104 protein-coding genes, 5 tRNA genes and 1 other RNA gene (2 of these 110 running past the window's edge) are annotated in these 112,587 nt (G+C 61.1%); 61 read left to right on the top strand and 49 right to left on the bottom strand.

The window, feature by feature from the left end:
* Nucleotides 1-671: the beginning of a Tad domain-containing protein gene (locus tag K3759_RS11010; RefSeq protein WP_259981793.1), read on the bottom strand. The gene continues 766 nt to the left of window position 1, outside the view; the window shows 671 of its 1,437 coding nt (coding positions 1-671); it begins with the start codon at nt 669-671; its stop codon lies beyond the left edge, outside the window.
* Nucleotides 672-1,023: 352 nt separating this feature from the next.
* On the opposite strand from K3759_RS11010, the gene K3759_RS11005 reads away from it, so the two are divergent.
* From K3759_RS11005 to K3759_RS10950, 12 genes are all read left to right on the top strand, one after another.
* Nucleotides 1,024-2,454: a Glu/Leu/Phe/Val dehydrogenase gene (locus K3759_RS11005; RefSeq protein WP_259981792.1), complete on the top strand. Its 1,431-nt coding sequence runs from the start codon at nt 1,024-1,026 to the stop codon at nt 2,452-2,454.
* Between the two features lie 57 nt (nt 2,455-2,511).
* On the top strand, nt 2,512-3,273 hold the full coding sequence (locus tag K3759_RS11000; RefSeq protein ID WP_259981789.1) for an isocitrate lyase/phosphoenolpyruvate mutase family protein: 762 nt from the start codon (nt 2,512-2,514) through the stop codon (nt 3,271-3,273).
* A 67-nt stretch (nt 3,274-3,340) separates the two neighbouring features.
* Nucleotides 3,341-4,594 (top strand): sarcosine oxidase subunit beta family protein, encoded by a 1,254-nt coding sequence (locus tag K3759_RS10995; RefSeq protein ID WP_259981787.1) that lies wholly within the window; start codon nt 3,341-3,343, stop codon nt 4,592-4,594.
* A gap of 12 nt (nt 4,595-4,606) precedes the next feature.
* The gene (locus K3759_RS10990) at nt 4,607-4,879 is read left to right on the top strand and encodes a sarcosine oxidase subunit delta (RefSeq protein WP_243260985.1); all 273 of its coding nucleotides are present in this window, start codon (nt 4,607-4,609) and stop codon (nt 4,877-4,879) included.
* A complete protein-coding gene (locus K3759_RS10985; protein ID WP_259981785.1) occupies nt 4,876-7,812 on the top strand; it encodes a sarcosine oxidase subunit alpha family protein in 2,937 nt (978 codons plus the stop codon). The genes K3759_RS10990 and K3759_RS10985 overlap by 4 nt, the downstream gene beginning before the upstream one ends.
* Entirely contained in the window at nt 7,805-8,341 is a 537-nt protein-coding gene (locus tag K3759_RS10980; RefSeq protein WP_259981783.1) for a sarcosine oxidase subunit gamma, read from the top strand. The genes K3759_RS10985 and K3759_RS10980 overlap by 8 nt, the downstream gene beginning before the upstream one ends.
* Before the next feature lie 51 nt (nt 8,342-8,392).
* Nucleotides 8,393-8,701: a hypothetical protein gene (locus tag K3759_RS10975; protein WP_259981781.1), complete on the top strand. Its 309-nt coding sequence runs from the start codon at nt 8,393-8,395 to the stop codon at nt 8,699-8,701.
* Nucleotides 8,702-8,815: 114 nt separating this feature from the next.
* Nucleotides 8,816-10,816 (top strand): DNA primase, encoded by a 2,001-nt coding sequence (gene dnaG, locus K3759_RS10970; RefSeq protein ID WP_259981778.1) that lies wholly within the window; start codon nt 8,816-8,818, stop codon nt 10,814-10,816.
* A gap of 136 nt (nt 10,817-10,952) precedes the next feature.
* Complete coding sequence (gene rpoD, locus K3759_RS10965; RefSeq protein WP_259981776.1) at nt 10,953-12,935, top strand: RNA polymerase sigma factor RpoD; 1,983 nt, start codon at nt 10,953-10,955, stop codon at nt 12,933-12,935.
* Between the two features lie 104 nt (nt 12,936-13,039).
* Entirely contained in the window at nt 13,040-13,450 is a 411-nt protein-coding gene (locus K3759_RS10960; protein WP_259981774.1) for a hypothetical protein, read from the top strand.
* Nucleotides 13,451-13,531: 81 nt separating this feature from the next.
* Complete coding sequence (locus tag K3759_RS10955) at nt 13,532-14,011, top strand: hypothetical protein (protein WP_259981773.1); 480 nt, start codon at nt 13,532-13,534, stop codon at nt 14,009-14,011.
* A gap of 4 nt (nt 14,012-14,015) precedes the next feature.
* Nucleotides 14,016-14,432 carry a secondary thiamine-phosphate synthase enzyme YjbQ gene (locus tag K3759_RS10950; RefSeq protein ID WP_259981772.1) on the top strand — a complete coding sequence of 139 codons (417 nt, stop codon included), beginning with the start codon at nt 14,016-14,018 and terminating at the stop codon, nt 14,430-14,432.
* An 18-nt stretch (nt 14,433-14,450) separates the two neighbouring features.
* Here the strand turns inward: K3759_RS10950 and K3759_RS10945 are convergent, their stop codons facing one another.
* On the bottom strand, nt 14,451-15,122 hold the full coding sequence (locus tag K3759_RS10945) for an SDR family oxidoreductase (RefSeq protein WP_259981770.1): 672 nt from the start codon (nt 15,120-15,122) through the stop codon (nt 14,451-14,453).
* A gap of 186 nt (nt 15,123-15,308) precedes the next feature.
* On the opposite strand from K3759_RS10945, the gene nrdR reads away from it, so the two are divergent.
* On the top strand, nt 15,309-15,776 hold the full coding sequence (nrdR, locus tag K3759_RS10940; protein ID WP_067264800.1) for a transcriptional regulator NrdR: 468 nt from the start codon (nt 15,309-15,311) through the stop codon (nt 15,774-15,776).
* A 29-nt stretch (nt 15,777-15,805) separates the two neighbouring features.
* Nucleotides 15,806-16,885 (top strand): bifunctional diaminohydroxyphosphoribosylaminopyrimidine deaminase/5-amino-6-(5-phosphoribosylamino)uracil reductase RibD, encoded by a 1,080-nt coding sequence (gene ribD / locus K3759_RS10935; protein WP_259985622.1) that lies wholly within the window; start codon nt 15,806-15,808, stop codon nt 16,883-16,885.
* A 3-nt stretch (nt 16,886-16,888) separates the two neighbouring features.
* Here ribD and K3759_RS10930 read toward each other — a convergent pair whose 3' ends face one another.
* From K3759_RS10930 to K3759_RS10920, 3 genes are all read right to left on the bottom strand, one after another.
* On the bottom strand, nt 16,889-18,796 hold the full coding sequence (locus K3759_RS10930) for a capsular polysaccharide biosynthesis protein (protein WP_259981768.1): 1,908 nt from the start codon (nt 18,794-18,796) through the stop codon (nt 16,889-16,891).
* 126 nt (nt 18,797-18,922) lie between these two features.
* Nucleotides 18,923-20,056, bottom strand: a complete 1,134-nt coding sequence (locus K3759_RS10925) for a polysaccharide biosynthesis/export family protein (protein WP_259981766.1) — start codon at nt 20,054-20,056, stop codon at nt 18,923-18,925.
* A 114-nt stretch (nt 20,057-20,170) separates the two neighbouring features.
* Nucleotides 20,171-21,463: a capsule biosynthesis protein gene (locus tag K3759_RS10920; RefSeq protein WP_259981764.1), complete on the bottom strand. Its 1,293-nt coding sequence runs from the start codon at nt 21,461-21,463 to the stop codon at nt 20,171-20,173.
* A 129-nt stretch (nt 21,464-21,592) separates the two neighbouring features.
* Between K3759_RS10920 and K3759_RS10915 the strand changes: the two genes are divergently transcribed.
* The 4 genes from K3759_RS10915 (at nt 21,593) to nusB (ending at nt 24,416) form a co-directional block, all read left to right on the top strand.
* Nucleotides 21,593-22,180 (top strand): riboflavin synthase, encoded by a 588-nt coding sequence (locus K3759_RS10915; RefSeq protein ID WP_259981763.1) that lies wholly within the window; start codon nt 21,593-21,595, stop codon nt 22,178-22,180.
* 82 nt (nt 22,181-22,262) lie between these two features.
* Nucleotides 22,263-23,387 (top strand): 3,4-dihydroxy-2-butanone-4-phosphate synthase, encoded by a 1,125-nt coding sequence (gene ribB, locus K3759_RS10910; RefSeq protein ID WP_259981761.1) that lies wholly within the window; start codon nt 22,263-22,265, stop codon nt 23,385-23,387.
* Between the two features lie 4 nt (nt 23,388-23,391).
* Nucleotides 23,392-23,943, top strand: a complete 552-nt coding sequence (locus K3759_RS10905; protein WP_259981760.1) for a 6,7-dimethyl-8-ribityllumazine synthase — start codon at nt 23,392-23,394, stop codon at nt 23,941-23,943.
* Nucleotides 23,940-24,416, top strand: a complete 477-nt coding sequence (nusB, locus tag K3759_RS10900; protein WP_259981758.1) for a transcription antitermination factor NusB — start codon at nt 23,940-23,942, stop codon at nt 24,414-24,416. Before K3759_RS10905 ends, nusB begins: the two co-directional genes overlap by 4 nt.
* A gap of 56 nt (nt 24,417-24,472) precedes the next feature.
* On the opposite strand, the gene ssrS is transcribed toward nusB, so the two are convergent.
* The 3 genes from ssrS to K3759_RS10885 all read right to left on the bottom strand — a co-directional run bounded on the left by ssrS (nt 24,473) and on the right by K3759_RS10885 (nt 26,804).
* A non-coding RNA gene (gene ssrS / locus K3759_RS10895) (6S RNA) lies at nt 24,473-24,627 on the bottom strand.
* Nucleotides 24,628-24,702: 75 nt separating this feature from the next.
* Nucleotides 24,703-25,479: a hypothetical protein gene (locus K3759_RS10890; RefSeq protein WP_259981756.1), complete on the bottom strand. Its 777-nt coding sequence runs from the start codon at nt 25,477-25,479 to the stop codon at nt 24,703-24,705.
* Nucleotides 25,476-26,804: a hypothetical protein gene (locus tag K3759_RS10885; RefSeq protein WP_259981754.1), complete on the bottom strand. Its 1,329-nt coding sequence runs from the start codon at nt 26,802-26,804 to the stop codon at nt 25,476-25,478. Before K3759_RS10885 ends, K3759_RS10890 begins: the two co-directional genes overlap by 4 nt.
* A gap of 89 nt (nt 26,805-26,893) precedes the next feature.
* On the opposite strand from K3759_RS10885, the gene K3759_RS10880 reads away from it, so the two are divergent.
* The gene (locus K3759_RS10880) at nt 26,894-27,370 is read left to right on the top strand and encodes an MmcB family DNA repair protein (protein ID WP_259981753.1); all 477 of its coding nucleotides are present in this window, start codon (nt 26,894-26,896) and stop codon (nt 27,368-27,370) included.
* A gap of 11 nt (nt 27,371-27,381) precedes the next feature.
* Here the strand turns inward: K3759_RS10880 and K3759_RS10875 are convergent, their stop codons facing one another.
* Nucleotides 27,382-27,570, bottom strand: coding sequence for a DUF6324 family protein (locus K3759_RS10875; protein ID WP_259981751.1), 189 nt, complete (start codon nt 27,568-27,570; stop codon nt 27,382-27,384).
* 79 nt (nt 27,571-27,649) lie between these two features.
* Here K3759_RS10875 and K3759_RS10870 point away from each other — a divergent pair, with 79 nt between their 5' ends.
* Both K3759_RS10870 and K3759_RS10865 read left to right on the top strand, forming a co-directional pair.
* Nucleotides 27,650-28,132 (top strand): GNAT family N-acetyltransferase, encoded by a 483-nt coding sequence (locus K3759_RS10870; protein ID WP_259981750.1) that lies wholly within the window; start codon nt 27,650-27,652, stop codon nt 28,130-28,132.
* Nucleotides 28,133-28,197: 65 nt separating this feature from the next.
* A tRNA-His gene (locus tag K3759_RS10865) sits at nt 28,198-28,274 on the top strand.
* Nucleotides 28,275-28,374: 100 nt separating this feature from the next.
* Here the strand turns inward: K3759_RS10865 and K3759_RS10860 are convergent.
* The gene (locus tag K3759_RS10860) at nt 28,375-28,857 is read right to left on the bottom strand and encodes a PaaI family thioesterase (protein ID WP_259981749.1); all 483 of its coding nucleotides are present in this window, start codon (nt 28,855-28,857) and stop codon (nt 28,375-28,377) included.
* A gap of 81 nt (nt 28,858-28,938) precedes the next feature.
* Nucleotides 28,939-29,805, bottom strand: a complete 867-nt coding sequence (locus tag K3759_RS10855; RefSeq protein ID WP_259981747.1) for a methylenetetrahydrofolate reductase — start codon at nt 29,803-29,805, stop codon at nt 28,939-28,941.
* A 94-nt stretch (nt 29,806-29,899) separates the two neighbouring features.
* Between K3759_RS10855 and K3759_RS10850 the strand changes: the two genes are divergently transcribed.
* A complete protein-coding gene (locus K3759_RS10850; RefSeq protein WP_259981745.1) occupies nt 29,900-30,805 on the top strand; it encodes a LysR family transcriptional regulator in 906 nt (301 codons plus the stop codon).
* A gap of 102 nt (nt 30,806-30,907) precedes the next feature.
* On the opposite strand, the gene K3759_RS10845 is transcribed toward K3759_RS10850, so the two are convergent.
* Nucleotides 30,908-31,954, bottom strand: a complete 1,047-nt coding sequence (locus K3759_RS10845) for an NADP-dependent oxidoreductase (protein WP_259981744.1) — start codon at nt 31,952-31,954, stop codon at nt 30,908-30,910.
* A 166-nt stretch (nt 31,955-32,120) separates the two neighbouring features.
* Between K3759_RS10845 and K3759_RS10840 the strand changes: the two genes are divergently transcribed.
* Nucleotides 32,121-32,906, top strand: coding sequence for an inositol monophosphatase family protein (locus K3759_RS10840; RefSeq protein ID WP_259981742.1), 786 nt, complete (start codon nt 32,121-32,123; stop codon nt 32,904-32,906).
* On the opposite strand, the gene K3759_RS10835 is transcribed toward K3759_RS10840, so the two are convergent.
* Nucleotides 32,907-33,197, bottom strand: a complete 291-nt coding sequence (locus tag K3759_RS10835) for a DUF6476 family protein (RefSeq protein ID WP_259981740.1) — start codon at nt 33,195-33,197, stop codon at nt 32,907-32,909. It lies immediately after the preceding gene.
* On the opposite strand from K3759_RS10835, the gene K3759_RS10830 reads away from it, so the two are divergent.
* Together K3759_RS10830 and rpoH are read left to right on the top strand one after the other, a co-directional pair.
* The gene (locus tag K3759_RS10830) at nt 33,196-34,242 is read left to right on the top strand and encodes an RluA family pseudouridine synthase (RefSeq protein ID WP_259981739.1); all 1,047 of its coding nucleotides are present in this window, start codon (nt 33,196-33,198) and stop codon (nt 34,240-34,242) included. The two genes, K3759_RS10835 and K3759_RS10830, sit on opposite strands and share 2 nt — an antisense overlap.
* Nucleotides 34,243-34,415: 173 nt before the next feature.
* Entirely contained in the window at nt 34,416-35,312 is an 897-nt protein-coding gene (gene rpoH, locus K3759_RS10825) for an RNA polymerase sigma factor RpoH (RefSeq protein WP_259981738.1), read from the top strand.
* Between the two features lie 59 nt (nt 35,313-35,371).
* Here rpoH and K3759_RS10820 read toward each other — a convergent pair whose 3' ends face one another.
* Nucleotides 35,372-36,004, bottom strand: a complete 633-nt coding sequence (locus tag K3759_RS10820; protein WP_259981736.1) for a GntR family transcriptional regulator — start codon at nt 36,002-36,004, stop codon at nt 35,372-35,374.
* 34 nt (nt 36,005-36,038) lie between these two features.
* On the opposite strand from K3759_RS10820, the gene K3759_RS10815 reads away from it, so the two are divergent.
* Both K3759_RS10815 and K3759_RS10810 read left to right on the top strand, forming a co-directional pair.
* Nucleotides 36,039-36,656 carry a hypothetical protein gene (locus tag K3759_RS10815; RefSeq protein ID WP_259981735.1) on the top strand — a complete coding sequence of 206 codons (618 nt, stop codon included), beginning with the start codon at nt 36,039-36,041 and terminating at the stop codon, nt 36,654-36,656.
* Nucleotides 36,657-36,859: 203 nt separating this feature from the next.
* A complete protein-coding gene (locus K3759_RS10810; RefSeq protein WP_259981734.1) occupies nt 36,860-37,240 on the top strand; it encodes a hypothetical protein in 381 nt (126 codons plus the stop codon).
* A gap of 57 nt (nt 37,241-37,297) precedes the next feature.
* Here K3759_RS10810 and K3759_RS10805 read toward each other — a convergent pair whose 3' ends face one another.
* Nucleotides 37,298-38,473 (bottom strand): dipeptidase, encoded by a 1,176-nt coding sequence (locus K3759_RS10805; RefSeq protein WP_259981733.1) that lies wholly within the window; start codon nt 38,471-38,473, stop codon nt 37,298-37,300.
* A gap of 127 nt (nt 38,474-38,600) precedes the next feature.
* Between K3759_RS10805 and K3759_RS10800 the strand changes: the two genes are divergently transcribed.
* Nucleotides 38,601-38,870: a DksA/TraR family C4-type zinc finger protein gene (locus K3759_RS10800; protein WP_259981732.1), complete on the top strand. Its 270-nt coding sequence runs from the start codon at nt 38,601-38,603 to the stop codon at nt 38,868-38,870.
* A 69-nt stretch (nt 38,871-38,939) separates the two neighbouring features.
* Here the strand turns inward: K3759_RS10800 and K3759_RS10795 are convergent, their stop codons facing one another.
* Genes K3759_RS10795 through K3759_RS10775 form a run of 5 tightly spaced genes read right to left on the bottom strand, consistent with a single transcriptional unit; the run spans nt 38,940 to nt 44,708 of the window.
* A complete protein-coding gene (locus tag K3759_RS10795) occupies nt 38,940-40,757 on the bottom strand; it encodes a M3 family oligoendopeptidase (RefSeq protein ID WP_259981731.1) in 1,818 nt (605 codons plus the stop codon).
* Nucleotides 40,758-40,813: 56 nt separating this feature from the next.
* Entirely contained in the window at nt 40,814-42,412 is a 1,599-nt protein-coding gene (locus K3759_RS10790) for an ATP-dependent DNA ligase (protein WP_259981730.1), read from the bottom strand.
* Nucleotides 42,409-43,413 (bottom strand): ligase-associated DNA damage response exonuclease, encoded by a 1,005-nt coding sequence (locus K3759_RS10785; RefSeq protein WP_259981729.1) that lies wholly within the window; start codon nt 43,411-43,413, stop codon nt 42,409-42,411. Before K3759_RS10785 ends, K3759_RS10790 begins: the two co-directional genes overlap by 4 nt.
* A gap of 57 nt (nt 43,414-43,470) precedes the next feature.
* Complete coding sequence (locus K3759_RS10780; RefSeq protein ID WP_259981728.1) at nt 43,471-44,418, bottom strand: alpha/beta fold hydrolase; 948 nt, start codon at nt 44,416-44,418, stop codon at nt 43,471-43,473.
* Entirely contained in the window at nt 44,418-44,708 is a 291-nt protein-coding gene (locus K3759_RS10775) for an SCP2 sterol-binding domain-containing protein (protein WP_259981726.1), read from the bottom strand. The genes K3759_RS10780 and K3759_RS10775 overlap by 1 nt, the downstream gene beginning before the upstream one ends.
* 74 nt (nt 44,709-44,782) lie before the next feature.
* Between K3759_RS10775 and K3759_RS10770 the strand changes: the two genes are divergently transcribed.
* The 5 genes from K3759_RS10770 to K3759_RS10750 all read left to right on the top strand — a co-directional run bounded on the left by K3759_RS10770 (nt 44,783) and on the right by K3759_RS10750 (nt 49,939).
* Nucleotides 44,783-45,340 carry a tetratricopeptide repeat protein gene (locus K3759_RS10770; protein ID WP_259981725.1) on the top strand — a complete coding sequence of 186 codons (558 nt, stop codon included), beginning with the start codon at nt 44,783-44,785 and terminating at the stop codon, nt 45,338-45,340.
* Nucleotides 45,341-45,355: 15 nt separating this feature from the next.
* The gene (locus K3759_RS10765; RefSeq protein ID WP_259981724.1) at nt 45,356-48,340 is read left to right on the top strand and encodes a helicase-related protein; all 2,985 of its coding nucleotides are present in this window, start codon (nt 45,356-45,358) and stop codon (nt 48,338-48,340) included.
* Nucleotides 48,341-48,724: an RNA-binding S4 domain-containing protein gene (locus K3759_RS10760; RefSeq protein ID WP_259981723.1), complete on the top strand. Its 384-nt coding sequence runs from the start codon at nt 48,341-48,343 to the stop codon at nt 48,722-48,724.
* Between the two features lie 52 nt (nt 48,725-48,776).
* The gene (gene fdxA, locus K3759_RS10755; RefSeq protein ID WP_067262482.1) at nt 48,777-49,112 is read left to right on the top strand and encodes a ferredoxin FdxA; all 336 of its coding nucleotides are present in this window, start codon (nt 48,777-48,779) and stop codon (nt 49,110-49,112) included.
* A 314-nt stretch (nt 49,113-49,426) separates the two neighbouring features.
* Nucleotides 49,427-49,939 (top strand): CarD family transcriptional regulator, encoded by a 513-nt coding sequence (locus K3759_RS10750; protein WP_007120274.1) that lies wholly within the window; start codon nt 49,427-49,429, stop codon nt 49,937-49,939.
* A gap of 52 nt (nt 49,940-49,991) precedes the next feature.
* Here the strand turns inward: K3759_RS10750 and cobS are convergent, their stop codons facing one another.
* Nucleotides 49,992-50,798 (bottom strand): adenosylcobinamide-GDP ribazoletransferase, encoded by an 807-nt coding sequence (gene cobS, locus K3759_RS10745; RefSeq protein ID WP_259981721.1) that lies wholly within the window; start codon nt 50,796-50,798, stop codon nt 49,992-49,994.
* Between the two features lie 79 nt (nt 50,799-50,877).
* Between cobS and cobT the strand changes: the two genes are divergently transcribed.
* On the top strand, nt 50,878-51,891 hold the full coding sequence (gene cobT / locus K3759_RS10740) for a nicotinate-nucleotide--dimethylbenzimidazole phosphoribosyltransferase (RefSeq protein WP_259981719.1): 1,014 nt from the start codon (nt 50,878-50,880) through the stop codon (nt 51,889-51,891).
* 34 nt (nt 51,892-51,925) lie between these two features.
* Here the strand turns inward: cobT and K3759_RS10735 are convergent, their stop codons facing one another.
* Nucleotides 51,926-53,839: a monovalent cation:proton antiporter-2 (CPA2) family protein gene (locus K3759_RS10735; protein ID WP_259981717.1), complete on the bottom strand. Its 1,914-nt coding sequence runs from the start codon at nt 53,837-53,839 to the stop codon at nt 51,926-51,928.
* Between the two features lie 18 nt (nt 53,840-53,857).
* Nucleotides 53,858-54,313 (bottom strand): Lrp/AsnC family transcriptional regulator, encoded by a 456-nt coding sequence (locus K3759_RS10730; protein WP_173487698.1) that lies wholly within the window; start codon nt 54,311-54,313, stop codon nt 53,858-53,860.
* Nucleotides 54,314-54,451: 138 nt separating this feature from the next.
* Between K3759_RS10730 and hppD the strand changes: the two genes are divergently transcribed.
* Nucleotides 54,452-55,546: a 4-hydroxyphenylpyruvate dioxygenase gene (hppD, locus tag K3759_RS10725; protein WP_259981715.1), complete on the top strand. Its 1,095-nt coding sequence runs from the start codon at nt 54,452-54,454 to the stop codon at nt 55,544-55,546.
* A gap of 81 nt (nt 55,547-55,627) precedes the next feature.
* Here hppD and K3759_RS10720 read toward each other — a convergent pair whose 3' ends face one another.
* On the bottom strand, nt 55,628-58,447 hold the full coding sequence (locus K3759_RS10720; RefSeq protein ID WP_259981714.1) for a hypothetical protein: 2,820 nt from the start codon (nt 58,445-58,447) through the stop codon (nt 55,628-55,630).
* 151 nt (nt 58,448-58,598) lie between these two features.
* On the opposite strand from K3759_RS10720, the gene K3759_RS10715 reads away from it, so the two are divergent.
* Entirely contained in the window at nt 58,599-59,300 is a 702-nt protein-coding gene (locus K3759_RS10715) for an SIMPL domain-containing protein (protein ID WP_259981712.1), read from the top strand.
* Nucleotides 59,301-59,348: 48 nt separating this feature from the next.
* On the opposite strand, the gene K3759_RS10710 is transcribed toward K3759_RS10715, so the two are convergent.
* Together K3759_RS10710 and K3759_RS10705 are read right to left on the bottom strand one after the other, a co-directional pair.
* On the bottom strand, nt 59,349-60,641 hold the full coding sequence (locus tag K3759_RS10710) for an O-acetylhomoserine aminocarboxypropyltransferase/cysteine synthase family protein (protein ID WP_259981710.1): 1,293 nt from the start codon (nt 60,639-60,641) through the stop codon (nt 59,349-59,351).
* Between the two features lie 77 nt (nt 60,642-60,718).
* Nucleotides 60,719-61,723: a hypothetical protein gene (locus tag K3759_RS10705; protein WP_259981708.1), complete on the bottom strand. Its 1,005-nt coding sequence runs from the start codon at nt 61,721-61,723 to the stop codon at nt 60,719-60,721.
* 91 nt (nt 61,724-61,814) lie between these two features.
* On the opposite strand from K3759_RS10705, the gene K3759_RS10700 reads away from it, so the two are divergent.
* Nucleotides 61,815-62,390 carry a hypothetical protein gene (locus tag K3759_RS10700; RefSeq protein ID WP_259981706.1) on the top strand — a complete coding sequence of 192 codons (576 nt, stop codon included), beginning with the start codon at nt 61,815-61,817 and terminating at the stop codon, nt 62,388-62,390.
* Between the two features lie 137 nt (nt 62,391-62,527).
* On the opposite strand, the gene K3759_RS10695 is transcribed toward K3759_RS10700, so the two are convergent.
* Nucleotides 62,528-62,611 (bottom strand) — tRNA-Tyr (locus K3759_RS10695).
* Between the two features lie 113 nt (nt 62,612-62,724).
* On the opposite strand from K3759_RS10695, the gene rlmB reads away from it, so the two are divergent.
* A complete protein-coding gene (rlmB, locus tag K3759_RS10690; RefSeq protein WP_259981704.1) occupies nt 62,725-63,501 on the top strand; it encodes a 23S rRNA (guanosine(2251)-2'-O)-methyltransferase RlmB in 777 nt (258 codons plus the stop codon).
* Between the two features lie 257 nt (nt 63,502-63,758).
* Here the strand turns inward: rlmB and K3759_RS10685 are convergent.
* The 6 genes from K3759_RS10685 to K3759_RS10660 all read right to left on the bottom strand — a co-directional run bounded on the left by K3759_RS10685 (nt 63,759) and on the right by K3759_RS10660 (nt 67,958).
* A tRNA-Gly gene (locus K3759_RS10685) sits at nt 63,759-63,833 on the bottom strand.
* A gap of 156 nt (nt 63,834-63,989) precedes the next feature.
* Nucleotides 63,990-64,064: transfer RNA gene (locus K3759_RS10680), tRNA-Gly, on the bottom strand.
* Between the two features lie 133 nt (nt 64,065-64,197).
* Nucleotides 64,198-64,587, bottom strand: coding sequence for an MAPEG family protein (locus tag K3759_RS10675; RefSeq protein ID WP_259981703.1), 390 nt, complete (start codon nt 64,585-64,587; stop codon nt 64,198-64,200).
* 101 nt (nt 64,588-64,688) lie between these two features.
* On the bottom strand, nt 64,689-66,362 hold the full coding sequence (ctaD, locus tag K3759_RS10670) for a cytochrome c oxidase subunit I (protein WP_259981702.1): 1,674 nt from the start codon (nt 66,360-66,362) through the stop codon (nt 64,689-64,691).
* A 185-nt stretch (nt 66,363-66,547) separates the two neighbouring features.
* Nucleotides 66,548-67,228 carry a lipoyl(octanoyl) transferase LipB gene (gene lipB, locus K3759_RS10665; protein ID WP_259981700.1) on the bottom strand — a complete coding sequence of 227 codons (681 nt, stop codon included), beginning with the start codon at nt 67,226-67,228 and terminating at the stop codon, nt 66,548-66,550.
* 46 nt (nt 67,229-67,274) lie between these two features.
* Nucleotides 67,275-67,958 (bottom strand): DsbA family oxidoreductase, encoded by a 684-nt coding sequence (locus K3759_RS10660; RefSeq protein WP_259981698.1) that lies wholly within the window; start codon nt 67,956-67,958, stop codon nt 67,275-67,277.
* A gap of 218 nt (nt 67,959-68,176) precedes the next feature.
* On the opposite strand from K3759_RS10660, the gene K3759_RS10655 reads away from it, so the two are divergent.
* The 3 genes from K3759_RS10655 to K3759_RS10645 all read left to right on the top strand — a co-directional run bounded on the left by K3759_RS10655 (nt 68,177) and on the right by K3759_RS10645 (nt 74,716).
* A tRNA-Leu gene (locus K3759_RS10655) sits at nt 68,177-68,262 on the top strand.
* Between the two features lie 296 nt (nt 68,263-68,558).
* A complete protein-coding gene (locus K3759_RS10650) occupies nt 68,559-70,373 on the top strand; it encodes an autotransporter assembly complex protein TamA (protein WP_409202484.1) in 1,815 nt (604 codons plus the stop codon).
* A complete protein-coding gene (locus tag K3759_RS10645; RefSeq protein ID WP_259981695.1) occupies nt 70,373-74,716 on the top strand; it encodes a translocation/assembly module TamB domain-containing protein in 4,344 nt (1,447 codons plus the stop codon). The genes K3759_RS10650 and K3759_RS10645 overlap by 1 nt, the downstream gene beginning before the upstream one ends.
* A 36-nt stretch (nt 74,717-74,752) precedes the next feature.
* On the opposite strand, the gene K3759_RS10640 is transcribed toward K3759_RS10645, so the two are convergent.
* A complete protein-coding gene (locus tag K3759_RS10640) occupies nt 74,753-75,289 on the bottom strand; it encodes a flavin reductase family protein (protein WP_409202483.1) in 537 nt (178 codons plus the stop codon).
* Nucleotides 75,290-75,549: 260 nt separating this feature from the next.
* Between K3759_RS10640 and K3759_RS10635 the strand changes: the two genes are divergently transcribed.
* Nucleotides 75,550-76,056 (top strand): DUF992 domain-containing protein, encoded by a 507-nt coding sequence (locus K3759_RS10635; RefSeq protein WP_259981694.1) that lies wholly within the window; start codon nt 75,550-75,552, stop codon nt 76,054-76,056.
* A 66-nt stretch (nt 76,057-76,122) separates the two neighbouring features.
* On the opposite strand, the gene K3759_RS10630 is transcribed toward K3759_RS10635, so the two are convergent.
* Both K3759_RS10630 and acs read right to left on the bottom strand, forming a co-directional pair.
* A complete protein-coding gene (locus K3759_RS10630) occupies nt 76,123-76,695 on the bottom strand; it encodes an MOSC domain-containing protein (protein ID WP_259981693.1) in 573 nt (190 codons plus the stop codon).
* A 60-nt stretch (nt 76,696-76,755) separates the two neighbouring features.
* Nucleotides 76,756-78,711 (bottom strand): acetate--CoA ligase, encoded by a 1,956-nt coding sequence (gene acs, locus K3759_RS10625; RefSeq protein ID WP_259981692.1) that lies wholly within the window; start codon nt 78,709-78,711, stop codon nt 76,756-76,758.
* 349 nt (nt 78,712-79,060) lie between these two features.
* Between acs and K3759_RS10620 the strand changes: the two genes are divergently transcribed.
* From K3759_RS10620 to K3759_RS10610, 3 genes are all read left to right on the top strand, one after another.
* A complete protein-coding gene (locus K3759_RS10620; protein ID WP_259981691.1) occupies nt 79,061-80,077 on the top strand; it encodes a C4-dicarboxylate TRAP transporter substrate-binding protein in 1,017 nt (338 codons plus the stop codon).
* Between the two features lie 95 nt (nt 80,078-80,172).
* The gene (locus tag K3759_RS10615) at nt 80,173-80,802 is read left to right on the top strand and encodes a TRAP transporter small permease subunit (protein WP_259981690.1); all 630 of its coding nucleotides are present in this window, start codon (nt 80,173-80,175) and stop codon (nt 80,800-80,802) included.
* On the top strand, nt 80,802-82,202 hold the full coding sequence (locus tag K3759_RS10610; RefSeq protein WP_259981689.1) for a TRAP transporter large permease: 1,401 nt from the start codon (nt 80,802-80,804) through the stop codon (nt 82,200-82,202). The genes K3759_RS10615 and K3759_RS10610 overlap by 1 nt, the downstream gene beginning before the upstream one ends.
* Nucleotides 82,203-82,207: 5 nt before the next feature.
* Here the strand turns inward: K3759_RS10610 and K3759_RS10605 are convergent, their stop codons facing one another.
* The 3 genes from K3759_RS10605 to K3759_RS10595 all read right to left on the bottom strand — a co-directional run bounded on the left by K3759_RS10605 (nt 82,208) and on the right by K3759_RS10595 (nt 87,158).
* The gene (locus K3759_RS10605) at nt 82,208-83,314 is read right to left on the bottom strand and encodes an AI-2E family transporter (protein ID WP_259981688.1); all 1,107 of its coding nucleotides are present in this window, start codon (nt 83,312-83,314) and stop codon (nt 82,208-82,210) included.
* Between the two features lie 116 nt (nt 83,315-83,430).
* On the bottom strand, nt 83,431-86,031 hold the full coding sequence (locus tag K3759_RS10600) for an AAA family ATPase (RefSeq protein WP_259981687.1): 2,601 nt from the start codon (nt 86,029-86,031) through the stop codon (nt 83,431-83,433).
* Entirely contained in the window at nt 86,028-87,158 is a 1,131-nt protein-coding gene (locus K3759_RS10595; protein ID WP_259981686.1) for a DNA repair exonuclease, read from the bottom strand. The genes K3759_RS10600 and K3759_RS10595 overlap by 4 nt, the downstream gene beginning before the upstream one ends.
* A gap of 426 nt (nt 87,159-87,584) precedes the next feature.
* Here K3759_RS10595 and K3759_RS10590 point away from each other — a divergent pair, with 426 nt between their 5' ends.
* Nucleotides 87,585-90,455, top strand: a complete 2,871-nt coding sequence (locus K3759_RS10590) for a response regulator (RefSeq protein WP_259981685.1) — start codon at nt 87,585-87,587, stop codon at nt 90,453-90,455.
* A gap of 195 nt (nt 90,456-90,650) precedes the next feature.
* Here the strand turns inward: K3759_RS10590 and K3759_RS10585 are convergent, their stop codons facing one another.
* Together K3759_RS10585 and K3759_RS10580 are read right to left on the bottom strand one after the other, a co-directional pair.
* A complete protein-coding gene (locus tag K3759_RS10585) occupies nt 90,651-91,076 on the bottom strand; it encodes a c-type cytochrome (RefSeq protein ID WP_259981684.1) in 426 nt (141 codons plus the stop codon).
* The gene (locus K3759_RS10580; RefSeq protein WP_259981683.1) at nt 91,073-92,371 is read right to left on the bottom strand and encodes a multicopper oxidase family protein; all 1,299 of its coding nucleotides are present in this window, start codon (nt 92,369-92,371) and stop codon (nt 91,073-91,075) included. The genes K3759_RS10585 and K3759_RS10580 overlap by 4 nt, the downstream gene beginning before the upstream one ends.
* Before the next feature lie 414 nt (nt 92,372-92,785).
* Between K3759_RS10580 and K3759_RS20290 the strand changes: the two genes are divergently transcribed.
* The 3 genes from K3759_RS20290 (at nt 92,786) to K3759_RS10565 (ending at nt 95,039) form a co-directional block, all read left to right on the top strand.
* Nucleotides 92,786-93,097 carry a hypothetical protein gene (locus K3759_RS20290; protein WP_409202482.1) on the top strand — a complete coding sequence of 104 codons (312 nt, stop codon included), beginning with the start codon at nt 92,786-92,788 and terminating at the stop codon, nt 93,095-93,097.
* Nucleotides 93,098-93,131: 34 nt separating this feature from the next.
* Nucleotides 93,132-93,920, top strand: coding sequence for an alpha/beta fold hydrolase (locus K3759_RS10570; protein WP_259981680.1), 789 nt, complete (start codon nt 93,132-93,134; stop codon nt 93,918-93,920).
* A 156-nt stretch (nt 93,921-94,076) separates the two neighbouring features.
* Nucleotides 94,077-95,039 carry a HAMP domain-containing sensor histidine kinase gene (locus K3759_RS10565; protein ID WP_259981678.1) on the top strand — a complete coding sequence of 321 codons (963 nt, stop codon included), beginning with the start codon at nt 94,077-94,079 and terminating at the stop codon, nt 95,037-95,039.
* A gap of 192 nt (nt 95,040-95,231) precedes the next feature.
* Here the strand turns inward: K3759_RS10565 and K3759_RS10560 are convergent, their stop codons facing one another.
* Together K3759_RS10560 and K3759_RS10555 are read right to left on the bottom strand one after the other, a co-directional pair.
* The gene (locus K3759_RS10560) at nt 95,232-96,086 is read right to left on the bottom strand and encodes a YdiY family protein (protein WP_259981677.1); all 855 of its coding nucleotides are present in this window, start codon (nt 96,084-96,086) and stop codon (nt 95,232-95,234) included.
* Nucleotides 96,087-96,212: 126 nt separating this feature from the next.
* A complete protein-coding gene (locus tag K3759_RS10555) occupies nt 96,213-97,142 on the bottom strand; it encodes a LysR family transcriptional regulator (protein ID WP_259981676.1) in 930 nt (309 codons plus the stop codon).
* Nucleotides 97,143-97,262: 120 nt separating this feature from the next.
* On the opposite strand from K3759_RS10555, the gene K3759_RS10550 reads away from it, so the two are divergent.
* Nucleotides 97,263-97,457 carry a hypothetical protein gene (locus K3759_RS10550; protein WP_259981675.1) on the top strand — a complete coding sequence of 65 codons (195 nt, stop codon included), beginning with the start codon at nt 97,263-97,265 and terminating at the stop codon, nt 97,455-97,457.
* Nucleotides 97,458-97,933: 476 nt separating this feature from the next.
* Here K3759_RS10550 and K3759_RS10545 read toward each other — a convergent pair whose 3' ends face one another.
* Nucleotides 97,934-98,119, bottom strand: coding sequence for a hypothetical protein (locus K3759_RS10545; RefSeq protein WP_259981674.1), 186 nt, complete (start codon nt 98,117-98,119; stop codon nt 97,934-97,936).
* A 247-nt stretch (nt 98,120-98,366) separates the two neighbouring features.
* On the opposite strand from K3759_RS10545, the gene K3759_RS10540 reads away from it, so the two are divergent.
* Nucleotides 98,367-98,630, top strand: coding sequence for a DUF3253 domain-containing protein (locus tag K3759_RS10540; protein ID WP_259981673.1), 264 nt, complete (start codon nt 98,367-98,369; stop codon nt 98,628-98,630).
* On the opposite strand, the gene K3759_RS10535 is transcribed toward K3759_RS10540, so the two are convergent.
* Nucleotides 98,627-98,947, bottom strand: coding sequence for a hypothetical protein (locus tag K3759_RS10535; RefSeq protein ID WP_259981672.1), 321 nt, complete (start codon nt 98,945-98,947; stop codon nt 98,627-98,629). The two genes, K3759_RS10540 and K3759_RS10535, sit on opposite strands and share 4 nt — an antisense overlap.
* Nucleotides 98,948-99,291: 344 nt before the next feature.
* On the opposite strand from K3759_RS10535, the gene K3759_RS10530 reads away from it, so the two are divergent.
* The 4 genes from K3759_RS10530 to dusA all read left to right on the top strand — a co-directional run bounded on the left by K3759_RS10530 (nt 99,292) and on the right by dusA (nt 103,288).
* The gene (locus K3759_RS10530; protein ID WP_259981671.1) at nt 99,292-99,708 is read left to right on the top strand and encodes a CopG family transcriptional regulator; all 417 of its coding nucleotides are present in this window, start codon (nt 99,292-99,294) and stop codon (nt 99,706-99,708) included.
* Between the two features lie 30 nt (nt 99,709-99,738).
* Complete coding sequence (locus tag K3759_RS10525) at nt 99,739-100,806, top strand: PHB depolymerase family esterase (RefSeq protein ID WP_259981670.1); 1,068 nt, start codon at nt 99,739-99,741, stop codon at nt 100,804-100,806.
* A 1-nt stretch (nt 100,807) separates the two neighbouring features.
* Nucleotides 100,808-101,929 carry a C45 family autoproteolytic acyltransferase/hydolase gene (locus tag K3759_RS10520; RefSeq protein WP_259981669.1) on the top strand — a complete coding sequence of 374 codons (1,122 nt, stop codon included), beginning with the start codon at nt 100,808-100,810 and terminating at the stop codon, nt 101,927-101,929.
* A gap of 396 nt (nt 101,930-102,325) precedes the next feature.
* A complete protein-coding gene (dusA, locus tag K3759_RS10515; protein ID WP_259985620.1) occupies nt 102,326-103,288 on the top strand; it encodes a tRNA dihydrouridine(20/20a) synthase DusA in 963 nt (320 codons plus the stop codon).
* Between the two features lie 2 nt (nt 103,289-103,290).
* Here the strand turns inward: dusA and K3759_RS10510 are convergent, their stop codons facing one another.
* A complete protein-coding gene (locus K3759_RS10510; protein WP_259981668.1) occupies nt 103,291-104,478 on the bottom strand; it encodes a multidrug effflux MFS transporter in 1,188 nt (395 codons plus the stop codon).
* A 185-nt stretch (nt 104,479-104,663) separates the two neighbouring features.
* On the opposite strand from K3759_RS10510, the gene K3759_RS10505 reads away from it, so the two are divergent.
* The gene (locus K3759_RS10505) at nt 104,664-105,485 is read left to right on the top strand and encodes a sulfite exporter TauE/SafE family protein (protein WP_259981667.1); all 822 of its coding nucleotides are present in this window, start codon (nt 104,664-104,666) and stop codon (nt 105,483-105,485) included.
* Nucleotides 105,486-105,636: 151 nt separating this feature from the next.
* Nucleotides 105,637-105,891, top strand: a complete 255-nt coding sequence (locus tag K3759_RS10500; protein ID WP_259981666.1) for a hypothetical protein — start codon at nt 105,637-105,639, stop codon at nt 105,889-105,891.
* A gap of 7 nt (nt 105,892-105,898) precedes the next feature.
* Here K3759_RS10500 and K3759_RS10495 read toward each other — a convergent pair whose 3' ends face one another.
* From K3759_RS10495 to ccmI, 3 genes are read right to left on the bottom strand one after another with little or no spacing between them, the layout of a single operon-like run.
* Nucleotides 105,899-106,138 carry a DUF1289 domain-containing protein gene (locus K3759_RS10495; RefSeq protein WP_259981665.1) on the bottom strand — a complete coding sequence of 80 codons (240 nt, stop codon included), beginning with the start codon at nt 106,136-106,138 and terminating at the stop codon, nt 105,899-105,901.
* On the bottom strand, nt 106,131-106,604 hold the full coding sequence (gene ruvX, locus K3759_RS10490; protein ID WP_093925814.1) for a Holliday junction resolvase RuvX: 474 nt from the start codon (nt 106,602-106,604) through the stop codon (nt 106,131-106,133). The genes K3759_RS10495 and ruvX overlap by 8 nt, the downstream gene beginning before the upstream one ends.
* On the bottom strand, nt 106,601-107,830 hold the full coding sequence (gene ccmI, locus K3759_RS10485) for a c-type cytochrome biogenesis protein CcmI (protein ID WP_259981664.1): 1,230 nt from the start codon (nt 107,828-107,830) through the stop codon (nt 106,601-106,603). Before ccmI ends, ruvX begins: the two co-directional genes overlap by 4 nt.
* 196 nt (nt 107,831-108,026) lie before the next feature.
* Between ccmI and K3759_RS10480 the strand changes: the two genes are divergently transcribed.
* The 4 genes from K3759_RS10480 to K3759_RS10465 form a co-directional block, all read left to right on the top strand.
* The gene (locus K3759_RS10480) at nt 108,027-109,271 is read left to right on the top strand and encodes a sarcosine oxidase subunit beta family protein (protein ID WP_259981663.1); all 1,245 of its coding nucleotides are present in this window, start codon (nt 108,027-108,029) and stop codon (nt 109,269-109,271) included.
* 103 nt (nt 109,272-109,374) lie between these two features.
* The gene (locus tag K3759_RS10475; protein WP_259981661.1) at nt 109,375-109,665 is read left to right on the top strand and encodes a hypothetical protein; all 291 of its coding nucleotides are present in this window, start codon (nt 109,375-109,377) and stop codon (nt 109,663-109,665) included.
* A 111-nt stretch (nt 109,666-109,776) separates the two neighbouring features.
* The gene (locus tag K3759_RS10470; protein WP_259981659.1) at nt 109,777-110,106 is read left to right on the top strand and encodes a sarcosine oxidase subunit delta; all 330 of its coding nucleotides are present in this window, start codon (nt 109,777-109,779) and stop codon (nt 110,104-110,106) included.
* Between the two features lie 65 nt (nt 110,107-110,171).
* Nucleotides 110,172-112,587, top strand: partial view of a sarcosine oxidase subunit alpha family protein gene (locus tag K3759_RS10465; RefSeq protein ID WP_259981656.1) — the 5' portion only. Its footprint extends 602 nt past the window's final position; only the first 2,416 of its 3,018 coding nucleotides appear in the window; it begins with the start codon at nt 110,172-110,174; the stop codon falls past the right edge of the window.

The following is a 112,587-nucleotide window of genomic DNA, read 5'->3' as shown; positions in this document are numbered from 1 at the left end:
ACGCAGTGGGAGAAGGAATGCAACTGAGTGATGTTCAACTGATCCATGATGTCCTGCCCGATGTTCACCTGCGCGGTATAGGGCACCACCGAGATTGAGATCAGATCGGCATTCTCGGGCTTGAGCACGGTATCAATAAACACATCACTGGCATCATGGAGGTTGGCCATTTTGCCGTTTTCACGCATGGAGCCGGAGATATCGAGCACCATGGAAATCTCAACTTTGGCTACTTTTTCTTCCGCCGTTGCTTTGGCGGGGACATGCAGCTTGTCTTGGCCGAACTTGCTCATGAACATGGTGTTCAGATCGCGCGAGGCATCGACCGTGACACGGCGGTAGTTCAACCCCTCTTCAACCTTCACGCTTGAGATGTAGTCGGCCAGCCCTGACTTGTCGAAATAGTCGCGGGCGACAGCTTCGGGGCTGAGTGTCTGATCGAGGTCGGCCGCCGCCAGCACCGCACGGTCGGCTACGGCCTGCACCCTTGAGCGTTCCCGCTCGTGGCGCATCAGGTCAACGCCGACACCGCCCATAAGGATCATCAACAGGATCATCAGAATGGCAAACAGTGTGACCAGCCCGTCTTCTTCGCGTGCGAAACGCTGAAGCATCGCGGGCAAGCGCCGCCGGGGAAACCCTGAACTCCGAGGTGGTGTGGTCATCGTCATCAACCTTTCTTCCTTTGGCACGCAGCATGCGCCAAAGGGAATGGACGGCATTTGCCTTGTCATTCTTTTGCTGGGGGAAAGTGTCCAGAGTTTGGCGCATCTGGGGCATTAGGCGGCGAACGGGGGAGGTTTCGCGGGAAAAAGCCCCTGCAAAGTCGCGGGTATTCCCTTGTTCGGGGAGGGGGGCTGACCCTTGCCTACCCACGGTTGATAAAGTTTTGCAAATAGCGATTAAATAGGTCGCACCTTGCAAAGAGGCATCCTAGGGTGCCGCGGCATGCCCCAAGGGCAGCCAGATGAGTCGCGCCCCAGAACCAGAGGTAACGCGGCCAGATAAGAAGAGGAGAGACCGATGAATCCAGCCAATGAGCCGAGTTTCCGCGACAGTGTGGACCTGATGTTCAACCGCGCGGTCGCGCTGATGGATTTGCCACCCGGTCTTGAAGAGAAAATCCGCGTTTGCAATGCCACCTATACCGTGCGCTTTGGCGTGCGCCTGCGCGGCCGTATCCATACTTTCACCGGCTACCGCTCGGTCCATTCCGAGCATATGGAGCCCGTAAAGGGCGGCATCCGCTATTCCATGGCGGTGAACCAGAACGAGGTCGAGGCGCTGGCGGCGTTGATGACTTATAAATGCGCTTTGGTCGAAGCGCCCTTTGGCGGCTCTAAGGGCGGGCTGTGCATCGACCCGCGCGATTATGACGAGCACGAGCTTGAGTTGATCACCCGGCGGTTTGCCTATGAGCTGATCAAGCGCGACATGATCAACCCCGCCCAAAACGTGCCCGCGCCCGACATGGGCACGGGCGAACGTGAGATGGCGTGGATCGCGGACCAGTACAAACGCATGAACACCACCGACATCAACGGTGTCGCCTGTGTGACCGGCAAGCCGATCAACGCGGGCGGCATCCAAGGCCGGACCGAGGCCACGGGCCGGGGCGTGCAATATGCGCTTCAGGCGTTCTTCCGCGATCCCGAAGGGCTGAAAAAGGCCGGTCTAAGCGGTAAGCTTGAGGGTAAGCGCGTCATCATTCAGGGTCTCGGCAATGTGGGCTATCACGCCGCCAAGTTCCTGAGCGAGGAAGACGGTTGCAAGATCACCGCAATCATCGAACGCGACGGCGCGTTGCATGACGAAGACGGGCTGAACGTAGAGGCGGTTCACCAGTGGATCACCAAACACGGAACCATCACCGGCTATCCCGACACCCATTGCGAAGCCGATGGTGCCAAGCTGCTTGAAGCGAAATGCGACATCCTGATCCCGGCAGCACTTGAAGGGGTGATTAACCTCGGCAACGCCAAGCGCATCAAGGCTCCGCTGATTATCGAGGCCGCGAACGGCCCGGTGACCGCCGGGGCCGACGAAGTGCTGCGCAAGAAGGGCACCGTGATTGTGCCGGACATGTATGCCAACGCCGGCGGTGTGACGGTGTCCTATTTCGAATGGGTCAAGAACCTGAGCCACATCCGTTTTGGCCGCATGCAGCGCCGCGCCGAGGAATCGCGCCACCAACTGGTGGTCGACGAGTTGGAGCGGCTTTCGGCTGACAAGGAACTGGGCTGGACCCTGAGCCCGAACTTCAAAGAGAAGTATCTGCGCGGGGCGGGCGAGTTGGAACTGGTCCGGTCGGGTCTCGATGACACGATGCGCACAGCCTATGAGGCCATGGCAAATGTCTGGCACAGCCGCGATGACGTAGACGACCTGCGCACGGCGGCCTATCTGGTCTCAATCGAAAAGGTGGCGGCAAGCTACCGCGCCAAGGGACTGTAAAAGATCATACCGGGGGGGCATGCGCCCCCCCGAGTTGCATTTAGGGAGGTCTCGGCGGTGGATCAGCAGGGTTTTGCACGGGAGTTTGCCTTTCTGCACAGCAAGGGCAACCCGCTGGTGCTGTATAATATCTGGGACGCAGGATCGGCCCGGACTGTGGCAGATGCCGGGGCCAAGGCGATCGCGACAGGGTCTTGGTCGGTTGCCGCAGCGCAGGGGTTTGCGGATGGGCAGGCCTTGCCGCTGGACAGATTGTTGCGCGTTGCGAGCGAGATTGTGCAGGCGGTCGATCTTCCGGTCAGCATCGACTTCGAGGGCGGCTACGCCATTTCGCCAGAGGATTTGGGCGACAACATCCGCGCTTTGATCGGCACGGGTGCGGTGGGCCTGAACTTTGAAGATCAGGTGGTGGGCGGCGACGGTCTGCATGACATCGACCTGCAAAGACGGCGCATCGAGGCAATTCGCGGGGCGGCGGAAGCAGAAGGAGTGCCGTTGTTCATCAACGCGCGCTGCGATCTGTTCTTGCAATCCGCGGTCAAAGATCACGCCGCGCAGATCGACGCGGCCATCCGCCGGGGGCGGGCCTATGGGGAGGCTGGCGCAAGCGGCTACTTCGTGCCCGGTCTTATCGACCCTGCGCTGATCGCGCAGGTCTGCGCCGCAGTCGATCTGCCAGTGAACGTGCTGAAATCACCAACCGCCCCGGATAACGCAGCACTTTCGGCCTGTGGCGTGGCTCGGATCAGCCACGGGCCATTCCCCTATCGCGAAATGGCGGCGCGGCTTGGCGATGCGGCGGGCGCAGCCCTTCGGTAGAGCTTTTCGGTGATTGATACTTTCGCGCAGACTTGGTTCAGTGGCCCGGTCTGGGGGAGGGATCGGAATGCGCTTTTCAGGATTGCGGGTGTTGCGCGAAGGGTTGACCGGCAATCGCGGCTGGACGCCCCATTGGCGCGATCCCGCGCCGAAGCCTGAGTATGACGCGGTGATCATCGGCGGCGGCGGGCATGGGTTGAGCACGGCCTACTATCTCGCCAAGCATCACGGCATGACCAATATCGCGGTGCTGGAGAAGGGGTACCTCGGCGGCGGCAATGTCGGGCGCAACACCACCGTGGTGCGGGGCAATTACATCCTGCCGGGCAACTCCGAGTTCTACAGCCATTCGCTGAAGCTCTGGGAGGGGCTGTCGCAGGAGTTGAACTATAATGTGATGTTCAGCCAGCGCGGGGTGATTACCCTTTTTCATTCCGACGCGCAGCGCGATGCCTCGGCCCGGCGCGGCAATGCGATGATCAACCAAGGCGATGACGCGGAATTGCTCGACCGCAACGCCTTGCGCCGTCTGCTGCCCTATCTAGATTACGACAACGGGCGTTTCCCCGTCTATGGTGGGTTGCTGCACCGGCGCGGCGGCACGGCGCGGCATGATGCAGTGGCTTGGGGCTATGCCCGCGGCGCGGACCAGCGCGGGGTCGATCTGATCCAGCAATGCGAGGTCACCGGGATCGACGTTGAAAACGGCGCGGTGCGCGGGGTGCAAACCACGCGCGGCGCGATCCGGGCCAAGAAGGTGGCGATTGTCACGGCGGGGCGCTCGGGGCAGGTGGCGGCCATGGCTGGGATGCGCCTGCCGATCGAGAGCCATGTCTTGCAAGCCTTCGTCACCGAGGGGCTCAAGCCGGTGATCGACCATGTGGTCAGTTTCGGCATGGGGCATTTTTATATCAGCCAGTCCGACAAGGGCGGCTTGGTCTTTGGCGGCGATCTGGATTTCTACGCCTCTTATGCGCAGCGCGGCAATCTGCCGATGATGGAACATGTGATGGAGGCGGGGATGACCCTGATGCCGATGCTGGGCAAGGCCCGCGTGCTGCGCTCTTGGGGCGGGATCATGGACATGACGCCCGACGGCAGCCCGATCATCGACAAGACGGATACCGAGGGTTTGTTCATCGATTGCGGCTGGTGCTACGGCGGCTTCAAGGCGGTGCCGGCATCGGGCTATGCGCTGGCGCATCTGATGGCCACCGGGCAGCCGCATGAGACAGCGGCGGGCTTCCGGCTCGACCGGTTCCGCTCGGGCGAAGGTCTGATGGATGAAGAGGCCACCGGGTCTCAGCACAACTTGCATTAAGGGAGGGCGACCATGCGGATTGAATGCCCCATTTGCGGCAGCCGGGACCGGCGGGAGTTTTATTATCGCGGCGATGCCATCGCCTTAGCGCGGCCCGCGCCCGACGCCTCGGAAGAGGATTGGGATGCTTACCTTCACCTGCGCGACAACCCGGCGGGAGAGACCCGCGACCTGTGGCAGCATGAGGGCGGTTGCGGCGCGTGGCTGGTCGTCACCCGCGATACGGTGACCCATGCGGTTCACGCCGTCGAACTGGCGTCTGATGTGAAAAGGGCCATGGCATGAGGATCGCAGGGCGCGGATTGATCGACCGGGAGACGCCGGTCAGCTTTACTTTCGACGGGCGGCGCTATGACGGCTTTGCGGGCGACACGGTCGCCTCGGCCATGCTGGCGAACGGTCAGCGATTGATTGGGCGGTCGTTCAAATATCACCGCCCGCGCGGGGTGCTCAGCGCGGGCAGCGAAGAGCCGAACGCGCTGGTGACCACCGGGGTTGGCCCCGCATCGGAGCCCAACGTTCGCGCTACGATGCAAGAGATTTACGAAGGCTTGCAGGTGCGCAGCCAGAACGCTTGGCCGAGCCTTGATTTTGATCTCATGGCGGTAAACGACCCTGGCGCCCCCTTTCTGGGGGCGGGGTTCTATTACAAGACCTTCATGTGGCCGCGTCGGTTCTGGCGACATGTCTACGAGCCAGTGATCCGCCGCGCGGCAGGGCTTGGTCGGCTGAGCGGCCAGCCCAATGCCGACGCCTATGAGAAAGCCTATGCCTTTTGCGATCTCTTGGTGATCGGCGCAGGCCCGGCGGGTCTGATGGCGGCGCTGGTGGCGGCGCGGGCGGGGGCGGATGTGATCCTCGCCGACGAAGATGCGCTGATGGGCGGGCGGCTGAATGCCGAGAACGAACGTGTCGACGGTGAGCCGGGCCATGCGTGGGCCGCGGGCGTGGTGGCGGAACTGGCGGCGACGGACAACGTGCGCCTTATGCCGCACACGACGGTCACCGGGGCCTATGACGGCGGCATGTTCGGTGCGTTGGAGCGGGTCAATCAACACCGTGCGCGGCGGGGCGAGGGCGCGCCGCTGGAGTGTTTCTGGCGCATCGCGGCCAAGCAATCGCTCCTCGCGGCGGGGGCCTTGGAGCGCCCGGTCGCATTCGCCAACAACGACTGCCCGGGCATCATGACTGCCGGTGCGGTCCGGGCCTATCTGAACCGCTGGGGCGTGGCACCGGGCAAACAGATGGCGGTCTTTGGGAACAACGACGACGCGCATCGCACCGCTCGCGATCTGTCGGCGGCGGGGGTGCATGTGGCCGCGCTGATCGACAGCCGTGAAGGGGTCAGCGTTGTTGGCGCGGATTACCCGGTGCTGAACGGTGCCGTTGTCTGCAAAGCATCGGGGCGCAAAGAATTGGAGTCGGTCACCATTCGCACAGCGAGCGGAGAGCATAAGATACAGGTGGATTGCTTGGCCATGTCGGGCGGCTGGAACCCTTCGGTGCATCTGACCTGCCATCTGGGTGGGCGACCCATTTGGGATCCAGCGATCCACGCCTTCGTACCGAGCCCCGGCGCGGTGCCGGGGATGCATGTGGCGGGGGCCTGCAACGGAACTTTCTCAACCCATGGCTGTCTTGCGGCGGGTGTGGCAGCGGCAGGGGATGCGCTGGAGGCTTTGGGCCGCAAGGCAGAGGCCGTGGACCTGCCGCAGGCCGATGACGCGCCCTATAGCCTCAAGCCCCTCTGGGCGGTGCCGGGCAAAGGGCGGGCGTGGCTCGACTTTCAGAACGATGTCTGCGTGAAAGACGTGCAGCAAGCAGCGGCGGAGAGCTTCCGCTCTGTCGAGCATATGAAGCGCTACACGACGCAGGGTATGGCACCGGATCAGGGTAAGAATTCCAACGTAGCGGCGCTGGCGGTGCTGGCCGATGCCACGGGGCGTGGGATTGCTGAGACGGGCACGACCACCTTCCGCCCGCCCTATACCTCGGTTGCGATTGCAGCGATGGGAGCGGGCGGGCAGGGCAAGGGCTTTGCGCCCGAACGGCTGACCACCAGCCATGCGGCCAGCCTTGCCATGAACGCCCCGATGGTGGAGGCGGGACTGTGGTATCGCCCCAGCTATTTCCCACGCGGGCAGGAACGCAACTGGCGTCAGTCCTGTGATCGCGAGGTCGGGTTTGTCCGCAAGACGGTGGGTATCTGCGATGTCTCGACCTTAGGCAAAATCGACATTCAGGGGCCGGATGCGGCCAAGCTTCTCGATCTGATTTATACGAACAAATTCAGCACTTTGAAGGTCGGCAAGGTGCGTTATGGGCTGATGCTGCGCGAGGATGGTTTCGTCATGGACGATGGCACCTGCGCGCGGTTGGGGGAGGCGCATTACCTGATGACCACCACCACCGGCGCTGCCGGTGATGTGATGCGCCATCTGGAATTCGTGACGCAATGTCTGCATCCCAAATGGCAAGTGCATCTGACCCCGGTCACCGAACACTGGGCGCAGTTTGCCGTGGCAGGGCCGAAGTCGCGCGATTTGCTGAATGGGTTGTTGGAGCAGCCGGTCGAAAATGACAGCTTTCCTTTCATGGCCTGTAGCGACGTGCGGCTCGGCGGGGTGGATGGGCGGCTGTTCCGCATCTCCTTTTCCGGCGAACATGCTTATGAGATCGCGGTGCCAGCGCGCTTTGGCGCGGCGCTGTTCAATCTGCTGGTCGCGCGGGCCGAGGCGATGGAGGGCGGCGCTTACGGAATGGAGGCGCTGAACGTGCTGCGGTTGGAAAAGGGCCATATCACCCATGCAGAGATTGATGGGCGCGCCACGGCGGGCGACATCGGCATGGAGCGCATGGTGTCGGACGGCAAGGACTGTATCGGCAAGACCATGTCGGAACGCCCCGGCCTGCGCGATCCAAGCCGCGCGCAACTGGTGGGGCTGCGGCCTGTGGGCGCGGTGAAGCAGTTGACCGCAGGGGCGTTTCTGTTCGAGGCCGGGGCCGTGGCCATGCGCGAGAATGTGCAGGGGCATACGACTTCGGTCGGTTTTGCGCCGGATGTCGGTACCTTTGTCGGGCTGGGCTTTGTTACCCGGGGCCGCGCACGGTATGGGGAGGTGATGCGCATGGTCGACCATCTGCGCGAAATCGAGGCCGAGGTGGAGATCTGCGCCCCGGTCTTTGTGGACCCGGAAGGAGGGCGCGCCCGTGGTTGAATTGAAAGCGCAAACGCCGTTCGGCGAGCTGCTCCCGCTGCACATCGGTGACATGACGGTGGCGGCCCGTGATCTGGGCCAGTTGACCGTACTGGGCGTGTTTGATCGGGCGGGCCTCTCCAAAGCGCTTGAGGCGGCCCATGGGGTTGCACTGCCAGAGCCACTTCAGAGCACCGCTGAGGGCGATGCCCAATGCCTGTGGTTTGGCCGGGAAGAGGCGCTGCTTGTCGGGCCTACGCCTGATGAGGCGCTTGCGAAACATGCAGCCCTTGTAGAGGTCTCGGACGGATGGGCGGTGGCGGAATTGCAGGGGGCGGGGGCCGAGGATGTGCTGGCGCGATTGGCACCGGTGGATCTGCGCGATGCGGCGTTCAAATCCGGCCAGACCCTGCGCAGCCAATTGCGCGACATGCCCGCTTCGATCACCCGCACCGAGACCGGGTTTCTGCTGATGGTCTATCGGTCGATGGCCGCCACATTGGTGCAGGAATTGCGCCGCGCTATGGAAGCGGTGGCATCGCGGCGCTAGGTTATCCGGCGGGGGCCCGAATCCCCGTTTGGCAAACGATGGAGCATAGACATGAACAGAACGATTTTGGCCGCATTGGCCGCAATGAGCATGGCGGTCTCGGGCCCGGCGCTGGCAGCCTCGAAAAAAGAAGACAGCTGTATGCATCAGGCCGCCGTGGTCGCCGCCGTGCAGCAGGCACGGCTGGACCGGGTGAAAGAACGCGAAGTCCCCGCCGCCGTGAAGGCTAAGGCAACATGGCCCGAGAGCTTTAACACCGCGATCCCGCTGGTGACCCCTTGGGTCTATGAAATGAAAATGCGCGATGTGAAAAAGAACGATCTTTCCGCTGCATGGAAAGAAATGTGCCTCGCGCAGTAAGCTGACAAGCATCATACTGGGCAGGGGCGCTGCCCAGTATGGAAGGGCGCTTTGCCGCCCGTGGCTGACCTGCCTCCTCTGGACTCTGATCCGCCCCGCCCGGTATATGAAGTCATGAGCCTGCCCCCTGGATTTTTGGAAGAACTGCGTGACCGCGCCAGCCTGTCTCAGGTGGTGGGGCGCAAGGTCATATGGGACAATCGAAAGTCCAATCAGGGCAAGGGCGACATGTGGGCGCCGTGCCCCTTCCATCAGGAGAAATCGGCCAGCTTCCACGTCGATGACCGCAAGGGGTTCTACTATTGCTTTGGCTGTCACGCGAAGGGCGATGCGATCTCTTTCGTGCGCGAGACCGAGAATGTAAGCTTCATGGAGGCGGTGGAGATCATCGCCCGCGAAGTCGGCATGCCGGTTCCTAAGCAAGACCCGCGCGCGCAGGCCAAGGCCGACAAACGCACGCAACTGGCCGAGGTGATGGAACAGGCAGTGCAATGGTTCCGTCTGCAGCTGCGCACTGGGGCTGCAGGGGCGGCGCGTGACTATCTGGCCAAGCGCGGGTTGTCGGAACAGGCGCAGGCGCATTGGGAAATTGGCTTTGCCCCAGATAATTGGCAGGGGCTGTGGGACGCGCTGAAGGCGAAAAGGGTCGCGGATGACCTGATCTTTGGCGCGGGGCTAGCAAAACCTTCGACGAAGGGCGGACGGCCTTACGACACTTTCCGCGGCCGCATCATGTTCCCGATCCGGGATGCCCGGGGCCGGGCGATTGCCTTTGGTGGCCGCGCGATGGACCCGGAAGATAAGGCTAAATACCTCAACTCTCCTGAGACCGAACTTTTTGACAAGGGCCGAAGCCTCTACAACGTGAAAGACGCCCGCGCCGCTGCAGGCCGGGGTCAGCCACTGATCGTGGCCGAAGGCTATATGGATGTGATTGCCCTGCATGGCGCGGGCTTTGAGGGAGCCGTGGCACCGCTCGGCACCGCGATCACCGAAAACCAATTGCAGATGCTTTGGCGTATCGCGCCCGAGCCGATCATCACGCTGGATGGCGATGCGGCGGGTCAACGCGCGGCATTGCGTCTGATTGATCTGGCCCTGCCGCTGTTGGAGGCCGGGCAAAGCCTGCGCTTTGCCATGATGCCCGAGGGGCAAGACCCCGATGATTTGCTGCGCGCACAAGGGGCGGGCGCCTTGCAAAAACTGCTGGACGGCGCCCTGCCTATGGTTCGCCTGCTCTGGCAGCGCGAGACTGAAGGCAAGGTTTTCGACAGCCCCGAACGCAAGGCTGCGCTGGATAAAAGTTTACGCGAAAAGATTAAACTTATCCGCGATCCGTCGATCCGCAGCCACTACGGGCAAGAGATCAAAGACCTACGGTGGGATCTCTTCCGCCCGCAAAAACAGCGCGCTGATTTCCGCCCTCAAGGGGGCAGGGGGCCGGGCAAGGGCGGCGGTAAGGGCGGCAAAGGGGGCAACTGGGGCGCTCCACTGGCACCCTTGGCTAGCACCAAAGCCTCAGCCCTTGTGGCGATGAGCGATGATCAGGTGGGCATGCATCTGCGCGAGGCCGTGATCCTAGTCGCTTTGGCAGGCTGCCCCCAATTGATCGAAACCTTTGAGACCGGGCTGGAAGGGATGGGCTGCGCGGACCCCGACCACGCGCGGTTGCGCGACCTTCTGCTGCGCTTTGGCCATGCCGGTGAAGAGGTGCTGCGCGAAGAGATTTCCTATTCTCTGGGCTGGGAAACCCTTGAAAACATCAAGGCGCAACGCCACGTTGCGATCACGCCCTGCATCCGTAAACCCGGCAATGTGGAAATGACCCGGATGACCGTGGCCGAGGAACTGGCCAAATTGGACGCCGCCCGCGGGCTGAACGAGGAAATTGCCGAAGCCGTAGAAGACTTAAGCGGCCCGGCAGACGAGGGGGTCACCTGGCGTCTGAGCGAAGCGGCCCGCGCCGCCGACATTGCCCGCCGCAGTGCACAGGAAGACAACAACGGTGAATTTGACGTTGGCGACAACGGCATGACCATGAGCCGCGATGAACGCAGCGCCCTCGACGCGCTGCTAGGAACGATTAAATATGACAAGTCGAAGGGCCGCGGATGAGGCATCAACGTGACCCTTTTGAAGGACTTTTTGAAAATGCCGGGTAACGGGTTTAAGAATCACCAAGAACCCCGCATGATTCGGAAAACCGAATCATCTGCGGATGATTCGCGCTGACGCGCTGGAGGAGCATGAGATGGCTGCCAAAGATACGAACGACGACGCAAAGACCGACGATTCCGAAGCAGGCCACTCGCTCGATATGAGCCAGGCCGCCGTGAAGAAGATGATCGGTGAGGCGCGCGAAAAGGGCTATATCACCTACGATCAGTTGAACACCGTGCTGCCACCTGATCAGGTAAGCTCGGAACAGATCGAAGACGTGATGTCGATGCTCTCGGAAATGGGCATCAACATCATTGAGGATGAGGAAGCCGAAGAGGAAGAGGCCAAGGGCTCGACCGAAATCGCGACGACTGAATCCAACCGCGATGTGGCGCTGTCTTCGGGCACCTCGGAGAAACTTGACCGTACCGACGACCCGGTGCGCATGTACCTGCGCGAGATGGGCAGTGTTGAGCTGCTCAGCCGCGAGGGCGAGATCGCCATCGCCAAGCGCATCGAGGCTGGCCGCAACACGATGATTGCCGGGCTTTGCGAAAGCCCGCTGACTTTCCAAGCGATCACAATCTGGCGCGACGAACTTCTTTCCGAAGACATTCTGTTGCGCGATGTGATCGATCTTGAGGCGACCTTCGGCACGCAGATGGGCGACGAGGAAGAGACCTCTCCCGTGGTCGCCCCCACCGCCGGGAGCGAGACCAAGAGCGAAGACTCGAAGCCCGAGTACGACGCTGACGGCAATCCGATCTCGACGGACGATGATGACGATGAGGACGAACAGGCCAACATGAGCCTTGCGGCCATGGAAGCTGCGCTGAAGCCTCAAGTGCTCGAAGCGCTCGACATCATCGCAGATGATTACGAAAAGCTTAGCGCGATGCAGGACAGCCGCATCTCGGCCACGCTGAACGAAGACGGGTCCTTCTCAAAGGACCAAGAAGCGATGTACCAAAAGCTGCGCTCCGAGATCGTGCTTTTGGTGAATGAGCTTCACCTGCACAACAACCGCATCGAAGCCCTGATCGATCAGCTTTACGGCATCAACCGCCGCATCATGCAGATCGACAGCGCCATGGTGAAGCTGGCCGACCAAGCACGGATCAACCGCAAGGAATTCGTCGACAACTATCGTGGCTACGAGCTTGATCCCAACTGGATGGAGCGCATGGCCGAGAAGTCCGGTCGCGGTTGGCAGATGTTCATCGAACGCTCCAGCGACAAGGTTGAAGAACTGCGCGCCGACATGGCGCAGGTTGGTCAGTACGTTGGTCTGGATATCTCAGAATTCCGCCGCATCGTGCAGCAGGTTCAGAAGGGCGAAAAAGAAGCCCGTCAGGCCAAGAAGGAAATGGTCGAGGCGAACCTGCGTCTCGTGATCTCCATCGCCAAAAAGTACACGAACCGTGGCCTGCAATTCCTTGACCTCATTCAGGAAGGCAACATCGGCTTGATGAAGGCCGTGGACAAGTTCGAGTACCGTCGCGGCTATAAATTCTCGACCTACGCGACATGGTGGATCCGTCAGGCAATCACCCGTTCGATTGCTGACCAAGCACGCACCATCCGTATTCCGGTGCATATGATCGAAACGATCAACAAGCTGGTTCGTACCGGTCGCCAGATGCTGCACGAGATTGGCCGCGAGCCAACGCCAGAGGAACTGGCCGAAAAGCTGCAAATGCCGCTTGAGAAGGTCCGCAAGGTGATGAAGATCGCCAAGGAGCCGATCTCCCTCGAGACGCCGATTGGTGATGAGGAAGACAGCCAGCTGGGCGATTTCATCGAGGACAAGAACGCGGTTCTGCCGCTGGATTCCGCCATTCAGGAAAACCTGAAGGAAACCACCACCCGCGTGCTGTCATCGCTCACCCCGCGTGAGGAACGTGTCCTTCGGATGCGTTTCGGGATCGGCATGAATACCGACCACACGCTTGAAGAGGTTGGCCAACAGTTCTCAGTCACCCGCGAACGTATTCGCCAGATCGAAGCCAAGGCCCTGCGCAAGCTCAAACACCCGAGCCGCTCGCGCAAGCTGCGCAGCTTCCTCGATCAATAAAATATCGCGCGGCCCCGGTGGCCGCGCCTTCTTTTGCGGGGTGGACCTTTGACCCGCCCCGCACAAAGCTTACATCAGAGGGATGCCGCCAAAAGGATCCTCCGATGCGCAAATCTATCCTTATGCTTCTTTGCCTGTTGATGCCGCTTCACGCTGCCGCGCAGGCTTACCGGGCCGAGAACTGGCTCATCGTTGTGCCGCTCACCGCGCGCGACTTTGAGGTGATTGAGGATCATGGCGCGGGTGCGCGCCATATCTGGTGCGCCGCTGCGGATTTCGCTCAGAACGTATTGGGCCTGCCGAGAGGTGAGCGGCTCTTCGTCAAGACGCCACGCGGCCCATCGGTCAGCGGCGTGGGCCGAACTGGCGTGGTTTTCACCACTGATCCGGAACGCGTGAGCGGGGATACGGGGCAGTCCTACTCTGTCACCGTGCGCCGCGCCGGAGAGAACCTGCCCAGCCATCACGCGCGACAGTTCTGTCTGGACCGTCAGATCGAGCTAGAGGATTTCTAGGGCGGCAGTTCAGGGCCGACACCGTTGTTTCCGCCGCCCCTCGGGCCTATTCTGAGCGGAACCCAGCTACGGATCGACCTTATGCGTCTCTTGTTTGCCAGTCTGTTTCTGACCTTTGGCGTCGGCCAAGCCACTGCGTTCTGCGCCTCTGACAGCACCACGGTACTAGGCTGCACGATCGGCAATGGGGCAAAGCAGCTCGACGTCTGTATCACCGGGTATGCCGTGACTTACCGCTTTGGCCCGAAAGACCCGCCGGACCTTACCCTGACCGCGCCGATCCATGAGGTCCCGCACCAACCGTGGCCGGGCATTGGCCGCGCCATCTGGGAAATCACGACCTTTCGCAATGGCGCATACAGTTATGAGGTCTACAGTTCCTACGACAAATTCGATCAGTCCAGCCATGGTGGGGTCACGGTTGGCGAAGGTGACCGTGAGATTGCCGCGCTCACCTGTGACCGTGGATCGGCAGAGCTGGGCCTCCTTGCGTTGAGCGATGCCAAACAGGCAGCTGGACAATGCTGGGACTTCGAAGCGCAGACTTGGGAGCCGTGCTAAACCGATGCAGACCGTCTTTACCCTTCAAACGCAAGGGCAAGCGCTTTACGAGTTTACTGATGACGTGGCCCGTTGGCTTGCGGGCCAGAGCGATGGGCTGTTGACTCTATTGTTGCGCCACACCTCCGCCTCCCTATTGATACAGGAAAATGCAGACCCAGACGTGCAGCGCGATCTGCTCGCCTATTTCACGCGGCTGGTGCCGCCCGCTGACGCGCCGCAGATGGGGTATCTCACCCATGTGGCGGAAGGTCCGGACGATATGCCTGCGCATATCAAAGCCTCGGTTCTGCCGGTGAGCCTCAGCATCCCCGTGGCGCGGGGGCGTATGATGCTGGGCACATGGCAGGGCATTTACTTGTTTGAGCATCGTGACGCGCCTCATCAACGCCAAATCGCTGCGCATTTCCGGCCCGACTGACGCCGGACCGGGAAGGGCTTATCCCGTTGGCATCAGGTGGATCTCACGGATAGCTGCACGAGCCGGGGCCTCAAGGGCATGCATGACGGCATTTGCCACGTCCTCGGGCTGCAGCTTGTCGGGCTTGGCCTCATCAAAAAACGCGGTGTCGACCATTCCGGGGGACACAACCATGCAGCGCCCGCCCCATTCGGCCATCTCATCGGCCAGATTGCCCGCTAAGCCGTGGATGAACCACTTCGTCGCGCTGTAGATTGAGCCTTGGATATGGCGGCGCCCTGCGGCGGAGCCGGTGACGACATATTGCCCGGTGGTTTTGCGCAGATGCGGCATGGCGGCATGAGCGGTATAGAGCGCGCCCATGATATTGAGGTCGACCATCGCCTTCCAATCCTGCGGATCGCCGTTCTCTGTGCCCGCAGGGCTGGTGCCGCGCCCGGCATTGGCAAAGGCGGCATCTACCCCGCCAAAGTGATTGGCCAGCTTGTCGAGCGCCTGTTTCTGCGCATCGTAGTCCGTGGCATCGCCCACAAGCACCAGCGCCTGATCGCCAATCTCGGCGGCGAGGTCGTTCAACTTGTCTTCGCTGCGGGCAAAAAGGCCGATGTTCCAACCTGCTTTGGCGGCGGCACGGGCAGTGGCAGCGCCGATCCCGCTGGAGGCGCCGGTGAGGAAAAGTGTCTTGGTCATGGAGTGCTCCGTTTATAATCTTCACAGATCAACGCGGGGGCAGAGCGTTGGGTCCATGACACATATTTGAACGCAACATCTAGCTGTGAAAATCTTCTCTACCCAAAACCTCGCGGCTCCCCTATAAGTTTTGACAAGAGGGCCGCGGGCCCCACAAGTGAGGCAGGATGAAGAGGGGGACGGCCCATGCGCTGCCCGTTTTGCGGAAATATCGACACCCAAGTGAAAGACAGCCGCCCGGCCGAGGATCACGTCTCGATCCGGCGCAGACGGTTCTGCCCGGCTTGCGGGGGCCGCTTTACCACTTACGAACGGGTGCAACTGCGCGATCTTGTGGTGATCAAAACCTCCGGTAAGCGCGAGGATTTCGACCGCGACAAGCTGGAACGCTCGATCCGCATCTCCATGCAAAAACGCCCCATTGATCCCGAACGTATCGATCAGATGATCTCGGGCATCGTCCGCCGATTGGAAAGCATGGGCGAGACCGATATCAGTTCCAAACATATCGGTGAGATCGTGATGGAGGCGCTGGCCCGGATCGACACTGTGGCCTACGTGCGCTTTGCCTCTGTGTACAAGAATTTCCAAGCAGCGGATGATTTCGACAAATTCGTTCAAGAACTGCGCCCCGACGCCCTTCCGGAAGAGTGACCGGCGATAGAGTGAGCGACGCGCGCTTCATGGCGTTGGCGCTGTCCTTGGGGCGGCGCGGGCAGGGCAATGTTTGGCCTAACCCGGCGGTCGGCTGTGTGATTACCCAAGGGGACCGTATCGTTGGGCGCGGTTGGACTCAGCCCGGCGGGCGGCCCCACGCAGAGCCACAGGCGCTAGCGCAGGCCGGTGAGGCCGCGCGGGGGGCGGCGGTTTACGTCACGCTTGAGCCTTGCTCTCACCACGGTAAAACGCCTCCCTGTGCACAGGCATTGATTGATGCGGGTGTCGCGCGGGTGGTGATCGCCACACAGGACGATGATGCGCGGGTCAATGGGCGCGGCATTGCGATGCTCCGCGCGGCGGGGATTGAGGTTAAGGTCGGGGTGCGCGAGTCTGAGGCCCGCGCCGATCATGCCGGGTTCTTCTGCCGTACTGATCTGGGCCGCCCGATGCTGACGCTGAAGCTCGCCAATTCTTTTGACGGGCGCATTGCCACCGGCACTGGGGAAAGCCAGTGGATCACCGACGCTCCGGCGCGGCGGCTGACCCATGCCATGCGTAGCCGTCACGACGCGGTGATGGTTGGCGCGGGCACGGCGCGTAAGGATGACCCAAGCCTTACGGTACGGGGCTTGGGCGTGGCACATCAACCCGCTCGCGTTGTGGTTTCACGCAGGCTCGATTTACCGCTGATGGGGCAGTTGGCGCGGACGGCTTCGGATATTCCTTTGATCCTCTGCCACGGCAGCGACGCTGATCCGGCGCTTGTGCGCACTTGGTCCGATCTCGGCGCGACTTTGCTGCCCTGCGCGGCACGGGGCGCGCAGTTGGACCCTGCGGATGTAGTGCGCCAGTTGGCCACACATGGGCTGACGCGGATTTTCTGCGAGGGCGGCAGCGCCTTGGCGGCGTCTTTGATCGAGGCCGATCTGGTGGACCGCTTGGTAGGCTTTACCGCCGGGCTGGTGATCGGGGCCGAGGGTCTGCCCGGCATCGGCGCGCTTGGCCTGTCGCGCTTGGCCGAAGCACCGCGTTTCGCGCTGCAATCGAGCCAACGCATTGGACCGGACCTGCTTCATGTCTGGCGGCGCAACGCTCCGGCCTAATCGCTACCGCCGCCAAAGATGGTTCTGGCTGGCAAAGACCCCTTGGAGTTTCGACAGCAGCCGATTGTCCAGCCCGGCGCGGGGCATATGCCCGGTGGCGAGCCGTTCGACCACGACTTCGACCGGACAGGACAAGCCGCTGACGGGATCGCGGTAGCGCGGGTAGTCGATGAGCGCGGCATGTACCAACCCCTCCAGCGTAACCCGCGCGCGGCGGCGGGGCGGAACGTCGCCGTGGTCTTCGGTCAGGCCCCAACCTGCGTAGAAGGGCGCGCCCAAGGTCACGACCGGCACGCGGCGCAGCAGAGCCTCAAACCCCAGAAGCGAGGTCATGGTCCAGACCGCATCGACTTGGCCCAGCAGCGCCATGGGATCGGCATTGTGCAGGACCAGATCGGCATGTCCTGCGTCGGTCGCGCCTTTGCGCAGCCCGGCTTCGACATCCGGGTGAGGTTTATAGAGGATCACCGCATCGGGGTTGGCGGCGCGGGCGGCGGCGAGCAAAGCCGCGTTGGTGCGCACCCCGCTTGTGCCCGTAAGGATCGAGGCGTCATCCTCCACCTGACCCGGCACCAAAATGCGGCGGCCTGGCGGCAGCTCGGGCGCGGCCCCGCCGAGGTTGTATTTGCTCAGGCCCGCCCCGGTGAGCGTTTCAATCAGCGCGCGGGCGCGGACATGTTGATCAGAGCGAAGGACAGCGCGTTTTTCGATCCATTTTTCCAAGCGGCTTGGCCCTTCGGGATCGTAGTAGATTCCCAGATTATCGCAGACCAACGACAAAGGCGGCACCAGTTCGGCGCCGAGGCCGCGTGAGCGCAGAAACCCATCCTCCACCTGGAAGGCATCCCTTGGCGCGGTGTCAGCCTTGCTGGCCCAGACCATGGCGCGGCGGGGGGGCGCAGGCGCCTCCGGCGGGCCTTTGCGAAAGCGGATTGGGGTCGGCTGGCCGAAGAACTGCTGCAACGGGCGGCGCTTCCACAGGCGCATGCCCCAAGCGTCCCAGCCGGCATGATCCTCGCGCCATGCGCGGGCCTGCGCGGCGAGGGACGTAACAGCGGTCTCAAAGCTGCCCAGCCGGTCGCGATAGGGATCGTACCATGTGGGGTAAAGGATCATCGCCGCTGCAAAAAGCTGCGCGCGGGTGAGGCGGCGCTGGCGGCGTTGGACGGGGATTTCATCCTCCGTCAGACCCCATCCGGCGTAGAAAGGCTGGCCAAAAACGCGCGGCTTGTGGCCTGCGAAAATCGCCTCGAACCCCATTTGCGAGGAAACGGTATAGACGCCAACCGCCCCTTCGAACAGCGTCCAAGGGCTGACAGGATCGGTCAGCAGGGTGATGCGGTCGTTGGTATCCTCGGGGCCGTAATGCCCGGCGCGGTAGCCCTGTGCCGTTTCGGGATGGCTCTTTATGATGACCCGCGCGCCGGGGTGTTCTTCCTGCGCGAAAACGAGCATCTCCAGAAACCGCCCCCGATCCGCCCCTGAGGCGGTCACGGAGGCATCGCCGCGTGTCTGGTCGATCACAAGCACATAGCCGGGATCGGGCGCGGGCGTGTCCGCGTCAAAACCTGCGTATTTGGTTAGATGCGCTTCGGCCAACTGCGCCATGCCGCCCCGCGCACGGTTCAAGAGCGCGGTGTCGTCGAGCGGGTGATGGGCAAGAAGCTCTTCAAGGTCCGAGGGCTGGGCAGGGTCGAAATGCGCGCCCCGACTGTCGATCAGCAGGCCCAAGGGCGGCTCGCCCGCGCGCCCCGGATGGAGCGAGCGCAGCCACGCGTCCTCGACCCGGATCACCGGCACGTCGCGCTTTGCCGCCACGGCCAGCCCGCGATGCGCGGTGGGGGAGTTGCCCCACACTGCCACGGCATCGCCGGGGCCGGGCAGGCCAAGCCGTAGGGAATGGCCGGACATTTGCAAAATGCGCCGCACCCGGCGCTGCGTCAGAAACCCACCGTTATATACGAAAAGCCGCCGGCCCCTTTCGGGACCGGCGGCGGGGTATTGGTATGGGTCAGGTTCAAAGGCCACCGGCGTGGATCAGCCGCTGGTAAGCGATGAGATGCTGTCTGCCGACCCTGCGGTGCCGGTGATGGCCGAGATTACCTTGCTCCACTGGGTAAAGGGCGCTTCGGTCACATAGATTGTGTCACCGTCGCGGATTACAAAGTCACGGGCCATGAACATGCCGTTGGGTTTGGTCAGATCGGTCACATAGACCATACGCTGCGCGCCTGTCAGGTCGCTGCGGCCCAGCACCTGCTCGGCGACCTCTTCGGGCTCGTTGCGGAAGACGAAGACACCTGTGGGATCAGCAGAGATCGGGCTGAGCCCGCCAACCTGTGCGATGCCTTCTAGCAGCGATAGGTTTTGCGACTCAAAGGGCACGCGCGCCTGACCGCCGGTGGCACCGAGGGCGGTGAAAGAGCGGGTGTCTTCCTCAACCAAGATACGGTCGCCGGGGCGCAGTGCGATGTCGAGTTCGGGGTGGTCGTAGAGGTCTTGGAACCAGATTTTGCCGCGCTGCCCGCCACGGATCACGGTCACCTGTGCAATTTCGGGAATGATGGTCACACCACCTGCGCGCGCCAGCATGGCGGCCAGAGTGCGGGTGGGGCGCTCAATCGGATAAACGCCCTGCGCGCCGATGGAGCCGATCAGTGATACGGTCGAGCCATCGCCTGCGGCGCGGCGCACTTCGACCTGCGGATCGGGGGTCTGCTCGCCCAACTTCTGGGTGATGATGCGTCGGATGGCCTCGGGCGTATTGCCCGCAGCGCGGATCCGGCCGGCGTAGGGGATAAAGATAAAGCCCGCGCCATCGACCTGCACTTCTTCAAGCAGGGTGGCAGGGGCGCCTTCGACACCCAGTAGCGGGTCGTCAACGTTTTCGTAGACGGTAATGCCAAGAATATCACCCGGCTGAATCGTGTCAGAACCGACCCGGCCCGCGTTTTTGAAGCTTTCCGAAAAGCCGAGTGCGGGGGCCACGGCGATGGCGCGGGTCACGCGGTCGTTCACGGCCACGACAAAGGCGTCGCCCTCGCGCTGTACGGATCCTGCGTAAATCTGCCGTTTGTTCGGCCCGACCTGTGGCAAGCCACAAGATGAGATGACGGCCAATGCCGCCAATGCTGCGACGGGACGCGCCCACCGGAATGTTACGGATTTCACTGCCCGGTCTCCTCGACCTGAAATATCTGCCTCGAAATCGCCAATTGTTTTGACGTATTACTTTGCAACTTAGCGGAGCCCTGAGAAAAAATCTACAGGGCGGAATGGGTTAAGTCAGGTGACGACCCGCAACTGTTGCCGAGGGGCCGCGGTGCCCTGTTCCAGCGCATCATATGGATCGTCGGGCGCGAGCATCATATCGACCACTTGGCGCAGCAACTGACGCCGCCCCCGCGCAGCATAGAAGCCGCCCGGAACCTGAGAGGTTTCAAGCAGATAGCGGCGGTAATCCTTATAGGCGCGGTTGTCGGGGCGGGTGGCCGTGGCAAAGAATTCCGGCAAGGGCTGCTCCGATACGAACTCAGGCTGAGAATAGACCGCCCGACCAAAGACTTTGAGCGGGATGCCGCGCCAGAGCACCTGTTGCCCGGCGGTGGAATTTACTGTGACCGCGCTGCGCGTGTCGTTGAGCAGCTGCGCCAGCTTGCCGCCGCGTACGAAGTGCACACGGTCAGAAACCCCATACGTGCGGGCCAACCGTTTGACATCGCGCCGCACCGGCACGCGACCATCCTCCAATGGATGCGCCTTGATGACGAGGTGGTGATGCTGCGGCGCGCCCTTGGCGAAACCTTCGATCACCAGTTCAAGGAAATCTGCCATTGTGTTGAAGGGTGAGTGTTTCTGGAAAGAGGAGTCATGCTCCAGTTGCAGCAGCGCCAGATGATAGGGGAAGCCGCCCAGCCGGATTTTCAGCGTGGCCAGTAGACGGTCGGCGGCAAGTACCGGCATCAGCAATAAACGCTTGAGGTAGAGGCGGAATTCCTTGGTCACCGGCAGGCTGCGATGTGGTTTGAAATTGCGGTAATCGCCGTTTCGGAACATCACGAACCAGTGGTAAAGTGCGCCGTAGAAGATGTGATGGCGCATGTCGCCCCAATGGCCCGGGGGCAGGGGGGCTTCCATGTCCGAGCGCGCCAGCGCTGCCTGCATCTGTGGGATGGTCATCTCCATCAGGCGCGAGTTGCCGTTCGACCCGCCGCGCTCATAGGTGACCCAATAGGGCCGCATGTAGCCTTCCTCAAAGACATGCACGGTGATGCCCCGGCGCTTGGCCTCGGCCACTGCTTCGGCGTGGATGGGCCGCGTGTCGCCGTAGAGCACGATATCGGTGACCTGCTTTTCGCCCAGCAGGGTCGCAAAAGTCTGGGGCCAGTCCTCGACCGTGCCGCGATAGGGGATGTAGGTCGAAGGATGAAACCAAAAGGCCCGGTCGCCCGCGTTGAACCCTACGCGCCAGACCTCAGCGCCGGCCCGGCGCAGCATCTTGCCCAGACTGTTGAAGAAAGGGCCGTGCGGGCCTTGCAGGAACAGGAAGGTTCTGGTCGGGGCGGCGGTCACGGTCATTCTGGTCCTTCGGTGGGTCATTGCCCTCTTAACCACCATATAATAGGGGCGACAATGTGGCGTCACCCGCTCTTGCCTGTGGCGGTGCGCGGGTTTACCACTGCGCCAAACTGCAAAGGAGCCCACCCCATGTTCACCGGCATTATCACCGACGTTGGCACCGTGACCAAGCTGGAGCAGGAAGGCGATCTGCGCGCGCGTATCCAGACGCGTTATGACACTTCTGGTATCGACATGGGGGCGTCGATCGCCAGCGATGGGGTCTGCCTGACGGTCGTGGGACTGGGCGATGATTGGTACGAGGTGCAGATCAGCGCCGAGACTGTATCCAAGACCAACCTCGGCAAGCATTGGGCCGAAGGGCGGCGCGTGAACCTTGAGCGGGCGTTGAAGGTGGGCGACGAGCTGGGCGGGCATATCGTCTCGGGCCATGTTGATGGCGTGGCCGAGATTATTGAGATGAAAGATGAGGGCGACAGCACCCGCGTTACGCTTCGCGCGCCAAAGGAACTGGCGCGGTTCATCGCGCAAAAGGGCTCGGTCGCGCTGAATGGCACCTCGCTGACGGTGAATGACGTCGATGGCTGCAATTTTGGCATCAACTTCATTCCGCATACCAAAGAGGTGACCACTTGGGGTGACGCACGCGTGGGTGATCTGGTGAACCTCGAAATCGACACGCTGGCCCGTTACGTGGCACGCCTGAACGAGATGTGACGCCGCGCCCTGCGTAGCCCACTCTGGCCAAGCGGCGCGGGTCAGGCTAAGAGCCGGGCAACAGATAGATGGAAAGCAGCCGATGCAATTTGACAAACCCGGACCGGTCGAGACAGGGCTGAGCGACGCGATTTCTTCGATCGAAGAGATCATCGAAGACGCACGCCAAGGCCGTATGTTCATTCTGGTGGACCACGAGGACCGCGAGAACGAAGGCGATCTGGTGATCCCGGCGCAGTTTGCCGATGCCGCGGCGATCAACTTCATGGCGACCCACGGGCGCGGGCTGATCTGTCTGCCGATGACCTCGGCGCGGGTTGATCACCTCGGCCTGCCGATGATGGCGGTGAACAACTCCTCGCGGCATGAAACGGCATTCACCGTTAGTATTGAAGCGCGTGAAGGCGTGAGCACGGGTATCTCCGCCGCCGACCGCGCGCTGACCGTGGCGGTGGCGATCTCTGAGCAAGCGGGCTCGGCGGATATCGCCACCCCCGGCCATGTCTTCCCCCTGCGCGCCCGTGATGGTGGCGTGCTGGTGCGGGCAGGGCATACCGAAGCGGCAGTCGATATTTCGCGACTTGCGGGGCTGCACCCTTCGGGCGTGATCTGCGAGATCATGAAAGACGATGGCGAAATGGCCCGTCTGCCCGATCTGGTGGAATTCGCCGCCGAACACGGGCTCAAGATCGGCACGATCAGCGATCTCATCACCTACCGCCACAAGCATGACAACCTGCTGGTTGAGCGGGACAGCCGCACCGTGACCTCGGCCTATGGCGGCGACTGGCAGATGCGGGTGTTCTCCGATCAGATCACCGGCACCGACCATGTGGTGCTGACCAAGGGCGATATCTCAACCCCCCAGCCGGTGCTGATCCGGACCCATGCGATCAATGCGCTGGAGGATATCCTCGGCCTCGGCCCCAGCCCGGCGGATGAATTGCCCCGCGCAATGCAGATCATCGCTGATGAGGGCCGCGGCGCTGTTGTGCTGTTCCGCGATCCTTATCCGCGCCTCAAGCTGGACCCAGAGGATGACGACCGCCCGCGCACGATCAAACGCACCGGGCTGGGCGCGCAGATCCTGTCGTCGATGGGACTGCATGAACTGGTCCTGCTGACCGACAATCCCGACACGCGCTATCTGGGCCTCGACGCCTATGCGCTGGAAATCGTGGGCACCCGGCCCATCACCACGGAGTAAACCCATGGCTGCTGCCGAAGAACACACCATCCTGCCGCGCCCCAGCTTCGACGAACCGGTGAAGCTGCTGATCGTCGTCTCGCCCTATTACTCGGACATCGCGAACGGTCTGTTGACCGGCGCCAAGGCCGAGCTTGAGGCCGCGGGCGCGACCTATGAGGTCATTGAGATGCCCGGCGCGTTGGAGATTCCCACCGCCATCGGCATTTCCGACCGGGGCAGCAATTTCGACGGCTATGTCGCGCTTGGTTGTGTGATCCGTGGCGAGACGACGCATTACGAAACCGTCTGCAACGACAGCAGCCGCGCCTTGCAACTGCTTGGTCTGCAAGGGCTTTGCATCGGCAACGGCATTCTGACGGTCGAGAACAAAAAACAGGCCGAGGTCCGCGCCGACCCTGCGGGGCAAAACAAAGGCGGTGGCGCGGCGGCTGCGGCCTTGCATCTTATCGAGCTCGCTCGTAAATGGGGCCGCCAGAGCAAGGGCATCGGGTTCAAGCCATTCGGGCAGGACACTTTGATGGCCGGCGACACGGACGGATCAAACATCGCATGACCAGCAACGCGCTTTCGGGCAATCAGAAACGTAAGATGAAGTCGGCTTCGCGGCTCTATGCCGTGCAGGCGTTGTTCCAGATGGAGCATTCCGCGCAGACCGTCGATGTCGTGCGTCACGAGTTCATCGACCACCGTTTTGGTGCCGTCTATGAGGGCGACGAGATGCAGGAGGGGGACGTCGATCACTTCTCTCGCGTGCTCGAAGATGCGGTAAACTATCAAGCGCCGATCGACCAGATGGCCAACCGGGCTATTGTGGCGAAATGGGCCATTGCTCGCATCGACCCGACGCTGCGCGCGCTGTTCCGCGCCGCCGGGGCCGAGTTCCGCCATGATGACACGCCGCCGCGCGTGGTAATCAAAGAATACGTCGACGTGGCCCATGCGTTCTTCCCCAATGGGCGCGAGCCGAGCTTTGTCAACGCCGTGCTTGACCATATGGCACGCGAAGCGCGTCCCGAGGCCTTTTAAGCACGGGAAAGTGGCCCCGAGGGGCCATTCACCACATTATAATCTTGGGAAAAGTGACGGGAACCGCACCTGCCGCTGCTGTTTTATATTCCCGAGGACCTGTATGTACAGGTGGGCGCCAGGTAACCGAACCAGGGCTCGGACAGAGCCAGCTCCCTCGGATTTGCTTAAGGCCACTGGAATGTAACGTTCACGAACAGGGCAGAACCCGTCCACCCCGATGTAGGCGGCGCAGGGGGCTGCGGCAAGGGGGCGAAGGTGGATTTCGCAAACTTCTCTTGGCCACTCAGTCTTCGGACGGAATAAAGCCGTAGCGACGCAACTCGTCGGGCAGCAGCACATAAATCTCATCGGGCGGAGTCACCAGCGCATGCTGCATGACCAGCGGATCGATCCCCATCTCATCAAGATAGCGCATTACTTCGCCTTGGCCGCGCTGGATATCCTCCACGGCTACAAAGGCGGGCAGGATCGTGCTTTCGCCAAAGTAATGCTGATGCACCCCGACCGAGGCGCTGTCGGGCACCGCGCGCGCCTCGCCGGCGGCCAGCAGATAGGGGCAGGCGGAATAACAGATGTCACCGTCCCGCAACGCGGTGTTGAACCCTTCGCGGCGCAGGTAGCGGCCCAGTTCCAGCGCGTCTTGCACTGATCCACCGGGAGAGTTGAGATAGACTTCTTCGGGGGCGGGGGTGAGGTCGGCCAATTGCTTGGTGATCCGCTCTGCATCCCCCGCTTCAATCGCCCCCTCCAGCAAAGCCGCACGCCCGCCAGAAACAGGCGTGAGGATCAGCCGGTCGGGCAGGGCCGTATCGGGCATCGGCTGGCCGGGGTTGGGCGCGCGTTCGGGGCGGAAGCGCCGGGTCTGGTCACCGGGGCGAATGGGTTCGGTCAGTTCCGGCGCGCGTGGGCCAAAGCCCGGCAGACGCAGCCCTTCGCCTAAGTCGCCCCAGAACAGCAGCACAGCAAGGCCCAACTGAAAGATCAAAACGCCAATCAGCACCCGCCCCACGATGGGCGGGCGGGTTGTGGCTTTGCTCTCTTCCGATGTGCTCTCGCTCATGTGCTTTTGATCGGCGTGACTTGGGCAGGGGTTTCTTCGCGGTGGGGTGCCTCAGGCGGAGGGGGGGCTTCCGCAACGGGCCGTTTATGGGCAGGGCTTTCCTGCATCGCTGCATCGACGTCACGGACTGCGGCCAGCGCGGCGCGAAGCTCGGCAAGGGTCAGCGTGTCTTCGACAGCAGCCCCTTCGCGGCCCGAGCGGATCGCCCCTTGGGTAATGGCGAGGATCAACACCAACACGGCAGGCAACAGGTCAATCGCAATCGCTCCGGCCCAAGACGGGACGAAGTTGCGCGCGTAGAGGATCACCGCATCGGCGCTGGAGATCGGTGTGTAGGTCGTGTCATCGGCGGGCGGCATGGCCTGCACATCCTGTGCCGCGCGCTCCAAAGTCGCCGCACGCTGGGCCAAAACTTCGAGAACTGAGGTGATCGTCGCTCCTTGGGCGCCGCGCTGTTCTTCGTTGCTGCCATCCAGCTCGGGCAGCACGACGGAAGCTGCAAGATCCTGCGCTGCGCGTTCTACCAAAGGTGCCACCGAAAGTTGCCGAAGCTGCGTGATCAGACCAGCCAACCGCACCGCCTGTTCCGAAAACTCGACTGAGCGGGCCTCGACCGGGCCGGGCTCTACCGTAAGTGCCCGCATCCGGCTGAGGATTTGGTTGCCTTCGGCGAAGGCGTCATTCACCAAAGGGGTCTGGGTAGCGATTTGGGCCTCTAGACCCGCCAGTTCCGCCGATTTCTGCCGCAGTACCCGGAACACCGCACCGCGTCCGGCGAGGCCTGAAAGACTGCCTGCGGCTTCCTGTTCGCTGAGGTCTTCGAAACTTTGACGTACACGGGCAACATCGCGTTCAAGCCCTTGAGCGGAAAGGGCGATTTCATGGGTGCGCTCCAGAGCGCCTTGGTAGTCTTGCACGGTTTCGGCGAGGTGCTGTTCCACCGCTGCCGACCCGGCCAGTGCAGCGGCGTTGAGCCAGCTCGACATCGCAATGATCGCGACGGAGCCGAGGCCCATGGCCCCCAAAAGCCCCATCCGAGCCCGCGCGCTGCGCACAGCGGGGAAGAGGCGCAAAAGGTATGACCAAAAGACGAAGATACCCACCGAAACCGCCACGGAATAGGCAATCGCGGCAAAGGCGGACATTGCACCATTGTCGTCCAGCAGCGTTGAGACGCCAAGGTAAGTGTAGATCCCGGAGGCCACGGCCAGAACGCCAAGCGCTGTGCCCGAGAAGGTATCGAGCCATGTCAGATGGCCCTCCAACTCACGGGCGTAACGCACACCGCGCGCCTGCGTCTCACTCATCGGTTCGCGATCTGCCATGGAATCCCCTCGCTTTGCTTGTTCCAAGATAGGGGGCGGTAGAGAAATTACCAAACTTTCCGGTACTGCCTCTTGCGAGTGTTCACTAAATGTTCATATTTGTCCCTATGATGGAGAGAGACATACAAAGGTTTCAGCCCGGTCAGCTTTTGGCGCGGGGGGTGATGCGACATTTGGCCGATCTCGGTTTCGCCTGCGTCGAGGAATTGGTTCCGGCACGGGGCTTGCGCGTCGATGTGATGGCGCTTGGCCCTAAGGGAGAGATTTGGATCGTCGAATGTAAATCCTGCCGCGCCGATTTCACGGGCGACGCAAAATGGGAGGGCTATTTAGAATGGGCTGACCGGTTTTTTTGGGCCGTCGACAGCGATTTCCCTGTCGATCTGCTGCCAGAGGAAAGCGGCCTCATCATCGGTGACGCCTATGGGGCCGAGATTGTGCGAATGAGCGATGAGACCAAGCTTGCGCCCGCCCGGCGCAAGGTGATGGTGCAAAAGTTCGCGACCCATGCCGCCCGGCGACTGCACAGGCTGCGCGATCCCGACATGGCGCCGAACTGGTCTTGAAAGACAAGGGCCTATCGGCCCTTTTTGCCTGCGCGGCTTGCAGCGGCCATGATCTCTTCCGCGATCTCGCGGGCTTCATCCGGGGTGAAATCCATCGGGATTTCCACACCGCCACCTTCAACAAAGAGACGGACCATCCCTTTGTCGGTCGGGCCAATTTGCAGGTTTGCTTCGATGTCGCGTTCGGTGTCGATGCCCATAGGAGCCTCCGGTTTGGTGGGGCTTATCGCTAGCGCGGTGCGGGTTGAAAGGCAAGCAATCTTGCAGCCATGCTGGCCTATGGAAAACATTGAGATTCGCAGCTTTGACCAAGGGGACCGTGACTGGCTTATCGCCCAGCATCAGAAGCATTATGCCCGCGAGGAAGGGTTCGATGACAGCTTTGGTGTTCTGGTCACAGAGATCATTGATAATTTTCTCAACATTCACGACCCCATCTGCGAGAGGGGCTGGATCGCCCAACGTGGGGATCAGCGCTTAGGGTCGATCTTTTGTGTGAAGCTCGACGACCAGCGGGCAAAGCTGCGGCTGTTCTTGCTGGTGCCCGAGGTACGGGGGCTTGGGCTGGGCCACCGGATGCTGAAATATTGCATGGGGTTCGCCCGCGCGCAGGGTTATGCGGCGATGCAACTATGGACACACGAATCCCACCGCGCAGCAGGCGCGCTTTACCGGCGGAGCGGCTGGCGACTGACCGACAGCCGCCCGGTTATTTCCTTTGGCAAAGCCAACGTCGAACAGACATGGGAGATTCTGCTCTAAAGCGGCAATTCTTCTGCGCCTGAGGTCTTGCATTCCTCGGCCACGGGCGCTAAATCCGCCCCAGTGCCGCCTTAGCTCAGTTGGTTAGAGCGCTTGATTGTGGATCAAGAGGTCCCTGGTTCGAGACCAGGAGGTGGTACCATCCCCCCTCATGCTAGGTTTCGGTTAGGTCGATCCGCATCATTCGGTGTGTTTTCGGATTTTATGCGGGCAGCGTACTCACCCCGCCACAGCATCAGAATCTAACCCAACTTCATGACGATGCACGTGGTCGAACCTGTGGCGTAGAGTTTGCCATCTTCAACCCCGCGAATTTCCCCATGCGCCACACCGGTAGAACGGCCGACATGGTCGGTTACCCCGATGCAATCGATTTCCATCCCCACGGGCAAGCCGCGCAGTATGTTAATTTTGTATTCCAGAGTGGTGTAGACCGACCCGCGGGGAACTTTTGTCATGACGGCGCAGGCCATTGCTGAGTCGAGCAGCGTCCCGTACCAGCCTCCATGCACCGTGCCCATTGGGTTGGTCATGGCGAAACTGGGCGCCCCGCGAAAGACAATACGGCCGTCTTTGACAGAGTGCAGCGCGTAGCCCATGGTCTGACCGATGGGCGGGCCGGGGTTGGTGCCGTCGAGGATCGCCTGCATGAACTCCAACCCCGAAAGTTTCAGGGCCTCGGATTGAGACAGAAGGTCAGCAGGGCTTTGGGCGATGCGGGGCATGGTCTTCTCCGGCGAATGAATTCCGCCGGAGGATACGCCCGAAGGGGGCAGGGACAAGCCCCTGCGCGCCCGTGATTTAGTTTACGCGACGTCCGAAAGGTCGACCTGCGGGGTCACGCCAATGGCACGGCAGACATCGCGGGTAAGCTCGGCACGGTTGAGCGTGTAGAAGTGCAGGGCGTCGACGCCTTCGTCGATCAGATCGCTGCACAACTCGGTGCAGAGGGCTTGGGCCAGCAGGTCGTGGCGATCATCTCGGATGGCCGCGTCATAGGCTTGATCGACCCATTCGGGCACTGGCGTGCCGCATTTCACCGCAAATTTGCGCGCCGAGGTCCAGTTGACCACCGGCAGGATGCCCGGCGTGATCGGCTTGTCGATACCCGCTTTGACGCAAGCATCGCGGAAACGCAGGAAGGTTTCGGCTTCAAAGAAGAACTGCGTCAGTGCTTCATCGGCACCGGCGTCGAACTTGCGTTTCAGCCAGTCGATATTGGCCTGCTGGTCCGCCGCTTCGGGGTGCGGATCAGGGTAGGCGCCGACCCGAATGGTGAATTTGCCGGTTTTAGCCAGCGCTTCGATCAACTCACAACTGTCGGCAAAGCCTTCGGGATGCGGCTGGAACTTATCGGTGCCCGCCTGCGGATCGCCGCGCAGGGCGACGATGTCTTTGATGCCCGCTTCGGCAAATTTCTCGGCGACGTCCATCGTCTCTGCGCGACTTGCGCCGACGCAGGTTAGGTGGCCGGCTACCGGCAAGCCAGATGTGCGGTGCAATACATGGGCCGAATCATGGGTCAGATCGCGGGTGGTGCCGCCTGCGCCATAGGTGACCGAGAAGAAGCGCGGCGCAAGTGGGGCCAGCGCCTGAGCTGCATCCCACAGTTTGAACGCCGCGCCGACTGTGCGGGGCGGGAAGACTTCGAAGGAAACAGCAGGCGTGGTCATCGAGAGATCCTTTTGACGGTTTCACGTCTTGTCTCACATTCATCGCTGTGAGACAAACTCATAACATTCATCTTGAACATGAGTAATGCCTCACATGCACATTGAGTTCCGACATCTGCGCACAATCAAGGCCATTCACGAGGCGGGCGGGCTGGCCCGCGCGGCGGAACAGATGAATATCACGCAATCAGCCTTAAGCCACCAAGTGAAGGGGCTGGAGGATCAGGCTGGGGTCGAGCTTTTTGTGCGGCGCTCGAAACCGCTGAAACTCTCGCCTGCCGGGCAGCGCTTGCTCAAACTGGCACAGCAAGTTTTGCCGCAGGTCGAGGCCCTGCAGGATGAATTCTCGGGCCTGCGGGCAGGCAGCACCGGGCGGATGCATATCGCCATTGAGTGTCATGCCTGTTTTGAATGGCTTTTCCCGGTGCTGGAGCAGTTCCGGCGGCATTGGTCGGATGTGGATGTCGATATCCGCCCCGGTCTGGCTTTTGACGCTTTACCCGCGCTGCTGCGCGAGGAAGTGGATTTGGTGGTATCGTCGGATCCCGAAGAATTGCCGGGCGTCGAGTTTGTCGAACTTTTTGATTACAATCCGGTTTTTGTGGCGTCCCAGAGCCACCCATTGGCCGAGAAACCTTTTGTCGAGGCAGCGGATTTTCGCGGTGAGACGCTGATTACCTATCCGGTAGAGCGCTCGCGGTTGGATGTGTTCAGCCAGTTATTGATCCCGGCTAAGGTCGAGCCTGCTGCGATCCGGCAGGTGGAACTGACGGCGGTAATCTTGCTCTTGGTAGCGTCGAATAGGGGGGTGTCTGTCTTGCCCGATTGGGTGGTGCGTGAGGTGAAATATTCCTCCGACTACGTAACGCGGCCCCTGACAGCGCAGGGCATTACGCGCAGGCTTTACGCGGCGGTGCGCAAGGATGATTTGGGTAAGCCGTTTATGACTGAGTTGCTAAAACTGGCCGGGCAGGAGGCGCGGAAGTTGCAGCAGGCCTAAAGGGAGCCCTGAGGGCCATCGCATGCCCGGCGCCTGCGGCTTGACTCCGGGCCGAGTGAATGAACGCGCCGTCCCATATAGCGGAACGACGCATTCCGAAGCTTACTTCACCTTTACGATTGCCTTCCCAGTGTTCCCCCCGGTCAGCATCTCGATAAAGGCCTGCGGAGCATTCTCCAGCCCTTCGGTGATGTCTTCCTTCACCTTCACCCGGCCGTCCGCCACCATTGGGGCCACTTCGCCCAGGAACTGCGGCAGCTTGTTCCAGTGGTTCGAAATGATAAAGCCCCGCACCGTGAGGAAGTTCACCAAAATGGTCCGCCACAGACGCGGCGCGGTCAGGCCGGCACCCTCGGCCTCGGCCTCGGCGCCCAGACCGCCAGCATTATACCAAGCAATCATGCCGCAAAGTGGAATGCGCCCATGCGGGTTCATCAGCGGCAGCACGGCATCCAGAACCTTGCCGCCGACGTTTTCGTAATAGATGTCGATCCCATCGGGTGCGGCCTCTTTCAACGCGGCGCGCAGCGATTTGGCGTCGTCATAAGCATGGTGGTCAAGGCAGACGTCAAAGCCGAAGTCGCGTGTGGCGATCTCGCATTTTTCCGCACCGCCCGCGATGCCGACAGTGCGCAGCCCTTTGGCCTTGGCCAATTGCCCGACAATAGAGCCGACCGGCCCGGTCGCCGCGGCGACGACCAGCGTCTCACTCTCTTTCGGCTGGCCGATCTCATTTAAGCCGTACCACCCCGTCAGCCCGGGCATGCCCAATACACCAAGCGAGGCGGTGATCGGAACACCCTCGGCATCCACTTTCTGACACTGTTTGGCTGGGGCAACGCCATGGGTCGCCCAGCCAAAGGCACCGAAGGCAAAGTCGCCTACCGCAAAGCTGGGGTCTTTCGAGGCAATCACCTTGCCCACGCTGCCGCCCTCCATCAACCCACCGATGGGCACCGGCTGCGCATAGGATTTCGCGTCATCCATTCGGCCCCGCATGTAGGGGTCGAGCGACATGTAATGCACTTCGACCAAGATTTCTCCGTCGCCCGGCTGGGGCATATCCGTGCTCTCAAGGCGGAAGTTCTCCGGCGTCGGCGCGCCGTCGGGACGGCTGGCGAGGACGATTTTTTGCATCTGGTCGGACATGGGGTTTCCTTCGTGCTGATTGCTACGGGCCCAAGGTGTCACCTTGTGGTTCGAAAACAACCCGCACGCTGCGTAAGAATGCCCCGGCGGCTTGGGTTTCTGCCCCCTTGGCAATTGCGCGCTTGCGCCCTATACGTCCCGCCTTATCCATCAAAGGGCGCGAATAATGATCGGCAGTGCGAATCTCAACATCATGATCAAAGCGGCACGCAAAGCGGGACGTGCATTGGTCAAGGATTTCCGCGAGGTCGAGAACCTTCAGGTCTCGGTCAAAGGCGCGGGCGATTTCGTGAGCAAGGCCGACATTGGTGCTGAAAAGATCATCAAAGACGACCTGATGGGCGCGCGCCCCACCTACGGCTGGCTGGCCGAAGAGGGTGGCGAGGATGAGGGCCAAGACCCCACACGCCGCTGGATCGTTGACCCGCTGGATGGCACCACGAATTTCTTGCACGGTTTGCCGCATTGGGCCGTCTCCATCGCGTTGGAGCATAAGGGTGAGATCGTCGCCGGTGTGGTCTTTGACCCCGCCAAGGATGAGATGTTCTTTGCCGAGAAAGGCACCGGCGCTTGGATGAACGAAAGCCGGCTGCGCGTGTCGGGTCGTCACCGCATGATCGAATCGATCTTTGCCACGGGCTTGCCTTTCGGTGGCCGTGCCGATCTGCCTGAAACACTGAAGGATCTGGGCCGTCTCTTGCCCGTCTGCGCCGGTGTGCGCCGCTGGGGGGCTGCATCGCTCGATCTCGCTTACGTCGCCTCAGGCCGTTACGACGGTTTCTGGGAGCGCCGTTTGAAGCCATGGGACGTGGCCGCAGGCATGTTGATCGTCAAAGAGGCCGGCGGCCTTGTTGAGGCGATCCGTCCTGAGCGCAACATCCTGCAACATGGTGAGATTGTCTGCTCGAACGAACCGGTCTTCTCGACCTTCGCCAAAACGATCCGCGGCTGATTATTCGATCGGGATCGTCTGGCGCAATTCGCCGGTGAGCTGGTCAAAAATCAGGATTTCGTCTGCATCCGTCACGACTGCATACCAGCCGCGCCCTTGCGTAAATGCTTGGGCGCTGCTGCCATCTGGAAGGGTGATCGCGCGCGGCAGTGTCGGGCCTTGATCGCTCAGGCGGGTGACAAGCACGAAGATCAGCACTAGAACCCCGCCAATCATCACGACGGTCAAGACCGTCACCATCCGCCGCAGAAACCGCAGGTTCGCCGGTTCATCAAGGTTGTCCGTGTCCATGTCTCACCGCCGCATTGATTTCATTCTGGGCGAAAGCCCGCCCGCCCGTCTTGATAAGGCGCTGGCCCGCGATGTGCCAGAGGCCGCGAACCTGTCGCGCACCCGGTTGGGCCGTTTGATCGAAGAGGGTGCTGTGACGCTGGACGGTGTGGTGGTGCGAGACCCCCGCGCTAAGGTGGCAGAGGGGCAGGTGGTGCAGATAACCGTGGAGGAGGCCGCTGAGAGCCATATCTTACCCGAGGATATTCCCCTGTCGGTGGTGTTTGAGGATACTGACCTCATAGTGATCGACAAACCTGCGGGCATGGTGGTGCATCCTGCGCCGGGCTCGCCATCGGGCACTTTGGTAAATGCATTGCTCGCACATTGCGGCGACGATCTCTCGGGTGTGGGCGGCATGAAGCGGCCCGGTATTGTGCACCGCATTGATAAGGATACCACCGGGCTGCTCGTTGTCGCAAAATCCGACGCAGCGCATCATGGGCTGGCGGGGCAGTTCGAGAAACATACCGTTGAGCGGTACTACCAAACGCTTGTCTACGGTGTGCCGGATGCCAATGACCCGCGCCTGCGCGGTGTCAAAGGCGCATCCTTTGAGGCGGGAAACATCCTGCGCATGACCACACAACTGGCGCGGCACAAAACCGACCGGCAGCGGCAGGCGGTTCTGTTCCAAGGCGGTCGCCACGCCGTGACCCGTGCCCGCACGATTGAGCGTTTCGGCACGCCCGCCGTTCTGGCGCTGCTGGAATGCTGGCTTGAGACAGGCCGTACCCATCAGATTCGCGTGCACATGTCCCACGCAGGCCACGGGCTGGTGGGAGATGCAACCTATGGCGGGCGGCGCAAGCTGGCCAAAGCGGCCTTGCCCGAGGCCACCGCCGACGCCATCCGCGCCTTCCCCCGTCAAGCGCTGCACGCCGCTGTTTTGGGGTTTGAGCACCCAGTGACCGGCGAAAACCTGCGTTTTGAAGCCCCCCTCCCGCCGGATATGGCAGCGCTGCTCCAACTGCTGCGTGAGGGGCCTGTCGACCCTTCGGCGTGACCCCGCCGCCCCAAGGAACCACCCCGGCGCGGGTTACGTTTTGTTCACAGAAGCTGTGCAACCATGAACAAAAGCGTGAAGGCTTCTGTCTTGAAAGCACGAAGGGGGCCGCCCATATTGCATGTTAAGCGAAATAACATAGGCCTCGGTCAAACTGAGGAAAGGGACAAGACATGGCAAATTATGCAAATCTGCCCGCACCGACACCGGAAGGCGGGCTAAACCGCTATATGCAAGAAATCCGCAAGTTTCCGCTATTGGAGCCTGAGGAAGAATACATGCTGGCCAAACGCTGGGTAGAGGAACAAGACACCGAAGCGGCCCACCGAATGGTCACTTCGCACCTGCGTCTCGCTGCGAAGATCGCGATGGGATACCGGGGTTACGGCTTGCCGCAGTCTGAGGTGATCTCGGAGGCGAATGTCGGCTTGATGCAAGCGGTGAAACGCTTTGATCCGGAAAAAGGCTTCCGCCTAGCCACCTATGCGATGTGGTGGATCCGTGCGTCGATTCAGGAATACATCCTGCGGTCTTGGTCGCTGGTGAAACTTGGCACGACATCGGGTCAGAAGAAGCTGTTCTTCAACCTGCGCAAGGCCAAAAACAAGATTGGCGCCTTGGAAGAGGGTGATCTGCGTCCTGAAAATGTGAAAGAAATCGCCACTCAGTTGGGCGTAACCGAAGCCGAAGTCGTCTCGATGAACCGACGTATGTCGGGCGGTGATGCCTCATTGAATGCCACCGTGGGTTCCGAAGGCGAAGGGACAATGCAGTGGCAGGATTGGTTGGAGGATGAAGACGCCGACCAAGCGGGCGACTACGCGGAGCGGGACGAACTGGAAACCCGGCGCGAAATGCTAGCGGAGGCCTTGGACGTGCTGAACGACCGCGAGAAAGACATCCTGACCCAACGCCGCCTGTCGGATGAAACGGTCACATTGGAAGATCTTTCGGCGCAGTATGACGTGAGCCGGGAGCGTATCCGGCAGATTGAAGTGCGCGCATTCGAGAAGCTGCAGAAACGGATGCGCGATCTGGCCAAGGAAAAAGGCATGATGGCGACTAGCTAAGCCGCCGGAGTGTTACATGCAGAAAGCCCCGTTCATATGAGCGGGGCTTTTGTTATTCCCTAGCTCGCCGCCGCAAGCCTGCTTTCGACCTTGGCAATCTGCGCAAAACCCTCGGCCAATGTGCCCGCCCTCATCGTCCGTGCTGCCGTTTGCAGCAATTCTCGTAGGTGCGCGACCTGCGGCTCCGATGCAGCGCCCAAGTCCTGAAGAGACCATCTGATAAGGCGCCAATAGGCAGCGCGGAAGGCGTCGCTCAGGATCGGGTTCTCGATCATCTCGGCAAGGGCTGTCAAGAACCGTGCGCGAATTTCGAAAAAGTCCTCGGTGCGGTTCAGCTGGCTGATGTCCATCATCCCCAAAATCCCGACCACCGACATGAAATGCGAGGCCGGCACAGGGTGTGAGGGGGCGCATTTGGCGACCGCCTCGATAATGGCCACTGCCGCGCGGATATCATGAACGCGCATAGAGGCGTCTAAGGGTGTGACGACTGAGCCGACGCCCGACTTCACCGATATCACCCGCTCATAAGCCAACCGTTGAAGCGCCTGCCGGATAGGCGTGCGGGAGACGCCGAAACGCTCTGCCAAGGCCACTTCATGTAGCATACCATCTGCGATATCGCGGTTCAGGCAGATGTCCGCCCGAAGTATGTCGGCAATCGCGGCGCTGGATTTAACTTGGTTGAGCATGGCCCTGCATCCTTAGGTCTGATCGCATCCTTGCATGAATAACATGTATACAGGTACTGATGCGCATACTCAATTTATTTGGATGTTGTTTATGCCTATTGATGCCCCTTTTTTCGATCCTGAGATGACCTCCATCCGGGCGGTGATTCCGACCCCGCGCGGCGGGAACCTGGCAATGACCGGCTTCCCGGGGCTGCTGACCCATGTCGATGGCTCGACCTATCTCGACCCGCAACAAATGACCGAGACACTGGAAGGGCTGTACGCGGTCGATGCGCATCGGTTGCTTATCCTGACAGAAGAGGCAGAGCTTCCCAAAGATGCTTTCCCTCTGATTGGGCAAGTATCGCAGAAGGTCGGCCTAGAGCTCCACTTTGCGGAAATTCAGGATTTCAACGTGCCGGGGGAGGCTTTTCTAAAGCAGTGGCCCGATCTCCGTGATCGGTTTGTGCAAGCGCTGGATGCCGGAGAGACGGTTGCGCTGTCGTGCCAATACGGGGCAGGGCGCAGTGGGCTAATTGCGGCGTGGCTGCTGATGCGCGCAGGACTTCCGGCGGCAAACGCCATTGCTTTAGTACGAGCACATTTCCCTGAGGCAATCGAAAATCGACTGCAAGAAAACTGGCTGCTGAACCGGGAAGAAGGCTATTAAAGCGCCCGTTCGGATAGGTTTCATGAAATAATTTCTGCAAATTATACGAAAGCCCTATTGTCGGCCTATTGTTGCCTCATTCTTGCCACAATTGAGCCCGACAACATGTATACAGCTTGGGCAAACGGCGACGCCACTGACGAAACGCAAAAGCCCATAGGAAGGGAAGACTTGAACACAGACGACTAAGAAGAGGATCAGACATGCTAACCCGCCCCCTAGTACCAGAAAAATCCGCCCCTATCGCGTCCCTGACCACAGGCGACATTATCCGGCGCACGCGAAGCTATGATCCCGTTACCGTCTCCTGTTCATCCGGCCCCGTTGCCTTTGAAATTATCGAAGCGCGTTTTGAGAATGTTCACTTCGCCCGCGACTTCGGCAAAGTAGAGGCGATGGTCGAAGTGACCTACAGGCGCCATCCGGCAGAACAGACGCGTAGCGTATGCCTGCGGGCCAACGTACCCCTACGCCGCATCGGTCAGCGCCAGGAGTTACGCCAACGGCTCATCCAAAGTGCCGTTAACCTATCCACCCTGTTCGATCGTCTAAATGGAGGAGATACCACCCTGCGCGCTGCTTAACTTACAGCCCAATGCCTAGCAACTGCACCCCCTTCTGGGGGTGCTTTTTTATGCCTGTTAGTTCAGCCGGGCCCGTAGGACGCGGAGCATATTCTCCCCCATCACTTTGCGGATCTGCGTCTCGGTTAGTCCGGCATCTATTAAGGCTTGCGTCAAGGCGGGCATTTCCGACGTATCAAAAGCCGTTGCGACCGAGCCGTCAAAGTCAGAGCCAAGCGAGACATGGTCGATCCCGACCACCTCAATTGCTTTGACGATCATTCTGGCAATCCCCTCGGGTCGGATGTCACCGCAGGCCACCTCGTCCCAATACCCCATGCCGATCACACCGCCCGTGGCCGCGATCTCTTGCATCAGATCATCGGGGAAGTTGCGTTTCACATCGCAATGGGCACGCACGCCGGTATGGCTAACAACCAGCGGAATCTTTGTCATTTCAAGAACATCGCGGGCAACTTGCGGGCTGGAATGGGCCAGATCAAGCACCATGCCGCGTTTGGCCACCTCTGCCACAACCGCACGGCCAAAGTCGCTAAGCCCGTGATCGCCCTGCCCATGCAGCGACCCGCCGAGTTCATTGTCGAAGAAATGGTGCAGCCCGATAACGCGGTGCCCGGCGGCTTCGATCAGGTCGAGATTGGCGAGGTCCCCCTCAAGAGGATGCGCACCTTCAATGCCCAAAATGCCGCCGACAACCGCTTTGCCCGCTTTGCGTTCGGCCACCAGCGCCTCAAGGTCAGCGCGGCTGCGGATGATGCGAAACCTGTCCGGCAGGGCCGCTTCGACTTCATGCAGACGTTCCGCTTGATAAAGCGCGCGTTCAAGCAGGCTGTTCCATGTGCGGACCGGCCAAAGCTGCCCGACCGCGAGTGCGGTGATATTGTCGAAAGCGTCGGCTGAGTTGATTTCGTAATTCTGCCCGGCGGGCGATTTGGTCACAGCGGTAAAGACCTGCAGCGCCACGCCGCCTTCAAGAAGCCTTGGCACATCAACCTGACCATAGGCGCCCCTTTGAGTAAGATCGCGATCCCACAGAAGCGGGTCTGCGTGCCAATCGCCGACAATCATCTGTCCATGCAGCGCGCGTGCGGCGTCAGAGACGGGGTAGGGGTCATGTGCTGCCACCGCATTGCGGGACTTTTCAACATAGGCCGGCGCGAAGGCGAAAAACCCGATAGCGGCCAATAAAACGACCGCCAGCAGCCCGGCTAGGATGATCTTGATAATACGCATGTCCCGTCCCATCTAATGAATGGGACGAAACGTAGCCTCCCGTCTGGCGCGAATAAAGCGTGACGTGGCGCGCGTCTGACCCATATCAATCAAGATAAAGCAGCAATTCCCGATAGGAGGGCGTGACATGGCAGGGGGATGGGCGCGCGATGGCGCGGTGAGCGAGCAGATTGAAGCATCTATTACGGACGAGCTTGCACGGCTTAAAGCGCGCCGCGCTCCGGTGGGCGAAAGCCTGACCCATTGCGCCGAATGCGAAGAGCCGATCCCCGAAGCGCGGCGCATTGCGCTGCCGGGGGTGAAGCTTTGCATCGATTGTGTGCGAGAACGTGACGGCCAAAAGCAGTTCCGCGGCGGGATCAATCGACGCGGATCGAAAGACAGCCAGCTAAAGTAGGCGCGGCAACATCGGATGTCGTGGTGCAGTGAGGGTCAGCCAGTGACCCTCACGCGGCTCGCTGAGGCTTTATTCCATCGCCTCAAGCTCGTCAATCATGCCAGAGATCATCGAAAGCCCCTTGTCCCAGAAAGCCGGGTCAGAAGCGTCGAGTCCGAAGGGGGCCAGAAGCTCTTTGTGGTGCTTCGAGCCGCCCGCTTTCAGCATGTCGAAATATTTTTCTTCAAAACCCGCTTCACCCTCGGCATAGACCGCGTAGAGCGCATTCACCAACCCGTCGCCGAAGGCGTAGGCATAGACGTAGAAGGGTGAATGCACGAAGTGGGGGATATAAGCCCAGAAGGTTTCGTAGCCCTCCATATACTCGAACGCAGGCCCAAGGCTTTCCGCCTGCACGGACATCCACAGCGCGTTGATGTCGTCGGGGGTCAGCTCCCCGCCACGCCGCGCTTCATGAAGTTTGCACTCGAAATCGTAGAAGGCGATCTGGCGCACGACCGTGTTGATCATGTCCTCGACCTTGCCTGCCAGCAGCACTTTGCGCTCGGCTTGGGTCTTGGCCTTGTCGAGCATTTTGCGGAAGGTGAGCATTTCGCCGAAGACCGACGCGGTTTCGGCCAGCGTCAGCGGAGTAGAGGAGAGCATTTCGCCCTGATCGGCAGCCAGAACCTGATGCACGCCGTGGCCCAACTCATGTGCCAGCGTCATCACGTCGCGTGGTTTGCCCAAGTAGTTAAGCATCACATAGGGGTGCACGTTGGTGACGGTGGGATGCGCAAAGGCACCCGGTGCTTTGCCCGGTTTCACGCCTGCGTCGATCCAGCCCTTGGTGAAGAACGGCTTGGCCAATTCACCCATGCGCGGATCGAAGGCGGTATAGGCTTCCATCACGGTCTCTTCGGCCTGCGCCCAATTGACCACCTTTGGGTCTTCCATCGGCAACGGCGCATTGCGGTCCCAGACCTGCATCACATCAAGGCCGAGCCACTTGCGCTTCAACTCATAGTAGCGGTGGCTTAGCTTCGGGTAGGCCTCAACCACAGCGTTGCGCAGGGCTTCGACGACCTCGGGCTCTACGTGGTTGCTTAGGTGCCGCCCGGTCTGCGGCGTCTCCATCCCGCGCCAGCGGTCGATGACCTCTTTCTCTTTTACCTGCGTATTGTGAACGCGGGCAAAGGTGCGGATGTTGGCGCCCAGTACCTCGGCCAACTCCCGCGCACCCGCCTCGCGCTTGGCACGGTCGGGGTCGGTGAGCAGGTTCAACGTGCCCTCAATGGTCAGTGTCTCGCCATCGACCTCGAACTCCAGGCCGGCGATGGTCTCATCGAACATCCGTTCCCAAGCATCGCCGACGACGCCGAGATCATGGAGGAATTTCTCCATTTCGTCGGACAGCTGATAAGGCTTCATGGCGCGGATGCGGTCAAACACAGGCTTGTAACGTGCAAGATCGGGGTCTTGGTCGAGCAGGTTGGCCAGATGATCGTCGGGCAGTTTGTTCAACTCCAATGTAAAGAACACCAGCGGCGTGGTATAATCGGTGATCTTTTCCTGCATGTCGGACATGAACTTGGCGCGGCCCGAGTCCGTGGTCAGTTGGTAATAGCGCAGGCCCGCGTAGGACATGATGCGCCCGGCGACCTGATTGATCTTTTCGTTACGCAGCACGCAGTCGAGCAGCCCCTTGGCGTCCAACTCGGCCAGTTTGCCTTCGTAGTCCGCTGCAAAGCTCGCGCAGGCTTCTTCCAACCAGTCCAGATCGCGCTTCAGTTCCGCTGCATCTTCGCTCGTGTAAAGATCGCTCAGGTCCCATTCCGGCAGATTGCCAAGGTCCTTGCCCCCGGCAGTGGCATTGGCGTCGCGAAGCGGGAAGGGAAGCTGAAACATCGGTGTACCTCATTTGCGTTTCGTCACATCTATGCGCCCTTAGGGGCGGGAACAACCTATCCGTAGATGCGCAGCATCTCTTTCAGGTCATCCAGCGTGTTTGCCTCTTGCAGCGGCTTGTCCTTGCGCCAGCGCAGCATCCGCGGAAAACGCAGGGCCACACCGGATTTGTGGCGCGGGCTGGGCTGAATGCCCTCAAAGGCGATCTCGAAGACATGATGCGGGGTAACCTGCCGTACCGGGCCAAAGCGTTGCAGAGTGTTCTTGCGCACCCAAGCGGTGATCGAGCGGAATTCGGCGTCCGTGAGGCCCGAATAGGCTTTGGTGAAGGGGACAAGATCGTTGCCGTTCCAGACCGCGAAGGTAAAATCGGTAAAAAGGTTTGCCCGGCGGCCAAAGCCCGATTGCGCGTAGATCATCACCGCGTCGATGGTCAGCGGGTCGAGCTTCCATTTCCACCAGTCGCCCTTTTTGCGGCCCGAAAGATAGGGGCTGTCGGCGCGTTTGAGCATCAGCCCCTCGGCTTGGGCCTCGCGGGCGGTGTCGCGCAGGTCGGCCAGTTGGTTCCACTCGGTGAACTGATGCTGCGGCGAAAGGCGCACGGGCGCGTCTGCGGGCAGATCGTCGGCGGCCTGTTCCAGCAGCGCGCGGCGGTCGGCGAAGGGGCGGTCGCGGATGTCCGCGCCCTGCCATTCCAGCAGGTCGTAGGCGTGGAGTACCACGGGGGCTTCTTTTAGCAGCTTTTTCGGCACCGTCTTGCGTCCGATGCGGGCCTGTAGCGCGTTGAAGGATGAAGGGAACTCGGCCTCCGGCTGCCAGACCAGCAACTCGCCGTCCAGCACCGTGCCGGGGGGCAGGTGGTCAGCAGCGCGGGCGAGTTCGGGGAAACGGTCGGTCATCAGTTCCTCGCCACGCGACCAGACAAAATAGTTCCCATCGCGCAGGATCAATTGACCCCGGATGCCGTCCCATTTCCATTCCGCCCGCCAGTCGGTCGGGTCGCCCAAGGCTGCCGGCCCGTCCTCTAGCGCATAGGCGAGGTAGAAAGGGTAGGGGCGTGAGGCGTCGGCGCTGGCGTCTTCGGCCTCGATCAGGCTGTGCCATGTGACGTCATCAGGGTGCCAATTTCCCATCAGGCGATGCGCCATTTCCGGCTCGGGCCGTCCGGTGGCGCGTGACAGGGCGCGGGTCATCAGCTTTTGACTGATGCCGATGCGAAAACCGCCGGTGATAAGCTTGTTGAAGAGGAAGCGTTCGGTGCCGCCAAGTTGCTGCCAGGCTGACAGAACAAACGCCTTGCGCGCCGCGTCGTCTTCCTCTTTCAGCCCGCGCAGGGCGTTGATCCAAGAAGTCAGCGTCCCGGTGTCGGTGCTGTCGACCGGGGGCAGGACCAATGCGATGGTTTCGGCCAAGTCCCCGACAATGGCGTAGCTGTCCTCAAACAGCCACAGCGGCACGCCGGACGCCTCAGACGCCCATTCGCGCAGGCGCGTTGTCGTCACCGCACGTTTGGGACGTCGGCCTGAAAAGAGGGCGACGGTCCAAAGCCTGTCGGTTTCTTCAGCCGTGGTGAAATAGTCGGCAAGCGCGGCGACTTTGACCGTGGTCTTGGTGGTCTGGTCTACGGCGTTGAAAAGAGCGGCAAAGTCCTTCATTCGCTGTCGCCTCCGTCGCTGTCGAACTGGGTCGGAACGACCTGCGCGTTCCAGCCTTGCTCGTTCAAGTATCGCGTGAAGATATCCGTGTAACCGTGCGTCACATATATGTTTTCCGCATCTGTTTCGCGGATTGCCCAAAGCAGCCCTTGCCAATCCGCATGGTCCGAAATGACGAATCCCCTGTCCCCCGCGCGCCGCCTGCGTACGCCGCGCAGCGACATCCAGCCTGAGGCGAAGGCGCTCTCCTGCGGTCCAAACCGCCGCGCCCATTGGCTGCCCAAGGCCGAAGGCGGGGCGAGCACCAACGCGCCGGGGTGTTCTTTGGGGGCGAGGTCGGGGGTGACGAGCACTGTGCCGGGCAGGGTGATGCCTTGACCGCGCAGCACCACATTGGTGTTCTCAACCGCCGTGTGGGTCAGGATCGGGCCGATTTCTGGATCGAGCATCGACAAGAGCCGCTGCGCCTTGCCGAGAGAATATGCCCCGAGGAAGGCCGTCCTTCCAGCCGCCTTGCAACCTGCCCACCAAGCGTTGATATCCGCCGCGACGTCCACCTGCGGCGCCCAGCGAAAGACTGGCAGGCCAAAGGTGCTTTCGGTGATGAAATGGTGGCATTTGACCGGCTCAAAAGGCTCTGACATGCCGTCGTCGATCACCTTGTAATCGCCTGACGCAACCCAGACCTCGCCGCCGACCTCGACCCGGATCTGCGCGCTGCCGGGCACATGGCCGGCGGGGTGGAAAGAAACCGTCGCCCCGCCGATCTGCCGCGTCTCGCCATAGGCGATGCCGTCGATGGCGATCTCGCCCAGACGGTGGCGCATTACCGGCAGCGCGGCGTGAGTGGCCAGATAGCTGCCCATCCCGTCGCGGGCGTGGTCGGCGTGGCCGTGGGTGATCAGCGCCCGGGCGACGGGGCGCCAAGGGTCGATGTAGAAGTCACCGGCGGCGCAGTAGATGCCGTTTTCGGTGAAGCTAAGGACGGGTTCGCGTGTCATGCCAAGCAATCTAGGCGGCGCGGGCCGATTGCACAGGAAAATGACGCGGGCGAGGGGTTATCCGGTAATATTGCCCAGATAGAGCTTTTCCAGCCCGTCGAAGATCGGTTTGCGCAGCTCCGGGGTTTCGAACAGCACTTCGTGCTCACCGCCCGGCACGATTTCCAACCGCCCGCCTTTCCACTGTGCCATGCGCGCGTGCACCCGGTCGGTGGCGACGATACGTTCGTTGCTGCCAAGGAAGGTGACACAGGGAATGTTGGGTGCCGAGCGCCCGGCGAGGTGCTTCGTCTCGGCTAAAGCTTCGCGCAGCCAGACAAAACTGGGGCCGCCGAGGCTGAGCTCATGATGCGCGGCCAGTTGATCGCGCATCATGTCGTACATTTCGGGGTCAGTGGTCAGCAGATTGTCTTCGAAAGGGGCTATGGCCGGATAGGCGTCGATCTTGGTGCCCGGGGGCAGGCGGTGGCCTTGGCCGACCCGCGGCATGAACTGCGCCAAAGACCACGCAATAGCGCGCAACCGGGGGGCGACATAGATGCCCCACATCGGGCCGGTGAAGGCCACGGCCTGAACCGGCAGCCCCTCCATCACGGCACGCAGCCCGATGCAGCCGCCCATGGAATGGGCCAGCAGAAAATAGGGGCGCGGCAGGTTTAAGCTGCGCGCGGCACGCAGCATGGCGGCGACGTCTTTCTGGTAGTCACTGAAAACATCCACATGGCCGATCCGCGCGTCCGGCAGCATCCGGTCGGCAAGACCCTGACCGCGCCAGTCGATCGCCATGGTGGCAAGGCCGCGCCGCGCCAGTTCGGCGGCGCAAAGCCCATATTTTTCAATATACTCCGTGCGTCCGGGGAAAAGCAGCACAGTGCCGCGCGCGCCAGCGCAAGGCCAATGACCCAGCCTGATCCGCTTGCCATCCGATGTCTCGGCCCAATGGGCTTGGCCCCCTTCGGGGCCGGGGGCGATATCGGTGTAAAGCGGGGCCGGGTCCAGCTGCATCAGCCGAGAACAGCGGCGAGTTTCATCGCCATGCCCATATCGCCGTCGATCTTGAGCTTGCCGGTCATGAATGCGGATGTCGGGTTGGTGTCGCCCTCAAGGATCGACTGGAAAGTTTCCGTGTCGGCGCTGAGCGTCACGTCGGCTTCTTCATCCGCGGCGCGGGCGCCGTTTTCGTCCATCATCACGGTGCCTTCACCTTCGATGTCGAACTTGGCCGTGCCGTCAAAATCGCTGCCGGCCAGCTTTTCGTTCAGCACCACTACCGCTTCGTTCACAATATCGCTCATCGCTCGCCCTTTTTTGGCATTTGGCCCCGCTACGTCTGGAATTGCGGCGGCAGCCTGTTACATTCAGTTTTGTTATGCGCATCATACCCGTCAACCTCAAACATACCGTTGCGGCAGTTGGTAGCTTTGTGTTGCTTGCGGGCATGGCCGTGGCCGAAATGGCCCCGCCAGAGCTTATGCAAAAGCTGCGCAAGGCACCTGCCGCCGAAGCCCCCGGGATCGCTCATGAGATCGAGGCGTATTGGCAGCGGTCAGGCTCGGCTGCGATGGATTTGCTGTTGGCGCGCGGGCGAGAGGCCATGGCGGACGGTGATCCGCGGCAGGCAATTGAGCATTTGACGGCGCTGACCGACCATGCCCCCGATTTTGCCGAAGGGTTTCATACGCGGGCGCAGGCCTATTATGGGGCTGACCTCTATGGTCCTGCGCTGGATGATCTTGAGCGGACGCTGGCGCTGAACCCCGACAATTATAACGCGATCTTCGGCCTTGCCGTGATGCTGCAGGAGTTTGGAGATCTGGGCCGTGCGGCGGAGATGTACCGCAAAGCGCTGGCCCTCAACCCGCATCACGAAGACGCTCGGTCGGCCCTTGAGGGGCTGCGCCGGGACGGCATCGGACGCGAGCTTTAATTCAAGGATAAACAGGTGGCAGGCAACAAGCGCGTCGTGGCCGTTCTCGGCCCGACAAATACCGGTAAGACGACCTATGCAATCGAGCGGATGCTGGCGCACCGGACCGGGGTGATCGGCCTGCCGCTGCGGCTGTTGGCGCGTGAAGTCTATGACCGGATCGTCAAGGCGCGCGGGCCATCGGTCGTGGCGCTGGTCACGGGCGAAGAGCGGATCGTGCCGCCGCGCACGCAGTATTGGGTCTGCACGGTTGAGGCGATGCCCCAAGAGATGGGCGCGGATTTCGTAGCCATTGATGAGATTCAGCTCTGCGCCGACCCCGAGCGCGGCCATGTGTTCACCGACCGCTTGCTGCGGGCGCGTGGTCTGCATGAGACCTTGTTCATGGGGTCTGATACGATGCGCGGCACCATCGCGGCGCTGGTTCCGGGTGTCGATTTTATGCGCCGCGACCGGATGAGCGAATTGGTCTATTCTGGTCAGAAAAAGATAAGCCGGATGAAGCCGCGCAGCGCTATTGTCGGGTTTTCAGTTGAGAATGTATATGCCATCGCTGAGCTGATCCGCCGCCAAAAGGGCGGTGCAGCTGTGGTGATGGGCGCACTTTCACCACGTACGCGCAATGCGCAGGTAGAGATGTACCAGAACGGAGAAGTCGACTATTTGGTCGCCACCGATGCCATCGGCATGGGGCTTAACCTTGATGTCGATCACGTCGCCTTCTCGGCGCTTAGCAAATTTGATGGGCGGCGGATGCGTCCACTTGCGCCCAATGAGTTGGCGCAGATCGCGGGCCGGGCAGGGCGCGGGTTCAAGTCGGGCACCTTTGGTACCACCGGCGATGCGCCCGCGCTAGATGACGGGGTGGCGCGGGCAATCATGGACCATAACTTCACTCCACAGAACAAGGTGAACTGGCGCAACCACGCGCTGCAATTTGGCAGTATCGATCGACTGATCCAAACCTTGGAGATGCCCCCAGAGGACGAGCGCCTTGTTCGGGCGCGCGAGTCCGACGACTTGAAGGCGCTTAAGGCGCTTGCGCAGGTCGACGAAGTTTTTGCCCGCGCGACCGACGGCGCGTCCGTACGCTTGCTCTGGGATGTCTGCCGCATTCCCGATTTTCGCGGCATCAGCCATGCCGAACATGCGGGGCTGTTGGAGACCATTTTTAACGACCTGCACCAGCGCGGATATATCCCCGACGATTGGCTCGCACGACAAATCAAGAGAATTGATCGAACCGATGGGGACATTGATGCGTTATCCAAACGACTCGCGTTTATTCGCACATGGACCTACGTTGCACAGCGCAAAGGCTGGACAAAGGACGAAAGTCATTGGCGCGACACGACGCGTGTCGTAGAAGACCGCTTGTCGGATGCTCTTCACGAGCGTTTGACTCAAAGATTTGTAGATCGGCGTACATCCGTATTGTTGCGCCGGCTTGGACAGAAGGAAGCCATGGTGGCCGATGTAAACGAGACCGGTGAAGTCACCGTTGAAGGTGAATTTGTAGGCAAGCTGGACGGGTTCCGCTTTCGGGTGGACAAAGGCGCAGGTGCGGCCGAGGACAAGACGGTGAAAACCGCAGCCTTGCAGGCCTTGGCTCCGCAGTTCCATCTGCGCGCCGATCGGTTCTACAACGCGCCGGATACAGAGATTGATTTCACCGAACAGGGCGGCCTGATGTGGGGCAGCGCCGCGGTTGGTAAACTGACCGCTGGCAGCGATGCGCTGAAGCCGCAGGTTGAGGTCTTCGTTGACGATATCGCCGGTCCCGAAGTGGCGGAAAAGGTGAAACGTCGTCTGCAACACTTCATCGACCGCAAGGTCGCCGCGTTGTTCGAACCCCTTCTGGGGCTCAGCAAAGATGAGACGCTGACCGGCTTGGCGCGAGGTTTTGCTTTTCAACTGGTGGAAAATTTTGGCATCCTGCCGCGCGCTCAGGTGGCTGAGGATGTGAAGTCGCTCGACCAAGACGCCCGTGGCGCGCTGCGCAAACATGGCATTCGCTTTGGTCAGTTCACGATCTTCATGCCGCTGATGCTGAAGCCCGCGCCGACCCGTCTGCGCTTGGTGCTGTGGTCGCTGACCAAAGGGCTGAACGAATTCCCTGAATCGCCCCCTCCCGGTCTGGTGACCATCCCCGTTGAAGCGGGCGCGCCCGAAGGGGCCGAGACGATGTCGGGCTACCGCAATGCAGGCAAACGCGCGATCCGCATTGATATGCTAGAGCGTCTGGCAGATATGCTGCGCGCAGAGGATTCTCGTGGCGGATTTGAGGCCAAACCCGACATGCTCTCGATCACCGGCATGACGCTTGAGCAATTCGCTGACCTGATGGAGGGGCTTGGCTATAAGGCTGAGAAAGACGAGCGCACTAAGGTCAAGCCTGTCGATGTGGTGATGCCCAAAGACGGCAGCCATAATGCGATGGATGCTTCTGCAGATACCAACGTCCCTGAAAAGCTCGACAGTGATCTCGCGGCGGATGACGCGGCGGATAAGCCGATCATGGATGTGGCAGCGGAAGAGCCAGCGGGCGGTATCATTGAGACCCCCTCGGATGAAACCAACCCCGATGACCGCCCGGCGGACGTGGCACAGATGCCTGACGACGGTATCGCGCCGATGGCCGACGTTGCAGCAGAAGACACTGAGGTTGAGGCCGACATTCCCGAAGTGCCAGCGGAAGAAATCCCGCAGGGCACAGCCCCCGACGCCGATGTCGCCGGGCCGGAGATGGAAACCTACTACATCTTCACATGGGCGCGCAGCCCGCGTGGCAATGCAGGTGGTGGCCGGCGCGGCGGTGATCGCAACCAGGGACAGGGGAAGTCACGTAGCAAGCCTGCCAAGGGCAAAGGGCGCAAGCCCGGTGGCGACAAGAGTGGCAAGGCACAGAACTTCTCGGCCCGTCCGCCACGCAAGGAAAAGCAGATCGACCCCGACAACCCCTTTGCGGCAGCGCTGATGGGGCTGAAGGACGACAAGTAAGTGGAGGCGGGCGCGAAACTGCGGCTGGACAAATGGCTGTGGCACGCCCGCTTTTTCAAAACCCGTTCGCTCGCTGCCACTCAGGTGGCGGGCGGCGCGGTGCGGATCAACGGTACGCCCACGCAAAAACGCGCCAGCAATGTGGGCCCCGGTGATGTATTGACCTTCGCGCAGGGCGATCACGTTCGGGTGATCCGGATCGAAGCCATCGGCCAGCGCCGTGGTCCCGCGCCGGAGGCACAAATGCTTTACACCGATCTGTCCCCGCCACAGCCAAAACCAAAGGACATACAGCCCGAAAATCCCGGATATGAGGGAAAGGGCCGCCCGACCAAGCGTGACCGTAGGCAGCTTGATCTTTCTAAGGCGCGCTACCTTGAATGATCCCGCGCACCGGTTTAGCTAGTCCTCCATACACCCAGCCAGAGTTTCCCGCATGACCTATATCGTGAATGACGCCTGCATTGCCTGCAAATACACCGACTGCGTCGAAGTATGTCCGGTGGATTGCTTCTACGAAGGCGAGAACATGCTGGTGATCCATCCCGACGAATGCATCGACTGCGGTGTCTGCGAGCCGGAATGCCCCGCTGATGCCATCCGTCCGGACACTGAGCCGGATATGGAGAAATGGGTGGAATTTAACCGGAAGTATTCCGAGCTTTGGCCTGTCATCATTACCAAGAAAGACCCGCTGCCCGAGGCAGAGGAGATGGACGGCAAAGAAGGCAAGATGGAGCTCTTCTCCGAAAAGCCGGGCGAAGGCGGCTGATCTCCGCTGATTCGCGTTTTTCGGGGTCTCAAGGGGCTTTAGGTTTTCGAGCTAAACCCCTGAAACGACCAGAAATTCACCAAGTTGACCTTGGGGAAGCTTTCGGATGGCGTGATTCTGTGCTATGATGATTGCAAGCTGTAACACACGAGCCAGATAATGTTTCGACCCCGCTGCCAAGGTTGACTTCACAATTCTAGATTAGACGCACCCGATCGCAGGCCGTTCAGGCTGCGCATCGCATGCGTTTTACGTGCTGTTCAGGTATATGAGTTAATGGCGGGGCATCCCCCGCGCGCCAAGGAGCGATCTATATGACCAAATCGAAGAAGCTTGATTTCCGCCCCAATGAATTCGTTGTCTACCCCGCCCATGGCGTGGGTCAGATCGTCTCGATTGAGGAGCAGGAAGTGGCCGGCATCGCGCTGGAGCTGTTCGTGATTTCCTTTGAGAAAGACAAGATGACCCTGCGGGTCCCGACCCATAAGGCGACCGAAATCGGCATGCGTGCGCTGTCCACGCCCGACGTGATCAATCACGCGATGAAGACCCTCAAGGGCAAGGCCAAGGTTAAACGTGCCATGTGGTCGCGCCGCGCGCAGGAGTATGAGCAAAAGATTAACTCCGGTGACTTGATCGCCATTGCCGAGGTTGTGCGCGATCTGCACCGTACCGACGACCAGCGCGAGCAGAGCTATTCCGAGCGTCAGCTTTACGAAGCTGCACTTGAGCGTCTGACCCGCGAAGTGGCCGCTGTTTCGGGTGGCGATGAACTTGCCGCCGCGAAACAGGTTGGCGATGTGCTGGAAAGCCGCGTCGCCGCCTAAGGGCTTCGCACGTTGAGATCAAGCCGCGTCTCTCTTAGGGCGCGGTTTTTTGTTAGGGAATGGCCTGCCAGCCGTAGGCCATCATCTGACAGCCGGTCAGCAGCGCAATCTCGGTCACCTGTTGGGTCGCGCCCAGCACATCGCCGGTCTGCCCACCAACCTTGCGTTTGGCGATCTGCCGCACCACCAGCGCGGCTAGCAGCCCCAGCAATACCAAACGCCACGCCGAAACGACCGGTGCCACCACGATCACCACCACGCCGATCAGAACCGCCACCGCCGTCGCCAATTCGCCTGGGCGGCCCGTGCGGTCTGACAGCCCGTCGCGGCGCGCCGTCGGTAGGCTGTCCATCACCCAGACCATCGCGGAGCGTGAGCCGCAGGCGGCGATGACCAGTGCCCAGATCAGTGCCTCATCGGTGATTAACTCGCTGATCAGATACCACCGCAGCAGCAGCGAGAGGACCAGCGCCACGACGCCATAGGTGCCGATCACACTGTCTTTCATGATGCGCAAACGTTTTTCAGCGGTCCAAGCGCCCCAGAAGCCATCGGCGCAATCGGCGAGACCGTCCTCATGCATCGCCCCGCTGAGCATCACCAGCGCCAACAGCACGAAAGCCGCTGCCAGCGGCGGGGTTGCCCCCATCCACGTCAACACCAGCCCCGCGGCCCCGGCGATCAGCGCCAAGGCGATCCCCACCAGCGGATAGGCCCAAGCGCTGCGGGCCGGGGGGCGGTGCGGCTCGGTCTGGAAATGGAAATGCGGCAGGGGCAGGCGGGTCAGCAAGGCGAAGGCCACGGCGATATCGCGGGCGCGAAAGGCCTGCCTGAGGGCGGTGATGTCAGGAATGGCCATTATTTTGCCCCTTCGGCACTTTCAGTACCGACAGGCTAAGGCTAGAAACGGTTGGATATCAATCCGCAAAGGGCCGCATATGAACACGTCTTTCGCCAGTCTTACCGAATTTCGCAGTCTTCTGCGCGCCATGCCCGATTGCGACAGTACCGCGATGGAAGAAGCGCGGGCCCATGATAGCATCCTCACCAAACCCCCCGGCGCGCTTGGCCGGTTGGAGGATCTGGCGATTTGGTACCGAGGTTGGCGCGGCGGCGCACGGGCTGAGATTACAGCGCCGCAGATCATTGTTTTCGCGGGCAACCACGGCGTTGCAGCGCGGGGTGTATCGGCGTTCCCGGCTGAAGTGACAGCGCAGATGGTGGCGAACTTCCAGCACGGCGGGGCGGCGATTAACCAGATCGCGCGGGTGAATGGGGCAAGTCTTGATGTGGTCCCGCTGTCCTTGGACAGGCCGACTAAGGACTTCACCGTGGAACCGGCAATGGAGGAAGATGAATTTGTTGACGCGCTGCGGGCAGGTTGGGAGGCGGTGAATGTCGACGCCGATCTTTTAGTCGTGGGCGAAATGGGAATTGCCAACACCACATCTGCGGCAGCTCTAGCCAGCGCGCTTTTGGGCGGCGGGGCTGAGTTCTGGACCGGACGCGGCACCGGTGTGGATGACGCGGGACTTACGCTCAAGACCGAGGTGGTGGCCGAAGCTGTGGCCCTGCATGGGGACAAAGGCGATGGGCTTGAAACCCTGCGCCGTTTGGGTGGCCGCGAACTGGCTGCCATGGCCGGGGCCATGGCGCGTGCGCGTGAGCTGCGCATCCCGGTGATCCTTGACGGCTTTATCTGCTGTGCTGCGGCGCTCTGCCTCGTGCGCAGTGCACCGGGGGCGTTGGAGCACACCGTTGCGGGCCATCTCAGCGCGGAAAGCGGCCATCGCCGCCTGCTGGGGGCTCTAGACAAGGAACCGCTGCTTGAATTGAACCTGCGTCTGGGGGAGGGGTCCGGCGCGGGGCTGGCGATCGGCATTCTAAAGACTGCACTCGCCTGCCACGCAGGCATGGCAACCTTTGCCGAGGCGGGCGTCAGCGACGCCTAAAACGGTCTGTGGCGGCCCGTTTCGGGCCGCCGCGTCAGGCGCTTTTCTTGGCTTTGTCTTCGCTCAGGTTCAAAAAGGCAGTCTCTAGGTCTTTCTGCAACTCTTTGGCGCGGGCGACATAGGCCGCGTTCTGCGAGGGCGGCACATCGGGCCGCCAAAGTGCCGCCAATTCACGGACCGAGGCGCGGTCATGGGCGTAGAAAAGCTTTTGTGCTTCATTTGCCTCGAAGTCTGAAAGCCCCATATTTTCCAGCACATAGCGGCCTGCACGTAGAGAGCTGTCGAACATCTCGCGCACGATGTCGTTGGCGCCGGCCTGATAGTGGCGGTAAACCTCGGTACGGTCGCGCGCACGGGTGACGATATGCAGGGAAGGGTTCTCCTTCCGGGCGTAGGAGATCAGCGACACCGCAGCCTTCGGATCATCAAGGGCCACCACCAGCACGCTGGCATCCTGCAGCCCCGCTTTGCGCAGGATGTCGGGCCGTGTTGGATCTCCCAGAAACCCTTTGAAACCAAAGCGGCGCATCACGGCGATGGTCTCGGGATTGTGGTCCAGCACGACAGTGGCGAAACCGCTGGCCTGCACCATGCGGTTCACCATCTGACCAAACCGACCCACGCCCGCGATGATTACCGGTCCACTGCTGTCAATTTCATCCGCGACAATGGGGCTGCTGTCATCAAGCCGCTTGCTGATGAGATCATAGAGGATGAACAGCAAAGGCGTGATCAGCATGGTGAGTGCCACCACCAGCAGCAGCGTCTCGGCAATCGGGTCCGGCATGACCCCGGTGGCGAGGGAGAAGCTGACCAGCACAAACCCAAATTCGCCGGCCTGCGCCAGCGCCAAGGTGAACAACCAGCCATCGCGCCCTTTAAGGCGGAATAGGCGCCCCAGCACCATCAGGATCAGCGCTTTTACTATGATGACCAAAAGCGCCATGCAGATCAGGATCAACGGCTCTTCAAAAAGCAGGACAAAGTTGATCCCCGCGCCCACAGTGATGAAGAACAGCCCCAAGAGCAGCCCTTTGAAGGGCTCAAGGTCAGTCTCCAGTTCATGGCGGAACTCGCTGCTGGCCAAGACCACACCGGCGAGAAAAGCGCCCAGAGCAGGCGAAAGGCCGACCACCGTCATCAGCGAAGAAATCCCCACCACGATCAGCAGCGCCAGTGCCGTGTACATCTCGCGCAGTTTGGCGAGGTGGATGTAGCGAAACACGGGCCGGGTCAGGTAAATACCGACGAGGATGATCGCCGCCACGGCCCCAATGGTCACCAGTGTCACGCCCCAGCCGGGCAGGCTTTGTACAAAGGTCTGGGCGGCATGGGCGGCGTCATTGGCGTGGCTGGCCTCTGCGCTCAGATGCGCATTCTCAACCTCTTGAGGATCAAGCGAAATGGCCCCGTTGGGCAGGATCCCCCCGGCAAGCCCTGTCGCCAGCAGCGGCAGGAAGGCGAGGATCGGGATCACCGCGATATCTTGGGTCAGCAGCACCGAGAAGACGGATCTGCCCCCTTGCGTTCGCATCAACCCTTTCTCCGAAAGGGTCTGCAGCACGATCGCAGTGGAGGAGAGTGAGAGTGTCAAACCAATCGCCAGCGCCACGCGCCACGGCTGGTCATAGGCCATGGCGATGGCCATCAGGGCAGCCGTCGACAGCAGCACCTGCAATCCGCCCATGCCTAGTAGCCGATGCCGCATGTCCCACAGCGCACGGGGTTCCAGCTCCAGCCCGATGAGGAACAGCATCATAACCACACCGAATTCGGCGAAATGCTGCACGTCCTTCGTCTCGGACCCGACCAGCCCTAACACCGGGCCGATCAGAATGCCTGCGGCTAGATAACCCAGCACCGACCCCAGACCCAATCGCGCGGCAATCGGCACGGCGATCACGGCGGCGGCCAGATAGACGGAGGCTTGGAACAGGAAACCTTCCATTGCGGTCCTCTCTCAGGGTCAAGTGGGCAGCGGCCCGTCCTGTTTCAGTTGGTCCATGACGATCTGACTATGCACCCGGCTAACGGCCTGATGCGGCAGAAGGACATCGTGAATGAGCCTGTTAAGGCTTGGCAGATCGTCACAGTAGACCCTCAGGAGATAGTCCGCATCCCCCGTCATCGTCCAGACGCTCACAATCTCGGGACGGGTGGCCATAAGCCGCGCAAAACTGGCCGAATGTTCCGGCCCATGGGTGCCCAGATGCACCTGCACAAAGCCCTGTACGTTGAGCCCCATCCGCACCGGATCAAGCCGGGCATGATAGCCGCGAATATAACCGTCTGCCTCCAACCGCTGCCGCCTGCGTCCGGCTTGGCTGGAGGAGAGATTAAGCTGTTGGCCCAGCTCCTGCGCCGTGAGGTGAGCGTTCTTTTGCAATGCTGTCAGCAGCCGCCGGTCTGTTTCGTCCAACATAATGCGCAATTCCCGCGTGGTTTGGATGTAGTATGCGCTGTCCACGTGAAGAAGACCACAACCATGCCGCAAAATGCGCAAACTGCGCAGGGCGAGCGTCGTATTATGAGGCAAATCCCAAACGCAAAGGAGACTGACATGGGCCCTTTCCCACATGACGCCCCGAAATCGACCATCACGGCAGAGAACCCCGCCGGCACCGATGGTTTTGAGTTTGTCGAATTTGCCAGCCCCGATCCGCAGGCGCTGCGCGATGTCTTTACCAAGATGGGCTATGCCCATGTTGCCAATCACAAGACCAAGAAGATCGAACTTTGGCAGCAGGGTGACATCACCTACGTGCTGAACCACGACCCCGAAAGCTTTGCCGCGCGTTTTGTCGAAGAGCACGGCCCCTGCGCGCCCTCCATGGGCTGGCGTGTGGTCGATGCGCAAAAGGCGCTGGAACATGCGGTGGCCAAGGGCGCCGAGGAGTATAAGGGCGAGGGCAAGGTGCTGGACGTGCCCGCGATCATGGGGATCGGTGGCTCGTTGATCTATTTCGTCGATCAGTATTACGACACTTCGCCCTACAACTGGGAATACGACTGGGTTGCGAAATCCAAGCCGGAGGGGGTGGGCTTTTACTACCTCGATCACCTTACGCACAATGTCCACAAAGGCAATATGGACGTCTGGTTCAAGTTCTACGGCGACCTGTTCAACTTCCGCGAGATCCGGTTTTTCGACATCGAAGGCAAGTTCACCGGTCTCACCAGCCGCGCGCTGACCTCGCCCTGCGGGCGCATTCGCATTCCGATCAACGAAGACCGGGGGGAGACAGGTCAGATCGTGGCCTACCTGAAGAAATACAACGGCGAGGGCATCCAGCACATCGCTGTGGGCGCGCGCAATATTTACGACGCCACGGATGCGATTGCCGACAACGGGCTGAAATTCATGCCAGGCCCGCCCGAGACCTACTACAAGATGAGTAAGGACCGTGTGACCGGCCATGAAGAGCCGCTGGACCGGATGCAAAAACACGGCATTTTGATCGACGGCGAAGGCGTGGTCGACGGCGGCGAGACGCGCATTTTGTTGCAGATTTTCTCGAAAACCGTGATTGGCCCGATCTTTTTCGAGTTCATCGAACGCAAGGGCGATGACGGTTTCGGGGAGGGGAACTTTAAAGCGCTGTTTGAATCGATCGAGCAAGAGCAGATCGACAATGGCGAGTTGGAGACCTCCTAACCACTGCCCATTCTGGGAGGGATGAGAGGGGCGCTTCGGCGCCCCTTTTTACGAGAGAGGTATAGGGGGTCCGCGCCCGCCTCAGTTCGGCATCTTCAGCACGACATTGCGGCCCCGGCGCACATAGCGCAGTTCACTATCGCCAATTGCAGAAACGCGACCCCCATCGATACGGTCGCCGACCTCAACCTTTTGATAGCGCCCATTGCTGAGCCGGACCAAGGCGCGGCGGTTCGATGGTTTGCCGTAAACGCCGATCAAATTGACATCCCGCAGATTGATCGCGTTTTTCACTGTGGCCTGTTTCGCAACCGACGTCTTAGACGGAAAGCGCGGCTGCACGGCTTTGGGCGCCACACTGGCGACCTGTGCAGGCTCCGGGCTGCGGGCGGCGCGCTTTACAATCCGGTCAAAATTGCGGGGCCGTGTGTCGGGGCGGCGCGATTGGGTGGTGGCCTGCTTCGTGGCATTCTGGATCGCCGGTGGGGTGGCGAGGGCGGCGGCAACAGCGTCGCTGGTGTCTATCGGATCGATTGTGACCTCGGGCGGTGCCGCGGCGGCAAGTGCGTCCTCTGCCTCTTCCTGAACGGACTTTGGCCGCAACTGCGGACGCAGCCCGGCCAACTCAGAGCGCGTCAGACCGTCAAGCTGCGCGCGTTCGGTGGTCTCTTCCAGATCATCGGGTCGTGTGCGAGGTCGGGCCTCTGCCAAGGCGCTGTCGACCTCCGGGGCCGCCGGCTCGACCTCAGGCCGGGTCAATGTGACGGGAGGCTCGGCGGTGGGGCGGCCAAGGTAGACCAGATGCCCATCGGGGCTCAGCGCACCTTGGGCTGTAGGTTTGACCAGACCGCGGGCGTCCAGCGCAAAACTCGTGCCTGCCGCCGCCGGGGAGTTCACCGCGCCCGGTGCCGCATCAGTGCCAAAGCCGCTGGCGGGAGGGAGGGCCACGGCGTCGGTCGTGGTGCTGATCGGGTCAATGCTGGTGAGGTAGAGATCGTCAATATCGATGGCCGCTGCCGGGGCCGGGGGCACATCTGGCGCGCGCGCCCAGATGCCGGTGGTGGCATATTTCGCGTCGATCTCGGCCTCTGTCATCTCAGTGATGGGGCGCGGTTCAGGATCGCGCAGCGCGTCGAGGACTGCCCCATCCTCATCGGTCAGCCCGGCGTCCAACGCAGCCGTCTCGATCGCATCCGGCCCGGTAGGTTCCGGGGGGAGGAGGGTGATATCTTCATCGATGTCGGGAGTATCCGCAGGGGCCAGAGCTTCGGCAGTGCTGCGGGGGCTGCGGTCGCCAAAGAGCCGCGAGAGTGCGCTGCCCTCGTCTAGGAAGATCGATGCCCAGGCCGCAACGCCCGCGAGGAACACCAAGAGTGCCGCTGTCAGGATCAGGCCAAGAAATCGCGGTTTGCCGCCGACTTCGTTGCGTCGCCGCGCCCCGAAAACGGTCATTCGGTCAGCTTCTGAAGTGCGCGCGGCAGTGGCCGGAGTGACGGTCGACCGGCGATCTTTCGAAGGTTTGGGCTTGCGCCGGCTTAAGAACGCGCCGCCCGACGGCGAAGGCTCGGGCGTCAGGGAACTGCTGTCGGGCTGCGGGGCTGCGGCCTCTGTCGCGGCGGCGGCGGTGGCCGCCTTAACGGGCATCTGTGGGGCGAGCGGGGCGGCAGCGGGTGAGGGCGCACCGATGGGGAGCGATGGGGTGCTGGGCGCAGGTGCAGGTTTTGGTTCCAGCCTGGGAGCAGGCGGGGGCGGCGGTGTCGCCCGGCTCGCCCCGCCAAGATTGGGCGCAGTGTCGGTGCCGCTGCGGCGCGTCGCGAAACCTGCCGCCGGGGCGCTGCGCGAGGGCGGCGCCGAGAAATCAACCTTGCGCGAAGGCTCTGGCCGCGCAGAAGCGGCCGGCTGCGCGGTTGCTTCCGCCTCGACGCTCGCGACCGCAGCAAGTGGCGCCGCGGAAGCTGCAACGCTGCCGAACGCGGGCGGGGTTGGCTTTTCGTTCGCCTGAGCAGTCGCAGGGGCATCGAGTTTCGGCAAATCCTCCGCCAGCGGCGGCGGTGTTTCCTCTGGCGTTGGGGCCATCATAGCCTTTGCAGAGGCATCCGCTGTCTTCGGTTCCTCCGCAGGCACGACCAGTTCGGGCAGGTCCTCATTGAGGGGAGGAGGCGTCTTTTCGGGTGTCGCCTCTAATGCTGCTGCGTCAGTGGCACCCTGCGTTTGATTGGGAACTTCAGCCGGCGGCGCATCCTCGGGCGTGGCTGCCAACTCTGGCTCTGCCTCAGGCGCGTGGACTACGGGCGTCGTCTCATCCGTATCGACGATCGCGCCCTCGGGCGCGCTCGTCTTCCCGGAGATCTCGATAGGGTCCGCTTCGGGCTCCACGGTTTCTCCGGGGTCCAAAAGCTTTGATGCGGCGTTGGTTATGCCGAAATGCGGCGCACCGCCGAAGGTATGGGCGGCAGGGGCGGCGGCAAAGCTGACCGGGTGGAAACGGTGCTCGACCGCGAAGGCTTCGGCCTCTTCCAAGGTCTCGCGCGCCACGGCGGCCACATGGCTTTGCGCACCATCGGCATGGACGTCGAACACCAGATCGGCCACCGCATAGGGCGTGGCCCCCTCCAATGCCGCCACTGCCGCGGCACGGCGGGCGACGGGGTCCATTCCGGGCGTGTCGATTGTCAGATATTTGATCTGAGCATCAGGGATCAGCAGCAAGCTGCGTAGCCCGCCGGGTTCCAACGCCGTGGCGGTTTTGCGCAAAACCGCCAGTTCCGCCGCCAGATCGGCACTGTCGAGCGCCACTTCGCCAACAAGCCGCCACCCGCCCGTAGTACGGTGGAGCAAACGAATGCCGTCGAACGACAGGGAAAGGGTAAAATTCGGCTTCATCGCTGTCGACTTTAGCATGGGGTCGGGCGCACTTACAGACGCGCCGCAGTCATCGCGAAGGATAGAGCAGGAGTTCGCCCAAGGAAAGGGTGCGCACCCCTGAGGAGCTTGTCAGCGGTGCATTGCGGTGGGCATATGGCGGCGCATTGATGCACGGAAAGGAACGAACATGCGACTGATGAATTGGGTGGCGCTGGCGTGGATGGCGGGGGCTGGACTGGTCTCGGCCCAGCAGGGGCCAGAAGAGGGCATTATCGTCACCGGCCAAGGCACCATTGCCGCCGCGCCCGATATGGCGACGATCACTCTGGGCGTGACCGAAGAGGCCCCCACCGCCAAAGCCGCGATGGACAAGGTGACTGAGGCCGTGAGCGCGATCCTGACCCAGCTTGACGCGCAGGGCATCGCGGCGAAAGACCGTCAGACCAGCCGCTTTTACCTGCGCCCAGTACATGACCGCCGCCCTATCGAAAATGGCACGCCGCCGCGTATCACCGGCTATGAGGCGGGCAATTCGGTGACCGTGAAGGTCCGCGATCTGGACCGTCTCGGCGCGATGATGGATGCTGTGATTGATGAGGGTGCGAATGATTTCAATGGATTGGACTTCGGTCTTCAAGATCCCAAAGATGCGCTGGCCGAAGCGCGCAAAGCCGCAGTTGCCGATGCCACCGAACGTGCCCGGCAGTTGGCCGAGGCGGCTGGAGTGAAGCTCGGCACGCTGCTGCGCATGACCGAAAACTCACACTCCCAGCCCAAGATGTTCGAGGCCGCCCGCATGGGCATGGCGATGGACAGCGCCGTGGCCGAAGGTGAGGTGGAGGTGCAGGCTGAGGTCTCCATGACCTTCGCGATTGCGCCAGCGCAGTAAGCCGCGCCGCGCAAAAAAACCCGCCGGTTTGCCCGGCGGGGGATGAGCTCAGGCCGTGGCTTTGGCCAGCGCTTGATCCAGATCGGCGATCAGATCGTCGGCATTCTCCGTCCCGATTGAGATACGCACCACGCCGGGTCCAGCACCCGCCGCTTCCTGCTGCTCTTCAGTGAGCTGGCGGTGGGTGGTGGAGGCGGAGTGAATGATCAGCGAACGCGTATCGCCCAAGTTCGCCACATGGCTAAAGATTTCAAGGCTGTTGACCAGCTTCACACAGGCGTCATAGCCGCCTTTGACCGCGAAGGTGAACAGCCCGCCCGCGCCCTTGGGGCAGACCTTTTGCATGCGCTTGTGATAGGGCGAGGATTTCAACCCGGCATAGGTGACGTAATCGACGCGATCGTCCTGTTCGAGCCATTCCGCCACCTTTACCGCGTTCTGCACATGGCGGTCCATCCGCAGCGACAGGGTCTCGATCCCCATCAGCGTGTAATGCGCCGCTTGCGGGTTCATGGTCATGCCCAGATCGCGCAACCCAATGGCGATGCCGTGGAAGGTGAAGGCCATCGCGCCGAAGGTCTCGTGGAATTTCATGCCGTGGTAGGCTTCCTCTGGCTGGCTGAGCGAGGGGAATTTGTCATTGGCTGACCAGTCGAACTTGCCCGAATCCACCACGCAACCGCCCATCACAGTGCCGTTCCCGGTGAGGTATTTCGTGGTGGAATGGACGACCAGCGTCGCGCCGAGTTCGATCGGGCGACAGAGGTAGGGCGTGGCGCTGGTGTTGTCGATGATCAGCGGAATGCCCGCCGCATCGGCCACATCGGCAATGGCGCGCACGTCCATGATATAGCCGCCGGGGTTTGCGATGGCCTCGCCAAAGATCGCGCGGGTGTCATCGTCAATGGCATCAGCAACGGCCTGCGGATCGTCGAAGTCGACGAATTTGCAGGACCAGCCGAAGCGTTTGATCGTATGGCTGAACTGCGTGACCGTGCCGCCGTAAAGACGCGTGGAGGCGACGATGTTCTTGCCCGGCCCCATCAGTGGGAACAGCGCCATGATCTGGGCCGCATGGCCCGAGGAACAGCAAACCGCGCCGACACCGCCTTCAAGCGTTGCAATACGCTCTTGTAGAACGGCATTGGTGGGGTTGGTCAGGCGCGAATAGATGTAACCCACCTCTTGCAGGTTAAAGAGCGCCGCCGCGTGGTCCGCATCGCGAAAGACATAGGCCGTCGTCTGGTAAATCGGCGTCTGCCGCGCACCGGTGGCCGGGTCGGGGTGGGCGCCGGCGTGAATTTGCAACGTGTCGAAATGATGATTGGGGCTATCGGCCATTGGTCTGTCCTCTCAGAAAAACGGATTTCGCGCAGCCTAGGCGCAAAGATCCATCCAGACAACGGGGGACGCAGCCCTCAGCGCATCCAAAAGCCGTTGGATTTGATCCGGTTGCGGATCGCCTGTTCGCGCCGGGGCAGGTTGTCTTGATCAAAGAGCGCGCGCACCTTGGCACCGCGCCCTTGGTACACCATCCGCTTGATCGCATCGCGTTCTTTCAGCAGCTTTTTCATCCAGTTGGGGGCGCTTACGGCCTCAAGCACCTTAATGGCACGGTCGCTTTCACGGGCGTAGAGCAGCGGCAGGAAGCGGTAGTGGCAGGACACCGTGCCATCCAGCAGGCCAGAGGGCAGGGCGTCGCGCCCGCCGCCAAGCGCGTGGATCACCAGCGGCAGTACGATCTGGTCGAGCCAGGGATCAAAGCTCTGCGCGCAAAGCTCAACCGGAGGGTCGTCACGCACCGCAAGCGCGTAGCGCAAGAAAAGCTCCCTAAATTCGCGGGGGCAGCGGTAGTAGAAGAAGCCCGCGTTAAAATAGAGATAACGGCGCCAATATTCATCCGGCTGGCTGAAATCGAGGCTGCTGGCAAAGTCGAGGTCGAATTTGTCGTAGAGCGATTTCCACAGTCCGGTATAGCCCGGCCCGTAAAGCTGTGGCTCTGGCCATGTCCCCTCGCGCCGAAGGGAGGCGGAGGGGCGGTCAAAGTCAAAAGGCACGTCGTTAAGATCACCGGTGATCAAAGTGTCAGTGTCAAAGAAAACAAAGGGTTCGCCCGCGGGCAGGGCGCTGAGCATCTCGATTTTGTTGCCATAGGGGTAGGCGGTGCCGAAATGCTGGCTTTCGAAGGAGATGAACTCTGCCCCGAGGTCCACGAGCGCGTCGCGCAGAGTGTCATTGGCGATGCGCGGGTCCCCGTCCCAAAGCGGGCCGGGCTGCGGCTCCGCTATCAACAAACGTCCTTTGAAGTCGGGGCAGGAGTGCCTCAGGGAGGCCGCGAAAAGCAGCGCCTCATAGGCCAGACGACCCTGTTGGGCCACGATGACGACGTTGAAAATTTGCGGGATACGCGAATTGCGTGTCATACTTGGACGCAGCCTCATGGTTTTCGCCAGTATAAGGGCATGTATCTGCTGGTAAAAGCCACCAATTTAGCGGTCTGCAGGAGGGTACTGGATGTTCGATCTTGTTTTCGCGGTGATCGTAATCAGTATCGGCGGATCACCTGCGCCCTCGGACGGGATTGGCCGACCGGATATGCCGATGACGGTGCAGGCCCCCGCGCGGCCCGCAGCTCCGGCCAGCCCGGCGGCGCCACCGACGCCCGCAGCCCCGGCTCGGGCATTCCACATGGCCGCCGTGCCCCCGGGCTTGGTCGCCGAGGATCAAACCCCCACAGGGCGGTTCACCACCGCCGCGGAGGTGAAGTCGATCCTGAACGCCACGCGTGGCAATTGGACCGCGGTACGGGAGTATAACGGAAAGGACCTCGTCTATGTCACCCATCTGTGGAGTTGGCGCTGCGGGCTGGCCGTCATGGCAATCGCGGTAAACGATGGGCCGATGCAGAACTGGCCGATGCCGCCCTGTCACGACACGCTGCCAACGCCAAATGCGATCCTGGACGTCGATCCGCAGCCCTATCTGACGTTTGATCTCGGTTCCGTCCAAACGGTTCGGATTCAGCTGGTTTACGACGATCTGAGTATGGAGCTGGTCGGTTACAAGCGCGGGGATGTGCTGATCCTGTGAAGGGCGTGCATCGGCGCAGTTGGATGGGGGGAACGAGGGGGCAGCATGAAACGGATTAACTGTGAACCCTTGATGAAGCGACCCGGTCAGATTCTGCCGCATCTCGCAAAAGCGAGGGCCATATAGAAAGGATAAAGTGGTGGGCGACCCTGGAATCGAACCAGGCGTGCGTCTCCGCGAGGGAGTTACAGTCCCCTGCCACACCTTGCGGCCTGTCGCCCACTTTGTCCCGGTGCATTGCACCTGACGTGGGGGCGTGATTACAAGCGACCCAAAGGACCGTCAAGGCGAATTCCCGAGAAATCTTGGGGAAATCGCGCGAAAGGATAAAGAGATGAAGAAACCCAAATGGGTCGTGCAAAAAGAGCAGGACAAAAAGGCCGACGCGGCGCAGACAGTTTGGCTTTTTGGCCTGCATGCGGTGCGCGACGCCTTGATGAATCCCAACCGGGAAAAACTGCAGCTGATGGTCACGCCGAATGCCCAAGCGAAGTTGGAAGATGCCATCGCGGAGGCGGGAATCACGCCTGAAGTCGTTGACCCGCGCAAGTTCCGTCCGCCGCTTGATCCGAATTCCGTTCACCAAGGTGCAGTGCTGGAAGTGAAGCCGCTGAACTGGGGTCGGTTGGAGGATGTCGCCATTGGTGACACTGCGCCACGTCTGTTGCTGCTCGACCGGGTGACTGACCCGCATAACGTTGGCGCGATTCTCCGCTCGGCTGAAGTTTTGGGGGCATCGGCCGTGATCGGTACCAAACACCACTCCGCACCTGAGACGGGGGCGTTGGCCAAGACCGCGAGCGGCGCGCTGGAGCGCCAGCCCTACCTGCGCGTGCGCAACCTTGCTGACGCGATCCGTGCGCTGCAGGACATGGGCTATCTGGTGCTGGGGCTTGATGGGGAGGCGGAGCAGACCATCGAAGGCGCGGTAGAAGGCCGCCGGGATCGTCCTGTGGCGCTTGTCTTGGGGGCCGAGGGGCCGGGGCTGCGTGAAAAGACACGTGAGACAGTGGATGCGCTGGTGCGGATCGACGCGGCGGGCGGTTTCGGCTCGCTCAACGTGTCCAATGCCGCGGCCATCGCGCTTTACGCGAGCCGGGTGGGGGGCTGAGAATCGGCAGAAATTGGCTCAAAATGAGTTTGGGGACGGGGCAGCAGGCTTCGGCCCCTTTGAAAACGGCTGAGGCTTCCTAAATTTAAAGGTGACCGCAGGCCCGGAACGCCTGCCGGCCACCTACTGTCCCTCGTTCCGTACCTATACGCCCCGTGTTCGTCATGGGGCGTTTTTTTGTGTCAGTTTGGGGGCGGATACACAAAAGCCGCCCAAAAGGGCGGCTTTGCGTGTCCTACGGGGTGGTAGGACCAACCTGGAGCGGGCGAGGCGATTCGAACGCCCGACCCTAACCTTGGCAAGGTTATGCTCTACCCCTGAGCTACGCCCGCATCCGGTTGGTGAGGGGGGAATACCCATTCGCGCGGGGGGCTGCAAGAGGTAAAATGCGGCGGCTTGACCGGGTACATACGTTTTTTAAGGGCGACTTTTAGGGGGCGAAAAACACAAAGGGCCGCATCCGAAGAGGCGACCCTGTGCAAACCAGATGGAGCGGGCGAGGCGATTCGAACGCCCGACCCTAACCTTGGCAAGGTTATGCTCTACCCCTGAGCTACGCCCGCTTACCGTCTGGTGAGGGCGAAATACCCATTGGGGCAGGGGGCTTCAAGAGGGAAATGTGGTTTTGGACGGAAAAAATTGCGCAGGGCGGGGGCGCTGCCCCCGGACCCCCGCGGGTATTTGAAAAAGGATGAATCAGAAGAAGGCGTGACCCAGTAGACCGAGGGCCGATACGGCGATCATGCCGAGGGTCAGCACCATGCCGACCTGGCGCAGAATGAATTTTTGCGGGGTGGCGGCAAAGCCTAGAGGGTGCAGGATGCGGCCCGTCAGCAGCGCGAGGCCAAGGGCGTGGACTGCCAGGGCGGGTGCGCCATTAGCTTCGGTCAGCGACAGCAAAATCAGCGCGATGGGCATGTATTCTGCCGCATTGGCCTGTGCGCGCATGCGTTTGAGCAGCGCTTTGTCTCCGGTATCGCCGAGAGAGATGCGATTGGCGCGCCGGTAGGCAATCACATGCCAGCTGAGGCCGAGGAAGACCAGCGCGCAAAGGGCTGCGTAGATCGGGGTGAGGGTGAGAGGCATGGGGTGACCTTTGTCTAGGGCTTTCGCCGAGTGTGACAGTGCAGCGGTGCAAAAGAAAAGGCCCCGCATGTGGCGGGGCCTTTAAAATTGTGACGCAGCACTTAGTGGCTGTGCTGCTTGTCCCAGTCTTCCTGTTTTGGAAGCTGCTCGAACGTGTGTTCGGGCGGCGGGCTGGGCAGGGTCCATTCCAGCGTGTCGGCGAACTCGTTCCACGGGTTGTTTGCGGTGGAGCGGGCGCCGCGGGTCAGCGTGTAGGCCATGATCCCGAAAAAGAACAGGAAGGAGGCGAAGCTGAGGAAGGCACCGATCGAGGACCACTGGTTCCAGTAGGCGAAGGCCTCAGGATAGTCGATGTAGCGGCGTGGCATGCCCTGACGGCCCAAGAAGTGCTGGGGGAAGAAGGTCAGGTTGGCGCCGATAAACATCGCCCAGAAGTGCAGCTTGCCTGCCCATTCGGGGTACATGCGGCCTGTCATCTTGGGCAGGTAGAAGTAGATGCCTGCGAAGATGGCAAAGACGGCACCGAGGGACATCACGTAGTGGAAGTGTGCCACGACGTAGTAGGTGTCGTGATAGGCGCGGTCGACGGCGGCTTGGCTCAGCACGATGCCGGTGACGCCACCGACGGTGAAGAGGAACAGGAAGCCGAAGGCCCAGAGCATCGGTGTTTTGAACTCGATAGAGCCGCCCCACATGGTGGCGATCCAGCTGAAGACCTTCACCCCTGTCGGCACCGCGATGACCATGGTGGCCAGCATGAAGTAGGCCTGCTGGTTCAGGGTCATGCCCACCGTGTACATGTGGTGGGCCCAGACGACGAAGCCCAGAGCGCCAATCGCGATGATCGCCCAGACCATCGGCAGGTAGCCGAAGACCGGTTTGCGCGAGAAGGTCGCAATCACGTGGGAGATGATGCCAAAGCCCGGTAGGATGATGATGTAAACTTCGGGGTGACCGAAAAACCACAGGATGTGCTGGTAGAGGATCGGGTCACCACCGCCTGCGGGGTCAAAGAAGGCAAAGCCGAAGTTACGGTCCATTAGCAGCATGGTGATCGCGCCCGCCAGAACCGGCAAGGACAGAAGGATCAGCCAGCTTGTAACGAAGATCGACCACGCGAAGAGCGGCACTTTGAACAGGGTCATGCCTGGGGCGCGCATGTTCAGGAAGGTGGTGATCATGTTAATCGCGCCGAGGATCGACGAGGCACCCGAGACGTGGACAGCGAAGATCGCGAAGTCCATCGACATGCCTGCTTCGCGCACCGAGAGCGGCGGGTAGAGCACCCAGCCCACGCCGGAGCCGAGCTGGCCGTTGCCGCCCGGGGTCAGGATCGAGCAGACCGCCAGCGTCGTGCCGGCCACATAGAGCCAGAAGCTGAGGTTGTTCATCCGCGGGAAGGCCATGTCCGGCGCGCCGATTTGCAGCGGCATGAAGTAGTTGCCGAACCCACCGAAGAGAGCGGGAATCACAACGAAGAACATCATCAGGATGCCGTGGCCGGTGATCAGCACGTTCCACAGATGACCGTTCGGCGTACATGCAGCGGCACTATCCGCGATGAAACGCGCGCCTTCCATACACATGTATTGAACGCCGGGATCCATGAGCTCAAGGCGCATGTAAACGGTGAATGCCACCGAGATAAGACCCACGAAAGCCGAGACGATCAGGTACAAAATACCGATGTCTTTGTGGTTGGTGGACATGAACCACCGGGTGAAGAACCCCCGGTCGTCGTGATGATCTTGGCCGTGAATGGCTGCGTCTGCCATGCGGTGCCTCCTGCAAATGAATTGGACACATGGCACCATAGGCGGCGCATGCGTAGTCGCGCCCGTTTTAGAGCGCTCGCTTCGCGGGGGCAATGGGCGCGATGGTCGCAGGGAGGGTATTTTTTGCCCGAGTGTTGTGGCCGTAAAATCAAGGTGGGGCGCGCTCGGCACGGGCTCTCGGACCGTCAGGAGGCGATATCGCAACTGCCGACAGGATCGCTTGCAAAGACATCCTCAAAGGTTGCGCGAAGGGCAAGGTCGACATCATCCATTGTCACGGGCAGGCCCAGATCGACCAGTGAGGTTACCCCATGGGTCGTGATGCCGCAGGGGACAATGCCGCCAAAATGGCTGAGGTCCGGCTCTACGTTGATGCTGATGCCGTGAAAGCTAACCCATTTGCGCAGCCGAATTCCAATCGCGGCGATCTTGTCTTCGGCGGGGCTGCCATCGGGCTGCGCGGGTTTTTCGGGCCGCTGCACCCAGACGCCAACGCGACCAGGGCGAATCTCTCCGCGCAGGTTAAATTGGTCTAAGGTGGCGATCACCCAATTCTCCAGTTGGCGCACGAAACAGCGCACATCGCGCCCTCGTGCAGCCACGTCGAGCATGACATAGGCCACGCGCTGGCCCGGCCCGTGGTAGGTATATTGCCCGCCGCGCCGAGTAGGGTAGACGGGGAATCGGTCAGGCTCGGTCAGGTCTTCGGCTTTTGCCGAGGTGCCGGCGGTGTAGAGCGGGGGATGCTCCACCAGCCAGATGCATTCTTTGGCCTCACCAGCGGAAATAGCGGTGGCGCGCGCCTCCATCCACGCCTCGGCGCTGCGGTAATCGGTCAAGCCGTCGGTGATGATCCATTCAACCATAGAGATGCCTTAGCAAGACCTGTGCCGCACCGCCAGAGGCTCTGCGTCAGGCGGCAGCGTCGCGCTCTTCCAAAACCTTGCGCAGCATCTGGGCGTAATTCTCGGCCCCCTGTGCGCCGGTGACGAGGTATTTGCCCTCAAAAATCATCGATGGCACGCCGGAGATGCCCCGCGAGGTCCAGAAATCCTGAGCTTCACGGGTTTGCTCAGCTAGGCTGCCACTGCTTAGCACTTCCAGCGCCTCGGCCTGGTCCAGCCCGACGGAAGCCGCGACATCGGCCAGCACTTCGCTATCGTTCACATTGCGCCCTTGGGTGAAATGCGCGTCGAAGAGGGCCATTTTCAGCGGGTGCTGCAGACCTTTGACCTGCGCCCAAGTCAACAATTGATGCGCGGCGAAGGTGTTTTGCATCCGCGTGTCATCGGAGAAATTAAAGGTAAAGCCCAGATCGCGGCCCATCTGGGATAGCCGTTTGCGATTCTCGACCGATTGGGCAGGAGTCGATCCGTACTTCTCGGCCAGATGCTCAGCCATGTTTTGACCCTCGGCAGGCATCTGGGGGTTCAACTCGAACGGATGCCAGCGCAGATAGGCCCCGACACCAACAGCGCCAAGCGCCTGTTCCAGTTGTTTATAGCCCACGATACACCAAGGACACATGACATCCGACACGATGTCGATTTGCACGGTAGGGGTGTCTGTCGGGGTAGGGGTGGTATCTGCGGGCATAACGAAATCCTTATTGCTTGCCCCACAGATGGCCTGCCCGGCGCGTCCTTTCAACGTCTGAGCCATGAGATTGCACGATATTAAAGAGATCGTGAACGGGGAAAGCGGCGCGAAAAAGGGGCTGTGAACAGCTTTCTGAAACTCCCTGAAAAATTTTGCCGATTGCCTCTTCACAAGCCTCTGGTCTTTGGCTAAACCCCGCCCACCAACCATGGCGTGCGGTCGTGGCGGAATGGTAGACGCGCAGCGTTGAGGTCGCTGTGGGGTAACACCCGTGAGAGTTCGAGTCTCTCCGACCGCACCACCATGTTTTGCAATAGTAAAACGATGGTCGGAACACTCCTGAAAGAAAATTGATCTGAGGCCTCGCCTCTGGCGGCGTGCAGCCTACACTCTTGCTGCGCGGTATCTTGCCGATTCCGCGCCCCAGATACACAGGCGGTGGGGGGGACGCAGTTCACATCTTCTTCATGCATCCGCAGAGTGTTTGCAGCCAAGGCAGCAATGCCGTTTAACGGTTGATGAGAATAAGGCCCGTCCGAGGCGGGCAGAGGAGAACCGGCGCGGAGACCGGGACGACGGGATGCAGGAGGGTAGCGCGTGGCGCATCAAGGGCAGACTCAAAGGGCGGCAGTTTATCTCGCTCTTGGACTTCTTCTTGGCGGGGGCGCTGCTGCGCAGGCCGCGCAATTGGCAATCACAGGTGTAGCGGAGGATTCAGAGCTTTATGCCACCCTGCGCGACGGCTCCCTGCTGGCCGAGCAAACCGATGAGGATGCCGAGCCGGCCACGCCGCAGGAATTGGTCGCCGCCGCACAGGCGGACTATGGCAGGCTTTTGGCGCTTCTTTACGACAATGGGTATTTCGGGCCGACTCTGAAAATCACGTTGGATGGTGTCGATGCCGCTGCGATCCCCCCGGTGCAGCCGCCGCGTCGCATTGACCGCGCTGTGATCACCGTCGATCCGGGGCCAAAGTTCCGCTTTGGCCTGACCCGGATTGCCCCGGTTGCACCTGAGACCGAGTTGCCCGAGGGCTTTGCCACTGGCGAAACTGCCAGCCTTGGTGTGCTGAAAGAAACCGTTTCGACCGGGATCAGCGGCTGGCGCAATGTGGGCCATGCCAAAGCAGCTTTGGCCGATCAAGACCTTACCGCCAAACACCGCGAAAGGCAGATCGACGCCGATCTGCGGCTCGCTCCCGGCCCAAGGCTGCGCTTTGGCGCGCTGACCGTGACCGGCAATGAAGACGTGCGCACTGCGCGCTTGATTGAAATCGCGGGCCTGCCGGAGGGGGAGGTCTTCTCTCCCGAGGAGTTGGACCTGGCCACCGAACGGCTGCGCCGCACCGGGGCCTTTGACGCGGTGGCCCTGATTGAAGCGGATCGGATCGGCCCCAATGACACGCTGCCCATTGCAGCACAGGTGACCGAAGCGCCCAAACGCCGCTTTGGGTTTGGTGCGGAACTGTCCTCGCTTGAAGGGCTGACGCTCAGCACCTTTTGGCTGCACCGTAACCTGCTGGGCGGCGCCGAACGGCTGCGCCTGTCGGCTGAGATCGAAGGGATTGGCGGCAATTCGGGCGGGGAAGACTACACGCTGGCCGCCCGTTTCGAGCGCCCAGCGACGTTTAACGAAGACACGAACTTCTATGCACTGGCGACATTGGAACAGCTCGACGAGGTAAACTTTTTCTCCCGTCAGTTGGACCTTGAGGCCGGGATCGAGCGGATCGCCAATCAAAACCGCACCTATTCTGCGGGCCTTGGTCTGCGGGTGGCCGAGACGGAGGATGCGTTCGGCACCAATCAATACACCCTGTTGACCCTGCCGCTGGGGGCCGAATTTGACTACCGTGACAAGGAGTTGGACGCGACCGAGGGTTATTACATCGATGCCAATATCACACCCTTCGTCGCGCTGTCGGGCTCGGAAAGCGGGCTGCGCACATATTTCGACGCGCGCTATTACCGCAGTTTTGGAAACGAGCGCCCGGTGACGCTGGCCTTTCGCGGTCAACTTGGCACGGTCGCGGGGCCGGACCTGTCTGAGGCACCTGCGGATTACCTCTTTTACTCCGGCGGGGGCGGCAGTGTGCGCGGCCAGCCTTATCAATCGCTGGGCGTTGATCTGGCCAGCGGCGACACCGTGGGCGGGCGCAGTTTCGTCGGCCTCTCTGCAGAGGCGCGGGTGAAGCTGACCGAGAAGATCGGCGTCGTGGGCTTTGCCGATGCCGGCTACATTGGCTCCGAAGAATTCTATGACGGTTCAGGCACTTGGCACTCTGGCGCGGGTTTGGGCTTGCGCTACGCCACGGGGATCGGCCCGATCCGTCTGGATGTGGCCGTGCCCACTTCGGGGCCGGAGGTGGATGAAGATTTCCAAGTCTATATCGGGATTGGGCAGGCGTTTTAATGCGACAGTTTTTGCAATTTCTCACCGCCAGCTTTGTCTATTTGGCCTGTCTCACCCCCGCCTTGGCGCAGGATGACGACAAGGGCTTTTTGACGCGCACCATTCAGGATGCACTTAGCGGGGCAGGGCGCACGGTCAGCATCGATGGGTTCGCCGGGGCGCTGAGTTCGGCGGCTTCTTTTGATCGGATGACCATTTCCGATGACGATGGCATTTGGCTGACATTGGAAGACGTGGTGCTGGACTGGAACCGCTCCGCCTTGCTGCGCGGGCGGCTTGAGGTGGAACAGCTCACCGCCGGGCGGCTTGATCTTGAGCGTCTGCCAGTGAGCGATGAGGTCGACCTACCCGATGCCGAGGCCAAGCCATTCGCACTGCCTGATCTGCCGGTCTCCATTGAAATTGCAGACTTTTCCGTAGACGAGATTAACCTTGGCGAGCCGATCCTTGGCGAAGCTGCGCAGCTTTCGATCAAGGCCAATGCACGGCTCACTGATACGGTCGGCATCGTCGATTTTCAGGCCCGCCGCACCGATGGCAAAAAGGGTGAGTTCGACATTCAGGCCGATTTTGACCGCACGGAGAACGTGTTGGACCTGCTGTTGAACCTGACCGAAGACCCCGAAGGCATCGCCTCCAAATTGCTGAACCTTCCGGGCCAGCCGTCGGTACAAATGACCGTCAAAGGTGCAGGGCCGCTGGATGATTTCGCCACCGATGTCATTATCGCCACCGATGGCGAGGAACGTCTCGCAGGGCAAGTGACGCTGGGCACGGAGGCCTCCCGCCGTTCGAATGAGACGCCGGACCGCCGCGTTCAGGCGGATATCGGCGGCGACATCACTGCGCTGCTCGCCCCGCGCTACCGCGACTTTTTCGGGGATGACGTGCGGCTGGCGTTGGATGCGCTGTTGGAAAGCAATGGCGCTGTCGATGTCAGCAGCTTTACCCTTGCTGCCAATTCTGTCGATCTGGAAGGGAAGGTCACGCTCAATCAAGAGAAATGGCCGACGCTCATCGACATTTCGGGCCGGATTGCCAACCCTGATGGCACTTCGACGCTGTTGCCCATTTCGGGCGATGGCGGCACGCGGGTTGAGGCCGTGACCCTGCGCGTGGATTACGACGCCGCCGATGGGGATCGTTTTGACAGTGCTTTCGACATCACCGGGTTGGACACTGGCGCGTTGCAAATCGCGCAGACGCAACTGGCATTGGAGGGGATCCTCGAAGGCAATCTTGGCAGTTTGGGCCAGTTCCTTGGCGATGTGACCTTTGCCGCCGAGGGGCTGTCACTGACCGATCCGTCGAGCGCCGAGGCGATTGGCGATGCGATCAACGGCAGTGCCAAAATCCGTTTTGTCGAAGGTGAGCCGATTGAGATCAGCGGTCTGACCCTGACCGGGGAGGACTACGGTCTGACCGGTGAGGCGGCGATTGACGGTGTGGATACCGGGCTGCTCACGCAGTTGAAGGTGACGCTCGAAGCCAATGATATCAGTCGCTTTTCTGCGCTGGCAGGCCGCGATGTCGCAGGAGCCGCTGCGCTGGCGTTGAACGGCACGGTAACGCCCTTGGGGGGCATGTTCGATCTGGCGATCGCGGGGGGGACGGATGACCTCAAAATCGGGATCGAACAGGCCGATGCAGTCTTGGCCGGGCGGACCAGCCTCAGCATGGTCGCGAAACGCAATGAAACCGGGACTTATCTTCGGGATCTCGACCTGAAGAACGACGCTATTGACCTGACCGGCAATGTAGAGTTGCGCAGCGAAGACAGTCGCGCGGCTTTGGACTTTACGTTGGCGGACGTCGGGCTGGTGCTGCCGCAATACGAAGGGCCCATCGCGGTCAAGGCGACTGCGGTGCAAGAGGCCCGTGGCTGGGTTGTTGATGCGGTCACCGATGGCCCCTATGACGCGGCGCTGACCGTTTCGGGGCTGGCCACGGGCGAAGACGCGCAGATCGATTTCACCGCTGACATTCCCCGCATCGAAGACTTCGTACCCGAGGCGGATATCACCGGGCCTGTCACGGCCAAGGGCGATCTGCGCCAGACACCGCAGGGTTGGGAGATCAACACCGATGCCAGCGGCCCACTTGACGCGCAGGCCTCGGTCAAAGGGCTGGTCTCGCCACGCGTTGATGTTGCCTTTGACCTGTCGTTGCCCGATATCCAACCACTCGTGCCGCAGCTCAACGGCGGGGTCGAGGCCAGCGGGACATTGGAGCAGACCGAACAGGGGTTTGTCATCGATACCATCGCCAATGGCCCCTACGACAGCCGTGTCTCGGTCGAAGGTCTGGCAACTGGGCCGGATATGGTGCTGAATTTCGATCTGTCTTTGCCGGATATCAGTCCGCTGGCCCCCGGCGTCAATGGACCACTGTCGGCACAGGGAACCGTCCGCCAGGGGGACGAGGGGATCGCCGTGGATGTCGCTGCGACTGGCCCCTATGGCAGTACCGCCATGGTCGAAGGTCTGGCGACCGGCCCCAATATGGCGCTGAGCTTTGACCTGTCGGTGCCCGACCTCAGCCCCCTCGCGCCCGGCGTGAACGGCCCGCTTTCGGCCACGGGCGATATCCGCCAAACTGAGGACGGCATTGCCGTGGATATGAGTGCCAACGGTCCCTATGGCAGCAGGGCCATGGTCGAAGGGCTGGTCACAGGGGAGGTCTCGATGCGGTTCGACGTCTCGGTGCCCAATGTGAACCCTTTCGTGCCAAGTGTCTCAGGCTCCTTCGCCGCAAATGGCGTCGCGCGCCAAACGGAGGCGGGTGTGGTGCTGGATGCCAGCGCCAGCGGCCCTTATGGTGCGCGGGCGACTGTCGACGGCTTGGTGACAGGCCCCAATGCAGCAGTCGATTTCCAGTTTAACATGCCTGACATCGGCGCCTTGGTAGAGCAGGTGAACGGCCCGCTCAGCGTCGCAGGCTCGGCCCGGCGCGAGGGGGAGGCCTGGCGCATCGACACTAATGCCAACGGTCCCGCTGGCACGCAGGCTACCGTGGCTGGATTGGTGAATCCCGATGGGACGCTGAACCTTGATATCGCGGGCAATGCGCCGCTTGGCCTGTCACGGCCCTTCCTCGCCCCGCGCAACTTGCAGGGGCAGGCGCGGTTTGACTTGCAGATCAACGGCCCGGCGGCGCTGTCCTCGGTCAGTGGGCGCATCACCACGAATGACGCGACCTTCACCGCGCCGAATCTACGCGTCGCCCTTCGGGGGATCAATGCGGACGTCCAGTTGGACAACAATCGCGCACAGTTGACCGTAACCGGGCAAGCCGTGGACGGCGGTGAGCTTCGCGTGGCGGGGGCGATCACCCTGACACCGGCCTTGCCGGCAGACATCAGTGTGACCCTGCGCAACCTCGTCTTTGCCGACCCCAGCCTATACAGCACCACGCTGAACGGCGACCTGCGGCTTGCAGGCCCCTTGAGCGGCGGGGCGCAGATCTCGGGTGTGATCAACGCAGGCGAGACGAATATTCAAGTGCCTGCAACGGGGTTGACCTCTATCGGGGACATTCCGCAGATCACCCATGTGAACGCTCCTGCAGATGTATTGGCCACCCGCCGTAAGGCTGGGCTTGAAGGCGCAGATGCGGGCGAGGATCCGACCGAAGAGGCCAGCGGCCCCGGCTTTGGCCTGAACCTTCAGATCAATGCGCCCAACCGCATTTTCGTGCGGGGACGGGGGATTGATGCGGAACTGGGCGGCTCGCTCACCCTCAGCGGGACTACCAACCGCATCATCTCGGCCGGGCGGTTTGAGCTGATCCGGGGGCGGTTGGACATCTTGGGCAAACGCTTTTTGCTCGACGAAGGCTCGGTCCAGTTTCAGGGCGACTTTATCCCCTATATCCGTTTTGTGACCTCGACCGATACCAAGGCGGGCGAAGTGCGGGTGATTGTCAGCGGCCCTGCGAATGAGCCGGAGGTTACCTTTGAATCGACCCCTGCCGCGCCGCAGGATGAGGTGCTGTCGCAACTGCTCTTTGGCCGCAACATCTCGGAAATCTCGGCCTTCCAAGCGCTGCAACTGGCCAGCGCCGTGGCAACGCTCGCGGGACGTGGCGGGGAAGGGGTGATCGCCAACCTGCGCGAGGGCTTCGGTCTGGACGATCTGGATGTGACCACCACCGACGACGGTGCGACCGCGCTGCGGCTGGGGAAATACCTCACCGACAACGTCTACACCGATGTCACGGCGGCCTCAGACGGGACGGGCGAGGTTTCCCTCAACCTCGACATCACCGAGAGCCTGACGGCCAAAGGCACGCTTGGCTCGGACGGCGACAGCAGCATCGGGATTTTCTTTGAGCGTGATTACTGAAACCGGGGGCGCTTTCTGAGGCGCCCTTGGTTGTGGTTAATCTTCGTCGCGCGGGGTAAAACGGCCATAGCGGCCTCGGTCAAACATCAGCCCCGCCGCGCCATCCTCACGCAGGGCAACTTCGCGTACATGGCCCAAGATCAACGAATGATCGCCCGCCGGATGTACGGCGTAAGTGTTGCAGTGAAAACGCGCGAGACAGCCGGCAAAAGTCGGCACCCCGGCGGTATCTTCACCCCAGTCAAAGCCGGAAAAGTCATGTCCTTGACCGGCGAACCGCTGGGCCAAGTTCTCTTGATCCGCGCCCAAGACATGGATGCAAAAGGACGCGGCAGAGGTGAAGCTGTCATGGCGTTTGGAAGAGATCGCAGGCGACCACAGCACCAAGGGCGGATCAAGCGAGACCGAGGCGAAAGAATTCGCGGTCATCCCCATAGGACCCTGCGCGGTATTCACGGTAACCACGGTCACGCCGGTGCCAAACCGCCCAAAGGCACGGCGCAGGGCCGTGGCATCGCCGCTGTCGGGGGAGAAGGGGATCAGATCATCACTCATAGCGACAAGCGGTGCCATGTGGCGGCTGATTTGTCCAGCGGTGCCGGGGCGTTGGGCGCTGTCGGGGGCGCATGAATATTCCTAACTTTGGCGCTCTGCAGGAACCCTTATCTCGGGCGGGCGTTGTGCCTGCGATGAGAGGCAACAACAGCGCCTGCGTGGTGCTGATGCTGGCTGTCGGAAGGGGGCGAGGCACCTGATGTGCGTCGCTCGACCAAGGCACCCGAATGCCGTTCAAAGCAGATAAGGCGCACCGCTGCGCCGGAAAGTGACTTAAGATGATGCATGCAACCAAACTGACCCTCGGCGCCGCCCTGTTGAGCGCCACCGCCTTTGGCTCCACTGCAATGGCCGATGACAATGAGACCGTGGATCACGCCGAAATCGGCTCGCTGTCGTGCGACGTGGGCGATGGCACCGGCTTTATCTTCGGTTCTACCCGTGAACTGACATGTACCTTTAACCCCATCGAAGAAGGGCTCGAAGATGAGACCTATGTCGGTGAGATCAACCGCTGGGGTGTCGACATCGGCAAAACCCAAAACGGCCAAATGTCTTGGCTGGTGCTGGCCCCGACCGAGCAAGAGTATTCCGAAGGCGGCCTGAACGGCAGCTATAAAGGCGTCTCTGCCGAAGCGACCGTGGGTGTGGGCGCTGGTGCCAACCTGATGACCGGTGGCTCCGAAGACACGCTGGCACTTCAACCGCTAAGCTTGAACACCCAGACCGGCGTGAACTTTGCCGTGGGTGTGGGCGAGATCAACCTGCAGCGCGTCGAAGGCTGAGCCTGAGCGATAGCAGTTTAAGAACTGGGCCGTCCTTTGGGGCGGCCCTTTTCTGATGGCGGAACATCACAGCTTTGTAAGCTGATCACCGACCCGAACGCTGCCGTCCTGCACGATTTTGCACAGGATACCGCGCAGGCGATGCGGGCGGTTTTCCTTTCGGTTGATCCAGCGCAGGCTGTCTTGGCCATATCGGTCGCGCCATTTGATGCAGCCGTTGTTGAACTTGTCGCTCACCTCCAAGACAGCCGATCCCGCTTGTAGCCGTGTTCCGACGGGGAGGTTTTCATGGCTGAGGTCCATGTCCACGATCATCGTATCGCCGGGGTGGACCGTATGGTCGCGGTCGCGCCAGCAGAGGTCCATCATTCTTTTGGACAGGATAGAGACTTGGATGCGCGGGTCCGGGCTGCCGTCGGGTAGCGTCAGCCAAGGCTTTTTGGTCCAGCGTTCGCCGAGGATGCCTTTGGCCTCGGTCAGGTCCAGATGCTCTTGAAACTGTCGCAGACCGTAGTCGGGACGAAAGCACAGCTGAAGGATGGGTGCCGCATCTTTCGGGGCGCCGAGAATTTTCGGCAAGGCAGCGTCGCATTCCTCTGCTGTGGCATGCAGCGCGGTTTGGGGGGCGATCTGATCCATGTCTCTCTTCCTATTGCTGCACGGCGCGGGGGCGGGCGGCCACCCGCGCCATGCAACGCCTTAGCGATTCATCCGGTTGTCGATAAGATCATCCACAACGCTCGGATCCGCCAGCGTCGATGTATCCCCCAGAGCGCCAAAATCGTTCTCGGCGATCTTGCGCAGGATGCGGCGCATGATCTTGCCCGAACGGGTTTTGGGCAGGCCCGGCGCCCATTGGATCAGATCGGGCGAGGCGATGGGGCCAATCTCTTGCCGGACCCAGTTGCGAAGCTCGGTGCGCAGGTCTTCGGAAGGCTCTTCACCGCTCATCAATGTAACATAGCAATAGATGCCCTGACCTTTGACATCATGCGGGTAGCCGACCACGGCGGCTTCGGCCACTTTGTCATGGGCGACCAGCGCACTTTCGACCTCTGCCGTGCCCATGCGGTGACCAGAGACATTGATCACGTCATCCACGCGGCCTGTGATCCAATAGTCACCATCGGCATCGCGCTTGCAGCCGTCACCGGTGAAATAATAACCCGGGTAGTCGGCGAAATAGGTTTTCTCGAACCGTTCATGATCCCCCCAGACCGTGCGCATCTGACCCGGCCAGCTGTCGGCGATGCAAAGCACGCCCTCGGCAGGGTTGCCCTCGATCTCTTTGCCCGAGGTCGGGTCCAGCACCACCGGCTTGATGCCAAAGAAGGGTTTCATCGCCGCGCCGGGCTTCATGTCATGGGCGCCGGGCAGGGGGGTCATTAGATGGCCGCCGGTCTCGGTCTGCCACCATGTATCGACGATCGGGCAGCGGCCGTGGCCGACCACCTCGTGATACCAGTTCCACGCTTCGGGGTTGATCGGCTCACCCACAGTGCCAAGGATGCGCAGCGACGACAGATCGCTTTTGGTGACGAATTCTTTGCCTTGCCCCATCAGCGCGCGGATGGCGGTGGGGGCAGTGTAGAACTGCGTGACCTTATGCTTTTCGCAAACCTGCCAGAAGCGGCTGGCGTCGGGGTAGGTGGGCACGCCCTCAAACATCAGCGTGGTCGCGCCATTGGCCAGCGGGCCATAGACGATATAGCTGTGCCCGGTGACCCAGCCCACGTCCGCCGTGCACCAATAGATGTCGCCGTCGTGGTAGTCGAAAGTGACTTCGTGGGTCAGCGCGGCATAGGTGATATAGCCGCCGGTGGTATGGACCACGCCCTTGGGCTGGCCGGTGGAGCCTGAGGTATAGAGGATAAACAGTGGGTCTTCGGCATTCATGGCGGTAGGCGCGCAGTTATCAGCGGCCTTCTCGGCCAGCACGTTGTAGTCCCGGTCGCGCGCTTCGTTCCACGCCACATCGCCGCCCGTGCGCCGCACCACGAGGCATTGCACGCTGGTGTCGCACTGCGCCAACGCCTTGTCGGCATTGGCCTTGAGCGGCGTGGCTTTGCCACCGCGCGGTGCTTCGTCGGCAGTGATAACGACTTTAGCCTCGCAGCCGTTGACGCGGGCTGCGAGGGCATCGGGCGAAAAGCCTGCGAAAACGATCGAATGGATCGCGCCAATCCGCGCACAGGCTAGCATGGCATAGGCGGCCTCGGGGATCATCGGCATATAGATGATGACGCGGTCGCCTTTATCAACGCCCAGATCGCGAAGCACATTGGCCATGCGGCAGGTGGCGCTATGAAGCTCGCGGTAGCTGATGTGTTTGGCCGCATCCTTGGGGCTGTCCGGCTCCCAGATGATCGCGGTCTGATCGCCGCGTGTCTCAAGGTGCCGGTCAATGCAATTTGCGCTGACGTTCAACTCCCCATCCGCAAACCAGTTGATGCTGACCGACCCAAGGTCAAAGTTCACATCGCGCACTTGGGTGAAGGGTTTGATCCAGTCGATCCGCTGGGCCTGTTCGCGCCAGAAACCGTCGGTGTCGGTGACCGAGGCTTGGTACATCTTGTCGTAGGTCTGCGCATCCACATGGGCGCGGGCGGCCATGTCGGCGGATGGCGGATAGGTCTTGGCGGTGGCGTCGGACATGGTGGTTCCTCCCTAGATGTACGCGTCTTGCCACGGGCTGCGGGTCTTACCCTGCTTGCCGTGGCCTCCTCCTGAGCTGGATCATAACGGCCCGTGAAAAGAAGTGAATAAGCAACTGGAATACAAGGGCTTGCCTGTAAAGGTTTTTCCCGTTTTCCGGGTTGACTGTAAATTTTTCGATTTTCGCGGGCAATAGGTGGGCTTTTTCAAAGCCTTGCCAGTCAAACATGGTGCAACTGTCTTGCAGCTGTTGGATTTGCGCGGCATGACGGGGTTGGCAGGCTTGCCCCCACGGGGTAGCCTGTGCGCCAATCCGCTCACTAAGGGCGGGCATCTAGGGAGAGATATCATGAAAAACCTGCTGAGCGGCGCCGCCGCCTGTGCGCTGAGCGTTGCCTTTGTAAGCGAAGCTGCCGCGACCGAATGGAACGCCTCCGTCTGGGGCAAGCGCCGCGCCTTCACCGAGCATGTCGAAAAGATCGCCGAACTGGTGAGCGAAAAGACCAACGGTGAATTCACCATCAACGTCAGCTACGGCGGCCTGTCCAAGAACCGTGAAAACCTCGACGGTATCTCTATCGGTGCTTTCGAGATGGCCCAGTTCTGCGCCGGCTACCACGCGGACAAGAACCGCGCGATCACCGTGCTGGAACTGCCCTTCCTCGGCGTCAGCAACCTTGAAGAAGAAGTTGCCGTCAGCCGTGCCGTCTATGCGCACCCCGCCGTGGCCAAAGAGATGGCGCAGTGGAACGCCAAAATGCTGATGACCTCGCCCATGCCGCAGTACAACCTTGTCGGCACCGGCGATCCGCGCACCACATTGGAAGATTTCGACGGCATGCGCGTGCGCGCCACCGGTGGTCTGGGTAAAGCATTCGAAGCCGTTGGCGGTGTGCCGACATCCGTGACCTCTTCGGAAGCCTATAACGCGATGGAGTCCGGTGTGGTTGACACCGTGGCCTTTGCTCAGCACGCGCATCTGTCCTTTGGCACGATCAACAAAGCCGACTGGTGGACCGCAAACCTCAACCCCGGCACTGTGAATTGCCCGGTCGTGGTGAATATTGACGCCTATGAAGCGCTGACCGACGCAGAGCGTGAAGCCCTTGACGGCTCCGTTGATGAGGCGCTGGATCACTACCTCGCCAACTATGGTGAGTTGCTCAAAAGATGGGATGCCATCCTTGAGGAAAAGGGTGTCGAGAAGGTCGAATTCTCCCCTGAGGTGATTGCCGAGTTCAAGGCCAAGGCTGCCGACCCTGCACGTGAAGCATGGATCAAAGACATGGAAGCCCAAGGCATTCCGGGTCAGGAGCTCTATGACCTCGTGATGGAAACACTGGAAAAAGAACGCGCGTCGAACTAAGACCTGCGCGCATGACTAAGAGGGCCGTGCGGCAAACCGCGCGGCCCTTTCGACTTCCAAAACGAAACAAACAGACTTTCTGAAAAGGAGAGCCGATGGCCGGATCATCCGCCGTGCTGGAGGACAGCAGCCTCCTCAGCCGCCTCGACCGGGGCCTGCTGAAGCTAGAGACCATCTTTGCCCTGATCTCGGGGATTGCCGTTTTCATGTTGATGGTGCTGGCCGTTTGGTCCGTGGGGGGGCGCAAGTTCTTTGCCACGCCGCTGGCGGGCTATGTCGACTGGATCGAAGCGGCGATGCCGTTCATCGCCATCATGGGCATTGCCTATACCCAACGTATGGGCGGGCATGTGCGCATGGACATCCTGATTGGCCAGCTTAAGGGCCGCGCGCTTTGGGCGGCGGAACTGCTGTCGGTGGTGCTGATCCTTCTGTTGATGCTGGCGCTAACGTGGGGCGCTTGGGCGCATTTTGACCGCAGCTTTGATATGGCGGCCCCGATGTGGAGCCGCGACAGCTCGATTGATATCGGCCTGCCGATCTGGCCCAGCAAACTGGTAGTGCCCGTGGCCTTTGCCGTGATCAGCCTGCGGCTTTGCCTGCAGATCTGGGGCTATGGCCGGGCCTTGGTGCTGGGGCTGGAACGCCCCGTGGCCGTGCCGCTGGTGCAATCGGCGGCAGAACAAGCAATGGCCGAGGCCGAACAACTGGATGGACGCGACTGATGGATCCTATTGAAATCGGCCTTTGGGTCTCGGGCGGGATGCTGCTCATGGTGGTGCTTGGCATGCGGGTGGCTTTCGCCGCTGCGATGGCCGGGCTTGTGGGCCTTATCTGGATTTTCTGGGCCAAGAAGGGCATGGAGTGGGACCAGTTGGGCTGGGCGCTGACCGTGGCGATCAAGACTGCGGGGCAGGTACCGCATTCCAAAGTGTCGAGCCAGACCCTCTCGCTCATCCCCACCTTCATCCTGATCGGTTTCTTGGCCTATTACGCAGGTCTGACCAAAGCGATCTTTGAAGCCGCGAAGCGTTGGTTCGCTTGGGTACCGGGCGGTTTGGCGGTCTCGACTGTCTTCGCCACGGCAGGCTTCGCGGCCGTGTCGGGTGCTTCGGTTGCGACGGCAGCGGTCTTTGCCCGTATCGCCATCCCCGAAATGCTTAAGATCGGCTATAACAAGCAATTCGCCGCGGGCGTCGTGGCGGCAGGGGGCACGCTGGCCTCATTGATCCCGCCCTCGGCGATCCTCGTGATCTATGCGATCATTGTTGAGCAGGACGTGGGCAAGCTGCTCTTGGCGGGCTTCATCCCCGGTGCATTCTCGGCAGTTGTCTATGCCATCCTAATCATCGGCATCGCCATGATCTGGAAGAACGTCGGCCCACCCGTGACCGGCTTTACATGGCGCGAACGCTTTGCTTCCTTGCCGGCAGCACTGCCGATCGTGGCGGTGGTCGTGATCATCATCTTCTTCGTCTACAACCCCTTTGGCGATGCATGGGGCACCCCGACCGAGGGCGGCGCGGTGGGTGCGTTCATCGTCTTCTGCATGGCGGTCTTCCGTGGGATGCGTTTGGCCGAGTTGAAGGACGCGCTGTTGGAGACCGCGAAGCTGACGGTGATGATCTTCACCATCATCTGGGGCGTCTTGATCTATGTGCGTTTCTTGGGCTTTGCCGATCTGCCGGGCGCGTTCGCCGATTGGATCTCATCGCTCGAAACCTCGCCCATGCTGATCCTGATCTGCATCCTGCTGGCCTATGCCGTGCTGGGCATGTTCATGGATGCGATCGGCATGCTGCTGCTGACGCTGCCCGTGGTTTACCCGGCGGTGATGGCCCTCAACGGTGGCGAGTTTGTTTCGGCGGCGGACAGTGCCTTTGGCATGTCCGGCCCAATGTGTGCGATCTGGTTCGGCATTCTGGTGGTGAAGATGGCGGAGTTCTGTCTGATCACGCCGCCCATCGGCCTCAACTGCTTTGTCGTGGCGGGCGTGCGCCCCGACCTCAGCGTGCAGGACGTGTTCCGCGGCGTGATGCCCTTCTTCGTTGCTGACGCGGTGACCATTGGCTTGCTGGTGGCCTTTCCGCAGATTGTGCTCTGGCTGCCGTCCCTCGCGGGCTAGGCAGTTCAGGCAGCAGGCTTCTCCGCGGCGGCTTCATCCGCCGCGGAGGCTGTGATTTCGGGATTGGATTTGTCCAAGAAGTTCCCGATCATATTGAGCGCGGTGACGTTCTCACAAATCACCTTGAAGACCACAAGGAAGGGCACCGCAACAAGCGCGCCCGCAATCCCCCAAAGCCAGCCCCAAAACACAACGGTGAGGAACACGGCAACCGTGTTTAGCTCCAACCGACGCCCCACCAAATAGGGCGTGATAAACTGCCCCTCGATTCCGGTCAGGATCTGATAGCCAATGGGCGCAAGGATCGCATAGCCGAGGCTGTCAAAGGTGGCGATGGCATAGGCCCCGACCAGCACTGCACCGATGACTCCGCCGATATAGGGCAGGAAGTTCAACAAGAACGCTGCCATGCCCCAGACGTAGGGGACCGGCATTCCAAGGGCGAAGAGATACAGACCCACGGAGATGCCGAGACCCGCGTTGATGACGGTGATGGTCAGCAGATAGCGCGACACGCGGCGTTCAACGTCGTAGACCGCCTTTAGCGCGCGTTTCTTGCCGGTAAAGGTTTGAAACGACTGTACCAGTTTGAGGTAGAACAGATCGCCCGAAGCCAGCAGGAAGAGTGCCAGCACCAGTGCCACGGCCACAGTGCCGCCGATCCGCGCGCCGGTGGTCATCGCATTGTCGAGAAGGCCGGGTTGTTTGACCACCACTTCTTCCGCAGCACCGGCACCATTCTCTGACGTGATTTGTTCGACCTGCTCTGTGGCGGAGCGGACATTTTCAACGGTCTGCACCCAGCCCTGCAATTTGCGCCGTATCTCATTGCCAAGCGATGGAATTTCATCGGCCCAAGTGGCCACGGTGCCAGCCGAAAGACCGGCCAGCACAAAGATGATCAGCCCAACAAAGCCAATCAACATCACAGCCCCCAAGGGCGGCGCGATGCCAAGTTTCTCTAACGAACGGATCAAGGGGCTGAGCGTGAGGGCGAGGAGGAAGCCAAGCAAGATCGGCAGCAGCAGATCCTTGGCGAAATAGGCGGTCACGAAGAGGGCAATCATTACCAGCACTTCCAACAGCCGTCTGATCGCAGCGATATCGCTCAAAATCTTCCCCCCATATGCCCTGCGCAGATGCTAGGAAGCCAACGCGTCAAAGGGGGAAAGGTTCAACTGTAAAAGCTGAATGGGGCTCCGTACCGGCGAATATGATCGTTGGCGTGTTACGCCTCGACCGCTTGCAGCCGCAAAGCTTGTCCTCCGAGCGCGCGGAAGGCGCGCTGGCGGCAGGTCAGAACGATGATCTGCATATCGGCCGCCTGCCGGTGCAGCGCGTCGAACATCCGCTCAATCCGGTCGTCGTCGGTAAAGACCAGCGCGTCGTCCAAGATCACCGGGGCGATGCGCCCGGCACGTGCCAGCATCCGGGCAAAGGCGAGCCGTACCAGCAGTGCCACCTGCTCCTGCGTCCCTCCCGAGAGCATGTCAATCGGCTCTTCCCGACCGCCCCGGATCAGCGCATGGGGCAAGAGCGATTCCTCTCCCCATGTCAGTTCTGCGTCAGGCCAAAGAAGTTGCAAAAGCGGTTTGAGTTCTTTCACGATGGGGGTGAAATAACGTTCCCGCGCTTCGTTCCGAGCATTTTGAAGTGCAGCCTCCAGCCGGGTGAGCACAGCGACCTCATGCGTGAGCCTAGCGAGGGTTTCTTCTGCGGCCTGCAATTGCTCTTGGGTCTCGGCCAGCCGTTCCTCCACCGCGTCGCCAGAGGCGCGGGTGATGCGTTCGCTGAGCCGGGCGAGCAGCGGGCGCAAACGGGCAATTTCATCGCGCGCTTGAGTTTCCACCGATTCCGCGCGGGTGAGGGCGGCCTGAAGGCTGGTTGCGTCCGGCGCGTCTTTCGCCTTTTCAGCGTGGCTCAGGCGCGCAGCCTCCAGCGCAGCGGCGGTGGTGACGGATTGGGCCGCGAGGTCTTCCTCCGTGAGGTCACCCAGTTTGGCCTGCTGCGCTTCGGCCCGCTGCAAACGGTCGGTGAGCGAGGTCAGCTGCGCTTCGTTGCGCGCCGCGTCGGCCTTGGCATCCGCCAGCGCTTCGGCAGCCGTCTCACGGGCGATACGGCAAGTTTCATGTTCGGACTGAGCGCTTTGCAGCGTGGCTTCGGCAGCCTCAAGATCAGGTGCCTCGGCTTCCTCTGCCGGTGTCGGAATGGTGGCGAGCGCTTGGTGCAGCGCGTCGATCCCATCAGGGGCAAGGCTGGCCAGAACGGCTTTGGCTTCACCCTGACGGGCGGCAGCTTCAGCTCGGGCGGCGGCGGCGGTGCGGGCAGCGGTCAGATCAGCCGCGCCGACTTTGTCTAGGGCGGCCTGTAGTCTGGCGGCGGCGGCCTCAACCGTGCCGTCCTCTTGCCCGCCGGTGCCGGGGTGGATTTCCAAGCTGCCGATACCGTCAATCCGCAAGGTGGTACTGCGCGGGAGCGGGAGCGGCGTGCCGTCGGCCAATGGGCCGCTTTCAGCATGGATCGCACCCGATTGACCGGGCGCGTAGCGCATGATCACTTGGGTTGCGGTGGCATCGCGTGCAGCGCGGCTGGCGGAAAGTTCGGCGGACAGGGTTTCAAGGCGTTGCAGCGCGGCGGCCTCGGGTCCCGATTTGGCCGCAGCAGTGGCTGTCTCCATCCGGTGACGGGCCTCTTCGGCCTCTTTGATCCGGGCCTCAAGGGCGCGGCGGCGGTCTGCCCCGTCGCGGGCGGCAACTGCGCGCAGGGCGCTGCGGCGCTGGTCTTCGGCGGATTGCAACGCTGTGCGGGCCTGCCCGGCAGCGACCTCAGCGACCTCCAGTGCCGTGCGGCGATCAGACAGGGCAGCACGTGCGGCCTCCGTGGCTTTGCGGGCCAGCGCTTCTTCGGATCGGGCGGCTTTCTGTTCGGCTTCTGCGGCGCGGTAATTGTCGAGCCGTGTTGTGGCCCTTTCGGCGTTTAGCCGGGCAAGATCCACAGCGCGGGCAAGGGCTTCAAGTTCCTCTGCGTGGCGCATGGCAGCGGCATGGGCGGTGCGCGCGGTTTCAAGTTTCTGGCGGCGCTCCTCAACGACCTCAGGCGTTTCCAACTCGGCCAAGGCTCGTCGGGCGCGCTGCCGTTCGGCCAGTGCGTCTTGCAACTCCCGCGCGGTGCTGGCGAGATGGTCACGCTCAGTGCTCAGCGTCTCGACCCGATCCTGCGCCTCTTTCCACGGGCCGCCCGTGCGGGGCCGCCCGGTGCTGGTCGCGTAATGGGCAAGCTCTTCCCGACATTGGGCCAGCGCCTTGTCCATGCGCCGCCCACCGGTCATGGCCTCCACCTCGGCCCCGACCGAGGTCATCAAATCGCGCCGCGCCTCGAGCGCCAGCTTTTCCTCTTTGGTGGAGCCGCCGGTGAGTGCAGTCATCCCCTGTCGGACCCAGATCAGCCCAGACGGCCCGCCGGCATCACCGCCCAATAGTTGCGCGATCCACGCCTCGGCCTCATCCGCCTGTGCGATCAGCATGCCGTTCCGGTGAACGGTGGCGAGGGGTTTTTGAAACCAGCGCTTAAAAACGACAAAGCGCCCCTCGTCAGTCTCCACCTCAATGGTCACCTCAGGTGCGCCGCCCGCATGGGGGCGCAGGGCGGCCACGTCTTTATCGCGCGAGCCGTAGGGTTTGAAGAACAAAGCCTGTATCGCGTCAAAGAGGGTGGATTTGCCGTGTTCATTCGGCTCGCTCAATACGTTGATGCCGTCGCCGATCCCCACCACCTGCGCAGGGTCGGTAAAGCGGCGGACATTGTTAAGGGTGATGGCGCGGATTTTCATGCTTTCGCTCCCTGCACATAGGCATGCAGCCGGGCAAGAGCGTCGGCGGCCACGTCGCGTTCGGCCTGCGAGAGGGTCTCGGCTTCCGCTTCCGCGACCAACGCCTCAGCGGCCAGCCGCAGCGCGCCACCACGGTCGATCTCATCAAGGTCACCGGCCTCATATTGCGTGGCCAGCGCCTCTGTCACCAGATCGAAATGGGCAAAATCCGGCGCGCAGGCTTCGGCGGCGCGGGCAAGATCTGCCCGGTCCGGCAGACCCGCCCAGCCACTGGCCGTGACGCGCAGCAGGTGATCCCGCCGACCTGTGGCGGGCAAGAGAGCCTGCAACGCCGCGGCGGCATCTTGTCTGGGGTGAAGCTGAAGCTCAGCCTCCGACCACAGGAAGATGCCGGTCTCGACCTCTGCCACCTCCGGCGCGGCATTCGGGCCTGCGATGCCCACCGCAAGGCAGACGCCGCGGCGCCCATGTTTGAACCGGTCTTGCTCGGGCGTGCCGCAGTAGTGCACCCGGTCAGAAACAGCCATCCGCCCGTGCCAATCGCCAAGGGCCAGATAATCGAGCCGTGCGCGTCGGTCCCGATCCGGCGCAATCGCATCGCCGCTTTCGGTGAAATCCGTGACCCCGCCATGGGCAAGGCCGATCCGCAGATGCCCTTCCGGGCTTTGCATATGATCCAACGGTGCGCTCGGATCGCTGGCGCCCGCGCGAAAAGCGATGGGGCAGGGCAGCAGCGTCGCCCCTTCGGCCATTTCGACTGGGGCAGCATCGGTCAAGGCACGCAGGTTTGCAGGCGCGTCGCGGCGTATCGCGTCCCACAAGGGTTCCGCATCGCGCAGGTTGTCGTGGTTGCCGGGCAAGAGCCACCATGTGATGCCCGCCTCTTCGCCCATCGCGGTCAACGCTTGCCGTACCACGGCGGGCGACGGGGTGGCGGTGTCGAATGTATCGCCCGCCAGCAGCACATGCACGGCCCCATGATCGCGCGCCGCTTGCGCGAGCTTGGCAATGGCCCCATGACGCGCTTCCATCAAACGCCCACGAATATTGCCGTCAGGCGGTTGCGGGATATTCGCGAATTTGCGCCCGATATGCAGATCAGAAGCGTGGATGAAGCGGAATGTCATGCGGTTGTCCTGAATGGCTTGGGGCGCGGCACTCGGCGAGTATGCGGCAAATGGCAAAGGTTCTTTTGAATGCTAGGCAGCACGGGGCGGAGAGTTGCACCGGCCCCATTCATCGCAAACTGGGCGCGGAGTTCAAGGTGTTGCAAAATCTGCGCGGAAAGCTGGTGCCGCCCGTCTTGCGACCTACATCATTTTCTACCGCGTCCAAAAGGCTGTGGTTTCACATTGCCCTGTCCCGCATGATTCGAGATACGATGATATTTCCAGAACCAACCGCAAAATTCCGATGCTGCTTTTGTTTTGGCCTGTGCCTCCGACAGGGTAGGGCATCACAACCGTTCTTGCCTGCCAACGGAAAGCAGGTTTGAATGCGCATCACCAGCCTTCTACCAGCATTTCCCTTTTAGAAACGTAGATTTACACACGATGAACCACGACTTCGAAAAAATCCTCCAAGCCGCGCCGTCGCCCTTCGTGTTGCTGGACAAAGAGCTTCGGGTGGTCTGGGCGAATGACGCCTACCTCAAGGTTACCGACCGGCAGGCTGACAGGCTTTTCGGTAAAGTGATCACCGAAGAATTCCCTTCCGATCCGGAAAGTGAATCTGGTCGAATGCTCCGCGCTTCCTTCGAGCGGGTGTTTCGCGATGGCATTGCCGATCACCTTCCTGTCATTCCCTATCCGATCTCCGACGCGGAGGGCAAAACCGAGGACCGCTATTGGAGTGCGACCCACACGCCGATCTCCGGGGCGGATGGCGAGGTTGAGTTTATTCTGCAGCACACGCAGGACATTACCGACATCTATACCGCAGAGACCCCCGGCGAGGGGATCGCCGGTTCCGCCCAAGTCGATGTATTGCGCCGTGCGCATCAGGTGACACAGCAAAACCTTGAGTTGGATTCCGGTATCAGCCTGTTCAAAATGATTTTTGAACAGGCGCCGAACTTCATGGTCACCCTCATGGGGCCGAACCATGTGTTCCGCACGGCCAACGCGGCCTATATGCAACTCGTGGGCCAGCGCGATCTGATTGGACGGCCAGTGCGCGAGGCTGTGCCAGAGATCGCAGGGCAAGGCTTTTTCGAACTGCTGGATGAAGTCTACCGCACCGGTAAGGCGGTGAGCCAGAACGGCGCCGAGGCATGGGTGCAACGCAACCCCGACGGTCCGGCGGAACGTGTCTTTGTCGACTTCGTATTTCAACCGCTCGACAATGTGCGGGGGCAGACCATTGGCATTATGATCCAAGGCCATGACGTCACCGCGCAAAAGGTGGCTGAAGCGCATCTGCGCGAAGCCGAAGAACGCTTTCGCACCATGGCGCATACCATGCCGGTGCATGTCTGGACCGCGACGGCAGACGGGCATTTGGATTGGATCAGCGATCAGGTCTATGCCTACTCCGGAGCCGAGAAGGGCAGTCTGGTGGGGGATAATTGGGTGGAGATCGTACACCCGGATGACCGCGGAGCGTCGACATCAACCTGGGCACAGGCGGTGGATACGCAGTCGATCTACGAAACTGAGTTTCGCCTGCGCCGCGCCGATGGGACCTATTGCTGGCATCTGGTGCGGGCCGCGCCGATCAGGGACGATCAGGGCACTCTCCTCCGCTGGGTGGGGACGAACTCAGACATTCATGAGCAAAAAGAACTGGCGCGGCAATTGGCGGATCTGAACACCTCGCTGGAGGAACGGGTCGAGAAGCGCAACCGCGAGCTAGAAGAACTTCATGACCGTCTGGCGCAGAGCCAGCGGGTCGAGGCTGTCGGCAATCTTGCCGGAGGCATTGCTCATGATTTCAACAACCTGCTGCAGGTGATGACCGGCAGCCTGACCATGGCCGCGCGTGAAATCTCGGCTGATTCCCCTGCGCGGGTGCGGCTTGATGCGGCCATGCGCGCGGTGGAACGCGGCGCGTCGCTTTCCTCGCAACTGCTGGCCTTCAGCCGTCGACAGCCGCTGCAGCCGCGCTCTATCGACCTGCGGGATCTCTTAACTGATATCGACGATATCTTGCGCAGCGCTTTGGGCGATGGGATGGACGTTGCCATCGACGCGCCCGACGTTCTCTGGCCGGCCTATGTCGATGCCGCAAGTACCCAGAACGCGGTGCTGAACCTCGTGATCAACTCTCGGGACGCGATGGAGGGGCGTGGCAAGCTGAAGATCGCCATTGCGAACCGGCATTTCGGTCCCGAGGACTTGTTGGGAGAGCCCGACATGGTGGCGGGAGATTACGTCGAGGTAAAGGTTATCGACGAAGGGCCGGGCATTCCGGCAGAGACGCTCGACAAGGTTTTCGACCCATTCTTTACGACCAAGCCCGTGGGCAAGGGCACCGGGCTGGGGCTGTCGACCGTATACGGTTTCGCGCGGCAATCGGGGGGGCGGGTAACCATCAACAGCCGCCCCGGTGCGGGCACCACCGTGACGCTGCTTCTGCCCCGTGCACAATCGGCGGCAGAGCCTTTGCAATGGCATGATCCGTCGGACATCTCCGGGGGGAATGAGATCGTGTTGCTGGTCGAAGACGACGCCGAGGTGCGCGATGCTACCGCAGCCCTGCTGTCTGATCTCGGCTATCATGTGCGCACCGCCGAAGATCCGACTGCCGCCCTAGAAGTTGCCCGGCAGGAGCCGGAGTTCGACCTGTTGGTCTCAGATGTGGTCATGCCCGGTGAGCTTAGCAGCCGCGATATGGCGCAGACCCTTCAGACCGAGCGACCCGATCTGCCAATCCTTTTCATTTCGGGCTATTCGCGTGATGCAATTGTGCGCGATGGCCGGGTGGATGCCGGGGTGCAGTTCCTTGCCAAGCCCTTTACCAAGGACGCTTTGGCGATCAAGGTGCGCGACGCTTTAGCGTCGGCCCCCACGGTTGCTGATAGGGCAGCGGAAGAGGCGCATGACCGCCCCTGCCGTGTATTGCTATGCGAAGATGACGCGCTGATCCGGTTGGATCTGGCGGATATCCTGCACAGTCTGGGGACTGAGGTGACAGAGACAGCCTCGGGGCAGGAGACATTGGACAAGTTGCAATCGGGCCAATACGACGCGCTGCTGATTGACGTGGGCCTGCCGGATATCTCAGGCGAAGAGGTCGCGACCCGCGTGCGCAAACAGCATCCCGACATGCCCATCATCTTTGCCACGGGCCAGGCCGAAGTGGCCACGGCCGCGACCCTAGGCCGCTGCGCCGTGGTTCAGAAACCTTTCGGAGACCGCGACCTCGCCCGCGCCCTTGCGAGCTTGGGTATCCTATCTCAAGCAGAAACGGCCACGGCGCTTTGAGACGGGCGCAGGCCCGTGTGCGGTAAACTGCTCAACTGCGAGAATAGACAGTCTCCTTCCGGGTATGTCTATCCTCGCGGTTGGATGTGTCTTGGAAAGCTCATCGGCAAGGTTAGCGACGTAGATGACGCGGACGCAGGGAAACGATTGCGCTACCCCTGACTGGGGTCGCCTGCGCCGTATTTCAGATAACCTTCAATGCGGCCGGTTGCGGCTAGCCTGAGAGGCCTGTTCGCGCGGCGGCCAGGTCGATCTGATATAGGCAAGGATGTCCCAGATTTCGTCATCTGTAAGTGCGTCGCCGAAGGCTGGCATGCCGCTGTTGAAATCTTCGATGCCGCGTGCCGCCAATGCGGCTTTGCCCCCGAGTTTGGTGTATTCGAACAGCAATAGGTTGTCGTGATGCCAGGTATGGCCCGTTGCATCATGCGGAGGGGCTGGCAGTATACCGTCCTCATCGGGCGTACGCCAATCGGGCTGGCCTTCGAGGTCAGCGCCATGACAGGCTGCACAGGCCTCGTCATAGAGCGCGCGACCCGCAACGATGTCGCGCCGGTCAAGTTCGTGGTCTGCCTGCGCAGATGTGGTCATGGCAAGGGTAACGAGCGCAAAACGTATCATCCCACGGTCACCCATGTGCGCATCCCCCCGATAGCGTGGCTCAGCATATGGCAATGGATCAACCAGCGGCCTGGGTTGTCGAAAACGCAAAGGATATCGCGGCTTTCACCCGCGGCTACGAGGGACGTATCGCGCAGGTCTCCGAGACTGCCGTCGGATGCCAGCTCATAAAAGTGGTGACCGTGCAGATGGATGCCATGGGGGAATGCGGTGTCGTTGACGAGAGTGATGCGCAGCGTTTCGCCCCGTTCAATAGAGGCAAAAGGCGCGTCCGGCAGGTCTGAGACATCGTTGAATGACCAGATATTTGCACCGCCGTGCCGACCCCCCATAGCGCCTCCCATCATGGTCAGTGTTAACTGCTGGGTTTGGTCGCCCGGCGTCGGCAGGTTTGGCGCTGCGAGCGGCACAATCGGTTCGGGCTTCCGGTCCGTATTCCGGCCAGAAACTGCGAGATCAGCCAATCGGTAAGGCCCCTGACGAGAGAGCATGTCAAAGCTCACAGGCCCCGTAATATCGACGATCAAATCTGCCCGTTGAGCGGGCGCGAGGATAAGGTCGGACAGCCCACGCGGCTTACGCAATGCCATACCATCCAATGCGACAACCGACCCGGCGACGCCTGCAAGGGTCAGCGGGAAGATGCGATTGGTGGCCGCGTTAATAAGGCGGAACCGGACGCGGTCCCCTTGTTTCACTTCGGCCTGCGATAAGAATGCACGGGCATAGTTGCCCATATAGCCTGCGTGGGCCACGCTGTGCATGTCAGTGAATTTATCTGCAAGGCTGCCATCTTCGTTTACGATCCAGTCAGACAGCACGACGGTGATGTCGTGATCCACATCCGGGGGCTGATCGTCCTCGACGATTAGGGGGCCCATCATGCCCCGTGCGACCTGCTCCTGCGATATGTAGTGCGAGTGATACCAATAGGTCCCCGCATCAGGCGGCACGAAGCTGTAGGTCTTAATGGCTCCGGGGTTGATAAGGTCCTGTGTCAGCACCGGGACCCCGTCCATTCGGTTCTCAAGCCGAATGCCGTGCCAATGGACGGCGGTGCCTTCCTCCAGCCTGTTCTCAACGTCGATCGCGATACGCTCCCCCCGCTTTAACCTGAGTTCTGGCCCGGGCATCGACCCATTGAAGCCCAGCATCGCAGTGGTGCCATCGCCCTTGGGAAGGATCTGTTGGGTGACAGCCTCGGCTGTCAACTTCAGCGGGGCCGCAGCGGCGGAGGCCGATATCGGCAGGATCGCCAAGGCCGAGACGCTGGCGAGAAACTCTCTTCTATTCATGTCATGCCTCACCGAAAAGATTGTAGGGGCCGCTGCGTAGCAGTGCTTTATTGCGAGGGAACATAGGGGGCGTAGCCGCCGTTTCCAACGCTTGTGGGGCAAGCGCGCGACAGCGCACAGATACATCGGGCCGCGCTGTCCGCGCGATACTGAGTGGATCGAGATGAAAGGCCATCATGTGCCTTGCCCATATGGACGTTTCTACTTCTGCATATCACTGCGCGCATCCATTGGCACTAAAACCTTGTACATCCGGTCCTCTATGAATGTGCTGAGCAACTCCCTGCGCCCTTTCCTCCGGTCCGCGACGAACTGGATTTCTTGGCCTGCCTTCCTATTGACGGTCAGCGCCTCATCGGGTTGGAGAGGCAGCTTCGTGGCGTCATGCGGATGGTGGAATGAGGCCGCTATTGCGTGAACGTTCTGGTACAAACCGGCACCGTCCGGTCCGCGCCGCGCGCAGAGGAGCGATTGGTAATCGAGGACCGCGCCAACCACTATACGATAAAGGCGATCCTGTCCGGTGACCGCGATGAGCAGCGGGAGAAGCTTCATGAGTTGGTCGCGCTGTTGGAAAAGCGCGCGAAGAGGAGGGCGGGTAACGTAGAAGATGCCGCATTTAGGGCTGCGTATGAATGGAGCCAGAAATCCGCCAGAATCTTACAAAGTTTTCCGCTCCGACTGCGCACTTTCCTCCGCCCCGCTTGTCTTCGACTTTACCAATGAGATACGGTGCTGCCTAAGCTGTCAGGAGTTCCCCTTGTCCACGCTCGAACGCAATAATGTCAGGGTTGCTGGCGCAGGAAACCGGCCGATGGTTTTTGCGCATGGGTTCGGCTGCGACCAATCGATGTGGCGTCACGTCGCGCCTGAGTTTGAGGCGGATTTCAAGGTCGTGACCTTCGACTACATTGGCGCTGGCGGGTCGGATTGGAGCGCGTACGACCCAGCCAAATATGCAACGCTTGACGGCTATGCAGAAGACATAGTCGAAATCGGGCGCGAGCTTGATCTGCGAGACGCCATTCTGGTGGGACATTCGGTAAGCGCCATGATTGCCGCCTTGGCGACGATCCGCGCGCCTGAATTGTTCAGTGACTTGATCATGGTCTGCCCCTCACCGCACTATCTGAATGATGGAAGTTATCGGGGCGGTTTTAGCGCGCCGGATATCGAGCAACTCATTGCATCGCTGGAAGAAAACCCATTGGCATGGTCTGCCTCTATGGCCCCTGCGATTATGGGAAATCCTGATCGGCCCGAGTTGGGCGAGGAACTAACCGCAAGCTTTTGCCGCCTCGACCCCCGCATCGCGAGTGACTTCGCAAAAGCGCTATTCACTGCCGACAATCGACCCGATTTGCCGAAAATACCAGCGCGCACGCTAATCCTCCAGTGCCGCAATGACATTCTCGCCTCCGAAAACATAGGCGCGTACGTCCGAGACAATGTCGCTGACAGCCAACTTGCGGTACTGAACGCATCTGGGCACTGTCCCCATCTGAGCGCCCCGGACCAAGTCATCTCCGCGATGCAGGGCTTCCTTTAGATGTCGTCGGACAATGCCAAGGCGGCACCCGGCGAATGGTTTGATGCCGCCCCCTGCGGCTACATCTCCATCGATGCAGAAGGGCGTATCCAAACTGCGAACCCGAAGCTCTCTGACTGGCTCGCCACCCCCGGTTCAGCGATTGTCGGGACCCATGTGACCGCGCTTTTCAGCATCGCAAGTCGCGTCGTATTCGAAACCAGCGTGCTCCCGCTTCTTCATCTACATGGTGAAGTTTCGGGGGTCAGCCTGGACCTATCCTCTCGCACTGGTGAGAACATTCCCGTTATGATCAGCGCAACCGCGCGCGGCACAGGCCAAAGTCGGATGACCCAAATGGTCCTTCTCAGGTCAGAGCGGCGGCGCAATTTCGAACGCGACCTGCTGGAGGCCCGGGCCGAGACCGAAGCGCGTTTGTCGATCGCTCAAAAACAAGGCGAATTGCGCGAACAGTTTGTGGCCATCTTGGGTCACGATCTTCGAAATCCTGTGGCTGCCTTTTACGCAGGCATCCGCGCCCTTTCCCGGAACCCTCCGAAAGACAAGAAGGCAGAGCTTTTGCAGCTCATGCAGGGCAGCGTTCATCGCATGGAGCGCCTTATTGAAAACGTTCTCGATTACGCGCGGGAACGCTTGGGCAGCGGGATAGAACTTGATCTGGGGGTGGGCGATCTTGAACCCGCGATCCGACAGGCCGTCGAAGAATTGCGTGCGGTACATCCCGACAGGGACCTTAAACTGAGTTTGAACATCGGGCACGATGTCGAATGCGATGCGCAGCGTATCGGGCAGTTGGTCTCGAATCTTCTTGGCAATGCGCTGACGCATGGCGACACAGAGCGCCCTGTCACCGTGGACGCCGTAACTTTTGCGAACAACGGGTTGAAAATCAACGTGTGCAATCACGGCCCGCAAATTTCGGCAGAGACGCAGAAAAGGCTGTTTGATCCATTCGACCGAGGAGATGAAAGTAACTATCGCAAGGGGCTGGGACTGGGTCTTCACATCGCGTCAGAGATTGCCAAGGCGCATCATGGAGGCATGAGTATCCAGTCTGACGAGGATGTAACGTGCTTTACCTTTCAGATGTCTTCCGGTGACGCGCCCGGCAGAGATTGATCATCTTGTTTCCTCCCTATGGGTTAGGGCAACCAAGTGCCAATCCAGACGATCTTACCAACGGAAATCTTGCCCAGCTGCGGTGCTTTTTCTGACGCTCAAAGCAAAAACAGAGAACGGGTTTCCCCATTCTCTGTTCAGATTGGCCGTTGGTAGTACGAGGTAGTACCTACCTATGGCGTCGCTTTGTATTTAGAAGCCCATCACCAGCGACAGGCCGATGGTGTTGTCGGTCGACTTGAGGCCGGCAGTCGGATCGGTGTTGTAGTCCGTACGATAGCTGACACGTGTCGAGAGGTTGTTGGACACCTTGAAATTGACGCCAGCATCGTTCGAAACGATCGTGTTTGTTTCAGAGCCAAGAACGTCGGTGTCATTGGTAAACGAAACCGTGTCGGTCAGCGCATAGTAGTAGCGCGAAGACACGATAAAACCGACTTCGGTGTCAGAATCGCCGGTCGCGTCTTTGTAGTAACGGGCACCGGGGCCAGCCTGAACGCGCCAAGTGTGGTTCGGCTCGCTCAGCACGCGGTAGCCGGGACCAAAGCCGAGGAAGGCGTCGGTTTCCGAACCGGGCAGGATGGTGCCAGAGTTGTCGGTCAGCAGCCCGTCATATTGGAAGCGGCCAATCCCGAACATGTAGAATTCTGGCGTGAAGTAGCGGCTGGCCTCATAGGTGCCAAAGAACTTCTCTTCGTTCTTTGTGCCATTTGCTTCGCCATATTCTACCGCAAAGCCGATAAGGTGGTTCCAGTCGCCGATGCCATAGGTCAAGCGGCCCGCACCGGCCACTTCACCGTTGTCGGTGTTGCCTGAGGTGCCAGAGGCTGTCAGCGCAAAAGACCCGCGCCAGCCCTGTGCCACACCATTGGGCCCAAAGCGGTCAGCATCTTCGCCGCGGCGCTGGTCGCGCTCAACCTGCGTTGTGATATCGTCGATTTCATCATTCAGCGCGGTCACGCCGGTCAATGTGCTTTGGGCTGATACAGGTGCAGCGATGATCAGCGCCAGAGTCGAAACGGTGGCAAGTTTTGCGAGAGTGTTCATGGGTCAATCCTTCCCCAAAAGAAGTGATCCGAACCGGGACTGGTTCGAAGGCATCTCTGCTGGGTGCGGGTGTACCTCTGTCGACGTCGTGAGGATAATTCGAATGAATTATAGATAAAACGATAATTACTCGTTTGTGATTTGGGGTGCAAAGGCGGGTTCGTAATCTTCCATGGTGGACAATTCGTCCACAAGAGATTCTTGGTCCTTTTCAGCCGCCTGTACGACGACCTTCAATGTAGAGCGCGCCAACTCTGCCAGCTCTTCGTCAATATCGTCCCGCCAAACCACCCAAGAGGGGTAGGGAAACCGTGGCGCATCCGCCACAACGTGCAATTTTTCTTCGCTCAAATAGCGTTTGACCGATCTGGCCGGCAGGAAACCTGCGGCGCGTCGGTTGACGATATACTCCATCGAAAGAGCACCCAGAGCCAGCGAGCGCCCGGAATCGGTGAGGTGAGGCAGGGCGACCGCAAGGGCATGGGTGAACTCCGGCCCCCATTCAACAGAGACGTAATCTGTGAGGTTGTCCAGCGTTGCGTCGGGGTAGGAGGCCACGAGGATCAGCTCATCGTCCAAGGCGGGTTCGACGATCAGACCGGGCCGAAGCTGAGGCGTATAAAGGAGCGCCGCTTGAATAACCCCTTCGACTAGAAAGCGGGTGATGCGATCCGTCATGCCCACCTCGGCATGCACGCTCAACTCGGGCATCGTGGTCTGAAGCGCATCAAGCCAACGAAAGCCCAAGCCGGGCCAAAGCGAATACTGCGCCCCGATGCTGAGTGCCCGGGAATAGCCCTCCGGGATGGAAATCTTCTGCCGCGCTTCTTCCCAGATCTTTAAAAGGCTCAGGGCATAGGGTTCGAACTGCTGGCCCTCAGCCGTTAAAATCGCGCCCGCTTTTGAGCGGGTGAACAACTGATGCCCCAAACTGTCCTCAAGGCGCTGAATGCGCAGGCTGATGGCCGACTGCGTCACAAAAAGCCGATCCCGCGCCGCCACGAAGGAACCGGTGTTGGCAACCTCAAGGAAGGTCTTGATCAGTGTTATGTCCATCAATCATCCATAAGTGTATCGCGTCTCAAGCATCATTCTTATTCGTTATTAGAATTACATCAATGCATTTATGTAGGGATCAGCAAGGCGAAAGCACGAGATGAGAAAAGGAACCTGACTATGTTGAATGCAAAAGCAGTACTTACCGCCGCAATGATCAGCGCGCTGGCCGCTGTCTCTGCCTGCTCCACGGAACAGGTCGTGGACAACACCGTGGGGGCAACCGGTTTCGTCGCCAAAACCGCGGTCAAAGGCACGGTCGGCGCAGGTCGACTGGCGGTTAAAGGGGTGAAGAAGGTTTCAAGGACCGAGTAAATTGGGACGCTCGATACTATAGAATACTTGCTTGAACGGCGCGCTGAAAGGCGGGCCGTTTTTCATAGGTTTTCGATGAGTGGGGGCAATTTTTGGGGGATGCGTGCCGAGGACAAGCAACTCCGGAGCGTTTCGAGTTTGAACGCCCTAAACGACATTGATCCCGCGTTCACGACATGCTGCGCGCCGGGGAGACAACTGCTTTCGGTAAGCCACATATGAGGGATTAGGAATTGCAGAGGGTTTGTGAGGCGTGTTTCCTCGGGTGCTTAACGCCATCCGGGCCACTAACCGTTGATGGGTGAGGGGGCACCAAAGACCTTGCCAAAACGTCTAGAGCTGCCGCGACTGGCTGATCGCTGCGCCTTTCGTCCCGAGCGGGGAGGCTTCGATATACGACCAGTGAAAAACGCGCCGACCAACTTTCAGCCGACCAACTTTCAGACGGTCTCAGTAAGGCTGACGGCGCGTGTTAGTTAAGCCGACTTCGACGGTTTGGGCTCACGAGCCTGCTCTTGCTTTAGTCGGGCTTCTCGCAGCCGAGCGGTCTTTTTCTGTCGCTGGCTTGTTTCCTTATCAATGATTTCTATCGCGGCGGCACTGGTGCGCTCGGCGATTGTCTCGCGTTTCGAAGGTTCTTGAAGGGATTTGGGAACAGTCATCTGGGTCTCTCTCATCTGGCACCGAAAGCTCTTGCGCGGAAAATTTATCGCGCGGTACTCAAACAACCTAGCCCGCGGGAGCCAAAAGGAAACGGACCTGCATGACATGAGGCAGAAGAACTTAAATGGCCTCGTTGATGTTTGAAACGCCCTCCAGCGTCTGCGCTCTTGCTGTCAGAGTAGCCAAACTCTGGACTTGGCGGCACATTCTATATTGATATTACCCTATGCCACATGAGGTCCCCTGATGAACTCTGAGCGTATTTCTGCAGCGATCGTCGACCTTGCAGAAGCGCGGGGAGCGGATAAGACCATTTGCCCCTCCGAAGTTGCCCGACATCTTGGTGGGCAGGATGAGGCGACATGGCGGCCTTTGATGGATCCCATTCGTGAACAGGCCATTCGGCTGGAAGGTGAAGGGGCGATTGTGATCAAGCAGGGTGGTGAGCGCGTCGATCCCAAGTCGTTCAACGGCATCTACCGCATTGCCATTGCCAAGAGCAAAAGCTAATCCCCCGCAAGGCTGCGCCACCACGCGGCGTAGGGTGTATTCTTTGGGTGATGGCGGTTCACGTCTGGCGCACCGTCATTCCACCAAACCGGGCCGCGTTCACCCAGTGCCACCTTGGCTGCCTGCACCCTGTCACGCGCTTTTCTAACGTCGTCCTCCGTTTTCGCGTTTTTCACCGCTGCGCGCGCCTGCATGAGGTCTTTGACACGCGCCACACGTTCTGCCTCGGGGAGGGCAGGATTGGTGCAACGCCATAGACGGTCCTTCACCAAAAAATACCGCCCATCCGGCGTCACCGGGTAGGAACTGCTGGCCATTGAAATCTCCGGAAATTGGTGGGGTGAGAGAGCGGTGCAGAACGAATGTCGGTAGTGTCCAAAATGGGGCCTGGCCCAAAGCTGCTTGCCTCCGGCTCAACAGTAGCAGGCCGTCTTTTCTCCACTCGGGCCGCCTTGATCGCGTTCATTCTGGTTTTCTCGCTCACTGCAAATCTGATCAAAGATTTAATTCGCGAAAGTAATGAGTAAATGCCGCGCTTTAGATGGCTCGGTGCCTACGGGTCTGGTTTCGGGACGCCCTTAAAGAGAACTTATCTGCAGGCCGACCTTGTTCCTGTGTCAAATAGCATCCATATACCATCCATACGGATGGAGAATCGACGATGAGCAATATTCGACACCTGCGTGAAAAGACGGCGGATAGTGAAAAGATCACGATCAACCTTGGCTATGTGGATTTGGGTCGGATCGACCTGCTTGTGCAGGAAGGCTTCTATTCAAACCGAAGCGATTTGATCCGCACAGCGATCCGCAACCAACTAGAGAGCCATGTTGAGGTGGTCAGCAAATCGCTTGAACGCCACACGATGGAGCTTGGTCTGCGCGATTATACGGTGGCCGATCTCGAAGCGCTTAAAGCGGCCGGAGAGGTGCTGCATGTCAAAGTGGTCGGACTGGCGCGAATTGCCTCGGACGTGACACCGCAACTGGCGCTCGACACCATCGGATCAATCACCGTGCTGGGGGCTCTACAGGCCAGCGCGGATATCAAAAAGGCACTCGCCGACCGCATCAAGTAAGAAGCGCACCCCATAACAAGGATGAACAAGATGAAACTCTTTAACACCGGTGCCATGCACCGGGTGAACAATGATGCACGCCTGACGGCTGCCAATGATCTGGTGCAACGCACCTTGGCGCAGCACGGTCTCGCCACGCCGACCGAGCTTGGGGAGGCGTCAGAACGGCCTGCCATGCAGTCCATCAGCGATCTTTTGTCAAAGCTGGGCGCCACGACCTCACAACCCGCGTCATCGGCGCCCGACATCCCCGTTGGGGCCAGTTTTCGCAGCGATACATTCTCCTGTCCGGCGGGCAGCCGCAGCTTCCGCACCTATATCCCTTCATCCGCCACGGAAAGCGCGCGTGGCGTCGTCGTTATGCTGCACGGCTGCACGCAAACGCCCGAGGATTTTGCCGCTGGCACCGGCATGAACCGTTTGGCCGAAGAGCATCGCTTCATCGTGGTTTACCCCGCCCAATCTCGGCGCAACAATACGCAGTCCTGCTGGAATTGGTTTAGTCGGGGGGATCAACGCCGCGGTGCGGGTGAGCCTGCGATCCTTGCGGGGATGGTGCAGCAGGTTTGCGCAACCCATGGCATTGCAAAAGACCGCACCTTTGTCGCGGGACTTTCCGCAGGCGCGGCCATGGCTGTCATTCTGGGTGAGACCTATCCCGACGTCTTTGCCGCCGTCGGCGTGCATTCCGGTCTGGCCTATGGGTCGGCAAAAGACGTGGCCTCTGCCTTTGCAGCCATGGCAGGGCCGACGGGAGCGCCCTTGCCGAAGAAATCGCAGATTCCGACAATTGTCTTCCACGGCACCTCGGACGCGACCGTTCATCCGTCGAACGGCGAGGCGGTGGTAAGGCAGGTTCAGGACATCGGGCCGGGCCAGACGCTTGAGACGGTCGAGCAGGGCAGCCATGGCGGAAGGTCCTATTCCGTCCTGCGTGCCGCGACAGCGGGCGGGGAGCCCACCCTTGAACATTGGACCGTCTCAGGTCTTGGCCACGCATGGTCGGGTGGCCAGGCGGAAGGGTCTTACACTGATCCCAAAGGCCCGGACGCCAGTGCGGAAATGGTCCGCTTTTTCTTTCAACGAAAGGAAGCTTGATATGACCCGGATGACACTGACCTTCGATGCCGTATCCGAAGCCACCCCCGGCTCCAAATGGGCATCCCGCTGGCAGCGGTCATGGCCCGCCTATAAGGCATGGTTCACGGCCCGCGGGGGCGACCAAGGCCCCTCCAGAGAGGACTGCCGCGCGGCCATGCAGCGTCATATGCCGGAGCTGCTCCCAATCTACGACCGGCTGGTATTGATCGCCGGCAGCTCGGACCGTGCAGCGCGGTTCCTGTCCACTTGGTGCCCGCCGACCTATCTGGGCGGCTGTTCACTTGCCGCCTTCGCGGACGCAAATGACGTCCGGCTGCTGCGCAACTATGACCTGTCGCCGGACCTCAACGAAGGCCTGCTGCTAAGGACGGAGTGGTCGGGCCGCGCTGTAATGGGGATGGTGGAGTTTCTTTGGGGCCTGTCTGACGGTATCAACGATGCGGGGCTTTCTGTGGCACTTGCCTATGGCGGACGGTCTGAGACAGGTCCCGGTTTTGGCGTGACCACGATCCTGCGCTACATATTGGAAACCTGCGACAGCGTGGCAGAGGCGCTAGAGATTTTGCGGCGTGTGCCGTCGCATATGGCCTATAATCTGGTGCTCGCCGATGCCTCGGGGCGCACGGCAAGCGTCGAACTTTCTCCGGGAGGTGGCGTGAGGGTGATGCCAAAGGCCATTGCCACAAATCACCAATCTGCACCGACCCGCGCCGACCGACCGAGTTTCACCCGCAGCTTTGAACGCCGCGCCCATCTGGACCGGCTTCGCGTCGCACCCGCCAGTCTCAATCGGGAGTTCCTCCGCGCTCCGCTTTTGCAGGATCGCTATGCGGAGGGTTTTGGCACCTTGTTCACCGCTGAATACAACCCAATCGCCCAGACTTTGGGGCTGACCCTGAAGGGGGAAAGATGGGACCAAAGTCTCGGTGCTTTTCAGGAGGGGCAGCGGATCGTAGATTACGGCAAGTCGGCGACGCTGGATGCCGCTGATACGGGTATGTCGGATAAATATGCCAGTGCAGACTGGGCTCAAGCCGCTCTGATCGACTGGGGCCAAGTGGCGCAAGACTACGCGGCGGGCAGAGGGAAAGAGATCGCGGCCTATCTACCGGCAGGCTGACTTGGGGTCGTAGATGACCAGCCTTCGCCGGTGTAAGGGTATCGTTGTCGGAAATTGGTTGCCCGGAATACCGGAACAGATTTCTGCCAGAGGTCAATTCACAAACCTTGCTGAAGTCGGTTCATCAGCAAAAGAATCGAGCGCTTGGATGTCGCTTCTTGCGCCAGTCAGACCTAGGGACAAACGCGACAGCCGGGGCCAGCCGAGCCTCATGAAGTGGCGGTGTCCTGTCAGCGCTGATGTGCTACATGGTTGCAATCCAGAATCGAAAGCCCCGGAAAACCGGGGTTTTTCCCGGTAAACTAAGGCCAGCGCACGGCAGTTGGCCCACTCGGTGTTGAGGCTAAGTTTTTGAGAAGTAACGTTGAAAAAGCCGCGCGCCTGTCGGTCGCCCCGATGATGGATTGGACCGACCGCCACTGCCGCTACCTCCATCGGCTGCTAAGCCGGGAGGCGCTTCTCTATACGGAGATGGTAACCGCCCCCGCTTTGGTGCGCGGCGGGGCGTTGCATTTGTTGGACCATGACCCAACTGAACATCCCGTGGCCCTCCAGCTTGGGGGATCGGACCCGGCAGAACTCGCGCAGGCGGCGCGGTTGGGGGCTGAGGCAGGCTATGATGAGATCAACCTTAACTGCGGCTGCCCGTCTGACCGGGTGCAATCGGGCGCGTTTGGCGCGGTGTTGATGCAGCAGCCGGGGCTGGTGGCAGATTGTGTCGATGCCATGCGCGCCGCCTGCGATGTTGAGGTCACGGTGAAATGCCGGATCGGGGTGGACGATCAGAACCCCGAAGAGATCCTGCCTGAGTTTCTGGCCCGTATCGTGGCGGCAGGCTGCACCCGCGTTACGATCCATGCACGCAAGGCGTGGTTGCAGGGGCTGAGCCCCAAGGAGAACCGCGATATTCCGCCGTTGGACTATGAACTCGTGCATCAGATGAAGGGGCTGTTCCCGAACCTGCATATCTCGGTCAATGGCGGGATCACCTCGCTTGATCAGGCCGAAGCCTTTCTCGACGCTGGTTTGGACGGTGTCATGGTGGGGCGCAGCGCTTATCACGCGCCGACCGACATCCTCGCCAGCGCGGATCGGCGCATCTTTGGGCAAGGCAAAGACAGCAGTGCAGAGGCGGCGGTGCAGGGGATGTTGCCCTATATCGAGGCGCATTTGGCGAGCGGCGGGCGTCTGGGGCAGATCACCCGGCATATGCTGGGTCTTTTCGCCGGGCGGCCCGGGGCGCGGCAGTGGCGGCGTATCCTGTCCGAAGGGGCGCATAAACCCGGCGCAGGGCCGGAATTGCTTGAGGCCGCCTTGGCCGAGGTCGCCGCGGCGCAGGAAATCGCCGCGGCGGGGTAGGGTTAAACGCTGGGCTCTGCCACTGGGCGGGGCCGCAGCAGTGCCAACGTGAGCAGGGCCGCCACCAGACCACAGGCCGCAATGGCGCCCAGCATCGGCGTGACAGTCCCGTCAAAGAACGGCCCGGCCAGCGCGATGGAAAGGCCACCTGCTACCATCTGCAAGGTGCCGCCCAGTGACGATGCAAGCCCCGCGATATCGCCGTGATCGTCCAGCGCCACGACCATGACCGTCGGCACCACCACGCCAAGGCAGGCATTGGCGCAGAACAGCCCCGCCATCACCAGATAGAGGCCCGGATCGGTTGTCAGCGCTGTGATAAAGATCGCGGCGGAGAAGAAGACGAAGCCCGCCACCCCGCGACGCACGAGGCTGCGCATGCCCCAGCGTTCACCAAGCCATCCCGCCAGTTGCGAAGCCGAGAAAAAGCCGACTGCATTGACCGCGAAGGCCAGCGAGAACCCCGTCGGCCCCAACCCGTATTGCCCGGTGTAGACGAAGGGCGCGAAGGCGATGAAGACAAAGAATGACCCCATAGCAAAGCCACCGATAAAGGTCAGCCCCATGAAGATCGGATCGCTCAGAAGCACCTTCGCCCCGCGCCAAAGGTTGCGCGGATTGATCCGCACACGGCGTTTGACGGGCAGCGTCTCGGGCTGGGCGAGGGCGGTCAGAGCCAGCGCGGCGATTGCCAGCACGCCCAGTGTCACGAAGATGCCGCGCCAATCGGCCAGCGCCATCACCGCGCTGCCCGCCAGAGGGGCCAACATCGGCGAGATTGAGATCACCAGCATCAGCATCGCCATCAACCGCGTAGCCTGCGTGCCGGTAAATTGGTCGCGGATGATCGCACGCGGCACCACCATCAGCACGGCACCTCCAAGCCCTTGCAGCGCCCGCCAGCCGGTCAATGCCGCCATCGTCGGCGCGAAGGCGGCCCCGAATGAGGCGATAACGAAGAGCACCAGCCCCACCATGATCGGCAGCTTGCGCCCCGCCTGATCGGCCCAAGGACCGTAGAAAAGCTGCCCTAGCCCGAAGGCGATGAAATAGGCGGAGATGGTCGCCTGAACCGCCGTCTCAGACGCGCCATAGCTGGCGGCGATAGCGGGCATGGCGGGCAGATACATGTCGATGGCGAAGGGGCCGACCAGCCCCAGCAACCCGAGAATGAGCGCTGAACGTAGCACGTGATGTCCTTTCGGATGGGATGGCCAGGGCCAAAGGGGGGAGGCGGCAAGCATAGACCAACGCTTGGGGCCAACTTTCGCGCGCAACCTAACCTGAGCGGGAGGAAGTGCAACCCCCGCGTTATCGCCTTGAACCCCCGGCGCGAAACGGCTTGATAGAGCGCAACGACAGCCGGAGGGGCCCCATGCCTGAGTTGAACGATCTTTTGCCAATGCTGGTGCTTATCGCCCTGATCGGAGGGTTTGCCGGTGTTCTGGCAGGGCTGCTGGGTGTGGGCGGGGGGATCGTCTTGGTCCCTGCCTTTTTCTACGCGCTGCAGTCGCTGGGCTATGATGGGCCGCAACTGATGCAGATTTGCCTTGCGACATCACTGGCTACGATCATCGTCACCTCTGCGCGCTCGGTTCATGCGCATAACAAAAAGAGCGCGGTTGATTGGGAAATCCTGCGCACTTGGGCGCCGGGGATCATGGTGGGGGCAATCTTGGGTGTGCTGCTGGTTGCGCAATTGCGCACCCAGACGCTTCAGGCAATCTTTGGCGGGCTGGCGCTGATCGTCGGGCTCTACCTTGGTTTCGGGCGCAGCGAGTGGCGCTTGGGAGAGACCATGCCGCGTGGCATCAAGCGCGCCATCCTGTCGCCAATGGTTGGGTTTCTGTCGGTGCTGATGGGGATCGGCGGCGGCAGCTTTGGCGTGCCGCTTATGACCTTGCACGGGCGACCCATTCACCGGGCTGTGGCCACGGCGGCAGGCTTCGGCCTTTTGATCGCCGTGCCCTCGGTCATCGCCTTTCTCTTTGTCGATATCGCTCAGAACCGCCCGCCGTTGACCATCGGCGCGGTCAATCTGGTGGCCTTTGGGATTGTGGTGGCAATGACCCTGATCACCGCCCCTTGGGGCGTCCGGCTGGCCCACGCGATGGACCCCAAACCGCTGAAGCGAGTCTTTGCGGTGTTTCTGGTGCTCGTGGCCCTAAATATGTTGAGAAAAGCACTTTGGGGCTAAATTGATCCCCTTTTGACCTTAAACCTGCCGGAATGCGGCTCTTTCTGCCTAATTTCGGACAATGTTCATCAAATTGCCGCAATCTCGACACAAAGTAAGGGCTTAATGCCTTAACAAACGCAGAATCATCCGAACCAAGGGACGTGAAGAGATGGGCCAGACCGGGACCAAAGCAATCATCCTCAAGGGGCAGGGCAGCGACCTCGCCTATTGGAGACCTGCGCGCAGTGGTCGTCGGGCGTTTCGTTTTGACGGGATGTTCACCCGCGAAACCAGTCTGTCCTTTGCCCGCGCGTCTTTTCCCGCGGCGAATTACAATGCGACCCCCATGGGCCACCATGATGCCACAGATAGTGAAGCGGCGCTTATCTTCCTAAATCAGATCATCCAACGCCGCGGCGCGTGACGCTGCGCTAGTCTTGGCGCCGCGCCAGCTTGGCCGCGCGGCCCCCGCGTCTTTTGGCGTGGGCACTGGCGCGTTGGGGCAGGTCTTCCATAATCGCGCGACGTTCCTCACCGCTCATGGCCGACCAGCGGCCGATCTCATCAATCGAGCGTAGGCAACCGGTGCAAAGCCGACTTTCGGGATGCACCACGCAGATATTGATGCAGGGGCTTTCAATCTCATCGCGCTGCCAGACTTTCTTATTCACGGCGCATCACCTGCAGGCGGTCCAAAAGCCCCTGTAAAATATAGCCCGCCGCTACATGATCAATCACCTCGGCGCGGCGTTTGCGGGTGGTGTCGGCCTCCAAAAGCGCGCGTTCGGCGGCAACGGTCGACAGGCGCTCATCCCAATAGGTAATCGGCAGCGGGGTGAGCCGGTCAAAGTTGCGGGCAAAAGCGCGGGTCGATTGGCAGCGTGGCCCTTCGGAGCCGTCCATATTGCGCGGCAGGCCCAAGACCAGACCGCCGATACGGCGCTCGGCGATGATCTCGGCCAGACGCGCGGCATCCAACCCAAATTTCTTGCGCCGCACGGTTTCCAGCGGGGTGGCGACGGATTGGAAGCTGTCGCTTACCGCGACGCCGATGGTTTTCTCTCCTAGATCCAACCCGATCAGCGCCTGCATCGGGGGCAGGGCGGCGATGAAATCTGCGGTGTCGTCAAAAATCATCCTGCCACCCCTGCGCGTTCTCCGGCATTGCGGATCATATCCAACGCTGCGCTATCGCCCGAGAAGACCTCAAGCGCATTGTCATAGACCGCGCGAGCCTGATCGGTATCGCCCAAGACACCGAGCGAGGTTATCAGCCGCGCCCAGTCCTGCGGGGGGCCGCCTTCGCTGGCCAGACGGTCAGAGAGGCCCGCGACCATGCCGCCGATCATTTCCATCCGGTCGCCCGCGTCCATTTCAGAGGCCGCTTCGATGTCTTCGGCGGACGGCCCTCGGGCAGGCGCGCCGTTGCCTGTCTGAGGTATTTCGTAATCCACCCCGGCAAGGGCTGCGACCTGTGGGATCTGCACGCGGATCGGCTCAATCCATGCTGCATCCTCAGGCCCGCGCCGCAACAGCGCGTCCCAAATGCGGAAGCCGACATCCGGCCGCCCGGTCTGCACCATCATCAGGCCAAGGTAATAGCGTGCGCGGCCATCCTGCTCATCGCGGTTCAGCACTTCGCGCAGGGCTGTTTCCGCCTCGGGAGAAACATAGCCCCCCGCGGCCAACACCAGAAGTTCGGCGTAGTCGGCGATGTCCTTGGCAGTGCGGTCCGCACCCTTGAGACGCAGCACATTGCCCTGCGCCTCGGCTGCGGCGGCGAAGTTCCCGACGCGGGCCTCGTTCTGCGCCAACAGGGTCTGGCCCTGCAAATCCTCGGGCCGTTCTTTGACCGTCGCGCGGAGCTGTTGCATCAGCGCGAGGTAATCCGCGCTCAGCCCCTCGGTGCTGGGGCTGGCAGGCAGGCTTTCTTCCGCGCTTTGCTGGCTGGGGCGGTTGCGGCGCATGTCCTCGGCAAAGGCGATGCGGTCAGCAAGCGCCAGATCACCATAGCCGGGTTGGCCCAGATGCCAGTACAGCGCCAGTGACCCGGCACCCAAAGCGATAATCCCCCCGATCAGCACGAGCGGCGCGGGCCGCGACGTGCTTTGTACACGCGTGTCGCGCCCAGCATCGGCAGCAAGGATGCGGCGCGAGATCTCGGTCCGGATGCGTGCGGCATCGGCCTCAGGCACCACACCGCGCGCTACGTCACGCTCCACCTCATCCAATTGGTCGCGGTAGACCTTGAGGTCATAATCCGCCTGCGCGGGCAGGGGCGTATCCGCGCCGCGCCATGCGGCCCGCGCCAGAAAACCACCTACGACAAGCGCCATCGCGCCAGAGAGAAACCAAAATATCATGCCCTTTACCTAACCTTTGCCTGACGCCGACAAAAGACCGCAATTGCCGCGCCCCCTGCGGCATTTTTCACCAATTGCACCACATGTCGCAAAACCGCGTCCAAATGCCGTGGTGGTCATTTCGAATATCTGCTCCTAGGCTCAGAAAAGACCACAGCCGCCCGCGCGGCCCGAATCCTTGCCGGGAAGTGACGTGATGAAGAAATACTCCGTTTTCGCAGTGGCCCGAGAGGCAATGCGCCATCATACGGGCTGGACCCGCGCGTGGCGCGATGCGCAACCGAAAAAACGCTATGATGTGATCATCGTCGGTGCCGGGGGGCATGGGCTGGCGACGGCCTATTACCTTGGCAAGAATTTCGGCATCACCAATGTCGCGGTGCTTGAGAAGGGATGGCTGGGCGGCGGCAACACCGGGCGCAACACGACGATCATCCGCTCGAACTATCTGCAAGACCCCTCTGCCGCGATCTACGAAAAGGCGCGCAGCCTTTACGAGACGATGAGCCAGGATTTGAACTATAACGTCATGTTCTCCCCCCGTGGGGTGATCATGCTGGCGCAGACCGAACATGAGGTGCGCGGCTATAAACGCACCGCGCATGCCAACGCGCTTCAGGGCGTCAGCACCGAGTTCATCGGCCCGGACCGCGTCAAACAACTGGTGCCGATCATCAATATCGACGGGCCGCGCTATCCGGTTCTGGGCGGGCTCTGGCAAGCGCGGGGCGGCACGGCGCGCCATGATGCGGTGGCTTGGGGCTATGCGCGGGCCTGCTCGGACATGGGCATGGACATCATTCAGAAGTGCGAAGTCACCGGCGTGCGTCAAACGGGTGGCAAGGTCACCGGCGTCAGCACCACGCGCGGCGATATTGATTGCGAAAAGCTGGGGATCGTTGTGGCGGGACATTCCGGACAACTGGCAAATATGGCGGGTTTCCGTCTGCCGATTGAAAGCGTGGCCCTGCAGGCGCTGGTCAGCGAACCGATCAAACCCTGTATGGATGTCGTCGTCATGGCCAATACGGTGCACGGCTATATGAGCCAGTCCGACAAGGGCGAGATGGTGATCGGCGGTGGCACGGACGGGCATAACAACTACACCCAACGGGGCAGCTTTCACCACATCGAAGAGACGGTGCGGGCGCTGGTCGAGACTTTCCCGATGATCTCGCGGCTCAAGATGCTGCGCCAATGGGGCGGCATCGTTGATGTGACTGGCGACCGTTCACCGATCCTGTCCAAAACGCCGGTTGAGGGGGTCTTTATCAACGGTGGCTGGGGCACGGGCGGGTTCAAGGCGATCCCCGGCTCGGGCTGGGGCTTTGCCGAACTGATGGCCAAGGGGCAATCGCCGTTGACCCAAGCCTTTGGGTTGGAGCGTTTTGCCGAAGGCCGCTTTATCGACGAATCCGTTGCCGCCGGGGTGGCGCACTGATGTTGCGGATCGGCCACAAGTCGCTGAAGCGTTGTAATGCACGGAACGAATTCGCCCGCGTTGGAGTTGCCTGTTCAGAACTTGAAATAAACGGAGCTGAACAATGGCAATCCCGGAAAACAATCGTACCGACCATACCGACCACACAAACACCACCACGACCACAACCACGACAGACCGTGGTGGCAGCAGCGGCCTCGCCTTCATTGTTGGTGCGGTTGTCGTCGTTGTGGCTCTGTTGGCCTATTTCCTCTTTGCAGGTGGCGACATCGACGGCGCGAATGACGTCAATGTCAATGTTGAAGGCGCAACCGAAAGCACAGGCGAAGCCATTGAAGGCGCAGCCGAAGGCACAGCAGACGCTGTTGAAGAAACAGCTACACCGACTGAATAAACTTACCTCGGCAGCACTCTATGAGGTGCTGCCCCGTCACGACCAACGCCGCTCCGCGCTCTTGCGCAGGGGCGGCGTTTTGCCGTTCTCCAACCGTTCAGGAGCCTGCCCATGCTGATCCTCACTTGCCCTTGCTGCCATGTTACCGCTGAGGAGACTGAGTTTCACGGCGGGGGTGAAGCGCATCTGAAGCGCGTGGGCCCTGGCGGTTCGGAAGACGATTTTGAAAGCTACTTGTTCATGCGCGAGAACCCGAAAGGCGTACATCTGGAACGGTGGCGTCATGCCTATGGATGCGGCAAGTGGTTCCACATGGCCCGCGATACGGTCACACTCGAAGTCTTTGGCAGCTATGCGGCCCAGACCCTCGCGCCACCGGATCATATCGTTGACGCGATCCGCAAACGCCATCCCGATTGGCGCTGGCACGCAGCCAGCTAACCCCGCCTCGGCCCCAACCCAACCGGGAGGCATCCGCCCTCCACCAGCCCGCAAGGTTTCCCAAGATGAGCACAAGACTGGCCACAGGCGGCCGCCTGCTGAACAAAAGCAAACCGCTGAGCTTTACCTTCAACGGCAAGCAAATGCGCGGCTATGAGGGCGACACACTGGCCTCGGCGCTTTTGGCCAATGATCAGGTGCTGGTCGGGCGTTCGTTCAAATACCACCGACCGCGCGGCATCGTGACCTCAGGCCCCGAAGAACCCAACGGTCTGGTCGGTCTTGGTCAAGAGGGGCAGTTCGAGCCCAATGCCCGCGTCACCACGACCGAGCTTTACGAGGGGTTGGCTGCCGAAAGCCAGAACCATTGGCCGAGCCTTGAGTTCGACGTGGGCGCGATCAACAAACACTTCAGCCGCTTTCTGCCCGCGGGCTTCTACTACAAGATGTTCATGCATCCACGCCCGCTGTGGAAGCATCTCTATGAGCCGATCATCCGCCATTCCGCAGGCTTGGGCAAAGCGCCAAAGGCGGCGGATGCGGATACCTATGAGCACTTCCACGCCTTCTGCGACGTGCTGGTCATCGGCGGCGGTGTCGCGGGGCTGCAAGCGGCGCTGGCCGCAGGGCTGAGCGGCGCGCGGGTCATCGTGATGGAGCAATCGGCCCATTGGGGCGGGCGTGCGCCGGTCGACGGCGGCACAGTGGACGGCGCGCCGGTTGAGACGTGGATCACCGCGACACTCGACCGCCTCCGCGGCATGGAGAATGTCGATCTGCGCGACCGCACCATGGGTGCGGGTGTCTACGACCATGGCTATGTGCTGGGCTATGAAAGGTTGCGCGATCATGCGCCCGAGGTTGCCGGACCACGCCACCGCCTCTGGCGCGTCCGCGCGGGCCACGTGATTACCGCGACCGGGGCAATTGAGCGCCCGCTCAGCTTTGCTGGCAATGATGTGCCCGGAGTGATGCTGGCCTCAGCCATGCGCGACTATGTGGCGAATTTCGGCGTCTCACCGGGGGATCGCACGGTTCTGGTGACGAATAACGACAACGCCTATCTCACCGCCATCGCGCTGAAACAGGCGGGGCTGGAGGTGCCTGCGGTGCTTGACGCACGCGTGCTGCCGCAAGACAGCGAGCTGGTGGCGCAGGCCAAGGCGCTCGGCATTCGGGTGGTGATGGGGCAGGGGGTCTCTTCGGTTCTGGGCGGAAAGCGGGTGACGGGGGTCGCCGTTTGCTCGCAGGCCGGTGAGGGATCGGTGTTGGAAGAGATCGCCTGCGACGCCGTCGCCATGTCGGGCGGCTGGTCGCCCGTGGTGCATCTGTGGTCCCACTGCGGCGGCAAACTGACGTGGGATACTACCCATGCCTGTTTCCGCCCAGATCAGGATCATCCACCAACTGGCGCTGACGGCCATGGTTTCGTCACGCCCGCCGGGGCTGCGGCTGGGGTGTTCCCCTTGGACGATGTGCTGCATGACGCCCATGCCGCCGCTGATGGCGTGGCCACGTCGCTTGGGTTCAAACTGCCCCGCGATTTTACCTCGCCCGAAGCGCTGCGCCGCGAAGAGGCACCGATGATGCCGGTCTGGCAGATGCCGCAGGGTGCCAGTGTGAAACTGCGCGAAAAGACCTTTCTGGACTATCAGAACGACGTGAAAGTCACGGACGTGCGGCTGGCCGCGCAAGAGGGCTTCGTCTCGGTCGAACATGCAAAACGCTATACCACGCTTGGCATGGCGACGGATCAGGGCAAACTGAGCAATATCAACGGGCTGGCCACGCTGGCGGGGGCGCTGGACGCCGAGATTCCCAGCGTCGGCACCACCACCTTCCGCCCGCCCTATCACCCGATTTCGATGGGCGCGATTGCGGGGGCTGCGCGGGGCGACACTTTCCAGCCGATCCGCCGCACCCCGCTACATGACTGGCACGAAGCCAATGGCGCGGTGTGGGAGCCGGTCGGCCAATGGCGGCGGCCCTATGCCTATGTGCAAAGCGGCGAAAGCACCCATGACGCGGTGATGCGTGAGGTGACAAACACCCGCCAGAACCTCGGCTTGTTGGATGCCTCGACGCTGGGCAAGTTAATCGTGCGCGGGCCGGATGCGGAACGCTTTCTCGACATGCTCTACACGAACATGATGTCGACGCTGAAACCCGGAAAATGCCGCTATGGGCTGATGTGCAACGAAAACGGTTTCCTGATCGACGACGGCGTCGTCGCGCGGTTGGATGAACAGACCTTCCTCTGCCACACCACCACAGGCGGGGCCGATAGCATCCACGCGCATATGGAGGAATGGCTCCAGACCGAATGGTGGGACTGGAAGGTTCATGTGGTGAACGCCACCGAGCACTACGCCCAAGTTGCCGTGGTCGGTCCCAACGCCCGAAAATGCTTAGAGAAACTCGGCGGCATGGACCTCAGCCGCGAGGCGCTTGGCTTCATGGAGTGGACCGAGGGGGAGCTTG

Source organism: Sulfitobacter sp. W027 (assembly GCF_025143985.1).
GTDB lineage: Bacteria > Pseudomonadota > Alphaproteobacteria > Rhodobacterales > Rhodobacteraceae > Sulfitobacter.
The sequence above is the reverse complement of the archived record's forward strand: the minus strand, read 5'-3'. Positions and strand labels throughout refer to the sequence as shown.

Excerpts from the sequence above, each read along its gene's own strand:
- K3759_RS11005 (WP_259981792.1), top strand. The coding sequence starts at position 1,024 with ATGAATCCAGCCAATGAGCCGAGTTTCCGCGACAGTGTGGACCTGATG.
- K3759_RS10995 (WP_259981787.1), top strand. The coding sequence starts at position 3,341 with ATGCGCTTTTCAGGATTGCGGGTGTTGCGCGAAGGGTTGACCGGCAAT.
- K3759_RS10990 (WP_243260985.1), top strand. The coding sequence starts at position 4,607 with ATGCGGATTGAATGCCCCATTTGCGGCAGCCGGGACCGGCGGGAGTTT.
- K3759_RS10985 (WP_259981785.1), top strand. The coding sequence starts at position 4,876 with ATGAGGATCGCAGGGCGCGGATTGATCGACCGGGAGACGCCGGTCAGC.
- K3759_RS10975 (WP_259981781.1), top strand. The coding sequence starts at position 8,393 with ATGAACAGAACGATTTTGGCCGCATTGGCCGCAATGAGCATGGCGGTC.
- dnaG (WP_259981778.1), top strand. The coding sequence starts at position 8,816 with ATGAGCCTGCCCCCTGGATTTTTGGAAGAACTGCGTGACCGCGCCAGC.
- rpoD (WP_259981776.1), top strand. The coding sequence starts at position 10,953 with ATGGCTGCCAAAGATACGAACGACGACGCAAAGACCGACGATTCCGAA.
- K3759_RS10960 (WP_259981774.1), top strand. The coding sequence starts at position 13,040 with ATGCGCAAATCTATCCTTATGCTTCTTTGCCTGTTGATGCCGCTTCAC.
- K3759_RS10955 (WP_259981773.1), top strand. The coding sequence starts at position 13,532 with ATGCGTCTCTTGTTTGCCAGTCTGTTTCTGACCTTTGGCGTCGGCCAA.
- K3759_RS10950 (WP_259981772.1), top strand. The coding sequence starts at position 14,016 with ATGCAGACCGTCTTTACCCTTCAAACGCAAGGGCAAGCGCTTTACGAG.
- K3759_RS10945 (WP_259981770.1), bottom strand. The coding sequence starts at position 15,122 with ATGACCAAGACACTTTTCCTCACCGGCGCCTCCAGCGGGATCGGCGCT.
- nrdR (WP_067264800.1), top strand. The coding sequence starts at position 15,309 with ATGCGCTGCCCGTTTTGCGGAAATATCGACACCCAAGTGAAAGACAGC.
- ribD (WP_259985622.1), top strand. The coding sequence starts at position 15,806 with ATGGCGTTGGCGCTGTCCTTGGGGCGGCGCGGGCAGGGCAATGTTTGG.
- K3759_RS10930 (WP_259981768.1), bottom strand. The coding sequence starts at position 18,796 with ATGTCCGGCCATTCCCTACGGCTTGGCCTGCCCGGCCCCGGCGATGCC.
- K3759_RS10920 (WP_259981764.1), bottom strand. The coding sequence starts at position 21,463 with ATGACCGTGACCGCCGCCCCGACCAGAACCTTCCTGTTCCTGCAAGGC.
- K3759_RS10915 (WP_259981763.1), top strand. The coding sequence starts at position 21,593 with ATGTTCACCGGCATTATCACCGACGTTGGCACCGTGACCAAGCTGGAG.
- ribB (WP_259981761.1), top strand. The coding sequence starts at position 22,263 with ATGCAATTTGACAAACCCGGACCGGTCGAGACAGGGCTGAGCGACGCG.
- K3759_RS10905 (WP_259981760.1), top strand. The coding sequence starts at position 23,392 with ATGGCTGCTGCCGAAGAACACACCATCCTGCCGCGCCCCAGCTTCGAC.
- nusB (WP_259981758.1), top strand. The coding sequence starts at position 23,940 with ATGACCAGCAACGCGCTTTCGGGCAATCAGAAACGTAAGATGAAGTCG.
- K3759_RS10890 (WP_259981756.1), bottom strand. The coding sequence starts at position 25,479 with ATGAGCGAGAGCACATCGGAAGAGAGCAAAGCCACAACCCGCCCGCCC.
- K3759_RS10885 (WP_259981754.1), bottom strand. The coding sequence starts at position 26,804 with ATGGCAGATCGCGAACCGATGAGTGAGACGCAGGCGCGCGGTGTGCGT.
- K3759_RS10880 (WP_259981753.1), top strand. The coding sequence starts at position 26,894 with ATGTTCATATTTGTCCCTATGATGGAGAGAGACATACAAAGGTTTCAG.
- K3759_RS10875 (WP_259981751.1), bottom strand. The coding sequence starts at position 27,570 with ATGGGCATCGACACCGAACGCGACATCGAAGCAAACCTGCAAATTGGC.
- K3759_RS10870 (WP_259981750.1), top strand. The coding sequence starts at position 27,650 with ATGGAAAACATTGAGATTCGCAGCTTTGACCAAGGGGACCGTGACTGG.
- K3759_RS10860 (WP_259981749.1), bottom strand. The coding sequence starts at position 28,857 with ATGCCCCGCATCGCCCAAAGCCCTGCTGACCTTCTGTCTCAATCCGAG.
- K3759_RS10855 (WP_259981747.1), bottom strand. The coding sequence starts at position 29,805 with ATGACCACGCCTGCTGTTTCCTTCGAAGTCTTCCCGCCCCGCACAGTC.
- K3759_RS10850 (WP_259981745.1), top strand. The coding sequence starts at position 29,900 with ATGCACATTGAGTTCCGACATCTGCGCACAATCAAGGCCATTCACGAG.
- K3759_RS10845 (WP_259981744.1), bottom strand. The coding sequence starts at position 31,954 with ATGTCCGACCAGATGCAAAAAATCGTCCTCGCCAGCCGTCCCGACGGC.
- K3759_RS10840 (WP_259981742.1), top strand. The coding sequence starts at position 32,121 with ATGATCGGCAGTGCGAATCTCAACATCATGATCAAAGCGGCACGCAAA.
- K3759_RS10830 (WP_259981739.1), top strand. The coding sequence starts at position 33,196 with ATGTCTCACCGCCGCATTGATTTCATTCTGGGCGAAAGCCCGCCCGCC.
- K3759_RS10835 (WP_259981740.1), bottom strand. The coding sequence starts at position 33,197 with ATGGACACGGACAACCTTGATGAACCGGCGAACCTGCGGTTTCTGCGG.
- rpoH (WP_259981738.1), top strand. The coding sequence starts at position 34,416 with ATGGCAAATTATGCAAATCTGCCCGCACCGACACCGGAAGGCGGGCTA.
- K3759_RS10820 (WP_259981736.1), bottom strand. The coding sequence starts at position 36,004 with ATGCTCAACCAAGTTAAATCCAGCGCCGCGATTGCCGACATACTTCGG.
- K3759_RS10815 (WP_259981735.1), top strand. The coding sequence starts at position 36,039 with ATGAATAACATGTATACAGGTACTGATGCGCATACTCAATTTATTTGG.
- K3759_RS10810 (WP_259981734.1), top strand. The coding sequence starts at position 36,860 with ATGCTAACCCGCCCCCTAGTACCAGAAAAATCCGCCCCTATCGCGTCC.
- K3759_RS10805 (WP_259981733.1), bottom strand. The coding sequence starts at position 38,473 with ATGCGTATTATCAAGATCATCCTAGCCGGGCTGCTGGCGGTCGTTTTA.
- K3759_RS10800 (WP_259981732.1), top strand. The coding sequence starts at position 38,601 with ATGGCAGGGGGATGGGCGCGCGATGGCGCGGTGAGCGAGCAGATTGAA.
- K3759_RS10795 (WP_259981731.1), bottom strand. The coding sequence starts at position 40,757 with ATGTTTCAGCTTCCCTTCCCGCTTCGCGACGCCAATGCCACTGCCGGG.
- K3759_RS10790 (WP_259981730.1), bottom strand. The coding sequence starts at position 42,412 with ATGAAGGACTTTGCCGCTCTTTTCAACGCCGTAGACCAGACCACCAAG.
- K3759_RS10785 (WP_259981729.1), bottom strand. The coding sequence starts at position 43,413 with ATGACACGCGAACCCGTCCTTAGCTTCACCGAAAACGGCATCTACTGC.
- K3759_RS10780 (WP_259981728.1), bottom strand. The coding sequence starts at position 44,418 with ATGCAGCTGGACCCGGCCCCGCTTTACACCGATATCGCCCCCGGCCCC.
- K3759_RS10775 (WP_259981726.1), bottom strand. The coding sequence starts at position 44,708 with ATGAGCGATATTGTGAACGAAGCGGTAGTGGTGCTGAACGAAAAGCTG.
- K3759_RS10770 (WP_259981725.1), top strand. The coding sequence starts at position 44,783 with ATGCGCATCATACCCGTCAACCTCAAACATACCGTTGCGGCAGTTGGT.
- fdxA (WP_067262482.1), top strand. The coding sequence starts at position 48,777 with ATGACCTATATCGTGAATGACGCCTGCATTGCCTGCAAATACACCGAC.
- K3759_RS10750 (WP_007120274.1), top strand. The coding sequence starts at position 49,427 with ATGACCAAATCGAAGAAGCTTGATTTCCGCCCCAATGAATTCGTTGTC.
- cobS (WP_259981721.1), bottom strand. The coding sequence starts at position 50,798 with ATGGCCATTCCTGACATCACCGCCCTCAGGCAGGCCTTTCGCGCCCGC.
- cobT (WP_259981719.1), top strand. The coding sequence starts at position 50,878 with ATGAACACGTCTTTCGCCAGTCTTACCGAATTTCGCAGTCTTCTGCGC.
- K3759_RS10735 (WP_259981717.1), bottom strand. The coding sequence starts at position 53,839 with ATGGAAGGTTTCCTGTTCCAAGCCTCCGTCTATCTGGCCGCCGCCGTG.
- K3759_RS10730 (WP_173487698.1), bottom strand. The coding sequence starts at position 54,313 with ATGTTGGACGAAACAGACCGGCGGCTGCTGACAGCATTGCAAAAGAAC.
- hppD (WP_259981715.1), top strand. The coding sequence starts at position 54,452 with ATGGGCCCTTTCCCACATGACGCCCCGAAATCGACCATCACGGCAGAG.
- K3759_RS10720 (WP_259981714.1), bottom strand. The coding sequence starts at position 58,447 with ATGCTAAAGTCGACAGCGATGAAGCCGAATTTTACCCTTTCCCTGTCG.
- K3759_RS10715 (WP_259981712.1), top strand. The coding sequence starts at position 58,599 with ATGCGACTGATGAATTGGGTGGCGCTGGCGTGGATGGCGGGGGCTGGA.
- K3759_RS10710 (WP_259981710.1), bottom strand. The coding sequence starts at position 60,641 with ATGGCCGATAGCCCCAATCATCATTTCGACACGTTGCAAATTCACGCC.
- K3759_RS10705 (WP_259981708.1), bottom strand. The coding sequence starts at position 61,723 with ATGACACGCAATTCGCGTATCCCGCAAATTTTCAACGTCGTCATCGTG.
- K3759_RS10700 (WP_259981706.1), top strand. The coding sequence starts at position 61,815 with ATGTTCGATCTTGTTTTCGCGGTGATCGTAATCAGTATCGGCGGATCA.
- rlmB (WP_259981704.1), top strand. The coding sequence starts at position 62,725 with ATGAAGAAACCCAAATGGGTCGTGCAAAAAGAGCAGGACAAAAAGGCC.
- K3759_RS10675 (WP_259981703.1), bottom strand. The coding sequence starts at position 64,587 with ATGCCTCTCACCCTCACCCCGATCTACGCAGCCCTTTGCGCGCTGGTC.
- ctaD (WP_259981702.1), bottom strand. The coding sequence starts at position 66,362 with ATGGCAGACGCAGCCATTCACGGCCAAGATCATCACGACGACCGGGGG.
- lipB (WP_259981700.1), bottom strand. The coding sequence starts at position 67,228 with ATGGTTGAATGGATCATCACCGACGGCTTGACCGATTACCGCAGCGCC.
- K3759_RS10660 (WP_259981698.1), bottom strand. The coding sequence starts at position 67,958 with ATGCCCGCAGATACCACCCCTACCCCGACAGACACCCCTACCGTGCAA.
- K3759_RS10645 (WP_259981695.1), top strand. The coding sequence starts at position 70,373 with ATGCGACAGTTTTTGCAATTTCTCACCGCCAGCTTTGTCTATTTGGCC.
- K3759_RS10640 (WP_409202483.1), bottom strand. The coding sequence starts at position 75,289 with ATGGCACCGCTTGTCGCTATGAGTGATGATCTGATCCCCTTCTCCCCC.
- K3759_RS10635 (WP_259981694.1), top strand. The coding sequence starts at position 75,550 with ATGATGCATGCAACCAAACTGACCCTCGGCGCCGCCCTGTTGAGCGCC.
- K3759_RS10630 (WP_259981693.1), bottom strand. The coding sequence starts at position 76,695 with ATGGATCAGATCGCCCCCCAAACCGCGCTGCATGCCACAGCAGAGGAA.
- acs (WP_259981692.1), bottom strand. The coding sequence starts at position 78,711 with ATGTCCGACGCCACCGCCAAGACCTATCCGCCATCCGCCGACATGGCC.
- K3759_RS10620 (WP_259981691.1), top strand. The coding sequence starts at position 79,061 with ATGAAAAACCTGCTGAGCGGCGCCGCCGCCTGTGCGCTGAGCGTTGCC.
- K3759_RS10615 (WP_259981690.1), top strand. The coding sequence starts at position 80,173 with ATGGCCGGATCATCCGCCGTGCTGGAGGACAGCAGCCTCCTCAGCCGC.
- K3759_RS10610 (WP_259981689.1), top strand. The coding sequence starts at position 80,802 with ATGGATCCTATTGAAATCGGCCTTTGGGTCTCGGGCGGGATGCTGCTC.
- K3759_RS10600 (WP_259981687.1), bottom strand. The coding sequence starts at position 86,031 with ATGAAAATCCGCGCCATCACCCTTAACAATGTCCGCCGCTTTACCGAC.
- K3759_RS10595 (WP_259981686.1), bottom strand. The coding sequence starts at position 87,158 with ATGACATTCCGCTTCATCCACGCTTCTGATCTGCATATCGGGCGCAAA.
- K3759_RS10590 (WP_259981685.1), top strand. The coding sequence starts at position 87,585 with ATGAACCACGACTTCGAAAAAATCCTCCAAGCCGCGCCGTCGCCCTTC.
- K3759_RS10585 (WP_259981684.1), bottom strand. The coding sequence starts at position 91,076 with ATGATACGTTTTGCGCTCGTTACCCTTGCCATGACCACATCTGCGCAG.
- K3759_RS10580 (WP_259981683.1), bottom strand. The coding sequence starts at position 92,371 with ATGAATAGAAGAGAGTTTCTCGCCAGCGTCTCGGCCTTGGCGATCCTG.
- K3759_RS10560 (WP_259981677.1), bottom strand. The coding sequence starts at position 96,086 with ATGAACACTCTCGCAAAACTTGCCACCGTTTCGACTCTGGCGCTGATC.
- K3759_RS10555 (WP_259981676.1), bottom strand. The coding sequence starts at position 97,142 with ATGGACATAACACTGATCAAGACCTTCCTTGAGGTTGCCAACACCGGT.
- K3759_RS10550 (WP_259981675.1), top strand. The coding sequence starts at position 97,263 with ATGTTGAATGCAAAAGCAGTACTTACCGCCGCAATGATCAGCGCGCTG.
- K3759_RS10545 (WP_259981674.1), bottom strand. The coding sequence starts at position 98,119 with ATGACTGTTCCCAAATCCCTTCAAGAACCTTCGAAACGCGAGACAATC.
- K3759_RS10540 (WP_259981673.1), top strand. The coding sequence starts at position 98,367 with ATGAACTCTGAGCGTATTTCTGCAGCGATCGTCGACCTTGCAGAAGCG.
- K3759_RS10535 (WP_259981672.1), bottom strand. The coding sequence starts at position 98,947 with ATGGCCAGCAGTTCCTACCCGGTGACGCCGGATGGGCGGTATTTTTTG.
- K3759_RS10530 (WP_259981671.1), top strand. The coding sequence starts at position 99,292 with ATGAGCAATATTCGACACCTGCGTGAAAAGACGGCGGATAGTGAAAAG.
- K3759_RS10525 (WP_259981670.1), top strand. The coding sequence starts at position 99,739 with ATGAAACTCTTTAACACCGGTGCCATGCACCGGGTGAACAATGATGCA.
- K3759_RS10520 (WP_259981669.1), top strand. The coding sequence starts at position 100,808 with ATGACCCGGATGACACTGACCTTCGATGCCGTATCCGAAGCCACCCCC.
- dusA (WP_259985620.1), top strand. The coding sequence starts at position 102,326 with ATGATGGATTGGACCGACCGCCACTGCCGCTACCTCCATCGGCTGCTA.
- K3759_RS10505 (WP_259981667.1), top strand. The coding sequence starts at position 104,664 with ATGCCTGAGTTGAACGATCTTTTGCCAATGCTGGTGCTTATCGCCCTG.
- K3759_RS10500 (WP_259981666.1), top strand. The coding sequence starts at position 105,637 with ATGGGCCAGACCGGGACCAAAGCAATCATCCTCAAGGGGCAGGGCAGC.
- ruvX (WP_093925814.1), bottom strand. The coding sequence starts at position 106,604 with ATGATTTTTGACGACACCGCAGATTTCATCGCCGCCCTGCCCCCGATG.
- ccmI (WP_259981664.1), bottom strand. The coding sequence starts at position 107,830 with ATGATATTTTGGTTTCTCTCTGGCGCGATGGCGCTTGTCGTAGGTGGT.
- K3759_RS10480 (WP_259981663.1), top strand. The coding sequence starts at position 108,027 with ATGAAGAAATACTCCGTTTTCGCAGTGGCCCGAGAGGCAATGCGCCAT.
- K3759_RS10475 (WP_259981661.1), top strand. The coding sequence starts at position 109,375 with ATGGCAATCCCGGAAAACAATCGTACCGACCATACCGACCACACAAAC.
- K3759_RS10470 (WP_259981659.1), top strand. The coding sequence starts at position 109,777 with ATGCTGATCCTCACTTGCCCTTGCTGCCATGTTACCGCTGAGGAGACT.